94 protein-coding genes, 4 tRNA genes and 1 pseudogene (1 of these 99 running past the window's edge) are annotated in these 92,763 nt (G+C 69.9%); 56 read left to right on the forward strand and 43 right to left on the reverse strand.

Annotation, left to right across the window (positions count from 1 at the left end; all coding sequences use genetic code 11):
• The 3 genes from pntB to ACNI14_RS10690 all read left to right on the forward strand — a co-directional run.
• Positions 1-227: the end of a Re/Si-specific NAD(P)(+) transhydrogenase subunit beta gene (gene pntB / locus ACNI14_RS10680; RefSeq protein ID WP_420520013.1), read on the forward strand. Its footprint begins 1,189 nt before the window's first position; the window shows 227 of its 1,416 coding nt (coding positions 1,190-1,416); the start codon falls outside the window, past its left edge; it ends in the stop codon at positions 225-227.
• Positions 228-496: 269 nt separating this feature from the next.
• On the forward strand, positions 497-721 hold the full coding sequence (locus ACNI14_RS10685; RefSeq protein WP_420520014.1) for a heavy-metal-associated domain-containing protein: 225 nt from the start codon (positions 497-499) through the stop codon (positions 719-721).
• Positions 718-3,183, forward strand: a complete 2,466-nt coding sequence (locus tag ACNI14_RS10690; RefSeq protein WP_420520015.1) for a heavy metal translocating P-type ATPase — start codon at positions 718-720, stop codon at positions 3,181-3,183. The genes ACNI14_RS10685 and ACNI14_RS10690 overlap by 4 nt, the downstream gene beginning before the upstream one ends.
• 83 nt (positions 3,184-3,266) lie before the next feature.
• On the opposite strand, the gene ACNI14_RS10695 is transcribed toward ACNI14_RS10690, so the two are convergent.
• From ACNI14_RS10695 to metZ, 3 genes are read right to left on the reverse strand one after another with little or no spacing between them, the layout of a single operon-like run.
• On the reverse strand, positions 3,267-4,439 hold the full coding sequence (locus tag ACNI14_RS10695; RefSeq protein ID WP_420520016.1) for a PrsW family intramembrane metalloprotease: 1,173 nt from the start codon (positions 4,437-4,439) through the stop codon (positions 3,267-3,269).
• Complete coding sequence (locus ACNI14_RS10700) at positions 4,436-5,194, reverse strand: hypothetical protein (RefSeq protein ID WP_420520017.1); 759 nt, start codon at positions 5,192-5,194, stop codon at positions 4,436-4,438. Before ACNI14_RS10700 ends, ACNI14_RS10695 begins: the two co-directional genes overlap by 4 nt.
• A gap of 15 nt (positions 5,195-5,209) precedes the next feature.
• Positions 5,210-6,433, reverse strand: a complete 1,224-nt coding sequence (metZ, locus tag ACNI14_RS10705) for an O-succinylhomoserine sulfhydrylase (RefSeq protein ID WP_420520018.1) — start codon at positions 6,431-6,433, stop codon at positions 5,210-5,212.
• Positions 6,434-6,548: 115 nt separating this feature from the next.
• Between metZ and ACNI14_RS10710 the strand changes: the two genes are divergently transcribed.
• The 6 genes from ACNI14_RS10710 to ACNI14_RS10735 all read left to right on the forward strand — a co-directional run bounded on the left by ACNI14_RS10710 (position 6,549) and on the right by ACNI14_RS10735 (position 12,343).
• Positions 6,549-6,821, forward strand: a complete 273-nt coding sequence (locus ACNI14_RS10710; RefSeq protein WP_420520020.1) for a hypothetical protein — start codon at positions 6,549-6,551, stop codon at positions 6,819-6,821.
• Positions 6,822-7,263: 442 nt separating this feature from the next.
• Positions 7,264-8,385 carry an ABC transporter substrate-binding protein gene (locus ACNI14_RS10715; protein ID WP_420520021.1) on the forward strand — a complete coding sequence of 374 codons (1,122 nt, stop codon included), beginning with the start codon at positions 7,264-7,266 and terminating at the stop codon, positions 8,383-8,385.
• Positions 8,370-9,206, forward strand: coding sequence for an ABC transporter ATP-binding protein (locus ACNI14_RS10720; protein WP_420520022.1), 837 nt, complete (start codon positions 8,370-8,372; stop codon positions 9,204-9,206). Before ACNI14_RS10715 ends, ACNI14_RS10720 begins: the two co-directional genes overlap by 16 nt.
• Positions 9,199-10,038: an ABC transporter permease gene (locus tag ACNI14_RS10725; RefSeq protein WP_420520023.1), complete on the forward strand. Its 840-nt coding sequence runs from the start codon at positions 9,199-9,201 to the stop codon at positions 10,036-10,038. The genes ACNI14_RS10720 and ACNI14_RS10725 overlap by 8 nt, the downstream gene beginning before the upstream one ends.
• A gap of 42 nt (positions 10,039-10,080) precedes the next feature.
• The gene (locus ACNI14_RS10730) at positions 10,081-11,430 is read left to right on the forward strand and encodes an NtaA/DmoA family FMN-dependent monooxygenase (protein ID WP_420520024.1); all 1,350 of its coding nucleotides are present in this window, start codon (positions 10,081-10,083) and stop codon (positions 11,428-11,430) included.
• Between the two features lie 40 nt (positions 11,431-11,470).
• Positions 11,471-12,343, forward strand: coding sequence for a ribokinase (locus ACNI14_RS10735; protein WP_420520119.1), 873 nt, complete (start codon positions 11,471-11,473; stop codon positions 12,341-12,343).
• 17 nt (positions 12,344-12,360) lie between these two features.
• On the opposite strand, the gene ACNI14_RS10740 is transcribed toward ACNI14_RS10735, so the two are convergent.
• The gene (locus tag ACNI14_RS10740) at positions 12,361-12,957 is read right to left on the reverse strand and encodes a PadR family transcriptional regulator (protein ID WP_420520026.1); all 597 of its coding nucleotides are present in this window, start codon (positions 12,955-12,957) and stop codon (positions 12,361-12,363) included.
• Between the two features lie 100 nt (positions 12,958-13,057).
• Here ACNI14_RS10740 and ACNI14_RS10745 point away from each other — a divergent pair, with 100 nt between their 5' ends.
• Positions 13,058-13,573 (forward strand): flavin reductase family protein, encoded by a 516-nt coding sequence (locus ACNI14_RS10745; protein ID WP_420520027.1) that lies wholly within the window; start codon positions 13,058-13,060, stop codon positions 13,571-13,573.
• Between the two features lie 50 nt (positions 13,574-13,623).
• The gene (locus ACNI14_RS10750) at positions 13,624-13,995 is read left to right on the forward strand and encodes a riboflavin kinase (protein WP_420520120.1); all 372 of its coding nucleotides are present in this window, start codon (positions 13,624-13,626) and stop codon (positions 13,993-13,995) included.
• A 215-nt stretch (positions 13,996-14,210) separates the two neighbouring features.
• On the opposite strand, the pseudogene ACNI14_RS10755 reads toward ACNI14_RS10750, so the two are convergent.
• Positions 14,211-14,868 (reverse strand): annotated as a pseudogene (locus ACNI14_RS10755) (TIM-barrel domain-containing protein); the annotation flags it as partial.
• A 241-nt stretch (positions 14,869-15,109) separates the two neighbouring features.
• Between ACNI14_RS10755 and ACNI14_RS10760 the strand changes: the two are divergent.
• Positions 15,110-15,844 (forward strand): hypothetical protein, encoded by a 735-nt coding sequence (locus ACNI14_RS10760; RefSeq protein WP_420520028.1) that lies wholly within the window; start codon positions 15,110-15,112, stop codon positions 15,842-15,844.
• 132 nt (positions 15,845-15,976) lie between these two features.
• Here the strand turns inward: ACNI14_RS10760 and ACNI14_RS10765 are convergent, their stop codons facing one another.
• Positions 15,977-16,399: a rhodanese-like domain-containing protein gene (locus ACNI14_RS10765; protein WP_420520029.1), complete on the reverse strand. Its 423-nt coding sequence runs from the start codon at positions 16,397-16,399 to the stop codon at positions 15,977-15,979.
• Between the two features lie 252 nt (positions 16,400-16,651).
• On the opposite strand from ACNI14_RS10765, the gene ACNI14_RS10770 reads away from it, so the two are divergent.
• From ACNI14_RS10770 to purM, 10 genes are all read left to right on the forward strand, one after another.
• Entirely contained in the window at positions 16,652-17,077 is a 426-nt protein-coding gene (locus tag ACNI14_RS10770; protein WP_420520030.1) for a hypothetical protein, read from the forward strand.
• 261 nt (positions 17,078-17,338) lie between these two features.
• Positions 17,339-19,663, forward strand: coding sequence for a phosphoribosylformylglycinamidine synthase subunit PurL (gene purL, locus ACNI14_RS10775; protein ID WP_420520031.1), 2,325 nt, complete (start codon positions 17,339-17,341; stop codon positions 19,661-19,663).
• Positions 19,664-19,766: 103 nt separating this feature from the next.
• Positions 19,767-20,408 carry a hypothetical protein gene (locus ACNI14_RS10780; RefSeq protein ID WP_420520032.1) on the forward strand — a complete coding sequence of 214 codons (642 nt, stop codon included), beginning with the start codon at positions 19,767-19,769 and terminating at the stop codon, positions 20,406-20,408.
• A gap of 42 nt (positions 20,409-20,450) precedes the next feature.
• Positions 20,451-20,882, forward strand: coding sequence for a sterol carrier family protein (locus tag ACNI14_RS10785; RefSeq protein ID WP_420520033.1), 432 nt, complete (start codon positions 20,451-20,453; stop codon positions 20,880-20,882).
• A 202-nt stretch (positions 20,883-21,084) separates the two neighbouring features.
• Complete coding sequence (locus ACNI14_RS10790; protein WP_420520034.1) at positions 21,085-22,479, forward strand: ABC transporter substrate-binding protein; 1,395 nt, start codon at positions 21,085-21,087, stop codon at positions 22,477-22,479.
• Positions 22,480-22,567: 88 nt separating this feature from the next.
• The gene (locus ACNI14_RS10795; protein WP_420520035.1) at positions 22,568-23,641 is read left to right on the forward strand and encodes a carbohydrate ABC transporter permease; all 1,074 of its coding nucleotides are present in this window, start codon (positions 22,568-22,570) and stop codon (positions 23,639-23,641) included.
• A complete protein-coding gene (locus ACNI14_RS10800) occupies positions 23,641-24,588 on the forward strand; it encodes a carbohydrate ABC transporter permease (protein WP_420520036.1) in 948 nt (315 codons plus the stop codon). The genes ACNI14_RS10795 and ACNI14_RS10800 overlap by 1 nt, the downstream gene beginning before the upstream one ends.
• 83 nt (positions 24,589-24,671) lie before the next feature.
• Entirely contained in the window at positions 24,672-25,088 is a 417-nt protein-coding gene (locus ACNI14_RS10805) for a hypothetical protein (protein WP_420520037.1), read from the forward strand.
• Entirely contained in the window at positions 25,088-26,563 is a 1,476-nt protein-coding gene (gene purF / locus ACNI14_RS10810) for an amidophosphoribosyltransferase (protein ID WP_420520038.1), read from the forward strand. The genes ACNI14_RS10805 and purF overlap by 1 nt, the downstream gene beginning before the upstream one ends.
• Positions 26,560-27,675 (forward strand): phosphoribosylformylglycinamidine cyclo-ligase, encoded by a 1,116-nt coding sequence (gene purM / locus ACNI14_RS10815; RefSeq protein WP_420520039.1) that lies wholly within the window; start codon positions 26,560-26,562, stop codon positions 27,673-27,675. The genes purF and purM overlap by 4 nt, the downstream gene beginning before the upstream one ends.
• Positions 27,676-27,797: 122 nt before the next feature.
• On the opposite strand, the gene ACNI14_RS10820 is transcribed toward purM, so the two are convergent.
• The gene (locus ACNI14_RS10820; RefSeq protein WP_420520040.1) at positions 27,798-28,718 is read right to left on the reverse strand and encodes a type IV toxin-antitoxin system AbiEi family antitoxin domain-containing protein; all 921 of its coding nucleotides are present in this window, start codon (positions 28,716-28,718) and stop codon (positions 27,798-27,800) included.
• 278 nt (positions 28,719-28,996) lie between these two features.
• A complete protein-coding gene (locus ACNI14_RS10825; protein ID WP_420520041.1) occupies positions 28,997-29,191 on the reverse strand; it encodes a DUF3073 family protein in 195 nt (64 codons plus the stop codon).
• Positions 29,192-29,415: 224 nt separating this feature from the next.
• Between ACNI14_RS10825 and ACNI14_RS10830 the strand changes: the two genes are divergently transcribed.
• The 3 genes from ACNI14_RS10830 to ACNI14_RS10840 all read left to right on the forward strand — a co-directional run bounded on the left by ACNI14_RS10830 (position 29,416) and on the right by ACNI14_RS10840 (position 31,263).
• On the forward strand, positions 29,416-29,619 hold the full coding sequence (locus tag ACNI14_RS10830; protein ID WP_420520042.1) for a BldC family transcriptional regulator: 204 nt from the start codon (positions 29,416-29,418) through the stop codon (positions 29,617-29,619).
• Between the two features lie 154 nt (positions 29,620-29,773).
• Entirely contained in the window at positions 29,774-30,325 is a 552-nt protein-coding gene (locus tag ACNI14_RS10835) for a methylated-DNA--[protein]-cysteine S-methyltransferase (protein WP_420520043.1), read from the forward strand.
• Complete coding sequence (locus ACNI14_RS10840; RefSeq protein WP_420520044.1) at positions 30,322-31,263, forward strand: DMT family transporter; 942 nt, start codon at positions 30,322-30,324, stop codon at positions 31,261-31,263. The genes ACNI14_RS10835 and ACNI14_RS10840 overlap by 4 nt, the downstream gene beginning before the upstream one ends.
• A gap of 36 nt (positions 31,264-31,299) precedes the next feature.
• Here the strand turns inward: ACNI14_RS10840 and ACNI14_RS10845 are convergent, their stop codons facing one another.
• From ACNI14_RS10845 to ACNI14_RS10860, 4 genes are all read right to left on the reverse strand, one after another.
• A complete protein-coding gene (locus tag ACNI14_RS10845; RefSeq protein WP_420520046.1) occupies positions 31,300-31,674 on the reverse strand; it encodes a phage holin family protein in 375 nt (124 codons plus the stop codon).
• A 141-nt stretch (positions 31,675-31,815) separates the two neighbouring features.
• A tRNA-Phe gene (locus ACNI14_RS10850) sits at positions 31,816-31,888 on the reverse strand.
• A 59-nt stretch (positions 31,889-31,947) separates the two neighbouring features.
• Positions 31,948-32,021: transfer RNA gene (locus ACNI14_RS10855), tRNA-Asp, on the reverse strand.
• Between the two features lie 61 nt (positions 32,022-32,082).
• Positions 32,083-32,155 (reverse strand) — tRNA-Glu (locus ACNI14_RS10860).
• Between the two features lie 286 nt (positions 32,156-32,441).
• Between ACNI14_RS10860 and ACNI14_RS10865 the strand changes: the two genes are divergently transcribed.
• Positions 32,442-32,795, forward strand: a complete 354-nt coding sequence (locus ACNI14_RS10865) for a metallopeptidase family protein (RefSeq protein WP_420520047.1) — start codon at positions 32,442-32,444, stop codon at positions 32,793-32,795.
• A gap of 12 nt (positions 32,796-32,807) precedes the next feature.
• Here ACNI14_RS10865 and ACNI14_RS10870 read toward each other — a convergent pair whose 3' ends face one another.
• Positions 32,808-33,041: a hypothetical protein gene (locus tag ACNI14_RS10870; RefSeq protein ID WP_420520048.1), complete on the reverse strand. Its 234-nt coding sequence runs from the start codon at positions 33,039-33,041 to the stop codon at positions 32,808-32,810.
• Between the two features lie 46 nt (positions 33,042-33,087).
• Here ACNI14_RS10870 and ACNI14_RS10875 point away from each other — a divergent pair, with 46 nt between their 5' ends.
• Positions 33,088-33,480, forward strand: a complete 393-nt coding sequence (locus ACNI14_RS10875) for a RidA family protein (RefSeq protein WP_420520049.1) — start codon at positions 33,088-33,090, stop codon at positions 33,478-33,480.
• An 11-nt stretch (positions 33,481-33,491) separates the two neighbouring features.
• Here the strand turns inward: ACNI14_RS10875 and ACNI14_RS10880 are convergent, their stop codons facing one another.
• Genes ACNI14_RS10880 through galK form a run of 4 tightly spaced genes read right to left on the reverse strand, consistent with a single transcriptional unit; the run spans position 33,492 to position 37,924 of the window.
• On the reverse strand, positions 33,492-34,694 hold the full coding sequence (locus ACNI14_RS10880; RefSeq protein ID WP_420520050.1) for a kynureninase: 1,203 nt from the start codon (positions 34,692-34,694) through the stop codon (positions 33,492-33,494).
• Positions 34,695-34,720: 26 nt separating this feature from the next.
• On the reverse strand, positions 34,721-35,707 hold the full coding sequence (gene galE, locus ACNI14_RS10885; RefSeq protein WP_420520051.1) for a UDP-glucose 4-epimerase GalE: 987 nt from the start codon (positions 35,705-35,707) through the stop codon (positions 34,721-34,723).
• A 51-nt stretch (positions 35,708-35,758) separates the two neighbouring features.
• Positions 35,759-36,733, reverse strand: coding sequence for a UDP-glucose 4-epimerase GalE (gene galE, locus ACNI14_RS10890; RefSeq protein WP_420520052.1), 975 nt, complete (start codon positions 36,731-36,733; stop codon positions 35,759-35,761).
• A gap of 30 nt (positions 36,734-36,763) precedes the next feature.
• On the reverse strand, positions 36,764-37,924 hold the full coding sequence (galK, locus tag ACNI14_RS10895) for a galactokinase (protein ID WP_420520053.1): 1,161 nt from the start codon (positions 37,922-37,924) through the stop codon (positions 36,764-36,766).
• Positions 37,925-38,155: 231 nt separating this feature from the next.
• Between galK and ACNI14_RS10900 the strand changes: the two genes are divergently transcribed.
• The 4 genes from ACNI14_RS10900 (at position 38,156) to mmsB (ending at position 43,323) form a co-directional block, all read left to right on the forward strand.
• Positions 38,156-39,130, forward strand: coding sequence for a LacI family DNA-binding transcriptional regulator (locus ACNI14_RS10900; protein ID WP_420520054.1), 975 nt, complete (start codon positions 38,156-38,158; stop codon positions 39,128-39,130).
• A gap of 174 nt (positions 39,131-39,304) precedes the next feature.
• A complete protein-coding gene (chvE, locus tag ACNI14_RS10905; RefSeq protein WP_420520055.1) occupies positions 39,305-40,480 on the forward strand; it encodes a multiple monosaccharide ABC transporter substrate-binding protein in 1,176 nt (391 codons plus the stop codon).
• A 90-nt stretch (positions 40,481-40,570) separates the two neighbouring features.
• Positions 40,571-42,145, forward strand: a complete 1,575-nt coding sequence (mmsA, locus tag ACNI14_RS10910; RefSeq protein ID WP_420520056.1) for a multiple monosaccharide ABC transporter ATP-binding protein — start codon at positions 40,571-40,573, stop codon at positions 42,143-42,145.
• Complete coding sequence (gene mmsB / locus ACNI14_RS10915; protein ID WP_420520057.1) at positions 42,145-43,323, forward strand: multiple monosaccharide ABC transporter permease; 1,179 nt, start codon at positions 42,145-42,147, stop codon at positions 43,321-43,323. Before mmsA ends, mmsB begins: the two co-directional genes overlap by 1 nt.
• An 87-nt stretch (positions 43,324-43,410) precedes the next feature.
• Here mmsB and ACNI14_RS10920 read toward each other — a convergent pair whose 3' ends face one another.
• The gene (locus ACNI14_RS10920) at positions 43,411-44,181 is read right to left on the reverse strand and encodes an SDR family NAD(P)-dependent oxidoreductase (RefSeq protein ID WP_420520058.1); all 771 of its coding nucleotides are present in this window, start codon (positions 44,179-44,181) and stop codon (positions 43,411-43,413) included.
• A 97-nt stretch (positions 44,182-44,278) separates the two neighbouring features.
• Between ACNI14_RS10920 and ACNI14_RS10925 the strand changes: the two genes are divergently transcribed.
• The 7 genes from ACNI14_RS10925 to ACNI14_RS10955 all read left to right on the forward strand — a co-directional run bounded on the left by ACNI14_RS10925 (position 44,279) and on the right by ACNI14_RS10955 (position 49,109).
• Complete coding sequence (locus tag ACNI14_RS10925; protein WP_420520059.1) at positions 44,279-44,767, forward strand: beta-class carbonic anhydrase; 489 nt, start codon at positions 44,279-44,281, stop codon at positions 44,765-44,767.
• A gap of 206 nt (positions 44,768-44,973) precedes the next feature.
• Entirely contained in the window at positions 44,974-45,222 is a 249-nt protein-coding gene (locus ACNI14_RS10930) for a YkvA family protein (RefSeq protein ID WP_420520061.1), read from the forward strand.
• Between the two features lie 52 nt (positions 45,223-45,274).
• A complete protein-coding gene (locus ACNI14_RS10935; protein WP_420520062.1) occupies positions 45,275-46,009 on the forward strand; it encodes a flavodoxin family protein in 735 nt (244 codons plus the stop codon).
• Between the two features lie 52 nt (positions 46,010-46,061).
• Complete coding sequence (locus tag ACNI14_RS10940) at positions 46,062-46,562, forward strand: GyrI-like domain-containing protein (RefSeq protein ID WP_420520063.1); 501 nt, start codon at positions 46,062-46,064, stop codon at positions 46,560-46,562.
• A gap of 85 nt (positions 46,563-46,647) precedes the next feature.
• Entirely contained in the window at positions 46,648-47,436 is a 789-nt protein-coding gene (locus ACNI14_RS10945) for a LamB/YcsF family protein (protein WP_420520064.1), read from the forward strand.
• Positions 47,437-47,451: 15 nt separating this feature from the next.
• Positions 47,452-48,171, forward strand: coding sequence for a 5-oxoprolinase subunit B family protein (locus tag ACNI14_RS10950; protein ID WP_420520066.1), 720 nt, complete (start codon positions 47,452-47,454; stop codon positions 48,169-48,171).
• A complete protein-coding gene (locus ACNI14_RS10955; protein ID WP_420520067.1) occupies positions 48,168-49,109 on the forward strand; it encodes a 5-oxoprolinase subunit C family protein in 942 nt (313 codons plus the stop codon). The genes ACNI14_RS10950 and ACNI14_RS10955 overlap by 4 nt, the downstream gene beginning before the upstream one ends.
• A gap of 9 nt (positions 49,110-49,118) precedes the next feature.
• Here ACNI14_RS10955 and ACNI14_RS10960 read toward each other — a convergent pair whose 3' ends face one another.
• From ACNI14_RS10960 to ACNI14_RS10980, 5 genes are all read right to left on the reverse strand, one after another.
• Entirely contained in the window at positions 49,119-50,963 is a 1,845-nt protein-coding gene (locus ACNI14_RS10960; protein ID WP_420520068.1) for a BCCT family transporter, read from the reverse strand.
• 97 nt (positions 50,964-51,060) lie between these two features.
• Positions 51,061-51,678, reverse strand: coding sequence for a Pr6Pr family membrane protein (locus ACNI14_RS10965; RefSeq protein ID WP_420520069.1), 618 nt, complete (start codon positions 51,676-51,678; stop codon positions 51,061-51,063).
• Positions 51,679-51,687: 9 nt separating this feature from the next.
• Positions 51,688-53,061: an APC family permease gene (locus tag ACNI14_RS10970; RefSeq protein WP_420520070.1), complete on the reverse strand. Its 1,374-nt coding sequence runs from the start codon at positions 53,059-53,061 to the stop codon at positions 51,688-51,690.
• Positions 53,062-53,151: 90 nt separating this feature from the next.
• A complete protein-coding gene (locus tag ACNI14_RS10975) occupies positions 53,152-54,345 on the reverse strand; it encodes a low temperature requirement protein A (RefSeq protein ID WP_420520071.1) in 1,194 nt (397 codons plus the stop codon).
• A 22-nt stretch (positions 54,346-54,367) separates the two neighbouring features.
• Positions 54,368-56,785 carry a glycoside hydrolase family 3 C-terminal domain-containing protein gene (locus tag ACNI14_RS10980; protein ID WP_420520072.1) on the reverse strand — a complete coding sequence of 806 codons (2,418 nt, stop codon included), beginning with the start codon at positions 56,783-56,785 and terminating at the stop codon, positions 54,368-54,370.
• Positions 56,786-56,904: 119 nt separating this feature from the next.
• Here ACNI14_RS10980 and ACNI14_RS10985 point away from each other — a divergent pair, with 119 nt between their 5' ends.
• Positions 56,905-57,462 carry a TetR/AcrR family transcriptional regulator gene (locus ACNI14_RS10985; protein WP_420520073.1) on the forward strand — a complete coding sequence of 186 codons (558 nt, stop codon included), beginning with the start codon at positions 56,905-56,907 and terminating at the stop codon, positions 57,460-57,462.
• A 151-nt stretch (positions 57,463-57,613) separates the two neighbouring features.
• Entirely contained in the window at positions 57,614-58,399 is a 786-nt protein-coding gene (locus ACNI14_RS10990; RefSeq protein WP_420520074.1) for a siderophore-interacting protein, read from the forward strand.
• Between the two features lie 113 nt (positions 58,400-58,512).
• Here the strand turns inward: ACNI14_RS10990 and ACNI14_RS10995 are convergent, their stop codons facing one another.
• Entirely contained in the window at positions 58,513-59,880 is a 1,368-nt protein-coding gene (locus ACNI14_RS10995) for a permease prefix domain 1-containing protein (protein ID WP_420520075.1), read from the reverse strand.
• On the reverse strand, positions 59,877-60,239 hold the full coding sequence (locus ACNI14_RS11000; RefSeq protein ID WP_420520076.1) for a PadR family transcriptional regulator: 363 nt from the start codon (positions 60,237-60,239) through the stop codon (positions 59,877-59,879). Before ACNI14_RS11000 ends, ACNI14_RS10995 begins: the two co-directional genes overlap by 4 nt.
• Positions 60,240-60,517: 278 nt before the next feature.
• On the opposite strand from ACNI14_RS11000, the gene ACNI14_RS11005 reads away from it, so the two are divergent.
• Together ACNI14_RS11005 and ACNI14_RS11010 are read left to right on the forward strand one after the other, a co-directional pair.
• Positions 60,518-60,766 (forward strand): hypothetical protein, encoded by a 249-nt coding sequence (locus ACNI14_RS11005; RefSeq protein WP_420520077.1) that lies wholly within the window; start codon positions 60,518-60,520, stop codon positions 60,764-60,766.
• A 10-nt stretch (positions 60,767-60,776) separates the two neighbouring features.
• The gene (locus ACNI14_RS11010; protein WP_420520078.1) at positions 60,777-61,364 is read left to right on the forward strand and encodes a TetR/AcrR family transcriptional regulator; all 588 of its coding nucleotides are present in this window, start codon (positions 60,777-60,779) and stop codon (positions 61,362-61,364) included.
• A gap of 60 nt (positions 61,365-61,424) precedes the next feature.
• Here the strand turns inward: ACNI14_RS11010 and ACNI14_RS11015 are convergent, their stop codons facing one another.
• The 5 genes from ACNI14_RS11015 to ACNI14_RS11035 all read right to left on the reverse strand — a co-directional run bounded on the left by ACNI14_RS11015 (position 61,425) and on the right by ACNI14_RS11035 (position 66,604).
• Positions 61,425-62,165 carry a hypothetical protein gene (locus ACNI14_RS11015; RefSeq protein WP_420520079.1) on the reverse strand — a complete coding sequence of 247 codons (741 nt, stop codon included), beginning with the start codon at positions 62,163-62,165 and terminating at the stop codon, positions 61,425-61,427.
• A 49-nt stretch (positions 62,166-62,214) separates the two neighbouring features.
• The gene (locus tag ACNI14_RS11020; RefSeq protein WP_420520080.1) at positions 62,215-63,066 is read right to left on the reverse strand and encodes an aldo/keto reductase; all 852 of its coding nucleotides are present in this window, start codon (positions 63,064-63,066) and stop codon (positions 62,215-62,217) included.
• A 243-nt stretch (positions 63,067-63,309) separates the two neighbouring features.
• Positions 63,310-64,719, reverse strand: coding sequence for an MFS transporter (locus ACNI14_RS11025; protein ID WP_420520081.1), 1,410 nt, complete (start codon positions 64,717-64,719; stop codon positions 63,310-63,312).
• A gap of 107 nt (positions 64,720-64,826) precedes the next feature.
• Entirely contained in the window at positions 64,827-65,525 is a 699-nt protein-coding gene (locus ACNI14_RS11030; RefSeq protein WP_420520082.1) for an ABC transporter ATP-binding protein, read from the reverse strand.
• The gene (locus ACNI14_RS11035; protein ID WP_420520083.1) at positions 65,522-66,604 is read right to left on the reverse strand and encodes an FtsX-like permease family protein; all 1,083 of its coding nucleotides are present in this window, start codon (positions 66,602-66,604) and stop codon (positions 65,522-65,524) included. The genes ACNI14_RS11030 and ACNI14_RS11035 overlap by 4 nt, the downstream gene beginning before the upstream one ends.
• A gap of 163 nt (positions 66,605-66,767) precedes the next feature.
• Between ACNI14_RS11035 and ACNI14_RS11040 the strand changes: the two genes are divergently transcribed.
• Positions 66,768-68,006 carry a sensor histidine kinase gene (locus ACNI14_RS11040; protein ID WP_420520084.1) on the forward strand — a complete coding sequence of 413 codons (1,239 nt, stop codon included), beginning with the start codon at positions 66,768-66,770 and terminating at the stop codon, positions 68,004-68,006.
• Positions 68,003-68,629: a response regulator gene (locus ACNI14_RS11045; protein ID WP_420520085.1), complete on the forward strand. Its 627-nt coding sequence runs from the start codon at positions 68,003-68,005 to the stop codon at positions 68,627-68,629. The genes ACNI14_RS11040 and ACNI14_RS11045 overlap by 4 nt, the downstream gene beginning before the upstream one ends.
• A 37-nt stretch (positions 68,630-68,666) precedes the next feature.
• Here ACNI14_RS11045 and ACNI14_RS11050 read toward each other — a convergent pair whose 3' ends face one another.
• On the reverse strand, positions 68,667-68,912 hold the full coding sequence (locus tag ACNI14_RS11050; RefSeq protein ID WP_420520086.1) for a VOC family protein: 246 nt from the start codon (positions 68,910-68,912) through the stop codon (positions 68,667-68,669).
• A 188-nt stretch (positions 68,913-69,100) separates the two neighbouring features.
• Here ACNI14_RS11050 and ACNI14_RS11055 point away from each other — a divergent pair, with 188 nt between their 5' ends.
• Together ACNI14_RS11055 and ACNI14_RS11060 are read left to right on the forward strand one after the other, a co-directional pair.
• Positions 69,101-69,271: a hypothetical protein gene (locus ACNI14_RS11055; RefSeq protein ID WP_420520087.1), complete on the forward strand. Its 171-nt coding sequence runs from the start codon at positions 69,101-69,103 to the stop codon at positions 69,269-69,271.
• A gap of 194 nt (positions 69,272-69,465) precedes the next feature.
• Complete coding sequence (locus ACNI14_RS11060; protein ID WP_420520088.1) at positions 69,466-71,628, forward strand: putative bifunctional diguanylate cyclase/phosphodiesterase; 2,163 nt, start codon at positions 69,466-69,468, stop codon at positions 71,626-71,628.
• A gap of 30 nt (positions 71,629-71,658) precedes the next feature.
• On the opposite strand, the gene ACNI14_RS11065 is transcribed toward ACNI14_RS11060, so the two are convergent.
• The 4 genes from ACNI14_RS11065 to ACNI14_RS11080 form a co-directional block, all read right to left on the reverse strand.
• Positions 71,659-73,590 (reverse strand): S-layer homology domain-containing protein, encoded by a 1,932-nt coding sequence (locus tag ACNI14_RS11065; protein ID WP_420520089.1) that lies wholly within the window; start codon positions 73,588-73,590, stop codon positions 71,659-71,661.
• 396 nt (positions 73,591-73,986) lie between these two features.
• Positions 73,987-74,532: a VanZ family protein gene (locus ACNI14_RS11070; protein ID WP_420520090.1), complete on the reverse strand. Its 546-nt coding sequence runs from the start codon at positions 74,530-74,532 to the stop codon at positions 73,987-73,989.
• 213 nt (positions 74,533-74,745) lie between these two features.
• Positions 74,746-74,818: transfer RNA gene (locus tag ACNI14_RS11075), tRNA-Lys, on the reverse strand.
• Between the two features lie 12 nt (positions 74,819-74,830).
• Complete coding sequence (locus tag ACNI14_RS11080) at positions 74,831-75,847, reverse strand: phosphotransferase (protein ID WP_420520091.1); 1,017 nt, start codon at positions 75,845-75,847, stop codon at positions 74,831-74,833.
• Between the two features lie 132 nt (positions 75,848-75,979).
• On the opposite strand from ACNI14_RS11080, the gene ACNI14_RS11085 reads away from it, so the two are divergent.
• Positions 75,980-76,243: a hypothetical protein gene (locus ACNI14_RS11085; RefSeq protein ID WP_420520092.1), complete on the forward strand. Its 264-nt coding sequence runs from the start codon at positions 75,980-75,982 to the stop codon at positions 76,241-76,243.
• Positions 76,244-76,276: 33 nt separating this feature from the next.
• Here the strand turns inward: ACNI14_RS11085 and ACNI14_RS11090 are convergent, their stop codons facing one another.
• The 3 genes from ACNI14_RS11090 to ACNI14_RS11100 are packed head-to-tail and all read right to left on the reverse strand — an operon-like array spanning position 76,277 to position 78,202.
• Complete coding sequence (locus ACNI14_RS11090; RefSeq protein ID WP_420520093.1) at positions 76,277-77,509, reverse strand: RNA polymerase sigma factor; 1,233 nt, start codon at positions 77,507-77,509, stop codon at positions 76,277-76,279.
• A gap of 2 nt (positions 77,510-77,511) precedes the next feature.
• Positions 77,512-77,850: a YciI family protein gene (locus ACNI14_RS11095; protein ID WP_420520095.1), complete on the reverse strand. Its 339-nt coding sequence runs from the start codon at positions 77,848-77,850 to the stop codon at positions 77,512-77,514.
• Between the two features lies 1 nt (position 77,851).
• Complete coding sequence (locus ACNI14_RS11100; protein ID WP_420520096.1) at positions 77,852-78,202, reverse strand: YciI family protein; 351 nt, start codon at positions 78,200-78,202, stop codon at positions 77,852-77,854.
• A gap of 112 nt (positions 78,203-78,314) precedes the next feature.
• Here ACNI14_RS11100 and ACNI14_RS11105 point away from each other — a divergent pair, with 112 nt between their 5' ends.
• The gene (locus ACNI14_RS11105) at positions 78,315-78,899 is read left to right on the forward strand and encodes a DUF1349 domain-containing protein (protein ID WP_420520098.1); all 585 of its coding nucleotides are present in this window, start codon (positions 78,315-78,317) and stop codon (positions 78,897-78,899) included.
• Positions 78,900-79,028: 129 nt separating this feature from the next.
• On the opposite strand, the gene ACNI14_RS11110 is transcribed toward ACNI14_RS11105, so the two are convergent.
• Positions 79,029-79,346 carry an AzlD domain-containing protein gene (locus tag ACNI14_RS11110; protein ID WP_420520099.1) on the reverse strand — a complete coding sequence of 106 codons (318 nt, stop codon included), beginning with the start codon at positions 79,344-79,346 and terminating at the stop codon, positions 79,029-79,031.
• A complete protein-coding gene (locus tag ACNI14_RS11115) occupies positions 79,343-80,104 on the reverse strand; it encodes an AzlC family ABC transporter permease (RefSeq protein ID WP_420520100.1) in 762 nt (253 codons plus the stop codon). Before ACNI14_RS11115 ends, ACNI14_RS11110 begins: the two co-directional genes overlap by 4 nt.
• Positions 80,105-80,386: 282 nt before the next feature.
• Here ACNI14_RS11115 and msrB point away from each other — a divergent pair, with 282 nt between their 5' ends.
• On the forward strand, positions 80,387-80,842 hold the full coding sequence (msrB, locus tag ACNI14_RS11120; RefSeq protein ID WP_420520101.1) for a peptide-methionine (R)-S-oxide reductase MsrB: 456 nt from the start codon (positions 80,387-80,389) through the stop codon (positions 80,840-80,842).
• A 2-nt stretch (positions 80,843-80,844) separates the two neighbouring features.
• The gene (locus tag ACNI14_RS11125) at positions 80,845-81,474 is read left to right on the forward strand and encodes a hypothetical protein (protein WP_420520103.1); all 630 of its coding nucleotides are present in this window, start codon (positions 80,845-80,847) and stop codon (positions 81,472-81,474) included.
• 497 nt (positions 81,475-81,971) lie between these two features.
• On the opposite strand, the gene ACNI14_RS11130 is transcribed toward ACNI14_RS11125, so the two are convergent.
• Positions 81,972-82,943, reverse strand: coding sequence for an NUDIX hydrolase (locus tag ACNI14_RS11130; RefSeq protein ID WP_420520104.1), 972 nt, complete (start codon positions 82,941-82,943; stop codon positions 81,972-81,974).
• Positions 82,940-85,216 (reverse strand): RNA degradosome polyphosphate kinase, encoded by a 2,277-nt coding sequence (locus tag ACNI14_RS11135; RefSeq protein ID WP_420520106.1) that lies wholly within the window; start codon positions 85,214-85,216, stop codon positions 82,940-82,942. The genes ACNI14_RS11130 and ACNI14_RS11135 overlap by 4 nt, the downstream gene beginning before the upstream one ends.
• A 115-nt stretch (positions 85,217-85,331) precedes the next feature.
• Between ACNI14_RS11135 and ACNI14_RS11140 the strand changes: the two genes are divergently transcribed.
• From ACNI14_RS11140 to ACNI14_RS11155, 4 genes are all read left to right on the forward strand, one after another.
• Positions 85,332-85,817, forward strand: coding sequence for a GbsR/MarR family transcriptional regulator (locus tag ACNI14_RS11140; RefSeq protein ID WP_420520108.1), 486 nt, complete (start codon positions 85,332-85,334; stop codon positions 85,815-85,817).
• The gene (locus tag ACNI14_RS11145; RefSeq protein WP_420520109.1) at positions 85,814-86,776 is read left to right on the forward strand and encodes an ABC transporter ATP-binding protein; all 963 of its coding nucleotides are present in this window, start codon (positions 85,814-85,816) and stop codon (positions 86,774-86,776) included. Before ACNI14_RS11140 ends, ACNI14_RS11145 begins: the two co-directional genes overlap by 4 nt.
• Complete coding sequence (locus ACNI14_RS11150; protein WP_420520110.1) at positions 86,776-88,431, forward strand: efflux permease Rv1217c-related protein; 1,656 nt, start codon at positions 86,776-86,778, stop codon at positions 88,429-88,431. The genes ACNI14_RS11145 and ACNI14_RS11150 overlap by 1 nt, the downstream gene beginning before the upstream one ends.
• 300 nt (positions 88,432-88,731) lie before the next feature.
• Positions 88,732-89,454 (forward strand): phosphatase PAP2 family protein, encoded by a 723-nt coding sequence (locus ACNI14_RS11155; protein ID WP_420520111.1) that lies wholly within the window; start codon positions 88,732-88,734, stop codon positions 89,452-89,454.
• Here ACNI14_RS11155 and ACNI14_RS11160 read toward each other — a convergent pair.
• Complete coding sequence (locus ACNI14_RS11160; RefSeq protein ID WP_420520112.1) at positions 89,441-89,884, reverse strand: cupredoxin domain-containing protein; 444 nt, start codon at positions 89,882-89,884, stop codon at positions 89,441-89,443. The genes ACNI14_RS11155 and ACNI14_RS11160 overlap by 14 nt on opposite strands.
• Before the next feature lie 72 nt (positions 89,885-89,956).
• Here ACNI14_RS11160 and ACNI14_RS11165 point away from each other — a divergent pair, with 72 nt between their 5' ends.
• Positions 89,957-90,244: a hypothetical protein gene (locus ACNI14_RS11165; RefSeq protein ID WP_420520113.1), complete on the forward strand. Its 288-nt coding sequence runs from the start codon at positions 89,957-89,959 to the stop codon at positions 90,242-90,244.
• A 234-nt stretch (positions 90,245-90,478) separates the two neighbouring features.
• Positions 90,479-92,641, forward strand: a complete 2,163-nt coding sequence (locus ACNI14_RS11170) for a S9 family peptidase (protein WP_420520114.1) — start codon at positions 90,479-90,481, stop codon at positions 92,639-92,641.
• The last annotated feature ends 122 nt before the right edge of the window (positions 92,642-92,763 follow it).

Genomic DNA, 92,763 nt, shown 5'->3' on the forward strand with positions numbered 1-92,763 from the left:
CCGCCGCGCAGGAGGACCCGTCCTCGCCGATCGCCGGCATGCCGGTGCTCGAGGTGTGGAACGCGAACAAGGTCGTGGTCTTCAAGCGATCGATGGCCACCGGATACGCGGGGGTGCAGAACCCGCTGTTCTTCCGCGACAACGCGTCCATGCTCTTCGGCGACGCCAAGACCCAGGTCGAGGCGATTCTGGCCGCGCTGCCGGTGGCAGACCCCGTCGACGCCTGAACTGAGCCCGCGGACTGGCGCCAGCGAGGGTGCCCACCGGCCCGGCGCATCGGCCGCTGTGCCGCGTCACGGACCGGCGGGCCGGATGAACTGAGCCCCGCCGCGATCTCTCGCGCTGCGGGTGCCGCGTGCGTCTGAGTTGATCCGGTTCGTCGGTCGCGGGGGCGACGGGTGAGTCGCGACGATGCGGGCTTGACCTTCCACCGTACTGGAAGGTTTACCGTGTTCTCAGGAGGGGTCGCGGACGCGGCCCGCGAGAGGAGACTGCCATGAGCGAGACCATCGAGATCACCGTCGAGGGCATGACGTGCAACGGCTGCGCCGGCAAGGTGCGCGGGGCGCTCGAGAGCACTGACGGCGTCGCTGGCGCCGAGGTCGACCACGCCACCGGGCTGGTTCAGGTGCGCCCCGACGGCACCGTGCCCGCGGAAGACCTCGAGTTCGCGATCGACGAGGCCGTCGAGAGCACCGGCTACCGAGTGGCGAACTCGTGACCACGTCCCCGGGCACTGCGTCTTCGAACACCGGGCCTTCGAATACCGCAGAGCGCGTTCCGCAGGTCGATGCGATCAACCTCTCCGTCGACGGCATGACGTGCTCGAGCTGCGCCGCCTCGATCCAGGGCGGACTGTCCAAGCTTCCCGGCGTGGACGATGCGGTGGTGAACTACGCGACCCGCCGCGCCACGGTGCGCCTCGACGGCAGCGTGGACGCCTCCGAACTCGAGCAGCAGATGCGCGGATCGATCGAGGGGCTGGGCTACAAGGTGCTCACGCGCCCGCGCTCCGCCGCCGCGCCCGCCGACACGCTCGATACCCAGCCTGGTGGCGCATCGGCCGGCGGGGGCGAGCAGGATACCCATGCCGGTCACGAGGACGACGAGCACGCCGCGCACATGCGGGCGGACGCCGCCCGCATCGCCGACTACCGGCGCCGCTTCACCCTCGCGGCCATCCTGACCGTCCCGCTCACCGCCATCTCCATGGTGATGCCCTGGCAGTTCACGGGCTGGGAGTGGGTCGCCGCCGTGCTCGCGACCCCGGTGATCGGGTGGGCCGCGTGGCCGTTCCACCGCAGCACGATCATGTCCGCGCGCCACGGCGCCACCAACATGGACACTCTCGTGACGATGGGCACGGTCGCCGCGTGGACATGGTCGACCGTGGTGCTGATCGGGCACGCGTTCGGCGCGCTCGGCGAGGGGCACATCTACTACGAGACCGGCGCGGTCATCGTCACGCTCATCCTGCTGGGCAAGTGGCTCGAGACCCGCTCGACCGCGCGCGCCGGCGACGCGATCCGCGCCCTCAGCTCGCGACAGAGCTCCACGGCGCGGCTGGAGGACGGCACCGTCATCGAGCGCGACCAGCTCGAGGTGGGCATGCGGTTCGTGGTGCGCCCCGGCGAGACCATCGCGACCGACGGCACCGTGGTCGAGGGGTCGGCCTCGGTCGACGCCAGCCTCGTGACCGGCGAGTCCGTGCCGGTGCGCGTCGAGGCGGGCTCCGGCAAGGAATCCCAGGTCATCGGCGGCACCATTGCGACCGACGGCGCGCTCACCGTCGAGGCCACCAAGGTGGGCTCCGAGACGATGCTCGCGCAGATCGCCCAGATGGTGGACGACGCCCAGTCGGGCCGCGCGCGGGTGCAGCGCCTCGCGGACCGCATCTCGCGTGTCTTCGTGCCCGTCGTGATCAGCATCGCCCTCGTGACGCTGGCGCTGTGGTGGGGGCTCACCGGCGACGTCAACGCGGCGTTCACTGCCGCCGTCGCGGTGCTGATCATCAGCTGCCCGTGCGCCCTGGGACTCGCGACCCCGCTGGGCATCATGGTGGGCACCGGCCGTGGAGCGCAGCTGGGCGTGCTGGTGCGCGGCCCCGAGGCGCTCGAGGACACCCGCGACATCGAGACCATCGTGCTCGACAAGACCGGCACCGTCACCGAGGGCAAGATGTCGCTGGTCTCGGCCAGCGCGCCCGGTGTGCGCGCCAAGCACGGCGCCGATGCGGAGGCGGCCTTCCTGGATGCCGTCGCCTCGGTCGAGGCTCGCTCCGAGCACCCGGTGGCCCAGGCGATCGCTGATGCGCGGGCCGAGCGGTCCCGCATCAAGGGCTTCCGCAACGTGCCCGGCCAGGGCGTGATCGCCACCGTGCAGCACGTGGGGCTGGTGGGTGAAGCCCCCGGTGACGACGCCGCGAACGCCGATGTGCTGGTGGGCTCCCGCCGCATGTTCGACGAGGTCCCCGGCGAGCTCGAGAAGCTGGCGAGCGAGGCGGAGGCCGAGGGTCGGACCGCCATCTTCGCCGGGCGCGTGCCCACCTCGGACACGGCGGGACTGGGCACGGACGCCTTGGCGACCCGAGCATCGGCCGTCGCGGAGGCCGTGATCGCGGTGAGCGACACCGTCAAGCCGACGAGCGCACAGGCCATCGCGGCCTTCCGCGAGCTCGGGCTGAACGTGGTGCTGCTCACCGGCGACAACGAGCGCGCGGCCCGGGCGGTGGCCGAGCCGCTCGGCATCGACCGGGTGATCGCCGAGGTGCTGCCCGGCGACAAGGCGGACGTGGTCCGCGAGCTGCAGGCCGGTGACGGCACCAAGCGGGTGCGCGTGGCGATGGTGGGGGACGGCATCAACGATGCGCCCGCGCTCGCCCAGGCGGACCTGGGGCTGGCGGTGGGCACCGGCACCGACGTGGCACGCGAGGCCTCCGACCTCACCATCGTCACCGGCGACCTTCGTGCGGCGGCCGATGCGATCGCCCTGTCCCGGCGCACGCTCGGCACGATTCGGGGCAACCTGTTCTGGGCCTTCGCCTACAACACCGCGGCGATCCCGCTGGCGGCGCTCGGCATCCTCAACCCCATGATCGCGGCGGGAGCGATGGGGGCCTCGAGCCTGTTCGTGGTGGGCAACTCGCTGCGCCTGCGGACGTTCGCGGGGTATCGGGCGCGCTGACCCGTTCCCGCCCGGATACCCAGCACGTCCTCTCTGGCGCGTCTCAGGTCGCCTGGATTGGACGTGCTGGGTATCGAGGGGAGTCAGCGGCGGAGATCGGAATCCCGCTGGCGGCGATCGAGAGTCACGGCGAGGATGCGGACGTCGCGCGACAGCTCGATGGTGCGCGGCGACCCCCAGCCGTCTTCGTGCGCCGCGGTGAGCAGGCTGAGCTGGGCCGCCTGGAGTCGTTTGAGCGCCCGGGCGGTCGCATAGCCGCCGCGGTGGCGCGCCCACTGGCGGGCGCGGCGTCGCGCGCGACGCGTCGCCAGCGTGCTGAAGTCTCCCGGGCTCACCAGATCGTCGGGCACCACATGAGCCGCGAGGCCGGCGAACGTGCGGCGCTCGCGCACGTGCGCCCAGCGCAGCACGATGAAGAACAGCAGGAGGACCGGCAGTCCCTTCACGACCGAGCTCACGTAGGGATTCGCGCCCAGCACCGGCGCGTTGAAGAACCCGTGCACCGCGATGGACAGGGCGAGAGTGCCGCACAGCACGGCGAGGCGCTGGCGTCTCCGGGCCGTCGCGTTGAAGTAGTACCCGAGCCCCGCGCCCGCGATGGCCGCGAAGGTCGCGTGACTCCATAGCCCGCCGATGATGCCCCGAAGCAGGAACATCGCCGTCACGGTGCCGGTCTCGCCGTCCGCAGCGAAGGTGGCTGTGTAGAGGAAGCCCTCCGACATCTGGAAGCCCAGGCCGACGACTGCGCCGTAGAACAGCCCGTCTGCGGCCGAGCGCACCCTGGCGCCGGGGATGAGGGCGAGCGCCAGGATCCCGAGCAGCTTGAGGGGCTCCTCCACGAGCGGGGCCGCGAACGACGAGACCCACGGGTTGTCGGTGCCGATGACGCCGGCCACGAGGTCGTGCATCGCCGGTGCGGCGATGGCCCCCATGCCGGGGCCCGCCAGCGCTCCCCACAGCAACGCCCCGATGACCGTGGTCGGGGACCGGCGCTCGAAGAGCTCGAGCCGGTAGAGGAGCACCAGGAAGGCGAAGCCGTACAGCAGCCACAGGATCCCCGACAGCACGCCGGTGGTGGGGTTGCCGCTCAGGCCGGCGAAGACCAGCGGCGCCCACCGCACGAGCCCGAAGACCGTGAGCCCGACGAACACCCAGAACACCCACGACCGCGCGTCCACGAAGGAGGGGGTGCGCGGGGTCAGACGCGGCAGCGCCGAGAGCGACACGGTGAGCGGCTGAGGCTCGCGCGCGGTCATGGTCCGGCTCCGGTTCGGGCGGCATTGTCCGCGAAGACGATCGAATCGATCATGGCCTGGACCTGGGGCTCCGCCGTGGTCCAGCTCTCGATGGTGGTGGAGAGCGCCGCGACCGTGGTGAGTCCCTCATGGCTCACCGCCCACACCTGGCGAGCGTTGGTCTCGCTGCTGGCGGAGATCGTGACGCCCACGTCCCCCTGCTCGGTGGTGAACGCCTCCGGTTCGCCGGTCACCCACGAGCCGGTCTGGTCCCCCTCGACCACGGAGATCTCTGCAGTCGCGACCGCGTTCGCGGAGCGCGACTCCTCGTAGGCCGGAACGATCACGACCTGAGAGCTGCCGCTCGACAGCACCGTTGCGCGCCCGTCCTGTGAGTCGACGCTCCAGTCGTCCGCCACCGTGAGTTCCACCGCGTTGCCGACGGGGATCACCTCGCCAGAGGATTGCGCCGCGTTGAGCTGGAGCTTGGCGGCGAAGGGCACGATGCCAATGAAGACCACGGCAATCGAGAGCACCAGCAGGGCGCCCGGCACCGAGCTGCGGCCGATCAGCCGGATCGACAGCGGCAGCCGGTTGCGCAGCAGCTCCAGGGTCTGGCTCGTGGGCGCGGTGGGCTGCCAGGGAGCGGGCGCGGCGCCGCCGCCGCGCCCGCGGCGCGCCCTGCGATCGTCGTCACTGAGGTGCCCCCCACCGCCGGCTCGTTCGCTTGCGCCCCCCGCCCCCGCATCGGCCGGCGGGGGCAGCTCGTTGGTCATGACTCGCGGCGTGCGCTAGACGTGCGCGAGCGCCTGCTCCAGGTCGGCCCGCAGATCCTCGACGTCCTCGAGGCCGATCGACAGGCGGACGGTGGTCTCGGAGATGCCCACGGACGCGCGGGCCTCGGGCGTCATCTTGTTGTGCGTCGTGGTCGCGGGGTGTGTCGAGATCGACTTCGCGTCGCCCAGGTTGTTGGAGATGGTGAACAGGCGCAGCGCGTTCATGAAGCGGAACGCCGCGGCCTGCGACTCCGGCCCCGCGACGTCGACGCCGTCGCCCACCGCGAGATCGAGCGTCACGAGCGTGCCGCCGATGGTCATCTGGCGGGCGGCGCGCTCGTGCTGCGGGTGGGAGGGCAGCAGCGGATAGCGCGCGACGGACACCTTGGGATGCGCCTCGAGCCAGCGCGCCAGCTCGATCGCGCTCGCGGCCTGCTTCTCCACCCGTACCGACAGCGTCTCGAGCGCCTTCACGAGCACCCACGCGTTGAACGGCGAGATCGTGGCGCCCATCTGGCGCACCATGGTCTTGACCGGTCCGTCGACGTATTCGGCCGAGCCCAGGATGGCGCCGCCGAGCACCCGGCCCTGACCGTCGATGTGCTTGGTCGCGGAGTAGACCACGGCATCGGCCCCGAGCTCGAGGGGCTTCTGGCCGATCGCCGTGGCGAAGACGTTGTCGACGATGAACAGCGCGCCCGCCTGCTTGGTGAGCGCCGCCACGAACGGGATGTCGACCACGTCCTGCATGGGGTTGGTGGGCGACTCGATGTAGACGGCCTTGGCGGGGGTGGCGAGCACGCGCTCCCAGTCCTCGTTGTCATGAGCATCGACGTAGTCGATCTCGATGCCCCACTTGTCGAAGAAGTTGGCGAACACCTGCAGCGTCGAGCCGAACAGCGCGCGCGAGGCCACCAGGCGGTCGCCCTGGCCGAGGATCGACGCGAGCGACACGAACACCGCGCTCATCCCGGTCGAGGTCGCGAAGCAGGACTCGGCCCCCTCGATCGCGGCGAGCCGCTCCTGGAACGCCGTCACCGTGGGGTTGCCGTAGCGCGAGTACATGTAGATGTCGATGTCGCCAGCGAACGCGTCACGCGCCTGCTCGGCGTTGTCGTACGCGTAGCCCTGCGTGAGGTACAGGCCCTCCGACATCTCATTGGCCTCGGACCGGTGGATGCCCGTGTGAAGCGCGAGAGTGTCCGGGCGAAGGCCGCGAGGGAGGTCCTGTGCTGTCATGGAATCAGGGTAGCGGCGCGCGCGGACCCCGAGCGGAGGCCGGGCGCGCCGGGCGCCGGCGGTAGGTGTTGTTCGCAATTTTGAGTCCACTGCGGCGGTGCGGCAGAGTGTCCGGATGTCCCCCGATCTGGTCGCCAGCCGCACGCGTTGGCTGGTGCGCGTGGCGGTGGCGCTGCTCATCGTGACCCTCGTGGCCACCGCCGCCCTGTTCTATGGCGCGCTCGGGTGGCGACAGATGACGACCGCCTGCACCGCCGAGGATGCGGCACCGTCGCGAGCGACAGGGTCGTCGGTCGCGTTCTCCTGGTCGTGGACGCCGCCCGGCTTCGCGTGCACGTGGCCAGGGTCCGGCGGGGAGGGCGTCACCGTCACCAAGCTGTGGTGGTAGCGCCGCCCCAGAGGGGGTGAACCCCGCTCGGTCGATGGGTCGAGGGGGACGCTGGTCGACTTGCACCGGTCCGCGCCATCGTGATGCACGCCGGCATGCAGACCATCACCGCTGCTGGCGGATGAGCCAGCATCCTCGACGCGCCACACCCCACGCGGGCGTGGCCGGCCCCAGCGCTGGTCGCCTCGGCCTCGAAATCGTCGAGCAGACCCTGGCCGTATTCATCGCCGGGGTCGGTCGAGGCGAACCGTGGACTGCGGATCGGCCGGGAATCGGTGAAGTCCCGCCGTGTCCGTCGCTGTCGCCAAGGGTTCGGATGCGTCCCCAGCCATGTGCCTCATGCGCCCACAAGACACAGATACGTGAGGACTTGCACAATCAATCTTGACTAAGTTACTGTGCACGAGTCGTTCAACGATGAGCTGACTTGAGAGGACCCGACATGGCAATCGTATCCACGAGGCGCGCGCGGCATATCGGTGCCGGAGCCCTGGCACTCGCCGCCCTCACCGCTTCCCTGACCGCATGCTCCGCTTCGGATTCCAATGGATCTGACGCGGCCGAGGGAGACGTGCCCGACGGCGTATTGGTCGACGCATCGACCTGTGAGCGCAATCGCGACGCTGGCACCATCGTCTACGTATCCGGATACGGATACTCGGCGAGTGCGGGGCAGATGGACGTCTTCCTGGCCGACGACCTCGGCTACTTCGAGGCCCTATGTCTCGACGTTGAGATAAACGCCTCGGGCGCAAACGGCCAGCAGCTTGTCGGATCTGGGCAGGCCCAGTTCACAGCGCTGGGATCCGCATCCGACGTCGTTCTCGCCGCCGCGAACAACGACAACCTCGTCGCGGTCGCGACCTACGGCACGGAGCCGCCGTTCTCGATCTTCGCCAACGAGAAGATCGAATCCTTGAAGGACCTGGAGGGTGGAAGTCTCGGGTACTTCATCAACCTGACCCCGATCGCCTCGGCGATGCTGGACGCCGCCGATGTCGACAGCAGCGAGGTCGACATGATCAAGATGACCAACTACGACCCCACCGTCGTCACACGCGGCCAGGTCGACGCCATCGTCGGCTATGCCTCGAACCAGCCCCAGACGCTGCGCGCGATGGACGAGTCGTTCACCGAGTTCCTCCCGGCCGATGTCGGCGTCTCCGGGACGTACAACGTGATGGAGGCCAACGGTGAGTTCCTGCGGGAACACCCCGAGGCTGCAGCCGATTTCATGCGGGCATCGCTGCATGCTCTGCAGTACTGCCTCGACGAGGAGGATGACTGCTTGGACACGCTCGCCGAGATGGCGAAAGACGCGAACCAGGGTGACGCCTTTCCCCGTGAGCAGCTCGCGCGCACGTGGGCGGTCGAGTCGGAGTGGGTGCGCAACAGCGCTGGTGGCAACCCCGGAGTGCACACCCACGCGATGTGGGAGCCGGAGCTCGAGATCGTCGCGAAGTACGGTGACATCAGCGAGATCCCAGCCCTCGAAGACATGATGGATGTGGACCTGGTCGCTGACCTGTACGACGGAGACGAGCTGGCATGGCCGGCGTCGTGACGGTGGACACGCCAGGAGTGGACGCAGGCCTCACGATGGGTGCGGGCGTCCGCGTGAGCGGAGTATCGAAGTCCTTCGGTCAGGGCGAGCGTCGTGTCGATGTCCTGGACGGCATCGATCTCGAGATCGGCTTGGGCGAGTTCGTGTCCGTCATCGGTCCCAGCGGCTGCGGCAAATCGACACTGCTCAAGATCGTCGCCGGTCTGGAGCAGGCAGACGCGGGAACCGTCACGGTCGGCAATGAGCCCGTGGTCGAGGCGACACGGGACAAGCTGATCGGCCTCGTTCCGCAGTCGCCTGCGCTCCTGCCTTGGCGGTCGGTGATCGACAACGTGCGACTTCCCGTGTCGGTCAACTCGCGTGCGAACCGTGGTCGAGACCTGCGTGATCCTGAGGAGATCCTGACGTCCTTCGGGCTCGCCGGTGCGCTGCACAAATTCCCCGGGCAACTATCCGGCGGCATGCAGCAGCGTGTCGCCATCGCACGCGCGTTCGTCTTCGACCCGGCCATCATGCTGATGGACGAGCCGTTCTCGGCTCTCGACGAGATGAACCGCGACCAGCAGAGGCTGGGGCTGCTCGACTTCTGGCAGTCGAACCGGAAGGCGGTCATGTTCGTCACACACTCGGTGCCGGAGGCGATCGTCTTGTCCGACCGGATCGTGGTCATGTCTGCCCACCCCGGCCGAATCGCGGAGATCATCGACGTGGATCTTCCGCGACCCCGACATGAGGCGTCGTATGCGACCGATGCGTTCCGTGACCTCGAAGGCCACGTGCGACAGACCCTGCATTCGGTGATGGAGGAGACACATGGCTGATACGGCCCTCACATCGGCGGCCACTCCTGGTGACGTCGCCGCCGCACGGGTGAAGCGGGTGGCACGCAGCACGCTGCGACCCACGCGAATGCTCCCACCCGTGATCGCCTTCGCCGCCGCGGCTGCACTGTGGCAGCTGGTGGCGATCGCGAATCCGTACGTGCTGCCAAGGATCGATGCCGTCATCAGCACGCTGGTCGGCAACCCCGGGATGTACTTCACGAACTTCCTCGTGACGTTCCAGGAGGTGCTCGTCGGAGCCGCGAGCGGCGTCGTGGCAGGATTCCTCGTCGCTGTCATCATGGCCGAGTTCGAGGTCGTCGAGCGGGCACTGATGCCGTTGGTCGTGATCGTGATGGTGACGCCCATCGTCGCCATCGCGCCAGCGCTGGTCGTGGCCTTCGGATTCGGGATGGTCCCCAAATACATCGTCACCGCGCTCGTGGTGTTCTTCCCCATGCTCGTGAACTCTCTCGCGGGACTCAGAAGCGTGGACACGGGAGCTCTCGCAGTCATGCGCACCCTGCACGCGAATCGCTGGGAGGTCTTCCGCGTGCTGCGCTTCCCGGGTTCGATGCCGTACGTCTTCGCGGGCCTGCGGATCGCACTGCCACTGGCGGTGGTGGGAGCCGCGGTTGCCGAGTTCGTCGCCGCCGGGACTCAGGCGGGGCTGGGATCGCTGGTGACCACGGCCGCTGCCCAGGCCAATCTCGAGGTCACATGGGCGGCGATCGTACTGCTCGCACAACTGGGCGTGCTGCTCATCATGGCTCTCGCCGTGGTGCGTCGCCGAGTGTTGTGGTGGGTAGACGGAGAGGTCACCGCCCGCTAGTCATCGCACTCACCAACACAAGATTTGAAAGGTTGTAGAACTGTGAAGAAGCTGCATTTTGGTCTGTTTGAGAACGCGCAGGCCAACGACTCGGGTACCGCGACGTGGCGGCATCCTGACAACCGACGGGACCACTTCGACGATCCGGCCTACTGGCGTGACGTGGCGCGCATCGCCGAGGATGCCTGCTTTGACTTCCTGTTCTTGGCGGACGCCTGGGGCTGGGCGGACGTGAACGGCACACGCCCCGACATCTGTTCGGTCGAGGGTCTGGACCTGCCTCGCCTCGATCCCGCGATCGTGGCAGCGACGCTGATTCCCGAAACTCAGAACCTGGGGCTGGTGGTGACCGGCTCGATTCTGCTCGAGCAGCCCTATGCGTTCGCCCGGCAGATGGCGACCCTGGATCAGCTCTCCGGGGGGCGGCTGGGGTGGAACGTCGTGACCACGGGCACGGCCGAGACGGCGGTGGAGGCGTTCGGGCGTCCGATGGTTGCTCACGATGAGCGCTACGCGATGGCCGAGGACTTCGTCGAGCTCACGTATCGCCTGTGGGAGGGTGCCTGGGAGCCGGATGCGCTCGAGCGCAACAAGCAGGGACGGTTCGCCGATCCTTCGAAGGTGCACCGCATCGCGCACGACGGCCCGTACTTCAAGTCTCACGGCTACGGCAACACCGCACGGTCGCCTCAGGGGACTCCAGTGCTGTTCCAGGCAGGCGCGTCCCAGGCGGGCCGCAAGTTCGGCGGCCGGCACGGAGAGGCGATCTTCGTCGGCTCAGGCAGTGCGGAACAGCTCGGTAGTCACACCAAGGCGATTCGGGAGCAGGCCGTGGAGTCCGGGCGTGCCGCAGACGCGGTCAAGATCATGTCGGCCTTCTCGTGCGTGATCGGCACCGACAAGGATGATGCCCAGCGCCGCTACCAGCAGGTGGTGGAGTCGCAGGATCCTGAGGTGACGGTCGCGTCGTATGCCTGGTTCACTGGTCTGGACCTATCCTCCTACGACCCCTCCACTCCGATGAAGGAACTGCACACGGAACTGTCGCAGACGCAGGTCGCGCGCTTCGCGGACCAGACGGTCGGCGATGTGCTCCGCGGCTGGCATGCGCACGGCGTGGGCGCGCGCCCGGTGCTCGGCTCAGCAGAGGACATCGCGGATGAGATCTGTGCTCTCGCGGATGCGGCCGACCTCGACGGCTTCCTGCTGTCTCCAGTGGTGCCGCCGGCCTCGACCGTCGACTTCGTAGAGCAGGTGCTTCCGATCCTGCGCGAGCGCGGCGTCGCGCCGCGTGAATACGAGGGCTCGACGCTGCGTGAACGGCTCACGGGTTCCGGCAGCGCTGACCTTCCCTCCGACCATCCCGCGGCGGCCTTCCGCCACCACGAGTAATGCAGGTCGTACACAAGTGACCTCGCAGAGCACTGTGTGCGTGGTCGGGAGCGCCAACGCGGACACTTTGGTGTCGCTCGCGGCGCTCCCGGCTCCTGGTGAAACGGTTCTTGGGACGAGCCTGGGTCGCAACCCTGGCGGGAAGGGGCTCAATCAGGCCGTTGCCGCAGCGCGGATGGGCGTCAGGGTTGTCATGTGCGGTGCGGTCGGTGACGATGCGGACGGGCGGACTCTTCGTTCGGTCATGGCGGACGAGGACGTCGATGACTCGGCGGTCGTCACCAGCACCGGAACTCCGACGGGCAGCGCACATGTCTATGCGTTGCCCGGCGCCGAGAACTCGATCGTGGTCGCCCCTGGCGCGAATCTCACCATCACGCCCAGTCACGCCGCCGCATCGGTCGCTCGCGCGGGTGTGGTGCTGGTGCAATGCGAGGTGCCGGTCGAGGCCGTGGAGGCAGCCCTGCGCGCAGGTCGATCTCGTGGCGCGGTGACCATCCTCAACGCGGCTCCCGTGACTGACCGCGTCGCAGCACTGCTTCCACATGCCGACGTGGTGATCGTCAATGAGTCGGAGGCTGCTGCGCTCGGCGGTGCAGCGAAGATCGCGTCCGCGGGCCCATCCACGGTCGTCGTGACCCGCGGCGGAGCGGGGACGGAGCTTCACCGTGGAGGGGACGTCGTCGCGGTGCCCGCTGTACGAGTCGACCCGGTCGACACCACCGGAGCGGGCGACGCCTTCTGCGGCGCCTATGCGGCGGCGCGGGCTGCGGGACTGGATGACGTCGCGGCGGTGCGCCGAGGGAACGCGGCAGGGGCCTTGGCGACGACTGCCTGGGGGGCACAAGGTGCGCAGTTGTCCGTCGGGGCCGTCGACAAGGTCATGGGGCAGGGCTTCGTCGCCGGGAGCTGACGGTCATGAGCATGCCGCTAGCGAGGCTTGCGAACGCGTGGGCCCTGTTCCTCATCCGCGAAGAAGTACTCGCCTTCCTTGACGCGCGACGCAAGGGTACGCGCCCACTCCTGTTCGGCGCGGAGGCGGTGCGTCGAGAGTTCGAAGATCTCACGCACGTAGGACGGCGTGGTCTCGGAGCGCTTGGTGTCCTCGACGTTGTAACCGTTCTCTTGGATGATCGCGTCGATCTTGGAGACACGGTTCTCCAGCCCGGCGAGGACCTCTTGGCGACTCAGGATGAACATGAAGGAGGCGATGGCGGTGGCGGCCTGAGTCTCGAACGGCGCGACGTTCCACAGCGTCTCGCGAAGCATGCGCAGCATCTCGGTGGTGCCGGAAGGCGAGATCCGGTAGGTGGTCCGCGCAGGTCGATTGCCGTCGACTTCGGTGCCAGCGATCTCGACATAGCCGTCGCGCTCGAGGCTGCGCAGCGCGTTGTAGATCGAGCCGGGCTGGATGTTGGCCCACTCGTCCACATGCCACGTCATGAGCTCGCGCCGCAGAAAGTACCCATGCACAGGTTGGAACTGATACACGGCGCCGAGGACGACAAGACGAGTCATAGAGGACATGGGGCAGAGCCTATCGGTGCAGTTGTGATTGTTCTTGTTTTACATATAGCACTCTTCGGACTAGACTTGACTATACAAAGTTGACTAACGGGAGGTCGACGTGACGATCGAGCACGGCCAGCGCAACGAGGCGCAGGCAGCATTGGAAGGCAAGGCACTGCGCTCCGCACTCGCGGCGTACCCCTCCGGAGTGGTGGCGATGTGTGCGCTCGTCGACGGCGCGCCGGTAGGGATGGCGGTCAACTCCTTCACGTCAGTGTCCTTGGACCCTCCGCTCGTGTCGATCTCCGTGGCACGCACCTCCATGACATGGCAGCACTTGCGCAGCGCGGAGCACGTCGGCCTGTCGGTGCTCAGCGCCGATCAGGAGGTCATCAGCCGCTCTCTCTCGGGCCCTCGTGACCAGCGTTTCGCCCATGCGTCATGGGAGTCCCGTGACTGTGGCGCCGTCCATATCTGTGGGGCGGCGCTCCACCTGCGGTGCCGCCGTCACGACTCCTTCGACGGGGGTGACCACATCATCGTTCTCTACGAAGTGGTCGAGGTGGATCACTTTCCCGAGCGCTTTCCACTGGTCTTCCACGGCAGCCGCTATCGCTCCATCGACGGAGCGTAGGCCGCGTGGTGGTCACTGTCCCGCGAGCGCCGTCACGGCCGCCGGTGTGGATGAGTGGCGTGGTCGTGCCCGGCGATGCTCGGGGCAGGTTGCTGGGTTACCCCACCGCGAACCTGGCCGACGCCGTGGGCGCCGCGCCAGCAGCCGACGGCATCTACGCGGCGTGGGTGCGCGTCGGGGAGTGGCCACGCCTGCAGGCCACGGCGTCCGTGGGCGACAACCCCACGTTCGCAGACGTGAACGAACGGCGAATCGAGATCTATCTGCATGATTTCGCGGGCTCGCTCTATGGCACGCGAATGGAGGTGGAGTTCGTCTCGCGACTGCGGGCCAATCAGGTCTTCGCGACGACCACTGAGCTCATCGCCCAGGCGGCCGAGGATGTCGAACGATCACGGGCGATCCTCGCGAGCAGAGACTGATCGACGGACGCCCCACCACTCACACCGCGCGGGTGCAGGAAGGTGTGGCGCGACTCCCGAAGCGGGAGGGGCGCTTCAGCGGTGGACGCGCACCGTCGCGCCCTCGGCCGGTCGTGGCGCGCCGCCGACACTCCACTGGCCGCCGCATCGGCACCCGCGGTGTAGGGGCAGGGCATCAGTGTGTTCTTGAGCTCGGCGAAAGTCTTGGTCACCGCGACGGCCTCGTTGTACAGCTGCGTGCAGAGGTTGTGCATGGTCTCGGGGGACGAGCCGTCATGCCACACGACGTCGGTCGGGATGCGCTCGCCGAAGTCGGTCTTGAGCGCGTCCACGCCCTGACGGATGATCTCGCGCGGGCGGTCCTTGAACCACGCGCGAGCATCGGGGTTGGTGAAGTCCACCAGTCCCATGCCCGCCTGCCACATGTCCCACTGCCATACGGTGCCGTCGGCGCGCTTGACCAGGTAGCCCGCGTTCATCGCCTCGGCGAACAGGCGGGCGAGCATGCCCTCCGGGTCGGGGAACGTGCGGGCGGTCGGTGAGTCGCGTGTAGCGGTCGATGACGTCACGCGGCGTGGGGCCGTCGAAGACGAGGTACTCGAGAGCCTCACCGGCGGCGGAGAACTGCACGCGCTCCACGGCCTCGGAGCCCACCTCGAACGACACGTGCTCGGGCTGGTTCACCAGCACCCCATAGCCGCGCGAGGACAGGTAGAACGGGACGTTCTTGGATGACAGCTCGGAGCTGGTGCCGCCGTCCGCGTTCCAGATGTCCACCGCCTGGCCGTAATTCACGAATGCGCCGAACCCCTCGCCGAGGCCGTAGATCAGCTCACCGACGCCCAGGTCGAGCTGCTCGTGCACGGAGGTGCGCGACGGCGCGAGGCCGGTCTCCGAATGGCGGGCGATGCCTGCGGGCTCCGCGGCGACGGGCGCATCGGCCGCAAGGGCCATGTGCCCCACCGACTTGTGCCCGAATCCGGTGAGCCGGCGACGCTCCAGCCCGGACCACTGCATGGCCAAGTATTGGCTATCGCGGGACTGTGGCGGCTTGCCTACTCTGACGTCCGGGCGGCGTGCGCCGCCGCACCCACACGATCGGAAAGGCGTCCCCATGACTGGTTCTCTGACCATCCCGCGTGCTGCACTTGGCGTGTTGGCGTTGTCCCTGGTGGCGGGGTGCGCCGTCGACGACGACCCAGCCGCAGCGGACCCGACGAATGCACCAGTCGAGGTCGCGGCCGAGGAGGGTGACGAGGGCTCGGAGGCTCCCGCCGCCTCTGACGACGCCTCGGGCGCAGACGACGATGGAGCAGGCGCTCCGGCCGGCGGCGCCACGACAGCCGAGGATGGATGGGTTGCTCTGCACGGCCTTGAGGTGCCAGCGTCGGGCACGGCCGTGCTCGAGGCCGCGGGCGAGACCCACGAGATGGACATCGCCTGCTACGGCCCGGGAGTCTTCGGCGAGGGCGAGCACGACGAGTACCAGTTCCGCGTCTCCGCTCGCGGAGAGTTCACGTGGGACGACGGCAGCGAAGGCTTTTTCACGGTCACGCGTGCCGTGACCTTCAGCCCCATGCAGGCCTACGACTACCAGGGGCTCGACAACGCCGATGTCACGGTCACGGTGGTGAGCGGGGGCGAGTTCCATGCGGCCACTCTCGCCGCGCCGAGCGACGCTGACGGCGCCGGGGCCTCGCTGCCGCTGGTCCACGCGCAGCCCGACGGAACGTTCACCGTCGACCGCGATCTCGAAGCCGCGTCGTCCATGCACGAGAACGCGCCCGCCGGTGAAGTGCGCATCGCGGGCGCGTGCGATGGGCCGTGGGCCGATCACCCGTTCGGGTGACCGACGGGCCGGACGAACTGAGTCCCCCCGTCAACGGCCCCGCACAGGGGCTCGCACCCGCCTGAGTTGATCCGGCTGCTCGGTCGCGAAAGGGCGAAAGGGCGAAAGGGCGAGCGGGCGCCGGGTGGGCTCCTACCCCTGACGCCAGGGCAGCCCGGCCGCGCGCCAGCCCTGCCAGCCGCGGTGCCCGTCCCCGTCCACCGCGCCCTCGAAGCCCTCGAGCACGTTGTAGGACGGCCCGATGTCCGCATCGGTCGCCGCCACCGCCGCGCCGATCGACCGCTGGCCCGAGCGGCACAGGAAGATCACCGGGGCCTCGGAACCGGGCTCGAGCCCGCCGTCCTTCAGCTGCTCCACGAACCGGAAGTTGCGCTGGCCGTCGGGGTAGCTCACCCACTCGATGAACAGCGTCTCGTGATCCGTCGACGACGTGTCGGGCACGCCCACGAACCGCCACTCCGCCTCGGTGCGCACGTCGACGAGCCGCGCATCGGGATTCGAGGTCAGCATCTCCCAGGCCTCCTGGGGGGTGATGTCGCCGGCGTAGTTGCTCACGTGCGGTCCTTCCACGTCTGGCCTCGGCAGTGCGGCCGATGCGGGTGCGGGGGGCGGCGCCGAACGTACCGGCGCCGATTCGCGCCCAGTCTAGGGGAGCGGCGTGGCCCGCCCGCCGACCGTCCCGCGATCGCTCGGCCCCGCGAGCGAGCCGCCCAGGTTGTGCTGTTTGTCTGATTCCTCACGCCGATTTCACATCGGCGGGGCAGGTGAGGTCTTATGGAAAGGTCCCCCACTGCCGAAGGAGCAGACATGGCACGGTCACGCCCCGACGCTCAGCGCAGAGGTGCTCTCGAGCACCTCGCGGACGAGCTTGCGCACGATGCCGACTCCTTCACGCCCGAGGTCGCCTCCGCTCACGAGGAGCTGCCCGGCCGGCGACGCGGGGCGGCGTCCTCTCGTGACGCGCGCCCGAGCACCGGCGCCGCCGCCGTGCTGCTCGACATCGGCACCTCCCGGCACGAGGGCTACACGCACGTGCTGTGGGTGTCGCCCTCCGCGGAGTCCCAGCTCGGCTCCGAGGCCTTCGAGGGCCTGGGGGATCGCTTGGGCAGGGTGCCGGGCGTGCGCGGCTACGCGTGGGAGGGCCTCGACCACCTCCACCTGCGCGCCCCCGGCCGCGACCACACGAGCCTGTTGGGCGACGCGCGCGAGGTCGTGGCGGACCTGCTCGACTGAGCGATCGGGTGACGGCGAGGGCGAGCCCAGCCCCCGCATCGGCCGCCTGCAAGTGCTGGCCAACACTCCGAACCGCTTTTCCACCGACACGCGGACGCCAACCCCCTCACAGTCCCTTTCCGCTGGCGCGTCGCGCACAGAGTGGTTCGCAGTCAAGGGGCTGGGTGCGGAGCGAGGCCGATGCGCGGGCTCGGTGGGCGTGCGCGCCCGCCGGTAGTCTGTGGGAATACGCCCCGGCCGCCTCGACACCCAAGGGATCTCATGACCGACGCCCCCGCCCGCCCGTCCGATCACGCCCTGGACACCGTGGAGCAGGCCTCCTCGACTCCGTATCAGGAGATGCCGTTCGCGGCGCTCGGGCTCAAGACGGATGAATACGCGCAGATCGTCGAGCTGCTGGGCCGCCGCCCCACCGCCGCGGAGCTCGCGATGTACTCCGTCATGTGGTCGGAGCACTGCAGCTATAAGTCCTCCAAGATCCACCTCAAGCAGTTCGGCGAGAAGACCACCGAGGCGATGAGGGAACGTCTCATGGTCGGCATGGGCGAGAACGCGGGCGTGGTGGACATCGGCGACGGCTGGGCCGTGACGTTCAAGGTCGAGTCCCACAATCACCCCTCGTACGTGGAGCCCCACCAGGGCGCGGCGACCGGCGTGGGCGGCATCGTGCGCGACATCCTCGCGATGGGCGCGCGACCCGTGGCCGTGATGGACGAGCTGCGCTTTGGCGAGATCGACCACCCCGACACCGGCCGCGTGGTGCACGGCGTCGTGAGCGGCGTCGGCTCCTACGGCAACTCGCTGGGCCTGCCGAACATCGGCGGCGGGTCGCTGTTCGACAGCTGCTTCCAGGGCAACCCCTTGGTCAACGCGCTGTGCGTGGGCGTGATGAAGCACGAGGACATCCACCTGGCCTCCGCCGAGGGCGTGGGCAACAAGGTGGTGCTGTTCGGCGCGCGCACGGGCGGCGACGGCATCGGCGGCGCGAGCATCCTGGCCTCCGAGACCTTCGAGGACGGCGTGCCCGCCAAGCGTCCGTCCGTCCAGGTGGGCGACCCGTTCATGGAGAAGGTGCTCATCGAGTGCTGCCTCGAGCTGTTCCGCGCGGACGTGGTGCAGGGCATCCAGGACCTGGGCGCCGCGGGCATCTCGTGCGCGACCTCGGAGCTGGCGAGCAACGGCTCCGGCGGCATGCACGTGTGGCTGGACGACGTGCTGCTGCGCGACCCGTCGCTGAACGCGGGCGAGATCCTCATGTCCGAGTCGCAGGAGCGGATGATGGCGGTCGTCACGCCGGACAAGCTAGAGAAGTTCCTCGAGATCGCCGCCAAGTGGGACATCGAGTCCTCGGTGGTGGGCGAGGTCAACGACTCCGGGCGCCTCACCATCGACCACCACGGGCAGCGGATCGTCGACGTCGATCCCCGCACCGTCGCCCACGAGGGCCCCACCTACGACCGGCCGTATGCGCGTCCCGAGTGGATGGACGCGCTGCAGGCGGACACGGCGGGCGCCGCGCTGGAGCTGCCCTCCACGGGCGAGGACCTGCGGTCCACCGTGATCGCGCTGATGTCCTCGACCAATCTCGCCGACCGCAGCTGGATCACCGACCAGTACGACCGCTACGTGCAGGGCAACACCGCGCTCGCGCGCCCCGACTCCGTGGGAGTGGTGCGCGTCGATGAGTCCACCGGCCGCGGCGTCGCCATCGCGACCCGGTCCAACGACCGCTTCACCAAGCTCGACCCGTACGCCGGCGCTCGCCAGTCCGTGGTCGCGGCGTACCGCGCGGTCGCGATCGCCGGCGCCACGCCCACGGCCATCACGGACGGCCTCAACTTCGGCTCTCCCGAGGACCCGGACTCCATGTGGCAGTTCGTCGAGGCGATTCGCGGCCTGGCGGATGTGTGCGCCGAGCTGGGCGTGCCGGTCACCGGCGGCAACGTGAGCCTCTACAACGGCACCGGCGAGCCGGGCCGCATCGACAGCTCGATCAATCCCACCGCGATCGTGGGGATGCTCGGCATCCTCGACACGGTCGAACGGGCCACGCCGAGCGCGTGGCGCAAGGATGGCCAGCTGCTGTACCTGCTGGGCACCACGGCCGCCGAGCTCGACGGCTCACGGTTCGCGGAGCTGCACGGGCACCTGGGCGGCCTCCCGCCCAGGGTCGACATCGAGGCCGAGAAGGTCCTCGCCGAGGTGATGGTGTCCGCATCCCGCGACGGGCTGATCGACGCCGCGCGAGAGGTGGGGGACGGCGGATTGGCCGCCGCCATCGCGCAGGGCGCGCTGCGCTACGGCGTGGGCGCGCGGATCGTCCTCGACGAGATCGTGGAGCGCGACGGCGTCGCCCCGGCCCAGGCGCTGTTCTCCGAGAGCCAGGGCCGCGTGCTCGTGGCCCTGCCGCGCGACGAGGAGACCCGGTTCGTGGCGATGCTCGAGGCGCGCGGCGTGCCTGCGATCCGGCTGGGCGTCACCGAGGACCGCGACGATCCCGCGATCGACGTCCAGGACGAGTTCTCGCTGCCGCTCGCGGAGCTTCGCGCCGCTTGGGAGAAGCCTCTGCGCGCGCGCTTCGCCTGACCGGTGTGGGCTCGGTCACTGGTCGGTTGACGCGCCCCGCGACGCGCGGCTAGCGTCGCGCCAGCGCGCCGGCACCACGGCCGATGCGCGGGACGGGGAGACCATGCGCGCTCGGGCAGTTCTGGCTTTCGCGGCGCTGGTGCTCCTCACCGGGTGCGCGGCGACCGGGGATGAGGACACGACGTCCACGAGCCCGACCGCCGAGTCCAGCCCCACCGCGAGTGCCGAGCCCTCGCACGCCGGCCCGACCGCCGGTCCTACGAGCGGCGACGTGGACGATTCCGACGGACCCGGCTCCGACGACGACGCCGCCGGTTCCCCGGGGTCGGCAGCCGACGACGACGCCCCCACCATCGACGGTGCGGTGGTGGTGCACGACGGCGGTGACGCCGAGGTGACGGTCACGGCGGAAGGTGCTGATGACGCGCTCGCGCAGCTGGACGTGACCCTGTCCGAGGGCGGGCAGTGGGCTCAGCACCCCGCGCGGCTGGGTCCCGTGGTCAGCTCCAGCGGCGGAACCGAGAGCGTGACGCTCCGGCTCCGCTATCCGGAGTCGGTGGCGGACGGACTGTCGGCGGACGAACTGATCCTCGCCGTGGACGACGACGTGTCCGGAACCGTCGAGTTCCTCGTGCTGGAGCACGATGCAGAGGCGGGGCTGTTCACTGCGGATCACACGGTCAAGCCGGGCGCCGCACCCGAGTTCGTGCTGCTGGACGTCGAGGTCTACCAGCTCCTGTCCTAGCGGGCCGGCCCGGGCGCATCGGCCCTGTGCCACCCTGGATCCATGGCTACCCCGAAGACCCCGCGCCGCCGGATCGATTCCCAGGCGGGCCGTGCCGCGGTCCGGAACTGGCGCGCGTCGACGCGAGAGCCTGACCTGCACCAGCCCAGCGCGGCCATCGCCCAGGACGCCGCGCCCACCGTCGACCGCACCACGCTGGCGACCGCCGTGAGATTCACTCTCGAGGAGCTCGCGTCGCGGGCGCCCGGCCAGGCGCTCGAGGTGCGGGTGCCGCCTTTCGGCGCGACGCAGTGCATCGAGGGGCCCTCGCATCGGCGCGGCACCCCTCCGGCGGTGGTGGAGATGAGCCCGGTCGTGTGGTTGGGACTCGTGACCGGTCGGGTGACGTGGGCCGATGCGGTCGCGGCGGGCGAGGTCGACGCGTCCGGGGAGCGCTCGGACCTGTCCGCGCACCTGCCGATCGAGGATTTGTGAGCACATATCGAAACGGTGGTGAATGTCACGATTCGGTGACGTTGCCCAGTCCTGTTGCCGGGAGCGACATCCCTGCATAGTGTGGGACCGCAAGCGCTTACGTCGATGTTCGCGCCTCACGCGGACACGAAGCGGCGCTTGGCTCGGGCAGACCCTGCACCCGGTCTGTTGGAGCAGTACTCAACGAGGAGGAGTGTTGCGCATGAGAAGAAGCATCATCGGACCCATCGCGGCCATCGCCGCCGCGGGTCTTGTGCTGGCGGGCTGTTCGTCAGACGGTGACGACGAGCCCGCCGACGACGTCACCACGAGCGCCACGGGCGGCTCCGACGACGGCGGCGGCGGCGATGTCGCCGCCGGCTGCGAGGACTACGCCGACTACGGAACCCACGAAGGCGCGGCGGTCGAGCTCTACGGCACCATCTCCGGCGTCGAGGCAGACCAGCTTGCGGAGTCGATCGTCCCGTTCGAGGACTGCACGGGGATCGACGTCACCTACAACGGCTCGGACGAGTTCGAGACCGAGATCAACATTCGCGTGGAGGGCGGCAACGCCCCCGACCTCGCGATCGTCCCCCAGCCCGGGCTGCTGCAGCGCGTGGTCGGCACCGGAGCGGTGGTCGCGGCCCCCGAGGCCGTCGCCGCGAACGTCGACGAGTTCTGGTCCGAGGACTGGAAGAACTACGGCACCGTCGGCACCACGTTCTATGCGGCGCCGCTGATGGCGTCCGTCAAGGGCTGGGTCTGGTACTCCCCGAGCGAGTTCGAGGAGAAGGGCTACGAGGTTCCCACGACGTGGGACGAGATGATGTCCCTCACCGAGACCATGGCGGAGACCGGCGGCGAGGGCGCCAACTACAAGCCCTGGTGCATCGGCTTCGAGTCGGGCACCGCGACCGGCTGGCCGGGCACGGACTGGATCGAGGACCTCGTCCTGCGTCAGCACGGTCCCGAGGCGTATGACGCCTGGGTGGCCGGCGACCTCGAGTTCACGTCCGACGAGATCAGGCAGTCGTTCGAGTCCTTCGGCGAGATCGCTCTCGACTCGGACTACGTCAACGGCGGGCTCGGTGACTCGGGTTCGATCGTGGACACCGCGTTCCAGGAGGCGGGACTCGAGATCCTCAACGACTCGTGCTCGCTGCACCACCAGGCCTCGTTCTACGAGGCACAGTGGCCCGAGGGCACCAATGTGGCCGAGGACGGCGACATCTGGGCCTTCCTGACGCCCAACATCAATGCGGACGACCCGGCGGCGGTGACCGGCGGCGGCGAGTTCGTGGCGGCGTTCAACGAGGAAGAGCCCACGCAGGCACTGCAGGCCTTCCTCTCGTCCGATACCTGGGCGAACGAGCGCGTCTCCATCGGTGGCGTGATCTCGGCCAACAATGGCCTGGACCCCGCCAACGCATCGAGCCCGATCGGGCAGGAGTCGATCCAGATCCTTCAGGGTGAGGACACGATCTTCCGCTTCGACGCATCGGACCTGATGCCGGCACAGGTGGGTTCCTCGGCCTTCTGGACGAGCATCAACGACTACGTATCGGGCACTCCGCTCGACACGGTGCTGTCGGATATCGACAACGCATGGCCGTGACCCGGCATAGTTGAGCTGGTCGGCTGGGCCCCACGCGACATGCGTGGGGGCCAGCCCGCCCCGCCCTACGACGTGAAAGGAGTCGACGATGACGTCGACTGAGGTGCTCCTGTCCGGGCCTCGCATCCTCCCCGCCTCCGGGCTGGACGGGGACTTCTGGGCCACCCAGAGCTCGAATCTGCTGTTCGGCGCTGTCGCGATCGTGGTCTTCCTGATCATCGTCGTGCTCGTCATGTATGGCGCGGACCTCATCAAGGGCAGGTTCCGCGAGAAGATCACGCTTTTCGTACTGGTATCGCCGGTGCTGATCCTGCTGGGCGTCGGGCTGATCTGGCCCGCGATCGACACCACCTGGCTGTCGTTCAACACCATCAGTGACGCACCGGACCCTGACACCGGCATCTACACCACGACGATGCAGTTCGTGGGGCTCGACAACTACCGCTTCGCGTTCAGCGATCCCGGCACGCTGCGCACCATCCTCAACACGTTCGTGTGGATGATCCTGGTGCCGTTGCTGTCGACCGGATTCGGCCTCGCCTACGCGGTCTTCATCGACCGCGCGAAGGGCGAGAAGGTCCTGAAGTCGCTGGTGTTCATGCCCATGGCCATCTCGCTGGTGGGAGCCTCGGTCATCTGGGGCAACATCATGTACGACTACGACCAGGTGGGGGAGCAGACGGGAATCCTCAACGCCCTCCGCTCGCTCGTGGGACTCGACCCCTACAACTTCCTGGCCGACGATCCGCTCAACACGTTCTGGCTCATCATCATCCTGGTGTGGATCCAGACCGGTTTCGCAATGGTGATCCTGTCTGCCGCCATCAAGGGCGTCCCGGCAGAGATCAACGAAGCGGCCTCGCTCGACGGCGCCAACGCATGGCAGCGGTTCTGGTCGATCACCATGCCGTCGATCCGCAGCACGCTCGTGGTGGTGCTCACCACCATCACGATCATGGCGCTGAAGGTCTACGACATCGTCCGGACCGTCACCCAGGGACGCAACTCCACGGATATCGTCGCGAACCGCATGTACGTGCTGAGCTTCGTCGAGAACCGGGAGTCCCTCGGTGCGGCGCTCGCGGTGATCCTGTTCGTGTTCGTGGTGCCGATCGTGATCTACAACGTCCGCTCGCTCAACAAGGTGAAGGAGAACCGCTGATGAGCACCTCCATGCAGCCTCCTATCCAGCAACCGGTGACGGAGGACAAGGACCGGGCGGGCAAGGCGACGAGCCGCTCCAAGAAGGCCAAGGAGAACCTCACTTCACCGTGGGCCACCGCCGCCGCGATCGTCATCGCCATGGTGTGGACCATCCCCACCATCGCGTTGTTCATGAACGCCCTGGTGCCGGGCGACCGCTACCGCACTGACCCGTGGTGGACGGTCCTCGGAGACGGGGAGCTCACGTTCGAGAACTTCGACTACGTGCTGTTCAACTCGTTCGGGGACAGCTCGACGGCGCCGCCGCTGCTCGCGAACGTGATCAACTCGATCGTCGTCACGGTGCCCTCCGTGGTCTTCCCGGTCGTCCTCGCCATGATGGCCGCGTACGCGTTCGCGTGGATCCCCTTCAAGGGGTCGAACTTCCTGTTCGTGATGATCTTCGCGCTCCAGGTGGTGCCGCTGCAGCTTGCGCTCATCCCGCTGTTGCGCATCCTCGGACCGGAGAACCTGGGGCTCGCCGGAGAGTTCGGGGGAGTGTGGATCGCTCACACGATCTTCGCGCTGCCACTGTGTGTGTTCCTCTTGCACAACTTCGTGTCCCATATCCCGCGCGAGGTCCTCGAGGCCGCGCGCGTGGATGGAGCGAGCCACACGCAGATGTTCTTCCGCATCATCATCCCGCTGTCGCTGCCGGCGATCGCCTCGATCGCGATCTTCCAGTTCCTGTGGGTGTGGAACGACCTGCTGGTGTCCGCGGTGTTCGGAAGCAACAGGACGTACCCGCTGACGTACCCGATCTCGAACCTGGCCGGAGACTACGGCCAGTACGCGTACCTGGTGCCGCCGGCGGCGTTCATCTCGATGATCATTCCGCTCATCGTGTTCTTCTCGCTCCAGCGGTACTTCGTGCGCGGCCTGCTCGCGGGCTCCACCAAGGGCTGATCCGTCACGTGGGGGGCAGGGGGCCGTTGCTCGCGCATCGGCCCCCGTGCCCCACCCCGCAGAGCACGGCCTAGACTGATGCCGTGAGTGACGCCCCACGCCCTCAGACGCCCGAGAATTCGCCCTCGGAAGACGAGTTGCGGCGCACCGCGATGCCCGCTCACCTGCGCCGCGCGCCCCGGTTCGGACGCGTGGTCGGCACCGGTGTGGTGGCGGGTTTCGTGATCGGCGCGCTGTGCGGACTCCTCCTTCCCAACTCCACCGGAGTGGGCCGCGGCGCCGTGGCCGTGCTCGTCGGACTGGGGTTCGCCCTGATCGGCGGCTTCGTCACGGGCCTCATCGCCGTCGGACTCGACCGCGGCACGCCCCGCTATCTCAAGTCCTCGCCCGCCGCAGGCTGGCCGCCCCCCGCCCCGGGGGACTCGGGCACTGAGCCGGCCCGCGCATCGGCCGCAGACTCGCCCTCCGCTCCCACCGCTCAAGACGAGGAGCGCCGCTGATGGCGCGCGGCGACGGGCGCCTCAGCCACGACCTGCTGCCCGGCGAGAAGGGGCCGCAGGACGCGTGCGGCGTGTTCGGCATCTACGCGCCCGACGAAGAGGTCGCGAAGCTCACCTACTTCGGCCTCTACGCGCTGCAGCACCGCGGCCAGGAGTCCGCGGGCATCGCCACGTCCATGGGCGACAAGATCCTGGTCTACAAGGACATGGGGCTCGTGTCGCAGGTGTTCGACGAGCGGGCCCTCGAGGCTCTCCAGGGGCACCTCGCGATCGGCCACGCGCGCTACTCGACGACGGGTGCGTCCGTGTGGGCGAACGCGCAGCCGACGCTGGGCCCCACCCGCTCCGGGACGGTCGCGCTCGGCCACAACGGCAACCTCACGAACACTCCCCAGCTGCTCGAGCTGGTGGGCGAGCGGCTCGGCGCCGATCGTCTCGACGCCATCCGGGCAGCCGGCTTCACCGACACCTCGATCGTGACGGCGCTGCTGGGCTGGGACCGCTACGACACGCTCGCAGAGACCGCACTCGAGCTCATGCCGCACCTCGCGGGCGCGTTCTCCTTGGTCTTCATGGATGAGACCACGCTGTACGCCGCCCGCGATCCACAAGGCGTGCGTCCGCTCGTGCTCGGCAAGCTCCCGTCCGGCGGATACGTCGTCGCCTCCGAGACGGCGGGCCTCGACATCGTGGGCGCCACGTGGGAGCGAGAGGTCGAGCCCGGCGAGTTCCTGACCATCGACGGCGACGGCGTGCGCTCTCAGCGCTTCGCCGAGTCGCGACCCAAGGGCTGCGTCTTCGAGTACGTCTACCTTGCGCGTCCGGACACCGCGATCGCGGGCCGGTCGGTGCACGCCGCTCGCGTGGAGATGGGTCGCCGCCTCGCGCTCGAGCACCCCGTCGAGGCGGACATGGTGATGCCGACGCCCGAATCCGGCACGCCCGCCGCCGTGGGCTATGCGCAGCAGTCCGGCATCCCGTTCGGTCAAGGCCTCACCAAGAACGCGTACGTGGGCCGCACCTTCATCCAACCCTCCCAGACGCTGCGCAAGCTCGGGATCAGGCTCAAGCTCAACCCGCTGCGCGATCAGATCGCCGGCAAGCGGCTGATCGTGGTCGACGATTCGATCGTGCGCGGCAACACCCAGAGCGCGATCGTCGCCATGCTGCGCGAGGCCGGCGCCGCCGAGGTGCACGTGCGCATCTCGTCGCCCCCCGTGCAGTGGCCGTGCTTCTACGGCATCGACTTCGCGACCCGCGAGGAGCTCGCCGCGGTCGGGCACAGCATCGAGGAGATCCGCGAGCAGCTGGGAGCCGACTCGTTGGGCTACATCTCGACCGAGGCGATGATCGAGGCCACCGAGCAGCCCCGCGAGCGCCTGTGCGCCGCGTGCTTCACCGGCGAGTACCCGATCGAGCCGCCTGTCGATGCCCGCCACCAGCTCGCCATTCAGCCCGTGGAGGTCGCCCCGTGACCCAGTCAGCACCCGCCCCGATCACGTACGCCGATTCGGGCGTGGACACCCAGGCCGGCGACAAGGCGGTCGAGCTCATGAAGGAGGCCGTGGCGCGCACGCACGGCCCCGAGGTGCTGGGCGGCGTGGGGGCGTTCGCGGGGCTGTTCGACGCCTCGGCGCTCAAGGACTACCGGCGCCCGCTGCTCGCCTCCTCGACCGACGGCGTGGGCACCAAGATCGTCATCGCGCGCCAATTGGACGTGCACGACACGATCGGCCAGGACCTGGTCGCGATGGTGGTGGACGACATCGTGGTGTGCGGGGCGAAGCCACTGGTCATGACGGATTACATCGCGTGCGGCAGGGTCGAGCCCCAGCGGATCGCGGACATCGTGCGCGGGATCGCGCTCGGGTGCGAGATGGCGGGCACCGCGCTCGTGGGCGGCGAGACCGCCGAGCACCCCGGCGTGATGGAGCCCGAGGACTACGACGTCGCCGGCGCGGCGATCGGCGTGGTCGAGGCCGATGCGCTGCTGGGCTCCGAGCGCGTGCGCTCGGGAGACGTGGTGGTGGCGATGGCGTCATCGGGTCTGCACTCGAACGGCTACTCCCTGGTGCGGCGCGTCGTGGCCCACGCGGGCTGGTCGCTCGACGACCACCTTGACGATCTGGGGCGGACCGTGGGCGAGGAGCTGCTCGAGCCGACCCGCATCTACGCCCAGCTGTGCGTGGGCCTTGCGGAGTCGACCCCGGGGCTGCGCGCGTTCTCGCACGTCACCGGCGGCGGCCTCGCGGCCAATGTGGCTCGGGTCATCCCGCAGGGCCTCGCGGCCACGGTTGCGCGCGATGCGTGGGACCTGCCCGCTGTCTTCGGCCTGGTCCAGGCGGCAGGGTCGGTGCCGTGGAACGATCTCGAGTCCACGCTCAACATGGGCGTGGGCATGGTCGCCATCGTCGCCCCCGACGAGGCCGACGCCCTCATGCGGGCATCGGCCACCGCGGGCGTGGAGGCGTGGGCGCTCGGCGAGATCGTCGAGGACGACGCGCGGCCCGTGGGGCCCGACACCGTTCGCGGTGCCAAGGGCGTCGACGGCGGTGCGGTGCTGCTGAGCGGCTCCTACCGGGCCTGAGCCGGCCCACGGGTCGGCCCGCGCCCGTTCTGCCCGCCCCGCGCCCGCCCCGTGCCCGTGCCGACGGGCCGGACCGACTGAGCCCCCGCATCGACCGTCCTGCTTGCGTGCAGCCCTCGAACTCAGGTGATCCGGCCACTCGGTGCCCCGCGCCGCGCGACCCATGGGTGCCAGCGCCGTCCCTCGGACGTCGGCAGCGGGCCGAGTCCCCGGCGGCGCCGCTCGAGTTGGACTCCTTGGACGACCGTGCTCACGAGCCCCGCGAGGTCGCGCTCGACGTCCTGGCGAGTGAACCGGAGCGCGAGCCGGCCCCCGACCTGCGTGACGCGATCACGCCGGCGGTCATCCCAGAAGGATTTCTCGTTCATGTGGTAGGTCGCACCGTCGACCTCGACCACCACCGCATCGTCCACGACGAAGTCCACGCGCCCCACCCCGGGGAGCTGCGCCTGCGACTGGACGGGCAGCCCCGCGTCGCGCAGCGCCACGCGCACGAAGGTCTCAGGTGGTGACTGGCACGCGGGGTCACAGGCCTCGCGCAGCCACTGCGCGCGACTCGGGGGCGTGATGACGAGCCGGTCCAGGTCGGCGCGCGTCAGGAGGCCCGCGTTCAGGGCGCCGTCGGCAGCGGCGAGCTGGTGGAGGTCCGACAGGCACATCGCCGAGGCGTCGAGCGCGCCCAGCACGGTGCCCGCGTGAGCGACCGGCCCGCGCACCCAGTGCAGACGCACCTCTGAGGAGCGTCGCTGCGCCGGCGTGAGCGATCGTGAGCAGGGGATGGCGAGATGCTTGCGCGAGTCGACCGTCGGGGCGGGCAGGCCCCACGCGCGCAGGGCCGTGACACATGTGCGCCGGCCGCGCCAGGCCGCCTCGAGGTGAACGAGGCGCGGGGTGGCTGGCAGCGCGTACACGCCGCGCGCGACGCGGATCACGTGGGCTGCGTCGAGAGCATGGGCCAGCGCGGCGCGAGACACGCCGAGGGTGCGCAGCTGGGCCCACGTGGCGGCGCCCCCGGCCGCGCTGCATGCCTGCATGGGTGTCATGTCCCCGACTCTGGCGCGGAGCGGGGCCTGGTGGGGGTTTTCCACAGGCCGAATGGGGGCCGACCGCGCCGACGGGCCGGACGAACTCAGATGGCGGGCGGGTCGGCCCGCGTGGGCCAGGGTGCGGGACTCAGTTGATCCGGCCACTCGGTCGCGGCTGGGAGCCGCGCAGGGTGTGCGGTCCCTGCGGTGGGTGCGCGAAGGCCATCGGGCCCGATGCGCGGGCGCGGCAGGAACGCTACTGGAGGAACACTTGACGTCGGTGGTGCGGGCGCGCGTCAGCGCTCGTCGTCGTCAGCCCACTTGTCGTAGGGGTCCTCGGGCTCCTCTGCCTCGGGCGGCGTCACGGGCGCAGGGGCAGGAGAGCCCGAGATCAACTCGCGCTCGAGGTCTCGCAGATCGGCTCCGTGGTTGGAGTACTTGAGCTGACGCGCGATCTTCGCGTCCTTTGCCTTCTGACGGCCGCGCCCCATGTCGCCGTCCCTTCTAAGTCTCGCGGGCGCACTGTGTCGCGGGCCCTGCGGCGTAAGTTCTGAACGTACTTTACAACGCCCACGCACATGGGTGCGAGTCGCCTCAGACGGGAGAGAAGGTGAAAAATCCCGCAAACATCGCCATAATCGATAATGACCAGTATGTTCAGGGTCACCAAGGGGGGGAGCGAGGTCCACATTCGAACTGAGGGAACTACGAGACGATGGCAGATACAGTCCAGGAACCGGAGAAGTTGCTCACGCCCAGTGAGGTCGCCGCGATCTTTCGGGTAGACCCGAAGACCGTCACCCGATGGGCGAAGGTGGGCAAGTTGTCTTCCATCCGGACCCTCGGTGGTCACCGCCGTTTCCGTGAGACAGAGGTTCACGCCCTGCTCGCGGACGCACAGGAGCAGCGCCACCCGTAGGAATCGAAGTTGCACAGACCCTCGCCCCCCTTCATTGGTGGGGCGGGGGTCTTTTCGCTTCGCCGCCACCGTGAGGCGGGTGCCACAGCGCCACGGTCGGCACGGTGCCACCCGCCCCCGTACTGGCCCTGCCCGGCGGGCGTAACCTGTCGCCATGAATGTCGAGCCCCTGGTGAGCTGCGCCCACGAGACTCAGTTCGGCGAGCTTCACGTGCTGGTGACACCCGAGGACGGCGTCGTGCGTGCGGCGGGCTTTCGCCCGCTGCGTGATGTGGCCTCCGGCCTGCGTGCGGATCTCGCCCGGCGCGGATGGCGCGCGGGCGATGCGCCTGACGTCGCGCACGCGGTGGAGCAGTGGCTCGAGGGCGACGCCGATGCGATCACGGCCATCCCCGTGGAGCAGCCGGGTGGTCCGTTCTTCCAGGAGGTGTGGGAGGCGCTGCGGACCGTTCCGGGCGGTGAGGTGGTGTCCTACGGGGAGCTGGCCGAGATGGCGGGGCGGCCGCGGGCGATGCGGGCCGTCGGCACGGCGTGCGCGCGCAACGGGATCGCGCCGTTCGTGCCGTGTCACCGCGTCATCCAATCCGGAGGGCGGCTCGGCAGCTACGGGTTCGGGGGGATGGCGGTGAAGGCCGCCATGCTCGAGCACGAGGGCTTCGCCGTGGCCTCCGCCAGCCCCGACGCGCCCGTGACGGCCGCGAGGTGACCGGCCCGTCCGACGTCCCCTTGCGGGCGTGGCTCCCGTACTTTCTGGGCGTCTCCGCCGCGTGGGGGTCGAGCTTCCTGTTCATCGAGGTGGCGCTCGGTCAGTTCACGCCTATCCAGGTCGCTCTCGGAAGGCTGGCCTGCGGCGCCGCCGTGCTGATCGCGCTGGCCGTGTCCATGCGCGCCGTGCCGCGACTCACCTGGCGGCTGCTGGGCGCGTTGGCGGCGGTCGGCGTGTTCATGTCGGGCCTGCCGTTCATCCTCATCCCGCTCGCGCAGCAGCACGTCACGTCCATCCTGGCGAGCCTTCTCAACGCCGCCACGCCGCTGTGGACCGCCTTGTTCGTGGCGCTGCTGATCCCGTCCGAACGCGTGAACCGCGCGCAGCTGGTCGGCCTCGTGATCGGCGCGCTCGGCATCGCGGTGCTGCTGGGTGCGTGGCGGGTCGACGACTTCCCGGCCCTGGGTGCGGCCTTCATGCTGGGGGCGACCGCCTGCTACGGCATCGGCTCGACGCTGTCCCGCGTGCTGCTGAACCGCATCAAGGCGTCACCGGTGGGCCTGTCGGCGGTGCAGATCACGCTGTCGACGCTCATCATCGCGCCGGCCGCCCTGGCGACCCCCGCACCGGCGGCGAGTGCGTTCGAACTGGGTTCCGTGGCGATGTGGGCGCTGATCGCACTTGGTGTCACGGGGACGTCGTTCGCGTACGTGTGGTTCTGGAAGATCGTGAAGGCGGCGGGAGCGACGACCGCGGCCTCCGTCACCTACGCCGTGCCCGTGATCGCGACGGCGCTGGGCATCCTGGTGCTCGGCGAGCGGCTGCACTGGTACGAGCCGGTGGGGGCGCTGGTGGTGATGGCCGGCGTGTGGCTCGCTCAGCGGCGCCCGCGACCGCGCCCGGAGGTGCTCCCGGAACTCCAGGGCTCCTCGGTCTGACGCGGCCGCGCAGGCGGCCGGGTGACGCGCGCGGCGCTACAGCTGCTTCTTGATCCGCTCGATGGACGCGGTGGGCACCAGGTCCTTGTTCTTCTTGATCTTGCTCGCGCCGACGGCGGCGAAGATCACGATGAACAACAGCAGGATGCCCGCGACGACGAGCGCCGCCGCCCACGGCTCGAGGATGAGAGCGAAGGCGAGAACGGCCGCGGCGATGAGCACCAGGAGCATGAAGAACCCGAGTGCACCGGCGATCGCGAGGAGGGCCGCGCCCTTGCCGAGTTCGCGGCTCTTGACCTTGAGCTCGACCTTGGCGACCTCGACCTCGGTCCGGATCGTCGCGACCCACTTGCCGGCAATGGCGCCGAGGATCGCGTTGACGACCATCTTTCCGAGTTTCGAGTCAGCCATGAGAGCTCCCTTGTTTGCTTGACGTCTAGTACACCGCTTATCGGCTCACCAGTGCAAACGCAGGAGGGGGTGCAGGACTTCCGTGGCGTCCAGGCGTGACATGCAGAAAGCCCCCGCCATCAGGCGAGGGCTTCTCTGAAGTGGCTCCGACCGGCGTCGATCCGGTGACCTTTCGATTTTCAGTCGAACGCTCTACCAACTGAGCTACAGAGCCCCGGGGGCGAACCCCCAGTGAGCACAATGCCCCTTGCGAACAAGGGGCATCGCCACTCGCGACCCTGACGGGACTTGAACCCGCGACCTCCGCCGTGACAGGGCGGCGCGCTAACCAACTGCGCTACAGGGCCTCGTGATCCTCCCGCGAGCAGGAGGACTTATGAAGTGTAGACCATCCCTAGGGATAAGTCGTACCCCCAACGGGATTCGAACCCGTGCTACCGCCGTGAAAGGGCGGCGTCCTAGGCCGCTAGACGATGAGGGCGCCGTCTGACGCGATTCTCATGCGTCATGAACGGTGCCAATGCTACGGCCCGGGGGCAAGATTCGCCAAGTCGCCGCAGGACGAGGCCAGTCGCGCGCGGTCCGTGCCGACCGACGAGGCGGATGAACTGCGAGCCAGGCGCGTGTGGCCCGCCTGACGGCGGCAAGACGCCAGAGTTGGTCCGGCTCGTCGGTCCAGCGCGGCCGATGCGGGGGCCAGGACGGGTGGGCGGGCCTGCTTGGCAGAGGGGCCGATGCGGGGGCGGGCGTGCGCGACAATGGTCGCCATGGTGGAGATGTCCAGCGAGGAGTTCGAGTCCGCGGTCGACGACGCCCTGGACATGATTCCCGAGCGGCTGCTCGACATGGTCGACAACGTGGTGATCCTGGTCGAGGACGAGCCCGAGGGCGACGATCCCGATCTGCTGGGCCTGTACGACGGCGTGGCCCTGACCGAGCGCGGGTCCGAGTGGGGGCTCGGCGAGCTCCCGGACCGCATCTTCATCTTCCGCAATCCCACGCTGCGCGTGTGCGAGGACGCGGATCACGTGCGCGAGGAGGTCGCCGTCACCGTGGTGCACGAGATCGCCCATCACTTCGGCATCGACGACGACCGCCTGCACGAGCTCGGCTGGGGCTGACTCCGCCTCGACCTACTGCTCGTCCTGCTCGACGTCGACGAGGGTCCAGCCCTGGCGCTGGAGGTCGAACACGAACTTCTGGACGACCGCCCGCGACTCCTCGTCGTTCTCGCATTGCTCGTAGCCCACGTGCGGCGGCCGCTCGGGCGCTGCGGTGTCGGTCGTGGTGATCACCAGCGTCGCGTCGTTGTCCTCGAGGTGGAACACCTTGACCTGGGTGCCCTTCGTCATGCTGAACGGTTCCATGCGGCCAGCGTACGGGCCGCGCGGCGCCACCCCTATCGTGGTGCGCATGAGGATCCACCACGGCTCGGGCGGGCCATTCGAGGACATGTACGGATACTCGCGTGCAGTGCGGGTCGGTCCCCACGTGATGGTGGCGGGCACGTGCGCGAGGGATCAGGCGCTCGACGGCGACGCCTACGCCCAGGCGGCCGATGCGCTCGGCACCATCGAGCGCGCGCTCGCCGAGGTGGGGGCGGAGCTGGCGCACGTGGTCCGGACCGTCGCCTACGTCACCGACATCCGCGACATGGAGAAGGTGGCGGCGGCGCATCGGGCCGTGTTCGCCGACGTCCGGCCGGCGGCGACGCTGGTCGAGGTGAGCAGGCTGGCCGACCCGCGGTACCTGGTGGAGATCCAGGCGGACGCGATCGTCACCGACGCGGCGGAGTCGGACGAGTGAGCACGTAGTTCTCAGGCGAGCGCCTGCGCGAGCGCCCGCACCCCTCGATCGACCTCGGCGAACGAGGTGCTGAGCGGTGACAGGCCGATGCGCACGCCGCTCGGGTGCCGGAAGTCGGGGATCACACCCTCGCCCCAGAGTTGCTCGACCGCGCGGCGCGCGTGCGGATGGTCGACGGTGATGTGGCCGCCGCGGCGCTCGGGATCGCGCGGCGACGCGAGGTGCGCGTCGGGGATCAGGTCGTCGATGAGTGCGATCGCGTAGGAGGTCAGCGCGACCGACTTCTCCCTGATCGCCGCGATGCCTGCACGCTCGATGAGCGACAGCATGTCGGCCAGCGGCAGCATGCCGACGATGGGCGGGGTCCCGCTCACGAGCCGGCGTATGCCGGGAGCGGGCGAGTAGGCGGTGGTCATCGCGAACGGTTCGCGGGCTCCCAGCCAGCCGGGAATGGGGTTGCGGAACCGGTGGTGGTGCCGCTCGGCGACGTAGGCCCAGGCCGGGGCTCCCGGGCCCCCGTTCAGGTACTTGTACGAGCACCCGACCGCCATGTCGACTCCCCACGCATCGAGCGCGAGGGGGACCGAGCCGACCGCGTGCGAGCAGTCCCAGATCATGAGCGCCCCGTGCGCCTGCACCGTCTCGGTCACGGCGGCCATGTCCGCCCACCAGCCGCTGCGGTAAGACACCCCGCTGATCAGGGCCGCGATGGTCCGCTCGCTCGTGTGCTGAGCGATGAGCCCTGGCGTCACCCCCGCATCGGCCGGAGCGTCGATCCAGCGAATCGTGAGTCCGTGGTCGTCGGCGAGCCGCTCGACGATGAACCGGTCGGTGGGGAACTCGTCGCGCATGATGAGCAGCTCGTCGCGGCCGGGCCGGGCGTCGATGGACGCCCGCAGCAGCTTGAAGATGAGCACCGTCGTCGAATCGGCCACGATGGTCTGGCCTGCGGCTGCACCGAGACAGGCGGCGCCGATGCGGTCGCCGAGCTCCTCGGCACGCGTCAGCCACCCTTCGTCCCAGCCTCGGATCAGCCGGCCGCCCCAGTTGTCACGCACGAAGTGGGGCACCGACTCCACCGTCGCGAGCAGGGGGCGGCCCAGGGAGTTGCCATCGAGGTACGCGACGAGGTCGTCGCCCGGCACGAACTCGTCGAGAAAGTGCTCGAGCGGGTCGGGAGGCGCCGGCACGGCGTGGGCAGGATGCGCGTTCACGCCGCCAGCCTATTGCGGGGCCGCCGTCAGGTGAGGGCGCCGGCCGAGGGGTGGGCGGCCCACGCGGAGGCCACCATGTCGCGGACGGTGTGCCGCATCTTCCACTCGAGGTCGTACGAGGCGCGCTTTCCGGAGGCGACGATGCGCGCGGGATCGCCCGCCCGCCGTCCCGTGAGCACGGGTTCGACGTCCGTGCCCGCCACGTCGATGCAGGCGTCCACGATCTCGCGCACCGAGGTGCCGGTGCCGGAGCCTAGGTTGTAGACGGTGCGCAGGTCCTCTCCGCGGTCCAGTGCCTGAGCGGCGACGACGTGCGCCGCCGCCACGTCCGCCACATGCACGTAGTCCCGCACGCAGGTGCCGTCAGGGGTGGGGTAGTCGGTGCCGAAGATGCGAGGCGCGTCGCCCCGCGAGATGGCGTCCATCACGAGCGGGAACAGGTTGTGCGGCGACGAGTCGTAGACGCCCGGCGCGCTCGAGCCCACCACGTTGAAGTAGCGCAGAGCCGTGTGACGCAGGTGCCTGCCGACGGATCGCTGCGCCGCGGCCTGCTCGATGATGGCGCGCTCGGCGGCCAGCTTGGACGAGCCATAGGGAGACTCCGGGTGAGTGGGGGTGTCCTCGGTGACCACCTCCGCCTGGGGAGTGCCGTACACGGCCGCGCTCGACGAGAACACGAGCCGGTCGATGCCGAGCTCCTGCATGGCGCCCAGCACCGACACGGTGCCGCCCAGGTTCTGGCGCCAGGTATGCAGCGGCCGCTTGACGGACTCTCCCGCGTACTTGAACGCCGCGAGGTGCACCACTCCCGTGATGTCGTTCTCCTCCATCACGTCGCGCACGTCGTCCTGGTCCGTGATCGACACCCAGCCGAGCGGCACGCTGTCGGGAAGGAACGCGCGACGGCCGGTCGAGAGGTTGTCGAGCGCCACGACGTCGAGACCGGCGTCGACCATCGCGTGCGCCACATGCGCCCCGATGTACCCGGCCCCGCCCGTCACCAACCACGTCATGCGGTCACTGTATGCCGGGCTTCACGCGCTGTCATGCGGATCGCGCATCACTCACGTCTTTGGCGCCGCGGCCCACGCGCTCGCGGCCATCTCGTGGATCGTGTGCGACATCTTCCACTCGATGTCGTCGCCCGCGAGCTCGCCGGTGGCGACGATCCGTGCGGGATCACCCGGCCGGCGGGGCTTCACGACCGGCTCGAGGTCGGAGCCCGCAGCCTCGAGCAGCGAGCCGACGATCTGGCGCACCGAGGTGCCGTCACCCGAGCCCAGGTTGTAGACGGGAGCGAGCGGGCGGCCGGCGTCGAGCATGCGGGCCGCTGCGACGTGCGAGTGCGCGAGGTCCTCGACGTGCACGTAGTCGCGCACGCAGGTGCCGTCCTCCGTGTCGTAGTCCTCGCCGAAGATCATCGGCGGCTGACCCGCCTTGAGGGCGCGGATCACCTTGGGGAACAGGTTGTGCGGGGAGGCGTCGTAGACCTCGTCGGTGCCGGAGCCCACTACGTTGAAGTAGCGCAGGCTCGTGGCGCGCAGCGGCGCGTCGGACTCTGCCGTGGCGCGCACCTGCGCCCGGATCAGCCACTCGGCGACCAGCTTGGACTCGCCGTAGGGAGACTCGGGGGTGGTGGCGGTGTCCTCCGTGACGACCGGGGCGGTCGGCGTGCCGTAGACCCCTGCGGAGGAGGAGAACACCAGCTGCGCGACGCCCGCATCGGCCATCGCGTCGAGCAGCGTGCCGGTGCCCTCGACGTTCTGGCGGTACGTGTGCACCGGGTGCTTGACCGACTCGCCGGCGTACTTGTAGCCGGCGCAGTGGATGACGCCGCGGACGCCGTGCTCGCGCAGCGCCGCCGTGACGGCCGCGGTGTCGAGCACCGTGGCGCGCGCGAATGGCACGCCGTCGGGCACGAACTCCTCGAATCCGCTCGACAGGTCGTCGAGCACCACGGGGTCCATGCCTGCGGCGGCGAGGGCTCGCACCACGTGCGCGCCGATGTATCCGGCTCCGCCGGTGACCATCCAGGCCATGGTGACTCCTTGAGGCTCGTTCAGTGCGGGTCAGGCGTCGCGGCGCGCGCCCTCGGACGGGGTGACGGTGAACAGTTGGGGCTCGCGCATCCCTGCGCTCGCCAATGCCGAGGTGACGGCCGCCTCGATCTCCGCCCGGGCATCGGCCGGAACCAAGGCGATGGCAGAGCCGCCGAACCCCCCACCGGTCATGCGCGCGCCGATGGCGCCGTGCTCGACGGCGGTGGCGCACGCGAGGTCGATCTCGGGGACGGTGATCTCGAAGTCGTCGCGCATGGACGCGTGCGAGGCGTTCAGCAGGTCGCCGATGGCGCGCGGGCCGGATTCGCCGAGCGTGCGGACCGTCTCGAGCACGCGGGCGTTCTCGGTGACGATGTGGCGCACGCGGCGGTAGGTCTCATCGTCCAGGACGGCCGATGCGCGGGTCAGGTCGTCCTCGGACAACTCGCGGAGCGTCGCGACGGCGAGCGCGGCGGCGCCCCTCTCGCACGACTCGCGGCGGTCCCGGTAGCCCCCGGTGGCGTGCTCGTGCTCGACCCGCGAGTCCATCACAAGGATCTCGAGCCCTTCCTCGCGCAGGTGCAGCGCGACGGCCTCCGCCTGCTCGGTGTCGCAGTCGAGGAACACGCCGTGGTCCTCGCGCCCGAGCATCGAGGCGGCCTGGTCGAGCAGCCCGGTGGGCGCGCCCACGGCGCGGTTCTCCGCGATGCGGCCGATGCGGGCGAGGTCCAGGGGGGAGAGGTTCAGCTCCCACAGGTCGTTGAGGGCGACGGCCACAGCGCACTCGATGGCCGCCGAGGATGACAGCCCCGCGCCCACCGGCACGCGCGAGTCGATGAGGAGGTCGAGGCCGGGCGCCTGGGACAGGTCGTGGCCTTGGGTCCCCAGCGCCCACGCGACCCCGAGGACGTATGCGCTCCAGCCCTCCATCGCGGTGGGCGAGAGATCGTCGATCGCGAGGGAGACCTCCTCCTCGGTGAAGGTGGACCTCACGCGCACCACGCGGTCGTCCCGGACTCCCACGGCAGCGACGGTGCGCCGGTCGATCGCGAACGGGAGGACGAAGCCGTGATTGTAGTCAGTGTGCTCACCGATGAGATTGACGCGGCCCGGTGCCGACCACACGCCGTCGGGACGCCGGCCGTAGCGCGCCGCGAAGCCGTCCTGCGCGCCTGTCGCTTGGTCGCTCATGAGCCGCTCCACTCCGTCTGGTGTCGCCGGTGGCCGCCGCCGGACCGGCGGTTCCATGCTAGCCCGGCCCAGGCGGGCGGCACGCGAGTCGCCCGGGAAGGCCGGCGCCGCATCGGTCCTTGTCCGTGGGGGCGCGCGCTGGCGAGCAGCGGCGCTGGGCTCGGTGGCTCTTCCCGCTACAGTGACCCCCAGGAGGATCAAACAGTGGTGAGCAGCGGACGTGGACCGAGCATGCACGACGTTGCCGCGCGCGCGGGCGTGTCCCACCAGACCGTGTCGCGCGTCATCAACGAGTTCCAGGGCATTCGGCCCGCCACGCGGGAGCGTGTGCTCGCCGCGATCGAGGAGCTCGGCTACCACCGCAACCTCTCCGCACGCGCACTGGTGACCGGACGCACCCACACGATCGGCATGATCGGGCCGCTGATTCCGGACATCGGGCCCCTGTCGACCCTGCACGCGATCGAGCGATCGGCGCGCGGCGTCGGCCTGCACACCCTGATGACCAGTGCCGACGCGAACGCCGAGAGCGCGACGGAGGCGGTCGGGTTCCTGTTGGGACGCGGCGTGGATGGCATCGCGCTGGTCGCCCAGCAGCAGGCGATCGCCGATGCAGTGGGCGACATGCGCCTGTCCGTCCCGGTCATCCATCTGCTCACCGGCGGCGAGCCGCGGGGCGAGGCGGCCTCGATCGACCAGCGGGCGGGGGTGCGCCTCGCTCTCGAGCACCTGATCGACCTCGGCCACACTCGGATCCAGCACGTCAGCGGCCCGCCCACGTACACCGAGTCGCAACTGCGCAAGGACGAGTACCTGTCCGTGGTCGCCGAGCGGGAGCTCGCGCCGCTGGAGGTGCTCGACGGCGACTGGACCGCCGACGCCGGCTACGCGGCGGGCGGGCGGCTCGACCCCACCGCGACTGCCGTCTTCTGTGCGAACGATCAGATGGCGTTCGGGCTCATCCACGCGCTCGCCGACGCCGGGAGGACCGTGCCGGGCGACATCTCCGTGGTGGGCTTCGACGACACCTCGGAGGCGCGCCACAGCCTTCCGCCGCTCACCACGGTGCGGCAGGACTTCGTGGCCGTGGGTCACCTTGCGGTCGACCTGATCGTCCAGGCGTTCGACGGCGCCGACACGTCGGGGACCCAGCAGCTCGTGCCGGAACTCGTCGTCAGGCAGACCACCTCACACCCCCAGAGTTAGGTCGAAGGTCCCGGCGCGAGGGCTGCGTCGGGCCTGCTGAACGAGAAACCCGACAAGTGGATGTGAACGACACACAATCGTGACCCGCGGAAATTGACGCTGTCTTGCAAACGCGCTCACAATGAGCAGCACGACGGACGCGCAAGGCTGCGCGCCGGATCTCGAGGAGGAGATATGAAGGGCAAGAAGTTCTTTGCCGCAGCAGCGGGCGCCGCCATGGCGTTCACGCTGGCTGCATGCAGTGGTGAAGGTGCGGGCAGCACCGACGAAGAGCCCACCGATGGTTCGACCGCCGGTGGCGGCGACGCAGTAGCCGAGGGCGGTCTGGTCGGCGTCGCGATGCCCACTCAGACCTCGGAGCGCTGGATCGCCGATGGCGACGCCGTCGAGGCGGGGCTGATGGACCTCGGCTACGAGGTGGACCTTCAGTTCGCCAACGACGACATCCCCACGCAGTCGCAGCAGATCGACCAGATGATCACCAACGGGGTCGAGGCGCTCATCATCGCGGCCATCGACGGCACCGCCCTCAACTCGCAGCTCGAAGCAGCTGCAGCAGCGGGCATCCCGGTCGTCTCGTACGACCGCCTGATCCTGGACTCGGAGAACGTCGACTTCTACGTCACGTTCGACAACTACAACGTGGGCGTCCAGCAGGCGACCTCGCTGCTCGTGGGCCTGGGCCTGCTCAACCAGGATGGCTCTGAAGGCGACGCTGAGGGCCCCTTCAACATCGAGGTGTTCGCGGGCTCGCCCGATGACAACAACGCCACGTTCTTCTGGAACGGCGCGATGGACACCCTCGAGCCCTACATGGCGGACGGCACCCTCACGGTCCCGTCGGAGCAGACCGACTTCGAGCAGGCCGCGATTCTGCGGTGGCAGCAGGAGACCGCTCAGCGCCGCATGGAGGACCTGCTCACCTCGACGTACGTGGGCACCGACCTTGAGATCGACGGCGTGCTGTCGCCCTACGACGGCCTGTCGCGCGGCATCATCACGGCGCTCGAGAGCAACGGCTACGAGGGCACCGTCGCCGACGGCTTCCCCGTCGTGACCGGTCAGGACGCGGAGATCGCGTCGGTCAAGCTGATCTCGGATGGCGTGCAGTTCTCGACCATCTTCAAGGACACCCGCAAGCTGGCGGACCAGGCCGTGACGGCCACGGACGCGTTCCTTGCGGGCGGCGAGCCCGAGGCGAACGACACCGAGACGTACGACAACGGCGTCAAGGTCGTGCCGTCGTACCTGCTCGAGTCCGACATCATCTACCAGGACAACATCCAGGAGCTGCTCGTGGACTCCGGGTACTGGACCGCGGAAGAGGTGGAGTCGGGCACGGCGGAGTAACACCCGCCACCCGCTCGATTCGCGGTGCCGGCTCCTCGGATTCGAGGGGTCGGCACCGCGGCCACCCGCGTCACCCTTGGAGAGGACCCGATGGCTCGCAACATTCTGGAGATGCACAGCATCACCAAGACCTTCCCCGGCGTGAAAGCGCTCTCGGACGTGGAGCTCCACGTCCGCGAGGGCGAGATTCACGCCATCTGCGGCGAGAACGGCGCCGGCAAGTCCACGCTGATGAAGGTGCTGTCGGGTGTGTACCCGTACGGCACGTACGAGGGCGAGATCCACTACGAGGGCAAAGAGGCTCGCTTCCACAGCATCAACGAGTCCGAGGACGCGGGCGTGGTGATCATCCACCAGGAGCTCGCGCTCGTCCCGCACCTCACGGTCGCGGAGAACATCTTTCTCGGCAACGAACGCCGCGGCAAGACCGGCCTCATCGACTGGAACCAGGCGAACCACGAGGCGCTGAGCCTCATGGAGGAGGTGGGGCTCCACGAAAACCCGGTGACCCCCGTGTCGCAGCTGGGAGTCGGCAAGCAGCAGCTCATCGAGATCGCCAAGGCGCTGTCCAAGGACGTGCGTCTGCTGATCCTCGACGAGCCCACTGCGGCGCTCAATGACTCGGACTCGGCGCACCTGCTGGACCTGCTGCGCAAGCTCCAGGGCCGCGGCATCACCTCGATCATGATCTCCCACAAGCTGGGCGAGATCGAGTCGATCGCGGACCGCACCACCATCATCCGTGACGGCGAGACCATCGAGACGCTGGACATGTCCGAGGAGGACTCGACCCAGGACCGCATCATCCGCGGCATGGTCGGCCGCGACCTCGAGCACCGGTATCCGGAGCGGATCGACCACACCATCGGCGACGAGTTGCTCCGTGTCGAGGACTGGACCGTGGAACACCCGACCCAGCCGGGTCGAGTGGTCGTCGACGGCGCGAGCTTCAACGTCCGGGCAGGCGAAGTGGTGGGCATCGCGGGCCTGATGGGCGCCGGCCGCACCGAGCTCGCCATGAGCATCTTCGGCCGCACCTACGGCCGCAATGCCACGGGCACGGTGTACAAGCATGGCGAAGTCATCCACACGCGTACCGTGTCGGAGGCGATCCGCAACGGCATCGCCTACGCGACCGAGGACCGCAAGAAGTATGGCCTCAACCTCATCGAGGACATCCGCCGCAACATCTCGGGCGCCGGGCTGTTCAAGCTGACCAAGCGTGGCTTCGTCAATGGCAACGAGGAGCTGCGGATCGCGGAGCACTATCGCGAGTCCATGAACATCAAAACCCCGTCGGTGATGCAGCGGACGGGCAACCTGTCGGGCGGCAACCAGCAGAAGGTGGTCCTCAGCAAGTGGATGTACACCGATGCTGACGTGATCATCCTCGACGAGCCCACGCGCGGCATCGACGTCGGCGCGAAGTACGAGATCTACACGATCGTCAACAAGCTGGCAGCCGAGGGCAAGGGCGTGATCGTGATCTCGTCCGAGCTTCCCGAACTGCTCGGCACGTGCGATCGCATCTTCACCCTGGCCTTCGGCCGCATCACGGGCGTCACAGACGTCAAGGATGCGACCCCCGAGGGCCTGATGACGCTCATGACCCAGGAACGAGACGCCGAGGCCCCCGCGGGTGCCAGCGCTGAGGAGAAGCACTGATGACCGGGATTGCCAACGTGCGTGAGCTGCTCACGCGCAACCTCCGCCAGAGTGGAATCTACGTCGCCTTCGTGGCGATCATCGCGCTGTTCGCGGTGCTCACCGATGGCACCCTGATCAGCCCGAACAACCTGACGAACATCGTTCTGCAGTACTCGTACATCCTGATCCTGGCGATCGGCATGGTGATCGTCATCATCGGCGGGCACATCGACCTGTCGGTGGGCTCCCTGGTGGCGCTCACGGGCGCGGTGGCCGCCGTCGTCATGATCCGGGGAGGACAACCCTGGTGGGTCGGCGTGCTCGTCGCCCTCGGCGTGGGACTGTTGGCAGGCGCGTGGCAGGGATTCTGGGTGGCCTTCGTGGGCATCCCGGCGTTCATCACGACGCTGGCCGGCATGCTGCTCTTCCGCGGACTGACGTTCCGGGTGCTCGAGAACACGTCGCTGTCCCCGGTGCCGTCGGAGTACTCGACAATCGCGACCGGCTTCCAGAACGGGCTGTTCGGCGGCGCGGGCTACGACCTCTTCACGCTCGTGATCTTCGGTGTGGCCGTCGTGGGCTACGTGGTCGCTGAGATCCGCAAGCGCCGCGCGGCGATCGCCTACAAGCAGACTGTGTCCGCGTCCCCGCTGTTCATTCTCAAGCTCGTCGCGGTCGCGGCCGTCGTGATGTGGTTCGCGTGGCAGCTGGCCAACTACCGCGGACTGCCGAACGTGCTGATCCTGCTCGCGGTGCTGGTGATCATCTACACGATCGTGACCACCCGCACCGTGTTCGGTCGCCACGTGTACGCGATCGGCGGCAACCTCACCGCCGCGACCCTGTCGGGGGTCAAGGTCAAGTGGGTCAACTTCGGCATCATGGTCAACATGGGCGCGCTCGCCGCGGTGGCCGGCGTGGTCTACTCGGCCCGCAGCAACGGCGCCCAGCCGGGCGCCGGCGAGATGTTCGAGCTCGACGCCATCGCCGCCTCGTTCATCGGTGGCGCCGCCGTCACCGGTGGTGTGGGGCGCGTGACGGGCGCGATCGTCGGTGGTCTGATCATGGCGATCATGACCAACGGCATGCAGCTGCTCGGCTACGAGCAGTCGATCCAGAACGTCGTCAAGGGCCTCGTGCTGCTGCTCGCGGTCGCCTTCGACGTGTGGAACAAGCGCCGCGCAGGCGCCCGCTAGTCCGGCGACGCCCCGAACGACCGCATCGGCCCCCCACCTGCTGACAGGTGGGGGGCCGATGCGCGTCCCGGGCGAGTGCGGGGGCCGTTAAGCCAGCGGCACGCCCGTCAGCTTGATGAGCTCGTAGACCAGGGCGGCCCGCGCATCGGTGTCTCGCACCGTGGGGTTCGGCTCGAGCTCCTCGCGCCGCTTGAGGTACCGGCCTGACGCGGTGGCCGCCGGCTCGTCGGAGGTGGCGAGCCAGACCTGGGTCTCGGCGCCGAGCTCCACCGGGTCCCATGCCTCGGGGCCGCCCATGTTGGTGCGGATCCATCCCGGGTCGACCACGTTCACCGCGGATTCCGGGTGCCGGGCCGCGATCTCCATGGCGAGCATCGACAGGTGCATCTTGGAGTCGGAGTAGGCCTGCATGCCGTTCCAGTCTCGCGTGGAGCCCTGGACGTCGTACGGATTCCAGCGGCCGTCCGCCTCGAGCCCGGACGTGAGGTAGATCGCGCGCCGCGGGACGGGCATGAGGGCCGTGAGCAGATAGGGCGCGACCACGTTGACCTGGAAGATGCGCTCGATGCCGTCCGCGGTCACCTCACGCTCGGGCGCGTCGCCGCCGAGCCCGGCGTTGTGGATCACCACGTCGTAGGGCCCCTGCTCATTCGCCGCGGCGGCGAGCGCGGTCGTCTGGTCGACGCTCGCGAGGTCGCCGGTGACGGCGGCGGCAGCTCCGGGGTTGGCGGCGAGCGCGGCTGCGGTCCTGGACTCGTCGCGGCCGTGCAGCACGACCTCGTGGCCCAGGGCGATGAGCTGGCGGGCGCACTCGGCGCCGATGCCTTGGGAGGATCCGGTGATGAAGATGCGTGACATGCGCCCATCGTGGCACGCACGTGGGACGCCGCCGCACCGGTGCACGGTCGCGGATCGGGCAGAATATGCGGTGACCGTCCACCTCGGAGGAGACATCATGAGCATCGCCGACGAACTGATCGCGAACAACGAGAGCTACGCGGAGTCGTACCTGCCCGACCGCCCGCTGCCCCCGCGGCGCAAGCTCGCCGTCGTGGCATGCATGGACTCGCGCCTCGACACGTTCGCGATGCTGGGCCTGGAAGTGGGTGACGCGCACGTGATGAGGAACGCTGGCGGCGTGATCACCGACGACATGATCCGCTCGCTGGTCATCTCTCAGCGCAAGCTCGGCACCCGCGAGATCATCCTCATCCACCACACCGACTGCGGCGCGCTGACGTTCACCGACGACGAGCTGCGCAACGAGCTCCTCGACGAGACCGGCCTCAAGCCCACGTGGTCGCCTGAGTCCTTCAAGGACCTCGACGCGGACCTGCGCCAGTCGATCGCGCGGCTGCGCAACAACCCGTTCCTCGTGGACACGTCCCAGGTGCGTGGCTTCGTGTTCGACGTCCACTCGGGTCTGCTGCGCGAGGTCGTCTGACCGCTCATTCGAACCCGGCCGATGCCGGGGCGGGCGAGCGCTCGCCCGCTCGCCCCGCGCATCGGCCGGCTTGAGGCATGCCGACGGACCGGCCCGACTGAGCGCCGTCGCGGTGCCGCCCGTGCACGGTCCCGCGCCGGGCTCAGTTGTTCCGGCCGCCGTGCACGGCGACTCAGAGTTACCGTAGGAGCACAGGAGGTGCGCCCATGTGGTGGAGGTTCTTCAAGGCCGTGCGTCGCGGCGAGCACAGGCTCTCCCCGATGACGTGGCTGACGGCCATCGGCGTGGTGCTGTACACGATCAGCCCCGTCGACGTCATCCCCGAGCTGTTCTTCGGCCCCGTGGGGTTCATCGACGACCTGGGTCTGTGGGGCGTGTTCGTCATGCTCGCCACCCGCGAGAAGAACGCGTGGGAGGTCGCGCGGCGCGACCGCGCCACCGTGGTCGACGCCTGAGGCGGAATAGAAGGGCGTCAGCCGGTGTGTCACCTTGCAGGAGGTGTCACCCATGTCAGACACGACCACGGATTTCAGCGGCCTCAAGGCCGTCTTCGTCAACTGCACCCTCAAGCCCAGCCCGGCACTGAGCCACACTCAGGGCCTGATGGAGGATGCGATCGCCATCATGGAGGGCCACGGAGTGGAGGTCGATCAGATCCGCCTGGTCGACTTCGATGTCGCCCCCGGGGTCAATCCCGACATGCGCGAGGACGTCCCGGGCGGCAACCAGGCCGCCGATGAGTGGCCTGAGCTCTCCGAGCGGATCCTCGCGGCCGACATCCTGGTGATCGGCACCCCCATCTGGCTGGGCGAGAAGTCGTCGGTGGCGACGCGCCTGATCGAGCGCCTGTACGGGCTCTCGGGCGAGACCAACGACCGCGGCCAGTCCCTGTTCTACGGGCGCACCGGCGGGGTGATCGTCACGGGGAACGAGGACGGCGCCAAGCACATCTCGATGAACCTCATCTACTCGCTGCAGCACCTCGGCTACGCGATCCCGCCCAATGCCGATGCGGCATGGATGGGCGCTGTCGGTCCGGGGCCGTCCTATCTGGACGAGGGCAGCGGCGGGCCCGAGACCGAGTTCACGCAGAAGAACATCACCTTCATGGCGTGGAACCTCATGCACACGGCCGCGTGGCTGAAGGCCTCGGGCGGCTTCCCCGAGGGCGGCAACTCGGTGGAGGCGTGGAGCGCCGGCGAGCACTTTGGGCACCCGAACCCGGAGTACCGCTCGAGCTAGACAACGAGCAAAACCCCTGGTCCTTAGGCTGATGCGGGGATAGCATGGCGTGATGGCCGAGTTCCGGGTCGAGCGCCGCGAGGCCGTCGACTACATCGCACTGCCGGTGCGCACCACGATGGAGGATCTCGCGGCGCGGGTGGGCGAGGCCTTCGGCGAGCTGGACGTCTACCTGGAGCAGCGCGGCGCCGAGACCATCGGCGCGGGGGCGATCCGCTATCGGTCCGTGACGGTCGAGGCGCCGTTCACGGTGGAGGTCGCGCACGCGGTCGCCAATGTCCCGCGGGTGCGCGATCCCTATCTCGTGGGGCGGCTGGACGCCGGGATGTACGCCGTCGCCGAGCAGCGCGGACCGTACTCCTGGATCGGCGGCCTCACCCAGGAGCTGATGTCGTGGGGCGACGCGCAGGGGCTCGACTACGCGGTCGCCCTCGGTGACGGCACGCGGCCCGACGTGTGGGACTGCTGGTTCGAGTACTACCCCGACTCTCCGTCCGAGGGCCCGCAGGGCCTCGAAGGCGGCGTGCAGGTGTGCGTGCTGCTGCGCACCTGAGCCCGGCCGATGCGGGGGTCGCCTGGCGCGCTGACAGCGCCTGGGGTGCGTGGTGCGACGCGGCTGTGCGCGCTACGTTGAGGGCGTGAGCGACGCAACAGTCATCGACCTGAACGCGGACCTGGGCGAGGGGTTCGGGCGTTGGGCGCTGACCGACGACGACGCCCTGCTCGAGTCCGTCACCAGCGCCAACGTCGCCTGCGGCTTCCACGGTGGAGACCCGGCGACCATGCGGCGCGTGTGCCTGCGCGCGGCGCAGCGGGGGGTCGCGATCGGCGCCCAGGTCTCGTACCGGGACCTCGCGGGCTTTGGCCGCAGGGCGATGGACGTGCCCGCGGATGAGCTGGCGGCGGAGGTGGCGTACCAGGTGGGTGCGCTCGAGGTGTTCGCCGCGGCGGCCGGCCCTGGGGTGTCCTATGTCAAGCCGCACGGCGCCCTCTACAACCGCGTGGTGCACGATGCCGCGCAGGCGGCGGCGGTGATCGACGGCGTGCTCATCGCGTGCGAGGCGATGGGTCGGGACCTCACCGTGCTCGGGCTGCCGGGCTCGCGACTGCTCGACGTGGCCGGCGCGGCGGGGCTCCCCACGGTGACGGAGGCCTTCGCCGACCGCTCCTATACGCCCGCGGGCACGCTGGTGCCGCGGGCGGAGCATCGCGCCGTCATCAAGGACCCGGGCGACGTGGTGGCCCGCGCGATCGCCATCGCCGCACGCGTACCCATCGATGCTCACGACGGCTCCTCGCTCACGGTGACGGCGCGTTCGCTGTGTGTGCACGGTGACACCCCCGGTGCGGCGGCGCTCGCGGCGAGGGTGCGGGCAGCCCTCACGGAGGCCGGCGTCCAGGTGCGGTCCTTCGCTGGCGGCCGGTAGCGCGGGTGGATCGCAGTGGCGACGAGTGAGCCGGTCACGGCAGGGGAGGTCATCTCCCGGATCCGGCGCGCGGGGGCGGACGGCCTTGTCATCGAGTTCAGCGACCCGGCCTGGGTGACCGCTCTCGACGCGGCGGCGCGCGAGCGGTGGAGCGGCCCGGCCGCACGCGACCGGCGCGTGCGCGACATCGTCCCCGCGGCGCACAGCCTGCTGCTCGACGGCATCGCGCTCGGCGACGGGCGGGGGCGGGCTGCGGCTGCGCTCGGATCCGACGACGTTGAGGGCCTCGCGCGGGAGTTGTCCTCGTGGACGCTGTCAGCGCCGCAGTCCCGGAACGCGCCGCGCGTGGACGTGCCCGTGGTGTTCGACGGGCCCGACCTCGAATCGGTGGCGGGCATGTGGGACATGACCGTGGCCGATGCCATCGCGACCGTCGTCGGCTGCGAGTTCCAGGTGGCGTTCTGCGGGTTCGCGCCCGGGTTCGGCTACATGACGGGACTTCCCGACGGCCGTGAGGTGCCGCGACGCTCGTCGCCTCGCACACGCGTGCCGGCGGGGTCGTTCGGTCTCGCGGGCCAGTACGCGGGCCTGTACCCGCGCAGCTCTCCCGGCGGCTGGCAGCTGCTGGGAACCGCGGTGGGCGTCGCGCTGTGGGACGAGAGCCGCGAACCGCCCGCGCTGTTGACCCCCGGCACCCGGGTCCGGATCCTGGAGCACGAAGGCGAGACGACATGACCGCGGGGCTCGAGGTGGTGGACGCGGGTGCGCTCACCACCGTCCAAGACCAGGGTCGGCCGGGGTTCGCTCACCTCGGGGTGCCGCGCTCGGGCGCCCTCGACGGCCCGGCCGCGGCGCTCGCGAACCGGCTGGTCGGCAACGGCCCGGCCGCGGCGGTTCTCGAGACCACGGCGACGGGCTGCGTGCTGCGGGCGACCGGCCCCCTGGTGGTGGCGGTCACGGGCGCGGCGTGCCCGGTGGCCGTGGGCCCGGTGCTCGGGGGATCGGTCACGGCGCCGTTCGGTTCCCCGGTGCGGCTGGGCAGGGGCCAGACCCTCGAGGTGGGCGCGCCCACGCAGGGCATGCGGAGCTATGTGGCGGTCCGCGGCGGGATCGCGGTCGATCCCGTGCTCGGCAGCCGGTCGACGGACACGCTCTCAGGTCTGGGCCCGGCCCCGCTCGCCACGGGAGACCTGGTGCCCGTCGGGGCCGGCGCGCCTGCCGCCGAGCCGGAGTTCACGAAGTGGCGGGACCGTGGCCGGCGGGGCGAGGCCGAGCAGGACGATGGCCGGGCCGCCCCCGCCACTGATGCCGCCCCCGCCACTGATGTCACGGTGCTGCGACTGCGGCTGGGGCCCCGGGACGAGTGGTTCACTCCGCGGGCGCTCACGGTGCTGACGACCGCGACGTACACCGCCACGGGCGACTCGAACCGGGTGGGGCTGCGCCTCACGGGCCCGCCCCTCGAGCGCGCGATCGAAGGGGAGATCGGCAGCGAGGGCATGGTGCTGGGCGCGGTCCAGGTGCCGCCGTCGGGAGAGCCCCTGGTGTTCCTGGCCGACCACCCGACCACCGGCGGCTACCCGGTGATCGGGGTGGTCGACGCGTCGGGACTGGCCGCGGCCGCGCAGGCCCGTCCCGGCGATGCCGTGCGGTTCGAGGTCCTCCCCGAGTAGTCGCCGGCCCTAGCGCTCCTCGTCGTCCTTGGGCAGGGGCTGCACGATGTGGTCCGCCTGGTGGCGCTCGTAGTCCGGGCCCTGCTGCTCGGGTGCGTCCGTCTCCTCGTCGGGAGCGGAGCCGACCACGTAGCCGCGGCCGGTGTCCGCCCCGGTGGTCGACTCGCGCTTCCCGTCGGCCTCGGTGGCGGCTTCCCGCCGGGACCGCTTGCGACCGGGCCAGTGAGGAAGGTGCGGTGCATGCGTGCGCGCGCCCTCGGGATCGATGGAACCGGCGCTCTGCTCGAGCCCGTAGGACTCGCCGATCCGCTCCGTGATGTGCTCCACGAACTCCGCGCGGTTGGCGCTCAGATACGTCCGATGCTCGCGACGGAAGGCCTTGAGCGTCGCCGCGCACATGGCCACCATGACGAACGAGAACGGCAGGGCCGTGATGATTGCCGCGGTCTGGAGCGCGTTGAGCCCTCCCGCGACCAGCAGCGCGATCGCGACGATCGCCGTGGTGGTGGCCCAGAACACCCGCAGCCATCGCTTGGGGCTGTCGTTGCCGCCCGAGGTGAGCATCGACAGCACCAAGGATCCGGAGTCGGAACTGGTGATGAAGAACACCGCGATCAGGATGATCGCGCCGAACGCGGCGATGCCGCCGCCGGGCAGCCCGTCGAGGAGCTGGAACAGCGAGCCCGTGGAGTCGATCGAGCCGTCCTCGGCGATGAACCGCCCTTCGCCGTACAGCTGTTCGTACAGCGCCGAGCCACCCAGCACGGAGAACCAGAGGAAGGTCACGAACGCGGGCACCAGCAGCACGCCCCACACGAACTCGCGCACCGTGCGCCCCTTCGACACGCGCGCGATGAACACGCCGACGAACGGTGCCCACGAGATCCACCAGCCCCAGTAGAAGGTGGTCCAGTCCGCCTGCCAGGTGGCGCCGGCGTCGCCTTGGAAGGCGGACACGTTGAAGCTCAGCCCGATGAACGTCTGGATGTACGAGCCGATGGACTGGACGAACTCGCGCAGCAGGAACACGGTGGGGCCCGACGTGAGGACGTAGACCAGCAGCACGCCCGCGAGGGCGAGGTTGATGTTCGACAGCCACTTCATGCCGCGCTCAAGCCCCGTCACCAGCGAGAAGATGGTGATGATGGTGATGATGACGATCAGCACGATCTGCGTGGTGGTGCTCGGCTCCGCGATTCCCGTCGACCCAAGTCCCGCGGAGATCTGCTGGACGCCGAGGCCGAGCGACGTGGCGACGCCGAACAGCGTGCCCACGACGGCGGTGACGTCGATGACGTTGCCCCACGCGCCGTGAATCCGCTTGCCGAGCAGGGGCTCGAGTGCGTACCGGATCGACACCGGGCGTCCCTTGCGGTGGACGGCGTAGGCGATCGCGATGCCGACCACGATGTAGATCGACCACGCGTGGACGCCCCAGTGCAGGAACGTCTGGGACATCGCGGACTGGGCGATGGTCTCGGGTGCACCGGTCACGCCGGGCCGCGGCGACGCGAAGTGTCCCAGCGGCTCGGCCACGCCGAAGAACACCAGTCCGATTCCCATGCCGGCCGCGAACAGCAGCGCGAACCACGAGAACATCGAGAACTGGGGTTTGTCGCCGTCCTTGCCGAGGACGATGCCCCCGTATCGGCTGAAGCCGATGAACAGCGCGAACGCGACGAAGAACGCCGCGATCAGCACGTAGTACCAGCCGAAGGAGCCGATGATCTCGCCTTGAATGGTGGCGAAGGCGCTCTCTGCGGCCCCGGGCGCGACGATCGCGAAGAGGGCGAAGCCAAGGATGATGACGGCGGACGGCCAGAAGACCCACGTGGCGAGGGTCTTTCTGGTCATGGGCTCATGCTGAACTGCGGCGGGTGTGCTCATCGTGTTCGCGCCGGGGGACTCGACAAGGCGCTCTCCCTTCGCGACTACCGTAGCGGCCTTCCTGTCATGCCGCGGTTGCAGGTGGCGCGGTCGGCCTCCAGCGCGTCGCCTGGAACAGCACCGCCGCCGCAGCCACCCCAGCGGCGATCATTCCCACGAGCACCACGACCACCGGCCCGTAGCCGTCTCCCGGGTCGAGAAACGGGTACGGCACCCACCCGTCGGTCGCTCCTCGCACCATGACGACCGCGAGCCACGCCAGCGGATACAGCGCGGGGGCCCACGCCCACCGCCACGAGAGGGGCCGCCTGGGTCCCTCGAGCAGCCAGTCGACGAGCACCACCGCGCCGCTCACCCCGTGAATGATCGCGTTGGCCCACGGGTTTGCGACGTCGTCGATGGTGGGCCACAGCAGGAACCAGTAGACGCTGACCACGATCGCCAGGTACACGACGGCCGATGCGCGGGCCAGCTCGAGCCACACCGGCCGGTCGCGCGCGGTGTAGCGCAGGGCGACGATCAGCACGGCCGCCGCGATGAGGTTGGTCTGGTTGGTGAAGTAGCCGAAGTAGTCGACGAACACGAAGTCGCCACCGCGGATGTCGGTGATGAGGTTGGCGGTGATCGCCGCCATGATCGCCATCGGCGTGAGCGCCCGCCACGCGCGCACGGCCCTTGTCATGCGCAGATGCTAGCCCGGCCCGGGCTGGCCGGGGGACGAGGCGTCCCCCTGTGCCCCCGCATCGGCGCCGTCTCCGCCCGAATCGTCGTCCTCGTCGGGGTGCGTCCTCAGGTACCAGGCCTCGAGGGCGTAGATCACTCCCACGCCCGCGAAGGCGCCTGCGATCACCCACGGCGCCTCCTGCCCCCGCACCACGGCGAAGGCGGTGAGCACGATGGCGTCCGCGATGAGTGCGCTCACGAGCACCGCCGCCTTCGCGCCCACGTCGCGGCGCAGCCGGCGCAGCACCCCCCAGTGGATGACCATGTCCATCACGAGGTAGAAGATGATGCCCACGGCGGCGATCTGGCCCATGTCCAGCGCGACCGCGAGCACAGCCGCGACGACCCCCAGGTAGACCAGCATGTGGTGGCGGACGTCGCCGGGCATCCCGAAGTGACGGTGGGGGATCATCCGCATGTCGGTGACCATGGTCAGCATCCGCGACACCGCGAACATCGAGGAGATGATCCCGGTGACGCATGCGACCACGGCGACCACGACGGTGGCCCACACGCCCCACTGGCCGAGCGCGGGGCGCGCGGCCTCGGCGAGAGAGTAGTCCTGGGCCTCGACGATCTGGTCCACGCTCAGCGAGGACCCCGCGCCGATGGCCACGATCACGTACACCACGGCGCACAGCACCAGCGAGATGATGATCGCGCGGCCCACGTTGCGCGACGGGTCCTTCAGTTCGGACCCCGAGTTGGTGATGGTCGTGAAGCCCTTGTAGGCGAGCACGCCCAGCCCGGTGGCGGCGATGAAGCCGGCGACCGAGGTGCCCGCGGTCAGCCCCTCCGAGCCGGCCTCGTAGGACCAGCCCGACGCGGCCAGGGCTGCGATGGCGAGCAGCCCGATCCCGCCGATCTTCACGACGGCGCCGATGGTCTGCATCCAACCGATCGCCTCGTTGCGCGCCAGGTTCACCGCCACGGCGCCGGCGATCACGGCGACTGCCAGCACGGGAACCACCCAGCCCGCGGTGTCGCCGAAGGGAACGGTCAGGTACGAGCCGAAGGTGCGCGCGACCAGCGCCTGGTTGAGCATCATGGACAGCGCCATCAGCATCGCGGATCCCGCCGCCACGGCGGAGCGGCCGTAGGCCTGCGTGAGGATCATCGCGATGCCGCCGGCGGACGGGTTCGCGCGCGTCATCTTGACGTACGTGTAGGCGCCCAGGCCGGCGACGCCCGCCGCGGTCAGGAACGCGAGCGGGAACAGAGGACCGGCGAGGGCCGCGACCTGCCCGGTGAGCGCGAAGATGCCCGCGCCGACCATGACGCCGGTGCCCATCGCCACCGCGCCGCGCAGGGAGAGCGAACCCTCCCGATAGTTGTCGGCCATATGCCAAGTTCTACGCGCATCGGCCGCCTGCCATTCCCGTCACGCGCCGGCCGGAGGGCCGATGCGCGGGCCGGCGGAGTGCGCGACCGGCTAGTTCTCGGCGTTCGCGGCGATCGCGACCGAGTCGCGGTTGCGTGTGGCGGGGGTCAGCCAGCCCACGGCGGAGAGCACCACGATCGTGACCAGGGTCGCGATCGTGGGGTCGATCATGGGCATCCACAGCATGGCGGTCGCGAAGAATACGGCCGAGGCCACGAGCCATCGCGCCGTGCCGCCCGCGAGGCGCATCAGCAGCGCGCACGCGACCGCCACGACCGCCGCGCCCCCGGCCATCAGCAGCGCCGAGTCGCCCGAGTTCTGCTCCTGGTCGATCGCGATCACGGAGCCCTTGTTGCCGGCGGAGACGAGCAGGATTCCCATGATGAGCGGCAGGTGCAGGTAGGTGTACGCGTCGCGGGCCAGGTCGTTGCGATGCTCGTCGTCGGCCTCCTTGAGGGCGTTCTCGAGGGTCGGCCCCACGTCCTTGAAGTACGGCCACCACAGGGCGATCGCGATGAGCACCCCCAGCAAGGCGATGCCCATGAGCTCGGGGTTGAGCTCGATTCCCGCGGCGGTGATGCCCACCGCCAGCACTGACTCGCCGATCGCCAGGATCACCACCAGGTCGAACCGCTCCGCGAAATGCTCACCCGAGTGCACCTTCCACCCGGGCCCGCGCACGGACAGCACCCACGTGGCGACGATGTCGAGAGCGACCGTGCCGACCCACCAGTACAGACGCTCCTGGGGTTCGGCCATGGCGCCCACGACCAGCAGCCCTGCGGCGGGGATCCATGCCGCGGTGGACAGCAGCACCTGGCGTCTGACCCTGTCGTCGTCGCGGGACCCGAAGTAGTACACGGCGGAGTGGATGACGCGGATCAGCACGTAGAGCGCGGTGAAGGCCATGGGGGCGAGGCCGCCGCCCTCCGCCTCCCACAGGTCCGGGATGGTGACGGTGAGGCCGAACACCGCGACCATTGACACGATGAATCCCGCGAGCGGCAGGCCCTTGTCCGCCCGCATGGCGTTGCCGAGCCAGGCCCACGAGATCCACACCCACCACAGGATCGCGAGTACCGTCAGGCCCTCGGCGGTGGCGCGCCACGTGAACTCCTCCGCGATCCAGTCGGTGACCTGGATGAACGCGAAGACGTAGACGACGTCGAACAGCAGCTCCTTGGGCGTGACCCGGTGGTCCTCGCCATTGATGTGGGCGCGAAGTGACCAGCGGGCGGGGCTCATCTGCCGAGCATAGGCGCGCTCTCTACTTGCGGGCGGCGCGCCGGGCAGACAGCCCGGTGGCGTTGAGGATGCGGATCAGTCGGTCGAGCGACGCGAACGACAGCCGGCCCTCCGACATCATCGCGAGCGCGCGCAGCGGCATGTTGACGATGAACGAGGTCATGGTCTCGCGCACCTCGTCCGGCATGTCCTGGTCCGTGGGCATCGCCTTCGCCATGACCCCGCCGAGCGCTCCGGCGAACCGGCGACCCATCCACGTGGTCTTGAGGTCGCCGATGGTGGAGTCGTAGTGGAAAGGGAACAGCCGGCGCGGCGCGGGGATGGGTCGGCCCAGCATCGCGGCGAACTCCGCGTCCGTCGCGACGGCCGATGCGGGCGCGGGGGACGGTGCGACCACGTCGCCCGACGTCAGGCGCACGGACTTGGTGGCGACGATGCGCGTGGACGACAGCCCGATCCGCACCTCGAACTCTCCAGCCTCGACCTTCCATGCCGCGCTGTCGACGTCGTACACCGCGAACGATCGCGCGTCCAGCGCGACCACGGCATCGGCGCTCTCGCCGGGGCGGAGGTGCACCTTGGCGAACCCCTTCAGCTCCTGCTCGGGCCGGAGGACGCTCGACACCGGATCGTGCACGTAGACCTGGACGACGGTCGAGCCCGCGCGGTCGCCGGTGTTGGTGACGGGCACGGTCACGGTGCGCGAGGTGCCGCGACCGGTGACCTTGGCCTCGCCGATCTCGTAGGTCGTGTAGCTGAGGCCGTGGCCGAACGGGAAAAGGGCGGGCACTCCGAAGGTGTCGTGGAACCGGTAGCCCACATACAGCCCCTCGCGGTACTGGACCTGCGTGGGCGCGTGCGCGAAGTTGCGGTCGGACGGCACGTCCCGCACGTGCACGGGGTAGGACTCGGCGAGCCTGCCGCCGGGTTCTGCGTCGCCGAACAGCACGTCGACGAGCGCGCCACCCGCGGCCTGGCCGCCCAGGTGCCCGGTGACGATGGCCTGTGGGGCGTCGGCCCACGGCATGTGCACCGGGGCGCCGTGGGACAGCGCGACAGCCACCCGGTCGTGCTGCGCGGTGATGGCCTGGATGAGCCGCTCGTGGGAGGCGGGCAGGTCCAGGTGGGTGCGGTCGTAACCCTCGGACTCGAAGGATGTGGGCAGGCCCACCATGAGCACCACGGCATCGGCACCCTCCGCAGCCTCGAGCGCCTTCGCGATCTGCTCGTCGGTGGCCTCGCCGGTCGCGGCGTCGTAGCCGGGTGCGTAGACCACCTCGCCGTCGGTGCCCAGCCGCGCGCGCATCGTCGCCAGCGCGGTATCCATGCGGGTGGCGTTCACGAGGGAACTGCCGCCCCCTTGGTGACGCGGGCTCTCGGCGAAGGCGCCGATGAGCGCGATGCGCCCGCGCGGCGCGAGCGGCAGCGTGCCGTCGTTGGAGAGCAGGGTGGCGGCGGCCGCGGCGACGCGGCGGGCCAGCGCGTGGTGGTCGTCGTGCATCGCCACCCGGTCGGCCGGCACGCGCGAGGCGCGCTCGGCGGCGACCTTGAGGGCGAGGGTGACCACTCGCCCGCACGCGACGTCGAGCTCGGCCTCGGTGAGGTCGCCCGCCCGGAGCGCGGCCACCGTGCGCGCGTCCCAGGCCCCGGTGCTGGACGGCATCTCGAGGTCGAGGCCGGCGCGGATTCCCGCGGGCCGGTCGTGGGTCGCGATCCAGTCGGTCATGACCAGTCCGTCGAAGCCCCACTCGTCTCGCAGCACCTCGGTGAGGAGCCGGCGGGACTCGCCCGCGTGCTCGCCGTTGATGAGGTTGTACGCGCACATCACGGTCCACGGCTCGGCCTCGCGCACCGCGATCTCGAAGCCGGTGAGGTAGATCTCGCGCAGCGTGCGCTCGTCGACGATGGTGTCGATCCGCATGCGGTCCGACTCCTGGTTGTTGGCGGCGAAGTGCTTGAGACACGCGCCCACGCCCTCGGACTGGATGCCGCGCACCAGCGCCGCGGCCATGCGCCCGGAGAGCAGCGGGTCCTCGGAGAGGTACTCGAAGTTGCGGCCTCCCGCGGGGTGGCGCTTGATGTTCAGGCCCGGGCCGAGCAGCACCCCCACCTCCTCGGTGCGCGACTCGCGACCGAGCGCGGCGCCCACCTCTTCCAGGAGCGGCACGTCCCACGTGGAACCGAGCGCCGATGCGGTGGGGAAGCAGGTCGCGGGCACAGAGTCGTGGAGGCCCGCGTGGTCGCCGGCGCCGTTCTGCTTGCGCAGGCCGTGCGGACCGTCGGTCAGCATGAAGGGCGAGACGCCGTGTCCCTCCGCCGCCTCGGTGTTCCAGAAGTCCGCGCCCGAGACGAGCCTGAGCTTGTCCGCGCGGGGGAGCGCCGCGACGATCCGCGCTGCCTGCTCGCTCACGCCGGGAGTGTGGTCGGTCGAGACGGTCATCATGCTCCTCCTGCGGCGACGCCGCCGCGCGGGTATATCTAAGGTGATTAGATAGGCTCCATCGTAGGCGCCCGGCGGGCGTCGGGACAAGCACTGGACACGCGGGGGACGGGGGCGTCATGGCCGAACGGCTCGCTCCCGAGGTGCGCCGCGAGCGAATCCTCGACGCCGCGCTCGCGATCATCGACGCCGAGGGGCACCGCGGTCTCACGATCGCCGCGCTGGCCCGCAGGTGCGGCATGACGGCGCCCGGTCTGATGCACTACTTCCCGGACGTGCCGACGCTGCTGGTCGCGTTGGTGCGGCGCCGCGACGAGCGCGACACCGCGGCGCTCGCCGCCGCGCTCGCCCCTACGGCCGATGCGCGTGCCCACCTGGACGCGATCGTCGCCAACATCGTGGCGCGGCCCCGCGCGGCACAGCTCTTCGCGATGGTCGCGTCCGACGCGCTCGACCCCGCGCACCCGGGTCACGAGTACTTTCGCGAGCGGGCGGACGCGCTGGCCCGGTGGCTCTCCCAGAGACTCGGCGACGAGGCCCCCGACCGCGCGCGCCGCGTCTTCGCCGCGATGGACGGGCTGCAGGCGCACTACCTGCGCGACCCCGAGGGGTTCGACCTGCTGGACCACTGGCGCGTCACGGCCGATGCCCTGCTCGGCCCGCACGCTCCTCGCTGAACGTGCCCGAGTGCCCGGATCGCGCATCGGCCGCTAGGAAGCCGAACGGGCGGACCAACTGAGCGCCCGCGCGGGCCGCGCCGCGTGACGCGGGCGCGACGGCTCAGTTGGCCCGGTCCGTTGGCGCCAGATGCGTGCTTACGATGACGGGATGGGAGACAAGAAGCCGCTGCGCACCGTCCATGTGGTCCGCACCGAGCGACTGTCGCCGTCGATGCTGCGCGTGATCGTCGGCGGGCCGGAGCTGGCCGAAATTCCGCCGCTGACGTTCACGGACCACTACGTGAAGCTCAGGTTCGGCGACGTCAAGCGCACGTACACGATCCGGTGGTTCGACCGGCAGGCGCTCGAGATGGCGATCGACTTCGTCATCCACGGCGACGAGGGGCTCGCGGGTCCGTGGGCCGCCCGCGCCCAGCCCGGCGACGAGCTGCGATTCGTGGGGCCCGGGGGCAAGTGGGCGCCGCGCCGGGAGGCGGATGCGCACGTGCTCGTGGGCGACGAGGCCGCGATGCCCGCGATCGCCGCCGCTCTCGAGGCGCTGCCCGCCGAGGCCGCCGTGCACGTCTTCCTCGAGGTCGCATCGGCCGCTGATCGCCAGACCCTGCCGGTGACCGACCGCACCGAGGTGACGTGGGTCCACCGCCGGGACATGGGGATGGCCTACGGAGAGGCGCTGACCTACGCCGTGCAGTCCTTCGACTGGCCCGAGGGTGACGTCGAGGCGTTCGTGCACGGCAACGCGGACATGATCAAGCCGCTGCGCCGCCACCTCTTCCGAGAGCTGGGCGTGCCGAAGGACCGCGTGTCGATCTCCGGCTACTGGCGCACCGGCATGAACGAGGACAGCTGGCAGTCGAGCAAGGCCGAGTTCGTGGCCCAGATGGAGGCCGAGCAGGACGGCGTGCCCGGCTCGCCCGACCGGCCGACCGGATGAACTGAGTCCTGTCGCGGGGCGTCCCGTGTGCGGGGCCCGTGTGGGCTCAGTTCATCCGGTCCGTGCGCGTGGGCGCCACGGCCAACCGGCCGATGCGGGGGCAGGGTCCTCGCTCACACCACCCCGAGCAAGGGCGGCAGGGCGAGGATCGCCACCACGGCCCACGCCCCGTAGACCGGGATGAGGGCGGTCTGCCAGCGTTCGATGGCGTGCGCGGCGCCCGGGTGGGAGGCCATGAGCCGGCCGAGCAGCCATGCCGTCACGGCGAGATTGACCAGCAGGATGACGTTGAGACCCAGGACCACGACCCGATTGATGGTCCACCCGCCGTCGTCGATGCGGCCCACGATGTTGACCAGCGCCACGATGTCGAGTGCGAGGGCGCCGGCCACCACCGCCAGCTGAGCGCGGTCGAACCAGCCGGCTCGTCGCTCGTGCGTCGCGTCGATGGCGCGCGCGGACAGGTTGTAGAGCACCAGCCCCACTGCGATCACCAGGATGACGTCGGAGATCAGCAGCACGTCGCGATCAAGGCCGGTCAGGTCGCCAGTGGCCACCACCACCGCCAGCAGCAGTGCGAAGGTCAGCGCGAACAGCGGCGTGAACACCTTGGCCAGCACCGGCGCCATGTTCTCGACCACCGACTGCTTGGCCTCCACCAGCCATGCGGCGATGACCACGGCGCCCGCGGCGCCGCACGGGATCAGCCACGTGGTCACGAACGCGTCCGAGTCGACGCCCGCCGCCTCCGAGACGGCGACCACGACTCCGGTCAGCACGCCGCCGCCGAGAGCGAGCAGGGTGAGATAGATGATCCATTCGCCGGTGAACCGGACGGCGTCCATGCGCCCGTCGACGGTGCGCCAGCGGTCGCCGGAGTAGGCGACCAGCACGAGCAGCCATGTCAGGATCGGCACGTGCAGGGCGGTGACGATCAGGGCGTCGCTGGTCTCGCCCAGCGGGTAGATGTTGGCGATCGCGGCCACCGCGACCAGAGCCGCTGCGGACGTGACGACGATGCCGCGGGACGCGCGGCGACGCCACAGCAGGTACGCCGCGAGCGGCACGAACGCCAGCAGCGTCACGTTTCGCGCGTAGAAGGCCGCCTCGAGGCCGAAGACCTGCGGAAGGCGCACCGCTGCTGCGGCGAGCAGCGCGAAGGCCACTGCCGCGAACCCGCTGGCCCGCGCATCGGCCGCACGAGACGGGCTGTCGCTGCCGAGCACCAGCTGCTTCCACAGCCGCTTGGAGTTCTCCTGCGCGAACTCGTGCGCGATGGCATCTTGGCGACCGAGCCGCTTCACGGAGACCAGGAAGGCCTCGTCGGCGGAGAGCCCCGACGCAGTGAGGGCGTCGATGTGGCCGCGCAGGTGATCCTCGAGCTCGTCGACGTCGGCGCCATCGACCGCGGTGCGTCTCTCCATGTGGGAGCGCCACAGTGCGATCTGGTCCTCGAGCGTGGTCGGGTCCGCGGGGGTCATGCGGGCGCCCCGGCCGGCCCGAGGTCAAGGCGCGTGCGCTGCCACGCCTGCTCGAGGGCCGCCGCGACGGCTCGCCACTGCGTGCGATGCTGGGCGAGCGCGGCGACTCCGTCCTCGGTGATCCGGTAGTACTTGCGGCGCCGGCCCGTCTCGGAGGCGCCCCACCGGCCCTCGACGAGCCCCTGCCTCTCGAGCCGGTGCAGGAGCGGGTAGAGGAGTCCGTCCGTCCACTCCAGCTCGCCGTCGGACAGCTCGCTGACGCGCTTGATGATCGCGTAGCCGTAGCTGTCGCCGTCCGTGAGGATGCTCAAGACCAGCGGCGCCGCGCTCGCGGCGACCAGGTCCTTGGGGATGTCCATGTCGTTGCCTCCTGCCGGGATCTACCCTCACGGCAGTATGCATAGCAGTACGAGGTATGTCAACGACCGACTGCTGTGGAGCCGGAGCGGCCGAACGGACGGATCGACTGAGTGGGGTCGAGTGGTCCACACGGGCGAGGAGGTGGCGGCGCTCAGTTGATCCGTTTCGTGGGTGCGGCGCCATGGGCGTCGCGCGCCACCCCCCTCGTGGGCTCCCCGGTACACAAACGAACGATCGTGCTATTATTGATGAGCCAAGCATTGCGAGGAGGCGCATCATGACCACGACCAGCACGGGGCACCGGCGGCACACGCACGTGAGGCTGCCCGCTCGGCTCCACCGCCACGCTCCGACAGAGAAGACCGCCCACATTCGGACGCACCACGCGGGGTCTGGCGCCCACGCGGGTCCCGGCTCGCGGCTCGTCGAGCGCATGACGCGGCGGTGGACCCTCGACCTGTACGACATGGACCTGCAGTTCGAATCGGGCGACCTGAAGAGCGATCTGCAGTACGGCCGCCGGTAGGCTCCCCCGCATGGGCAAGGGCGACGATACGCGGGCACGCGTGCTCGCGCAGGGCCTCGACATCGCGAGCGAGTGGGGCCTCGAATCGCTGACCATCGGCGCTCTCGCGGACCGCGCGGGACTCAGCAAGTCCGGCCTGTACGCGCACTTCACGTCCAAGGAGGACATGCAGTGCCAGGTGCTGGATGCTGCGGCGGACGCGTTCGCCGCCGAGGTGATGCTGCCCGCGATCGCTCTGCCGCGAGGGTTGCCGCGCGTCGAGGAGATCCAGGAGCGGTGGATGCACTGGGTGACTGACCTGCTGCCCGGCGGGTGTCCGCTCATCGCTGCATCGCTGGCGTACGACGACCGCGAAGGACCGGTGCGCGATCGCGCCGTCCATCACATCGAGCGCATGGTGGGCGCCGTGGAGCGGGCCGCGACGATCGCCGTCGACGAGCGCCACTTCGCGCGCGACCTCGACACCGCTGCCTACGCCTTCGAGGTGTGGGCCATCGTCATGGCGTACCACCAGTACTCGCGGCTGCTGCGCCGCCCTGATGCCGCGGACCTGGCACGGCGGTCCTTCGCGTCGCTCAACGCCCGCGCGGCAGGCTGACCCCCGCCGCAGGCCGGCCACCCATCACCCGACTGTCACCAACCTGCTGACCAAGTACACCTAGAGGCATCCGCCGGCGACGTTGTCGCTGTTGGCAGCACCGAAGTCCGGGTCGGATCCGTCGTCCAGCACGCGCATCAGGATGACGGTGGGAGGGGTGCCCTCCGGCTGGAGGCCCGACTCCTCGCCCTGGGTCTCGAACACGAGGTAGCCCTCGTCCCCCTCGATCCACCACACCTCCGAGACCGCGCCGGCGTCGCCGGACACGAGGTCGGGGTGCGCATCCTCGAGCTCCTCGAGCGTGGACCCGATCGAGATCCCCTCGTCGGTGGCGATGTCGACGGCGAAGATGTCGATGCGCCACACCTGATCGTCATCGGCCGCGAGCGTGAAGGGCGCGGTGGGGGTGTCGTAGAAGCCGGTCGCATCAGGGTAGTCCGCGACCCATCGACCGGGCTCGTCCCCCTCCGTCGCCTCCTGGCCCTCATACACCTCGGCGCAGTAGCCCTCGTCGAAGCGGATCATCTCCTCGCCAGGGTTGCCCTCAGCAGGCTCACCGATGGCGAGCGGTCCCAGGCCGTCGGGCGTCGCGACGAGCTCCTCGACCGGAGGGTGCGAGTCCGGCGTGGGGCTCGGCGAAGGCGAGGCCTCTGCGGTCGCCGTGGGTGTCGCGGTCGCGGTGGTCGTCTCGACAGGGGTGACGACGGGAGTCGAGGTGGGTGACTCCTCTCCCGAAGAACTGCACCCGACCACCAGCACGGCCGTCGCTGCCATCCCTATCGCGGATAGTGATCGCATCATGTCTCCTCCTTGATCGGGGGTCGCATCGCGCCACTGTCGTCTGAGTGCGCTACATCTCCTCGTGAGTGTTCGGGTCGCCGCCGAACAGGCGCCCGTCCTCGCGGTGCAGGCCCGCGATGGCGGCCATCTCCGCCTCCGTGAGCTCGAAGTCGAACACGTCGAGGTTGGCTGCCTGGCGCTCGGGCGTCGCGGACTTGGGCAGCGGGACGCTTCCCAGCTGCACCTGCCAGCGCAGGATCACCTGGGCGGGCGTGACGTCGTGGGCCTCCGCCGCCTGCGCGACAGCCGGCTCCTCGAACGGGGCCTGGGACTTGCCGAGCGGGCTCCACGACTGGGTCAGGATGCCGCGCTGCTGGTGCTCGCCGCGCATCTGCTCCTGGATGAAGTACGGGTGCAGCTCGATCTGGTTGATCGCCGGCGTCTCCCCGCTCGCCTCGACGATGTCCGCGAGGTGCTGGGCCGTGAAGTTGGACACGCCGATGGTGCGCACCACGCCGCTCGCGCGCAGGTCGACGAGCGCGCGCCATGCGTCGCGGTACTTGTTCGTGATCGGATTGGGCCAGTGGATCAGCAGCACGTCGATGCGCTGCAGTCCGAGCCGCTCGAGCGACTCCTCGACCGAGGCGATGGCCAGGTGGTAGTCGTGGTGGCGCCCGGGCAGCTTGGTCTGAATGGTGAGCTCGTCGCGGTCCATGCCGTTGTCGTCGAGCCAGTCGCGCGCGGCGCGTCCCACCTCGACCTCGTTCTTGTAGTTGACCGCGCTGTCGAGCAGCCGGTAGCCGTTGTCGAGAGCGGACCGGACGGCCTGGTAGCCCTCGTCCCCCGTGAGCGGGTAGGTGCCGAAGCCGATCGCGGGGATCTCGTTTCCGTCGTTGAGCGTGCGGGTGGGAATGGTTGTCATGACTCCACGCTACGCCCGATGCCGGGGCTGGCGCATCGGCGCACGTCGCCCGTGCGCACCCATAGAGCGGGCACGCGTGCGTGGGGGGGGGGGGGGGAGGGGGGGGGGNGCCCGATGCCGGGGCTGGCGCATCGGCGCACGTCGCCCGTGCGCACCCATAGAGCGGGCACGCGTGCGTGGCGACGGCCGCGGACGGCCGTCGCCACGCACGATGTCGGCAACGTGAGTGCCGAGCGTCGCAACCTAGAGCCGGCGGCCCTCGCGCAGGGCGGTGCGCAGGGGCGGGACGGTGACCCCCGCATCGGCCATCTGTGCGCGGGTGCGGCGGCGACTGTGCACCACGCCGACCACTCCGATGGCCCACGGCACCGCCATGGTCGCGAGCGCGACCCGGTAGTCGTCGAGCGAGTACTCGGAGGTGCCGGGCGAGACGATCTGCAGCGCGGCGCCGATCAGCGCGACGGAGACCACGGTCGCCGCGAAGCCCCCGATGTTCACGAAGCCGGTCGCGGTGCCCAGCCGGCCACGGATCCCGAACGTGCGCGCGTAGTCCATGCCGACGAGCGAGACCGGCCCGCCGAAGCCCAGCACGACGATCAGCGCGGCCAGCTGCCACAGCGGACGCGGGCTCGACGGCACCAGGATCGCGGCCCACGCGACTGCGATGAGGGACGCACCGCCGAGGGCCAGCCACGACCGGCGCAGCGGATGGCGGGACGTGAGGGTGCCGATGATGGGCGCCGCGCCGATGTTCGTCACCACCAGCAACGTCAGCAGACCGCTCGCCTGCGCCGTCGTGAGCCCCTGACCCTGGACGAAGAACGGCACTCCCCACAGCAGCGCGACCGTGTTGGCGGAGAACAGGCCGGTCCAGTGCGTCCAGAACCCCAGCTTGACGCCCGGGGGGCGGATCGCGTCGCGCATGCGGATGGGCGCGCTGGTCTCGGCGGCGCGTGCGCCTGCAGCCGGCCGATGCGGGGGAGCGGCGGGGGACACCTCGCCCGAGGCGCCGGTGGCCGCGGGTCGTGGTGCGGAGGACGCGGATCGGTAGACGTGGTCGTCCGGCGGCATGCGCACTTTCCAGAGCGACATCGCGGCCGCGAACAGCCCCAGCGCGGCGAGCGTCGCGAAGGTGGCGGTCCAGCCCTGCTGGTGAAGCAGCCACGCCACGGGGATCGCGCTCGCGAGCTGGCCCACCTGGCCGAGAGTCCCCGTGACCTGCACCATCAGGGGCGCGCGCCTGGGCGGGAACCACTCGGACACCAGGCGGGTCGCGGCGATGAACACGGGCGCGTCGCCCGCTCCGATCAGCACCCGCGCCACGAGGGCCCATCCCAGTTGGTCGGTGAAGGCCAGCAGCAGCTGTCCGACCCCCATGATGAGAGAGCCGGCCAGCAGCATGCGCTTGGGCCCCAGCCGGTCCAGCAGCGCTCCGGCGGGCAGCTGCAACGACGCGTAGACGGTGATCTGCACCACCGAGAGGGCGGACAGCCCCAGGGCCTCGACCTCGAACCGGTCGAGCGCCTCGACCCCCGCGACGCCCAAGGCGGTGCGCTGCACCACGGCCACGAAGTAGATGAAGGCCGCGGCCGCGAAGACGACCCAGGCCGTGCGGGGGGTGAGCGAGCCGCGAGCAGTGGCGGGCTGGCTCATGCGGGCTCCTCGGGTGACGGCTGGCTTCACGCTAGTGTCCCAGCCCACCGGGTGGACCGGGACCCTCGGCCCGCTTCAGCGTGCGCGTGGTCCCGCGCGACCGGTGGTCAGCGTCGAGGGGCCGCGGCAGGCTCGACCACGCGCCCATCCACCAGGTTGACCACGCCGTGGGTTCGGGGAAGGTGCACCAGATCGTGGGTGACCAGCAGCGTAGAGGTGCGCTGTTCGCTCGTCAGCCGCACGATGAGATCGATGATGCTGGCGCCGCGCTCCTGGTCCAGCGCGCTCGTGGGTTCATCGACGAGCAGCACGCTGGGCTCGTTCATGAGAGCTCTCGCAATGTTGATGCGCTGGCGCTGACCGCCCGAGAGTTGATGAGGGCGCTTGTGACGGTGGTCGGCCATCCCCACTGCGTCGAGCAACGCATGGGCTCGATCGCGGGAAGAGCGCCGTCCACGGCGCCCCCGTGGTTCGCCGAGCTCGTTCATGACGGTCAGCTGCTCGTGTGCGGTGAGGGACGGAATCAGGTTCGAGTGCTGGAACACGATGCCGATGCTGCGCCGGCGCAGGTCCGTCGCGGCGCGGGGATCCAGCCCAGAGGCATCGATGCCATCGATCATCACCCGCCCCGAATCCGGGCGGACCAACGTGGCCGAGACCGCCAGGAGGGAGGACTTGCCCGACCCGCTGGGACCCGTGATGCTCGTGACCGTCCCCGGCCGGGCGGTGAGTGAGACGTCGTCGACTGCCGTGATGCGTGAGTTCCCGTCCGGGAAGGTCAGGGTGATGGATTCCACGGTGATCATCGGTTGCTCCCGAGTGCGGTGAGTGGGTCGGCAGAGACAACGGAGCGCAGCGCGACGGCGGCTCCTGCGAGTCCGAGCGCAATCATGATCACGCCCGGCGCAACGGTGGTGACGGGGCTCAGGAGGAAGGGCAGCGCTGTGCCGGCCGCAGCACCGAGTGTCGCTACCAACGCGATACCGGAACCGATTCCTGCGAGCAGTACGACGAGGGCTTGTCCGAGCGCGTCGCGCACCAGCGAGCTGGTGCTCGCGCCCAACGCCTTCAGGACCGCGATGTCTCCCTTGCGCTGCATGGTCCACACCGTGAAGAACGCGCCGATCACCAGGCCAGAGATCCCGAACAGCATGGTCACCATGAGCAGCAGCGACCCGATCTCAGAGCGGAACGCACTGACCGCCATGAGCGAATCGAGTGTGGTCTGGGCCGCAGTCTCGTGAGCACGGTCGATGCCCTCCCACTCGACCTCGGCACCTTCGGTCGCGGTCACGGCCAGCACTGTGGCGTACGGGTCAGGACTTCCAGTGGCGGCACTGTGCCGCTGCCAATCGGCCAGCGTGATCAGGGCCACGGGAGTGTGGCTGTACCACGCTTCGCCCTCAATGGCCTCGACGACGTAGGTGGCACCGGCGACCGTCGTCTCGTCACCGACGTTGGCGCCGAGCGACTCTGCGGCTGGCGCGGTCAGCGTCACCAACCCATCGCGTGAAGGTGGCGTGATGCCGAGTTCCGCCTCGCCGCCGAACAACGCGACGGACGCTCGAACGTCACCCACTTCCGCGCGCGCCTGACTGATGCCGAGCGGCCGAACCGCCGCCACCGCATCGGCGCCTTCCCACGCACGCGCCTGCCGCTCGGTGATGGCAGAGTCCGCGAATGACACCTCTGATGCGCCCGAACCGGGCTCGGAGAAGACGATGCGGTCGGCGGGGATCGCGAGGATTGCGGAGACATTCTGCGCGGCGAGCCCGCCGGTGAGGCCGCTGAGAAAGCCGACGAGCACGGTGATCATGCCCACGACGGCGCCAATCAAGACGAACCTCCCACGAGCGAAGCGGAGATCGCGGAGTGCAACGAACATGTGTGCCCCTTTCGGCCACCCCGGGTGGCGGCACTCCCACTCTCCCCGCGCACCCTGGGCGTGTCATCGCCCACCCGCACAGCCTTGGCAGGACGGAGGGACGGTTGCACCGTCGTACTTTCGGCCGATGGCGGCGCGAATGCGAGCCCGTAGAGTGCGACGCATGAGCCCCACCGTGCCCCCACGCAGGGCCTTGTCGCCCGTGTTCGCCGGGCTCCGGTGGGGACAACATGTGCTGTTCCTGGCGCTGGTGGGAGTGGTGATGGTGCGGGCCGCCGTCATCTCCTCTCACGACGTTGACGTCATCATCACCTTGTCGCTCGTCCTCGCCGCGACCTATGCCGGCGGCATCTCGGCCGCCCGCACGCGACGGTTCGATGACCACTCCGCGCATCGCGTGGCGGCGCGCGTGTGGCTGGCAGCGCTGACCGTCCAGTGGGCGGTCCTGCTGTGGCTCCTTCCCGATGCCGCGTACGTCGCGTTCCCGCTCTTCTTCGTTCAATTGCAGGTGCTCGGCGGGTGGTGGGGCCCCAGTGCAGTGACGGTGACGACAGCGATCGCGATCGGTGGCCTGGGGTCCCACGGTGGCTGGACCGTCGGCGGCATCGTGGGTCCCCTCGTGGGCGCGGGCGTCGCTGTGGTGATTGGGTTGGGCTATCGCGCCCTTGCTCGCGAGTCGCAGCAGCGCGAGGCACTCGTGAAGGAGTTGATCGAGACGCAGAGCCAGCTCGCAGCACGGGAACACGAGGCCGGTGTGCTCGCGGAGCGCTCGCGGCTGGCACGGGAGATCCACGACACGGTAGGGCAGGGTCTGTCGAGCATCCAGATGCTCCTCCACGCAGCGGAGCGCCTCGACGGAGGCAGGCCAGGGCTCGAGCACATCGCGCTGGCGCGCGACACGGCTGCCGCCAATCTGGCTGAGACACGCCGCTTCATCCGTGAACTCACGCCACCGGACTTGGATCACCAGGGTCTTGGAGGCGCGCTTCGCAGGCTGGCGCGCACACGGTGGTCGGCGCACGGCCTCGACGTCTCCGTGGAGGTCTCAGACGCACTGGTACTGCCGATGCATGTGCAGACAGCGTTGCTGCGTATCGCGCAGGGCGCCATGGCGAATGTCGCTCAGCATGCCCATGCTCAGCACGCCGTCATCAGCCTCGTTGCGGACCGTGGCAGCGTTCGCTTCAGTGTGGCCGACGACGGCGTCGGGTTTGATCCGTCGGTTGGTGCGCGGGTGGCCATGGAGCCCAGCGCGCTGCTGCGTGGGGCGCGCGCCGCGGACTCGTTCGGCCTGCACGCGACGCGTGAGCGTGTGGAGCAGCTGGGCGGGGTGCTGTCGGTCGAGAGCGCTCCGGGACGAGGGTCGACCCTCGTCGTGGAACTGGCGTGGGAGGCAGAGTGATTCGGCTGCTGATCGCGGATGACCATCCCATCGTCCGTGCCGGGCTCAATGCCCTGTTCGACCTCGAGGACGACATCGAGGTGGTGGCGGAAGCGACCACTCCCGCTGAGGCAGTAGACGCCGCGCAGCGCGACGTGCCGGACGTGGTGCTGATGGACCTGCAGTTCGGCGCCCGGAGCGAGGTCACTGGTGCCGACGCGACGCGACGTATTCGGAGTCTTGCGCCTGCCCCGTACGTGCTGATTCTGACCAACTACGACGCGGATGCTGACATCCTTGGCGCGGTCGAGGCCGGGGCGAGCGGATATCTGTTGAAGGACGCGCCTCCGCACGAGCTGACCGCAGCTGTGAGGGCGGCTGCTACGGGAGAGAGCGCCCTTGCTCCCGTGATCGCGGCCCGTCTTCTCGACAGGATGCGTGCGCCGCATGTGAGCCTCAGCGCACGGGAGCTCGAGGTGCTTGAACTCGTCGCTGCCGGGTTTTCGAACGCGCAAGCAGCGGCGACGCTGTTCGTGTCGGAGACCACGGTGAAGTCCCATCTGGCGCATGTGTACGGCAAGTTGGGGGTGTCCTCACGCACTGCGGCCGTGTCTGTGGCGCGGAGACGAGGCATTCTGCGCTGACCCGTGTGCCGGCCGGGACCCTCGGCCCGGCCCGAGCTCAGCCCTCGGTCATCTCGGTCACGCCCTCGTACAGCCCGATGGCGTTGCCGACGGGGTCTGCGAAGTCCTCGGACCGCGGGGAGAGCCCGCCGCTGCCCACTCCGTAGGGCGTGCTCCACATGGGGTGGCCCTCGAAGCCGGGCGGCTCGGAGATCTGCCAGCCGAACAGCGTCCCGTAGAAGCCGGTCGCCGCGGCCATGTTGGAGACCGGGATGTCGATGTGGGTGATGTCGCCGTGGGCCACGGCGCCTCCTCGTGTCGGGCAAGGCATGCCGACTCGCCTTCCTGTGGCGGGCGCCGGTCGTCACGTGCTCGACGTCACGCTCTCCGACGGCGTCGAGGCCTACGCGTTCACCTTCGGATGAGGAGCAGCGGCGCGTCCGGTTGCTTCCGATGTGAGCGGTACGGGTGTTTTTCACGTATCGTCAGGATATGAAAACACTGATCATCGTCCTGCTCATCGCGTTTGCCGTCCTGGCCGTCGTGGGCTTTGTCGTCGAGGCGCTTCTGTGGCTCGCCGTCATCGCCCTCATCCTGTTCGCGGCAACGGTCGTGTACGGGTTCATCAAGAACAAGGCGTCGCGCAGCAAGGGCAGCCACTAGTTCATCAGTGCCGGAAACCCGGGGTTCGGGCCGCATCGAGCGGCTCGTCGCCCCGGGTTTTTCGCGTGCTGGGAGGAGCGTGCCGCAGTCGCGGATCGGTGCGCTCGAGGAGGCTGAATGCCACACGGCAGTGTGACCAAGCTGGCACGCCAGCGGAGCGTGCCGTGGCCCTGCCTTGACTACAGTGGCTTTCGATGAGGCAACCGGACAACCTACGCGCAGTCGCCGTCGGCGACATGCCCACGAGTGACGCACGCGGGCTCGACGCCGCCTCGTCTCCGGCTGCCTTGGCCCAGCTCATGGCGCCGTTCGGGGGCTCTCTCCACGGCGTTCTGCTCAGTCATCCCGACGGCCGCGTGGTCGCTGCCAATCCGGCGGCGTGCCGGTTCCTGCGCCGCGACAGTTTGGAGATCTGCGCACTCGGGCGTGCCGGCCTGGCCGACCCCACGGACGAACGTTGGGGTGCGGCGGTGGCGATCCGCGCCGAGCATGGAGCCTTTCGCGGCAGGCTGCGGTTCTTGCGCGGGGATGGGTCCACCTTCACTGCGGATGTCTCCTCCGCGCTCTTCCTGCGGGGCGGCCAGCCATGGACCTACGTGCTGTTCGACGACGCCTCGGAGGTGGACGCGGCGCTCGAGGCGGCCGCGCGCCAGCAGGCCTACGCCGACGTCGTGGTGGAGATGCTGGACTCGATCAGCGATGCGTACTTTTCGATCGACGAGAACTGGCGCATCACGTTCTTCAATCGCGAGGCGGAGTCGCTGCTGAGCGTGCGCCGCGAGGACGTGCTCGGCAAGGACCTGTGGGACACCTTTCCGACCGCGCGCGACACCATCTTCCAGCACCAGTACGAGCACGCGATCCGCACCCAGGAGTCGGTGACGTTCGAGGGCTACTACCCGGGCACCGACCTGCGATGCGAGGTGCGCGCCTATCCAGTGAAGGGTGGCGGGCTGGCGGTGTACTTCCTGGACGTCGGGGATCGCTACTCGGTGCTGTCTGAGCGCGAACGGATACTCGAGGCCGAGAGGTCGGCCCGCGCAGTGGCCGAGTCCGCCCTCGCCACGGCCGAGCGGGCGCGGGCAGAGCTCGCGGCCCGGGCGGCGACCGACGATCTCACCGGCCTATTGAACCGGGCGGGGCTCGCGAAGGCGATGAAGCAGGCGCTCCAGGCGCCCGACGTCGCGGTGTGCCTGCTGCTCGCTGACCTGGACAACCTCAAGCTGGTCAATGACACGCTCGGGCACGAGGTCGGGGACCGAGTGCTCCAGCGCTTCGCGGACGACCTTCGCGAGATCGCGGGCCCGACCGCGATGCTGGCGCGCCTGGGCAGCGATGAGTTCGCCATCGCTGTGCTGGGCGATGCGACTCAGGAGGTGGACGCCCTCGCCGAGCGGACCCTCCAGATGGCGCGACGCCCGGTGGAGGTGGACGGCCATTCGCTGCTGCTCACCGCAAGCATCGGCCTCGCCAGGATGCCGAAGGGCGACCCCGACCTCGGACGCTTGCTGAGACATGCTGACGCTGCCCGGTATCGGGCCAAGCGTGACGGACGTGATCAGGCGGCGTGGTTCGACGACGCGCTGCACACTCAGGCGGTCGAGCGGGTCGTGCTGGAGCGCGAGCTGCGGACCGCGATCGAGTCGCGCGCCCTGACGGTTCACTTTCAGCCCGAGTTCGACCTGCGCACGGGACGGGCCGTCGACGTCGAGGCGTTGGCGCGCTGGACCAGTCCTACCCGCGGCCCCATCTCTCCGGCGGTCTTCGTTCCCATCGCCGAGGAGTCCGGGCTCATCCGCGCCCTCGGCGACCAGATCCTCGACGTCTCGGCGACCCAGGCGGCCTGCTGGGGGGCAAAGGAGAACGTCCGAACCTGGGTGAACGTGTCGCCGCGGCAGCTCGCGACGATGGGCCTGGCCGATCGCATCGAGGCGCTCCTGCATCGCATCGACCTCGCGCCGCAGCGACTGGGGATCGAGGTCACCGAGTCGAGTCTGATCGAGGAACGGCGTTTCGCGGACGAGCTGCGCGCCATCCGCAGGCTAGGTGTGGGGCTCGCGATCGACGACTTCGGGACGGGCTACTCCTCCTTCTCACGGCTCGCGGGCATGCCGGTGGACCTGGTGAAGATCGACCGCAGCTTCATCTCGAGCGCCGACTCGGCGCGCGGGAGGTCTCTCCTCCAGGGCATGGTCACCCTCGGGCACTCCCTTGGTGCCCGGGTGACCGCGGAAGGCGTCGAGACCCGGGAACAGCTGCAGCGCGTGATCGATGCCGGCTTCGACAGTGCGGCCGGGTATCTGCTCCAGCGCCCCGTCGAGCCGCAGGATGTGGTGTGGTCGACGGACCTGTCCTGACGGCTGGTGCTCGACGTTCGCGTGCGAGACTCAGGCGGCCAGCCGGAACAGGAACGCCGCCATCGCCTCGCGCGTGACGTGGTCCAGCGGGCGGAACGTGCCGTCCTTCCAACCGGTGGAGATGCCAGCGCTCGCCATCCAGGCGATCTCGTCGTAGAACTCGCTCGACCGGCGGCTCACATCCTTGAACGAATCCGCGCCGGTCGCGGTCTCGGTTGCACCGGCGTATCGGTACAGGAATGCCGCCATGGCGTCACGCGTGATGCGCGACTCAGGTCGGAACTCGAAGCCGCCGCCGCGGGCCCAGCCGCTGGAGATGCCTTGCTGATGCGCCCACACGATCTCTTTGTAGAACTCGGTGTTGTCGGGGGTGACGTCGGAGAACGGTGATCGTCGCGGCAGCGTCACGGCGGGCTCGCCGGACAGGCGATAGAGGAACGTCACCATCGCATCGCGCGTGACATGCCCCCGAGGTCGGAAGGTGCCATCGGCCCAGTTGCTGGTGATTCCGTTGTCGCGCAGCCATGCGATCTCGGCGCCGAACGGCGACGGGTTCGGGCCACCCGTCGTGATGGTCACCTCGACCGCTTCCGACGTGGCCGCGCCCCCGGTGATGGAGAAGCGGTCGAACTCGTCGACGAGCGTCGTGCCCTCGCGCTGAACGGCGTCCCATCGGCCAGTGCCCGACAGCGAGGTCAGCACCGACACCGCCCCGTCGTCCGAGTGCTGGGAGACCACGACGCCGGGACCATAGCGGACCAGACCGCCGTCGAACCGGATTCCAGAGATCGTTGAGGCGAACTGGTAGAAGGTGTCCGCATCCTTGCCCGCGCCCGCGCGGTACTCGACGAAGAACGTCTCGCCCGTCGCGGCGTCGAGGAGGCGCACGGCGGTGGTGCCCGAGTCCGCGTAGACGGGGCTGAGCGTGACCGTGCGAGTGTCGCCCATGCCCATCTCGATCAACATGTGCTCGGTGCCCTCGCGCGCTCCCGGCAGCCCCAGGAAGTACCGCTGCGAGGCGCCGACGGCCCCGGGGGCGAAGTCCGGGCTGACGGAGCCGGACATCGGCCCGAATAGGCCGAAGTACTCGTGCGCCTTCCACGCCCCGTCCTCCAGGTACCGCAGGTTCGAGTGCATCAACGACAGGTTGTGGCCGAGCTCGTGCACGATCGTGTGGTGCTCGTTCGACGCGACGTGGACGACGCCGCCGTCCAGGCGCCCGCCGACGGAGGCGATGCCGGCGTACTCGTAGTCGCAGTCACCGGGGGTGTACACGATCAGGTGATCCGTGCCGCCAAAGAAGTCGACATGGGGGTAGAGGCCCAGAGCCTGGTTCCACAGCGACAGATAGGACGGGCATTGCGAACCGGGCGTGAGCGTCCTCGAGTCGGCGACGGTGAAGTCACCGATGGCGCCGTCGGTCTCGTCCACCCAGTAGTCGAGCGCCATTTCGGTGGCGTCGACCGCCTCCGCGACAGGGACGTCCGTGCCGGTCGTGTCGTCGTCCACCGTGACCACGAAGGCGCGGTGCGAGGCGCCGTCCCTGGCGACCGGCGCCTGCGCGACGACCTGCACCGACTCGAGCTGGACTTCTTCATGCGCCTCGACACTGGGTTCACCCGCGGGGTCGGCGGCGTCCTGGGTGAGCGACGCGATCAACTCGGCCGATCCCGCCGCGGCAACCGTCTCCACGTGCGAGCCGGCCTCCACCTCAACGCCCACGGGCAGCTCGACGGGAATCAGCGCACCGTCGTCGGTGACGATCAGGTCCTGGTCGCTGGCGTGCCCCTCTTCGGCGAAGGCATCGTCTCCCAGCGCATGGGCGACGCTGATGAGCACGCCCTCGATCCTTTCGGAGGGGTCAGCCGCCTCGGCGGGAGCGGCCAGGACGGTCGCGACGGCGACGACCGCGATCGCGACTGCGGCCGCAAGCGTCTGCGGGACGGGGTGGCGGCCGGTCATCGATGTTGACTGGGCTCGCAGGCTGGGCAGGTGCACGTGCCTCTGTACCTCTCTATGCCGAGCGTTCCTGGGGCATCAGGAAGCTGCGTGTCGCAAACGGTACCTCCACTGCGCGGGCGTTCGAGGGCTCACGGGAGCGTGCATGCCGAGCGGAGGCCGGCGCCGACCGGCGGCCACCGAGCCGAGGAGCGGACAGCCCAAGGGCCGAAGCCGCCCGGTACCGGTCTACCAGGGGAATTGTGGCGACCTGCCACACCGGTGCGGGCTCGCCTTGCGGCTCGTTCATGGTCTCGATTCGACGACTCTTGTCCTGTGAGATGTATCACTGGTCCTCAGCAGAGCGCCCGATCGAGGGAGCTGAACGCGAGGTCAGCACACGGCGAGACCCAGGCGGGATCAGCGCAGGGTGCGGGCGCGAGCGCCGACCACGATGGCGGCCACGATCGCACCGACGATGCCTCCCGCGAGCGCGCCGGCGCCATTCAGGATCACGTCATCGATGTCGGCGACTCGGCCCAGCACGTACTGCGCGACCTCGATCGACGCCGACAGCAGCACGCCGAGGAGGAGCGCAGTGGCGACGCGTCCCACGAACCGGGCCTTCACCAAAGCGGCCACGAGCAGCCCGAACGGCACGAACAGTGCCACGTTGCCCACGAGGTTGATCCACGGGTTGGACCCGCGCGCGTTCGTGAGGCCGCGTTCGATCTCCTGGAAGGGCACCAGGCTCAGTCCACGCGGCCCCGCGTAGTGCGACGACACCGTGGAGCCGAGGGTGGCGACGGCGATCACCAGCAGCCACAGCAGGAGCGCGGTCCACAGCACCGCTCGGGTGCCTCGGCCGTGCCGCGCGCCGATGAGTCCGGCGAACAGGAGGGCGAGGACTGCCACGGCCGCTGCGGCGATCACGAGCGCGACGTTGTCGAGGATGTCGTTCGGCACGTGCACCCCCTCGCCATCCCTTGCGCGCCGAGTGCACGCGCCCGCAACGGGCTCGTGCTGCCGTGCGGAGTGTTCCGAAGATTAACGCTTCGCGGGCTGTGTCCGTTTCCGGAAGAGACGGTGGGGGCGTTCGCGAAACTGCGGTTCATCACCGAGGAGGGTGGCGGATCGGCGTCGAGGCGATGCGGCCGGACAGCGCGGGCGAGGGATCGGTGGGCCCCGTGGGGCTCGAACCCACGACCTACGGATTAAAAGTCCGCTGCTCTACCAACTGAGCTAGAGGCCCCGCCCCAGAATCCTACGCGGATGACGTGACGCCGAGTTCGTGAAGCCCGCCCCAGGCCATCGCGATGTTGAGCGGCCGGTCGAGCGTCGCCCACAGCAGGCACTTGTGCAGCGCGATGCCGCGCACGCGCGCGTCCAGGCCGTCATCGTGGATGTCGGTGTCGGAACGGTACTGAGCCATGGCGCGCTCGACCCCGGTGCACGGCATCGCGGTGTAGAGGAAGGCGAGGTCGACGGCGCGGTCGCAGCGAGCGATCTTTCCCCAGTCGATGATCCCCGCGAAGTCGCCGTGGTCGCTCAGCAGGTTGGAGCCGTGCAGGTCGGCGTGCGACCACACCTGCTCGTCGGGCTCGGGCGCGTCAAGCGCGGCCTCCCACATCGCCCGCGCTGCCGAGGCGTCCACGCGCACCCCATTGGCACCGCCGTCGCCCGCCTCGACGCGGCCCAGCGCCCACATCACCTCGGCCGTGCGCTCCGACATGCTGATCGACTGCTCCGGGTTGAACCAGGCCTGCTCGACCGGAGGCCGGGCCGCTCGCCCAGCAAGGCCTGCCCCCGCATCGGCCGTGCGTATGGAACTGACGCCGTGAATCTCCGCGATCGCGCGCCCCACCGGGGCGCCGGCCGCCTCCCCAAGCGGGGCCGCATCGGCCGTATCGCCCGGCACCCACGTGACGACCGCCCAGTCCCACGGAAACCCCTCGCCGGGTACGCCGCTGGCGACCACGTGCGGGTACGCGAACGACCACTCGGGCGAGAGCGCGGCGGTCCACCGAGTCTCGCGCGCGAGCGACTCGACGGCCCTGCCCACGCGCGGCAGCCGCACCGCGAGAGTCTCGCCGAGCCGGTACATCGCCATGTCCCAGCCGTCGAAGCGCTCGCCCACGGGGTGGTCCTCGAGGTGCGGCATCTGGGAGGCGAGCAGCGCGCGCACGGTCTCGCGGGATATCGACGGGTGCGCGGCGGGCGGGCCGGTGTCGAGCGGGCCGTCCGCGACTGAGGAGGCGCCCCTCGCATCGGCCTTGCTCATGCTCGCGACGCTAGCACCGTTGCCCGGCCTGTCACGGGTGGCCGCACCCCGGTGGCCGCACCCCGATGGATGGATCGCGCGCCCGGATGCGTTGACGAAGTCACTGGAGACCCGAGGAAGGGAGCCACGATCATGACCGATCACGCGAACCACGACGAGGACAAGCCGCGAGACGACGCGGCCGAGACGGACCAGGACAAGCCCATCGCGGTGGACAACGCCGCGAGCCACCGTCCGCCTCAGGCCGGCGGCCCGGACCTGCAGTCGCCGTCGAAGGAGCCCGTCTCCGCCGAGGGCGAGGTCGCCAAGGGCGGCAACCAGAACCCCGACGCCAAGCAGCCGCCGGCGTCGCAGCTGCACAAGCAGCAGCGCAGCCAGGGGATGAACCGCTCGTAGCGGTGTGACCCTCAGCGCGGCCGCGACACGCGGCTAGGAGCGGGCCTTCCCCAGCAGGAAGGCCCGCTCCGCTGGGTTCTGCGTGAGTGCGGCCGCGGCGGCGTAGGCTCCGTGCGCCTGATCGGCGTGACCCAGGCGGTCCAGCAGGTTCGCCCTCGTGGCGTGCCATAGGTGGTAGCGCTCGAGCGGCAGCCCGTCCACCACGGCCAGCGCCGCGGCCGGACCGTGCACCTCCGCCAGTGCGACGGCTCGGTTGAGCTCCACCACCGCCGTCGGCATGATCGCGAACAGCTGGTCGTAGAGCGCGAGGATCTGCCGCCAATCGGTGTCCTCGAACCGTGCGGCGTCCGAATGCACCGCGGCGATCGCGGCCTGCACCTGATACGGCCCCGGACGACCGCGCCGCAGGCACGCGCGCACCACGCCCTGCCCCTCCCGGATGAGGCCCATGTCCCAGCGCGCGCGGTCCTGGTCCGCAAGCAGCACCACGTTCCCTGCCTCATCGAATCGCGCGGGGCGGCGGGACTCGGTCAGCAGCATGAGCGCGAGCAGCCCCGCCGCCTCCGGCTCCTCGGGCAGCAGGCGGTGGAGTTCGCGCGTGAGACGCGTCGCCTCGCGCGCGAGGTCGGGGCGGGTCGCGTCCGTGGTGCCCGAGTAGCCCTCGTTGAACACCAGATACAGGACCGCGAGCACGGCGCTCAGCCGCTCCGGCAGTTCGTCACTCGGCGGGACCCGGTACGGGATGCGGGCGGTCGCGATCTTGCGCTTTGCGCGCGTGATCCGCTGCGCCATTGTGGCCTCGGACACCAGGAAGGCGCGTGCGATGTCCCGGGTCTCGAGCCCCGCGATCAGCCGAAGCGTGAGCCCCACGCGCGCCTCCATCCCGAGCGCCGGGTGGCAGCACGTGAAGACCAGTCGTAGTTGGTCATCGCCTACGGGCTGGTCCAGCCGCTCCGCGACGGCCGATGCGGGGTCTGCCTGCGAGCCGTCCTCACCTTCGAGGGCGGCACGGCGGCGGTAGCGCTCCTCCCGCGTGGACTCGCGCCGCACGACGTCGATCGCGCGGTTCTTGGCGGTCGCCACGATCCATGCCGCCGGGGAGGGCGGGATGCCCTCGAGCGGCCAGCGCTCGAGCGCACGCACAAAGGCCTCCTGCACTGCCTCTTCCGCCAGGTCGATGTCACCGAGCATCCGCACCAGCGTCGCGACGGCCTTCCCGGACTCGCTCCGAAACACCGCCGCGAGCTCGTCCTGCTCCTTCGTCATGGCTACGCGCCGTGAAGCGGGCGCACCTCGATGGGAGCGCCGCACGCCTCAGCCGTGCGCGCAGCCCAGGCGTGTGCCGTGGCGAGATCCGGGACCTCGACCACCCAGATTCCCGCCACATGCTCGCGCGACTCCGCGAATGGGCCGTCGGTGACCAGCGCATCGGCCGTCACGACGGAGGCCTGAGGCGCGGGGGACAGGCCCATGCCGAACACCCACACTCCATCGCGGGACATGTCCGCCTCGAGGGTGCTCACGCGCTCGGCGAATTCGGCCATGCGTTCCGCCGGGGGTGGATCGCTGTCGTCGCGGTCATGCACCAGCAGGGCGTAGCGGGTCATGTCACTCGCCCTGGAAGGGGCGCACCTCGACCGGGCCCCGGCACGCCGCGGAGGCCTTGGCCGCCCACGCGAGCGCCGCGTCGAGGTCGGGCAGCTGCAGCACCCAGAATCCGCCAATGCGCTCCCTCGCCTCCGCGAACGGGCCATCCGTCGTGAGCGTCTCGCCCTCGCGCACGTGCACGGTGGTCGCGCTGTCCGGCGCCTCGAGGCCGCCTGCGAAGACGTAGATGCCAGCCGCCTCGGCCTCGTCGTTGAAGGCGGCAGTGTCGCGGAACATCGCCTTGACATCCATATCGGAGTCGAACAGCGGCTTCGAGTAATCGTGATGAACGCTCAGCAGGTATTCGGTCATGGTGCTCCCTTCTGTGACGCGTCCGTCGCGCCCTCGCTCACTCCACGAACGGGACGGCGCGGATTCGACACTATTGCCGCGCGGCCTGCGCCGCGAGCCGTAGCCTGGCCGTATGAATCTCCAGGAGTTGGTGCGGGACGGCGAGTGGACCACGGAGCCCGTCCGCGCGGAGTGGACGGCGGGCGGCGAGCTGCTGGTCGAGGCCCGCGAGGAGTCGGATGCGTGGCGCACCACCTCGTACGGGTTCGTCCACGACGACGCGCACGCGCTGCTCGCCCCGCTGGGTGCGCGCGAGGCGATCGAGGTGACGTTCGTGCTCGACTACGACCAGCAGTTCGACCAGGCGGGGGTCATGATCCGGGTCGACGAGTCGACGTGGATCAAGGCGGGCGTGGAGGTGTCCGACGGCTCACCGCAGGTGGGCGCCGTCGTCACGCGCGGGGTCTCGGACTGGTCGGTCGCTCCCGTGCCCGAGTGGGTGGGACGCGAGATCACGATCCGCGCCTCGCGCGACGGGGACGCGATCACCGTCCGCGCGCGGGCCGGCGACGAGCCGTGGCGCCTGGTGCGCGTCGCGCCCCTGTCTCCCACGGCCGATGCGCGGGCGGGGTTGTTCTGCTGCGCACCTACCCGGGCGGGCTTGGTGGTGAGGTTCGTGGGGCATCGGCGCTCCGAGCCGGACGCCGCGCTCCACTGAACTGCCGCGCCGTGTTGCGTCGCCGCGCCGCGCCCCGCCCCACCCCCCGCGCCGCGCCCCACGAGGTGCTCACTGCCCAAAAACGGCCGTTTTGGGCACTGAGACCCTGCTGGCGCGCAGGAAGAGTGGCTAGAGACCGGCGAGCAGCAGCGCCGCGAACGCCGCGGAGCCGGCCAGCAGCGTCCAGCCCATGGACCTCTTCCACAGCGCGACGCCCACCGCGACCACGGCCGCGAGGTGCCACGCGCCGAAGCCGCGCCACTCGGTCTGGTCCAGGAACAGCGCGTTCGCGACGATCGCGGCCATCGCCGCCGGGGCGACCAGCGACAGGGCCTTGCGCACGCGTGGCGGGAGCTCGCGGTCGCCGCCCAGCAGCACGATCCCGGAGATGCGGATCGCGTACGTGCCGACGGCGGCGATGGTGAAGACGAGGAACGCGGTCATCATGGCGCGGCCTCCTGCGATGGGCCGCGCCGGTCGGGCACCAGGGCGCCCAGGCCGATTCCCACGAGGGCGCCGATCAGCACGTTGAGCCCATACGGCACGTCCTTGAGAGCGAGCACCACCGCGATCGAGATCCCCGCCGCCGCGACCGCGGGCCACGTGGTCAGCGCCGGCACCAGCACCGCGATGAACATCAGCGGCACGATGAAGCCGATCTGCCACGACTCGGGGATGACGGGGCCGAGGACGACGCCGGCCGCGGTGCCGAGAATCCACACGACCACGAACGGGCCCGAGACGCCCAGGATGAACCACCGCCTGCGCACGGCGTCGGGCCACTCCCCGGCCTTCAGCACCGACACCGCGGCGGACTGGTCGGTCATGAGGTACGCGAGGCCAAGCCGCCAGCGCATGGGGAACGCGGAGAACACCGGTGCGAGTGCTGCGGAGTACAGCGCGAGGCGAGCATTGATGACCAGCGCCGTGATGATCGCGATGACGGCGGGGGCGCCTTGGCGCAGGGCCTCGACGATCGCGATCTGGCTCGCGCCTGCCGTGACCGTGGAGCTCGCGTACGGGGCCAGCCAGCCGGGCAGCCCCACCACTTGGATGAGCGCGCCGAAGGCCATTCCGAACACGGCCGCTCCCGGCATCAGCGGGGCTATCGCGCGGATCCCGGTCCAGACGTCGCGCCACTGCGCGACGCCGATGCGCAGGAACGCCCGCGCCGGATCGCGGGCGGGCTGGGAGGCGTCGGTCACCGCGCCAGTCTGGCATGCAGGCGTCCGGGAACGCGGTCCGGCCGATGCGGTCGCCGGCACTCCGGATCCCGCAAGCACGTGCGTGTGCAGGGAACAAAATCGCCCTCGTCAGCGTCTGTCATCACGTGACCTGTCACGGCGAGAAGCCGCGCAGGAGCTTTGTGGTCAGAGCACGCGGCGCCCGGTCCGATCCCCCCTCGACGGCCGGGCGCCACGTGTGCCAAGACCGGGGCGGCAGCGGCGTACGCTGACAGGCACGGAGCCAATCCGAAGGGACACCTCATGACACCTCGCATCGAGAAGACCGACGCCGAGTGGCGCGCGGAGCTCAACCCCGACGAGTTCCACGTGCTCCGCGAAGCCGGCACCGAGCGCCCCTGGACCGGGGAGCTGCTCGACAATGCCCGTGACGGCGTCTACCGGTGCCGTGCCTGCGGTGCCGAGCTGTTCCGCTCCGACACCAAGTTCGACTCTCACTGCGGCTGGCCCTCCTTCTTCACGGCCGAGAACGATGCGGTCACCCTCAGTGAGGACGCGTCGCTGGGCATGATCCGCACCGAGGTGCGCTGCGCCACGTGCGACTCGCACCTGGGCCACGTCTTCAAGGACGCTCCGCAGACCCCCACCGGCGACCGGTTCTGCATCAACTCCGTGTCCCTCACCTTCGAGGACGGCGGCCAGCAGGCCGATGCGCGCGAGGCTCAGGGCGCGGACGCCGAGACCACGCAGGACTCCTGACCTTGGTCGAGCCGCGCTTTCGCCGCCCCGCCATGCTGGACATGGAGGAGGCCGAGCAGATCGAGGGGGACATCGATCCCGCTGATCGCGGCCTGATCGCCCACGAGACCGCGCTCGCGCTGGTGTCGCAGGCGCGCGCGGCGCAGGATCCCGAGCTCACGCAGCGCCTGGTGCGGCTCGTGGACGAGGAGGGCATCGACACCGTCGCCATGATGTGGTCGAAGGCCGGCGCCCACACCCTGCCCGGCGCGCTATGGCGCATCTACATGCTGCGCGAGTGGGTCAAGCACGAGCCCCGCGCCGTCGCCCGCTCGTATCACCACGGCGTGCACGCGGCGCACGTGCGCCACGCCATCGCCGGTGTCGAGGACCCTCCCGGTCCCCACGAGGTGCAGGCGCTCGCGGACTCGGTGCTGTCGGGAGTGTTCTCCGGCGATCTGGCCGTGGCGCTCGAGCGCGCCGGGGCGTTCTGCCGCGTGGTCGCGACCGGCGCCGCCTACGAGGCCGAGTCGGACGATGGCCACAACGATCGCCGCGCCCACGAGACCTCGGTGCGAGCCGCTCAGCTGCTGCGCACGGGCGAGGACCTCGAGCGCTGCGCCGCGATGTGGCGCGAAGATCGGTTGGACTGACCGGTCCGGCTGGACCGACTGGTCCGGCTCGGCTCACCAGACCGGCTGGACTGACGCGTCCGACCCGGCCCGCGCATCGGCCGCATGACCGCTCGAACCATCGGCACGGGTATCCAGGACGCGGCGTCCGCGGGAGGGCCTCCAGGACGGGTGTCGACGGGAGTTGAGGTCCGGCGCGAGAGGCGTAGAGTGGGCGTAGACATCGGACTGCGGTAGCCCCGGGCTCCAAATCAAGCCGCCACGAGCGGCCTTCGCGCCGACTGGCGCTCCCAGTCCGATGTCGCCCCCCTTCTTCTGCGGCTCCGGCCGCCTGCCTGGTCGCGCCCGCCGCCTGCCTCGCCCTTGCGCCCGCCGTCGCCGCGCCGACGAGCCGGATCAACTGAGTCGCTCCGCTCGCGCTGAGCACGCCTGCGCGCAGCGCGACTGAGTTGGTCCGGTCGGCCGGTCGCGCGTGGAAGCGAGACGGGAGCGGCCCGCGCACGCGTCCGGTTCGACCGCTAGGGATGCACCTGCAGCAGGTGGGTCTCGATCGCCGTGACCCGCGGCCCGGAGTCCGTGTCGAGCACGTGCGCCACGAGCACGCCGCCCGCGGGCAGGTACGGATTCTTGCGCGGCAGCGCGCCGCGCGTGTACGGCCGCGTCGCCGCGCGGACCATCTCGACGATGGTGGGCAGCGTGGGCCGGTGCACGCTCACGACCCGGCTGGTGGTCTTGCCCAGCAGGTTCACGAACACCGATGCGGTCGACAGCGGCTTGGCGGCATGGCCGGGTTCGGTGAGGGCCCTGAAGCTCTTGACCTTCAGGCCGGCGGCCTCGGCGTAGGGCTCGACTGTCTGGACGCAGCGCGCCGCGGGTGACGAGTCGATGTGCTTGATCCCGAAGGCCGCGAACAGCGGCACCAGCTGCTGCGCTCGAGCGCGGCCGGCCTTGGTGATGGGTCGGTCGAGGTCGTTGCCCTCCCACGCCTTGCGCCGCTTGGCGCGGGCGTGCCGGGCGAGCACGAAGGCGCGCGTCTCGAGCCGGTCGTTGCGGTAGGCCTCGACGAGCACCTCGAGCGGCCGCAGGTCGTCCTTGAACGTGATCTTGGCGCGGGCCTCGTCGACCGTGAGCCAGCGCTTCTTGTCGATCTCGTGCTTGGGCGCGTCCTTGTACTTGGGCCGTGCCTTCACGGCCGCGGAGCCCTCCGACGCGATGTGCGCGGCCCAGTACTTGACCACCTTGGTCTTGCCGCCGGTGGGGTAGCGGAGCGTGGGCAGGGGCTGGCCGAGGATCACCTGCTTGCCGGTCTCCTCCGCGACCTCGCGGATCGCGCAGGCGGGCAGCGTCTCGCCCGCATCGAGCTTTCCCTTGGGCCACGACCAGTCGTCGTAGCGGGGGCGATGCACTGCCAGCACCTGCAGCTCGCCGTCGCGGACGCGCCAGATCAGCGCCCCGGCCGCGATCACGGTCCCTGGGGGGTAGCGCTTCACTTCCGCTTGGCCCTCCGCCTGGGCTGGCGCTTGATGTAGGTGGCCTGGACGTCCTTGAGGCGACGGCCGTCGGCATCCTCGGTGGTGCGCGTGAACACCCCGTCCTCGCCGAGCTCCCACGCGGAGAACTCGGGCGACATCGCCATCTGGATGTTCTCGACCAGGAACTCCTTCTGATGGGGCGCGACGATCGAGATCAGCGCCTCGATGCGGCGGTCGAGGTTGCGGTGCATCAGGTCCGCGGACCCCAGGAAGATCTCGGGGTCGCCGTCGTTGGCGAAGGCGAACACCCGGGAATGCTCGAGGAACCGGCCCAGCACGGACCGCACCCGGATGTTCTCGCTGAGCCCCGGCACTCCCGGCCGGAGCGCGGAGATCCCGCGCACCACCAGGTCCACCTTCACGCCGGCCTGCGAGGCGCGGTACAGGGCGTCGATGGTCTTCTCGTCGACGATCGAGTTGAGCTTGAACTTGACCCACGCCTCTTTGCCCGCGCGGGCGTTCTCGGCCTCGCGTTCGATCCGCTCGATCAGGCCGATGCGCACGCCGGTGGGCGCCACGATGAGGCGCTTGAACTTCGCCTTGGGCGCGTAGCCGGACAGCTGGTTGAACAGTTTGGTGAGGTCCGCCCCGACCTCGGAGTCGTTGGTGAGCAGGCCGTAGTCCTCGTACAGGCGCGCGGTCTTGGGGTGGTAGTTGCCGGTGCCGACGTGGCAGTAGCGCACCAGCCCCTCGTCCTCCTGACGCACCACGAGCGACAGCTTGCAGTGCGTCTTGAGGCCCACCAGCCCGTACACCACGTGCACGCCGGCCTTCTCGAGCTTGCGGGCCCAGCCGATGTTCTGCTGCTCATCGAACCGCGCTTTGATCTCGACCAGCGCGAGCACCTGCTTGCCGTTGCGCGCGGCCTCGATGAGCGCGTCCACGATGGGGCTGTCGCCGGACGTGCGGTACAGCGTCTGCTTGATCGCCAGCACCTTGGGGTCGAGCGCGGCCTGCGACAGGAAGGCCTGCACCGACGTCGAGAACGAGTCGTACGGGTGGTGCAGCAGGATGTCGCCGCGGCGGATCGCGTCGAACACGTTCTGCTCATCCGCGGTCTCGACCGGCGCGAGCTGGTGGTGAGTCGTGGGCCGGAACGCGGGGAACTGCAGCTTGGGACGGTCCAGGTCCGCGATCACGTTGAGGCCGGTCAGATCCAGCGGCGCGGGCAGGTGGAACACGTCGTGCTCCGTGATGCCGAGCTCGCGCACCAGCAGATCGCGCAGGTGGATCGGCAGGTCCTGTGCCACCTCGAGCCGGACGGCGGGGCCGAACCGGCGGCGCAGCAGCTCGCGCTCCATGGCCTTGAGGAGGTTCTCGGCGTCGTCCTCCTCGACCTCGACGTCCTCGTTGCGGGTCACGCGGAAGGTGTAGCTGCTGATCACCTCCATGCCCGGGAACAGGTAGTCGAGGTGCTCCGCGATGACGTCCTCGAGCGGCACGAAGCTGCGCGGCTCGTCCGACAGCGCCGATGCGTCCGTCACCTGGGCGGCCTTGCCCGCCGAGTCGACGCTCAGGAAACGGGGCAGTGTCTCCGGCACCTTCACGCGCGCAAAGAACTGTTTGAGCGATTCGGGATCGCGCAGCTCCACCGCGAGGTTCAGCGACAGCCCGGAGATGTATGGGAACGGGTGCGCAGGGTCGACGGCGAGCGGCGTCAGCACGGGGAAGATGTCGGAGCGGAACAGCTTGCGCAGCCGCTCGCGCTCGTTCTCCTCGAGGTTCTCGATGTGCACCAGGTGGATGCCCTGCTCCTGCAGCTGCGGCAGCACCTGGTCCTCGAAGACGTCGGCGTGACGGTCCATGAGGTGGTGGGCGCGGTCCGTCAGCGCCTCGACGAGCCGGGTGGGGCTCATGCCGGTGGCGCTCGGCACGGCGAAGCCGGCCGCGATGCGGCGCTTGAGGCCCGCCACGCGCACCATGAAGAACTCGTCGAGGTTGGACGCGAAGATCGCGAGGAACCGGGCGCGCTCGAGCAGCGGGGTCGCCTGGTCCTCGGCGAGCTCGAGCACCCGCTCGTTGAAGGCGAGCCACGACAGCTCGCGGTCCAGGTAGCGATCCCCCGGCAGCTGGTCTGCCGGGTCGACGCCGTCCACGTCGTCGTCGTGCAGTTCCCCGACCCCAGCGTCCGCGGTCGCGATCGCCCCGCTCGTGGGGGGCGTCGTGTCCCGGACGGGCACCGGCCCCGCCGCGGTCTTGTCGAGGCTGTCAGCCTGGGTGCCGTCATGCATGTGCCCATCGTGGCATGGCCCCGGGCGCGCGACCACCCCCTCGGCTCCCAGGCTGCTTGCGGATCATCCGCACGGATGATGGACAGTTTCACCGATTTCAGATACAACTGAAATCATGACTGACGCGCCCATGCCCGACGGCCTCACGCCCGAACGGCTCGCCTACGTCGAGCAGGTCGCCAACTTCTGGCAGGCCGGCGGTCTCGGCCACGCCGCCGGCGCCATCCTCGGCTACCTGACCGTGTGCGAACCCGCCGCGCAGACCCAAGCCGAGATCGCATCGGCGCTTGGCCTGTCCGCCGGGACCGTGTCCACCCAGCTGCGCACGCTCGCGGGCGTGGAGATGGTGGAGAAGGTGCGGCGCATGGGGGTGCGGACGCACTTCTACCAGCTGCCGCAGGACATGTGGGTGCGGCTCATCGGCTCCGAGGATCGTCGCATCGCGGGGCTGCGCGAGCTCGCGGACGCGGGAATCGCGGTGATGCCCGCCACCCGCCACGACCGCATCGCGTCGCTCGAGCAGATGGTGCGGTTCTTCGAGCACGAGTGGCCGCTGCTCTCGAAGCGGCTTGAGGAGTTCCTCAGGAAGGAAGCATCATGACTCAGACCCCTGCCATCGAGGTCGATGGCCTCACCAAGAAGTTCGGTCACTTCACCGCGGTGGACGATGTGAGCTTCGACATCCACCCGGGCGAGATCTTCGGCTTCCTCGGCCCCAACGGCGCGGGCAAGTCGACCACGATCCGCGCGATCCTCGACCTCATCCGCCCCACCTCGGGTCACTGCCGGGTGCAGGGCCTCGACAGCAGGCGCGATGCCGTGGAGATCCACCGCCGCATCGGCTTCCTGCCGTCGGACCTCGCGTTGTGGCCCGGCCTCACGGGCCGCCAGACCGTCGAGTACCTGGGTCGCCTGCGTGGCGGCGTGGACCGGGCTCGCGTGGACGAGCTGTCGGAACGCCTGGATGCTGACCTGTCCCGGAAGGTCGGCGAGTACTCGTCGGGCAACCGCCAGAAGCTGGGCATCGTGCTCGCCTTCATGCACTCACCCGAGGTCGTCATCCTCGACGAGCCCATCACCGGGCTCGACCCGCTGGTGCAGCTCGAGTTCCACACCCTGCTGCGCGAGATGGCCGATGCGGGGGGCACCGTCTTCCTGTCGTCCCACACCATCAGCGAGGTCGAGCGGGTGGCGGACCGGGTGGCCTTCATCCGGCGCGGCCACCTGATCGCGGTCGAGAGGATGGCCGAGCTGCAGGACAAGGCGCTGCGGCGCATCACGCTCGAGTTCGGCGACGCCGTGCCCGCGCGCGCATTCGAGGGGATCGAAGGCGTCCGCGATGTCACCGTCGACGGCCCCACCGTCAGCGCGCAGTACGAGGGGTCGATGGCGCCGCTGCTCGCGGTCGCGACCGAGCACGACGTGCTGTCCGTGTCCTCCGCGAGCGTCGACCTCGACCAGATCTTCCTCGAGTTCTACCGCGACGAGGTCGAGGCGGCGGGCGACGACCCCGACCAGCCCGACGACCGCCGCGAGCCGGACGACGGCAGGGCGGCGTGATGCTGCGCACCGTCTACCTCAAGAGTCTGCGCGACCGCTGGCTGGGCGCCGCGATCGGCGTCGCGTCGCTGTTCGCGATCGCCTGGATGGGCATCTGGGCGTACGCCGGCATGGGGGACGACGTGGTCGACTTCATCTCCCAGATGCCGCCCGCCTACCTCTCGCTGCTGGGCATCACGGCCGATGCGGGCGCGGCCGGGCTCATGCTCGGCAACCTCTTCAACTTCCTGGGTCCGTTCGTGATCGCGGGGATCGGCATCTCGATGGGCGCCGCCGCGATCGCGGGCGAGGAGTCGGCCGGCACCATGAACGTGCTGGGCACCATGCCCCGCAGCCGCACCCGGCTGCTGCGCTCGAAGGCGCTCGCCGCCGCGACGATCGTGGTGATCGCAGGCGTCGCGGCATCCGCCTCGTACGTGGGCGCGGCCGCGCTCGCGGACACGGACATCGGCTCCATGAACCTCGCCGCCGCGACCGTGCACCTGCTCGTCGTGTGCCTGTTCTTCGCCTCCCTTGCCCTCGCCCTGGGGGCGTGGACGGGCAACCGGGCCCTCGCATCGGGCGTAGGCGTGGGGCTGATCGTGCTGTCCTTCCTGGTGTCAGGTCTGTTGCCGCTGTTCGACGGCCTCGAGAACTGGGCGAAGGCGTCGCCCTGGTACTGGATCAGCGGGTCGCAGCCCATGACGAACGGCGTGGACTGGCCGCCGCTGCTGGTGCTGCTGGCGCTGACCGCGGCCCTGGTCGCCGCCGCGTGGTGGGGGGTCAACCGCCGCGACCTCGGTGCGGGTGCCGCGCGCACTCCCATACTGGAGCGGCTGCGCGAGGACCCGCGCGTGGGGCGCATCGTGTCGATACTCGCCGGCCGCGGCTCCACCCGGGGGATCGCCTCCAAGGCGCTGACCGACCTGCGCCCCTACCTGCTCGTGGCCTGCGGGGCGCTGGCCTTCCAGGCGCTGGTGCTCGGGCCGATGTTCAGCGCGGTCAGCGGGGAGATCGGCGACGTCGTCGACGCGATGCCCGATTCGATCCTCGCGATGGTGGGCTTCGCCGACTTCTCGACCCCCGAGGGCTGGTACTTCGGCGAGGCCATGAGCATCGTCGCGCCTGTCGCGGTGGCCGTGATCGCGATCAACGCCGGTGCGGCGCTCGCGGGCGAGGAGAAGCGGCGCACCATCGGCGTCCTGGCCGCGATGCCGGTGCCGCGCACGTCGATCGCGCTGCGCAAGGCCGCCGCGATCGCGGTCGGGTCGATCATCGCGGGCGTGGCGCTGTTCGCGGGCGTGGCGGGCGGCAACGCCATCGCCGGCCTGGGGATGAACGTCGCCCACATCGCCGCGGCGGGAGCGCTGCTCGCGGGACTGGGCATGCTGCTCGGCTCCGTCGCCTTCGCCGCAGGGGCGATCACGGGGCGGGCGACCGCGGCCATCGGCGCCGGGACCGGGGTCGCCGTGGTGGGCTGGGGCATCAACAGCTTTGTGCCCGTGAACCCCGACGTGGCGGACTGGGCACGCGTCTCGCCCTTCTACTACTACGCGCACGGCAACCCGCTCGAGGTCGGCATGACGTGGTGGCATCTGGCGCTGCTGATTGGTGTCGCCGCGGCGCTGGTCGCGGTGGGGATGGCGGCCTACCGCGCGCGCGACCTCCGGGGGTAGCGCGGCAGGGCGCCCCGACCCCCGCCCCCTCGGTGCCCGCGCCCCCGCGCCCCTTCGCCTCCTGCGCCCCCGCGCCCCTTCGCCTCCTGCGCCCCTCCCTTCGCCTCCTGCGGCCCTCCCTTCGCCCGCAAGTGTCGAGATGCGTGCAGTTTCGGGCCCGATACTGCACGCACTTCGACACTTGCGGCGGCTGGCGGTGTGCCGGCAGCTCCCGGGGTACCGGGGTGTGAACAGCCCCGACGGCCGATGCTCGGGCCGGCTTGGGAGTTCGGGCGAAAGCGGTCCGCTTAGGCTGAGTGGATGATCCGAGACGCCTGGATGAAGCTGCCCGTGCCGGTACGCGTCGTCGTGCCCGGCCTGCTGCTCGTCGCCTTGGGGGTGTGGGGATTCTTCGCGGTGCTCGACGAGGTGCTCGACAACGACATCATCGAGGCGGCAGACGAGCCGCTCATCGAGTGGCTCGTCGACAACCGGCTCGAGTGGCTGACGACGGTGATGACGGTGATCACCCAGACGTTCGGCCCCGTGGTGCTGCCGATCCTGATCGTGATCGGCTGCGCGTTCTGGGTGTGGCGCACGAGGACGTGGCGCGACCCGCTCCTGCTCGCGGGGGCGATGGTGCTGGCGACGGGCATCTCGATGCTGGCCAAGATGATGGTCGCGCGTGCGCGCCCGGAGGAGGGCTTCCAGACGGTCCCGGGGTACGAGACCTCATACTCGTTTCCGTCGGGCCACACGACCGGCGCCGCGACGCTGGTGCTCGTGACGGCGTACCTGCTGTGGCATCGGCGGGGAGGGATGCGCGCTGCACTGTGGTGGGCGCTGGGCTCGCTGCTGCTCATCGCCCTCGTGGGCGGTACCCGGCTCTACCTGGGCTATCACTTCTTGTCGGACGTGCTGGCAGGCGCGTGCGTGGGAATCGTGGTGCTCGGTCTGGTGGTCGCAGTCGACCGCTGGCTGGACCTGCGCTACGACGAGCGCGAATCGGTGGCGCCAGCGAAGTCGGGACCTACGCGACCGTGAAGGTGAACTCCATGCCCTGCGAGCGGTGCGTGCCGACCGAGCAGTAGAGCGTGTAGGTGCCAGGCTCGAGATCCACGGTGAACGAGTCCGTGGCGCCGGAGCCGATGATGGCGGTGCCGCCGCTGACGCCCTGTCCCTCGATCACGAGGTCGTGCTGCATGTCGCCGTCGTTGGTCAGCTCGAACGTGTAGGTGCCCGCGTCGACGGGTGCCACGAGCTCGTAGCCGTAGTCGAAGGCGGAGACGGGAATGCTCAGGGCCTGCTGCTGCGAGTCCCCGGTGGAGTCGGGCGGTGCAGCCGGCGCGTTGTTGCCCGTGCCGAGGTCCACCACGTCATCGTTTCCGGTGGAGGCGCACGCGCTCAGGGCCAAGCCCGTGCATGTCGCGACCACCGCAGCGGCGATCTTGCGAGTCAGTGTCGAGTCAGCCATGTTCCGATGCTAACCCGCCGCGTTTGGGCGTGTGCGTGCGGGGCCCCTGCGTGAGCCGCTAGCGTGAGCCGCATGAGGGCGACGGCGTGGGCCATTGGCGGCGTGGGCACAGCGGTGGGGCTGATCATCATCGCATCGGTGCTGATGATGGGCGCCACCCTGCCCGGATTCAACGGCGAGGACGGCATCACCGCCGATGTGCGCGCCTCGTTGATCGGCGTGGCAGTCATCGCGGTCTCCCTCGCCATCGCCGCGAGCGTGCGGCGCTCCGACCTGTGGGCGAACCACGTGTTCGTGCTGATTGGGGTCCTGGCCGCGGCAGCCGCGGCCTGGTGGGCGGTCGCCGAACTGCTGGGTTGACTCCCCGCTCGCCGTCGCTTCCCCCTCCTGCCTGCCCCGCGCTCGCCGTCGCCCCACCCTCCCTGCCCTCCCCGCTCGCCCCGCTAGCCCCGCTCGCCCCGCCCTCCCCGCTCGGGCAAGTGTCGATTTCTGTGCGCTTCTGACCCGAGAACCGAGCAAAAATCGACACTTGCGGGAGATGAGTGGGTGGCAGGTGCGGGCGGTAGGTGCGCGGCGGGGACAGGCAGGCGGCCGATGCGCTCGCTGGCGCACGCACGGCCGTCGCCCGATTACGGTGGAGCGGTGACCGAACCTTACGAATCCCTCACCGACTTCATCGCCATTCCCCGCATCGACGGCCTCGCGCTGTCGCCCGACGGCTCCCGAGCCGTGCTCACCGTGGCGACCCTCAACAAGGACGCCACCGCCTACGAGCGCGCGCTCTGGGAGGTGCCCGCCACACCCGGCGCAACCGGCGACCCGGTGCGGCTCACTCGCTCCGCAAAGGGGGAGGCAGGAGCAGTGTTCACGGCCGCCGGCGACGTGCTGTTCACCTCCACGCGGCCCGATGCGGGCGCTGAGGGGGAGGACGAGAAGCCGCAGCTGTGGCTTCTCCCGGCGCGCGGCGGGGAGGCCCGCTGCATCTCGCGACTGGCAGGCGGGGTGTCCGGCATTGCCGCCGTGGCGGCCGACGCGAACGCCGCAGTTCTGGGCGCGGACCTCATGCCCTCTGCGGATTCGCTCGAGGACGACGCCCGCATTCGCGCGGCCCGCACCAAGGGCAAGGTGAATGCGATCCTGCACTCGTCGTACCCGATCCGCGACTGGGATCACGACCTCGGCCCGGCCGAACCCCACCTGCTCGCCCTGGACCTGGCGAGTGCGCCGACGGAAGTGGCGCGCGCATCGGCCGCCTCGCCGAAGGCGGACTCAGTGGAGGGTGACGGCGCGAATGGCGACGCGGACGCCACCACGCCGTACCCGGAGACGCTGCCCCGCCCGCGGGACCTGACGCCCAAGCCTGGCCGCAGCACCGGCGACAGGGGGGTGGCGGTCAGCCCCGACGGCGCCACTGTGATCGCCGCGCTGCAGGTGCCCGTGGGACGCTCGTCGCGCTCGCGGCTGGTGTCGATCGACGTCGCGAGCGGCGCGCACACGGTGCTGGCCGACGAGGAGGGCATCGACTTCGTGAGCCCCGTCATCAGCCCCGACGGGACCACGCTGGCGTACGGGCGCGGCGCGAAGTCGACCCCCGTGGGTCCCGCCGACCAGGAACTGTGGATCGCGAACCTGGACGGCTCGGGTGCCCGCCAGATCGCGGCAGAGTGGGACCGCTGGGCCGCGTCCACCGCGTTCTCGGCGGACGGCTCGGCGCTGATCGTCACGGCGGACCACGACGGCCGCTGCCCGGTGTTCAGCATCGACGTCACCACGGGCGAGGTCACTCAGATCACCACCGACGATGCCGCGTACTCGGCGGTCGCCGTCGACCGGACGGGCGCCGGACTGGTGGCCCTGCGCGCCACGATGCTCGAGCCGGCGCACCCCGTGCGCATCAGTTCTGACGGAGCGGTGACGCGCCTCGCGAACCCCGCCCCGGCCCCGGCGGTGAACGCGGAGCTCACCGATGTGGACGCGACCGCCGAGGACGGAACGCGGGTGCGAGCGTGGCTGCTCACCCCGCCTGGCGCATCGGCCGCATCCCCGGCCCCGCTGCTGCTGTGGATCCACGGCGGACCGCTGAACTCCTGGAACCAGTGGTCGTGGCGATGGAGCCCCGCGCTCGCGGTCGCCCGGGGGTACGCGGTGCTGCTGCCCGACCCGGCGCTGTCGACCGGCTATGGGCTCGACTTCATCGCGCGCGGGTGGAACAGCTGGGGTCACAAGCCCTACACGGACCTGCTGACCATCACCGATGCGGTGGAGGCACGCCCCGAGATCGACGGCGCGCGCACGGCCGCGATGGGCGGGTCGTTCGGCGGCTACATGGCGAACTGGATCGCGGGCCACACCCACCGCTTCGACGCGATCGTGACGCACGCGGCGCTGTGGTCGCTCGACCAGTTCAGCCCCACCACGGATCACGCGGACTACTGGCAGTCCATCTTCACGCCAGAGGCGATGGTCGAGCATTCGCCCCACCACTTCGTGGATGCGATCACGTCGCCCATGCTGGTGATCCACGGCGACAAGGACTATCGCGTGCCCATCGGCGAGGGGCTGCGGCTTTGGGCCGAACTCGCCGAGCGCTTCGCGGCGCCCGACGGCACCATGGACCACCGGTTCCTGTACTTCCCGGACGAGAACCACTGGATCCTGAAGCCTCAGCACGCGGTGGTCTGGTACGAGACGGTGTTCGCGTTCCTCTCGCAGCACGTGCTCGGTGAGCGGGCGGAGCTGCCGGAGGTGCTCGGCTAGCTGTAGTGCCCAGGGACGTTGTTTGAGTTCCGGGCGATGAGGAGAACCTCCGGGCAGAGTGGAGCTGTCTAGTTCTTCGCTCTTAACCCGGAGGTTCTCGTGTCTCACGCTAATGCTGCTTT

It is taken from the genome of Demequina pilifera, assembly GCF_048814985.1.
Classification (GTDB): domain Bacteria; phylum Actinomycetota; class Actinomycetes; order Actinomycetales; family Demequinaceae; genus Demequina.

What these genes read in the sequence shown, in the direction of transcription:
- ACNI14_RS10685 (WP_420520014.1), top strand. Translation starts at nt 497, where the DNA reads ATGAGCGAGACCATCGAGATCACCGTCGAGGGCATGACGTGCAACGGC.
- ACNI14_RS10695 (WP_420520016.1), bottom strand. Translation starts at nt 4,439, where the DNA reads ATGACCGCGCGCGAGCCTCAGCCGCTCACCGTGTCGCTCTCGGCGCTG.
- ACNI14_RS10700 (WP_420520017.1), bottom strand. Translation starts at nt 5,194, where the DNA reads ATGACCAACGAGCTGCCCCCGCCGGCCGATGCGGGGGCGGGGGGCGCA.
- metZ (WP_420520018.1), bottom strand. Translation starts at nt 6,433, where the DNA reads ATGACAGCACAGGACCTCCCTCGCGGCCTTCGCCCGGACACTCTCGCG.
- ACNI14_RS10710 (WP_420520020.1), top strand. Translation starts at nt 6,549, where the DNA reads ATGTCCCCCGATCTGGTCGCCAGCCGCACGCGTTGGCTGGTGCGCGTG.
- ACNI14_RS10715 (WP_420520021.1), top strand. Translation starts at nt 7,264, where the DNA reads ATGGCAATCGTATCCACGAGGCGCGCGCGGCATATCGGTGCCGGAGCC.
- ACNI14_RS10720 (WP_420520022.1), top strand. Translation starts at nt 8,370, where the DNA reads ATGGCCGGCGTCGTGACGGTGGACACGCCAGGAGTGGACGCAGGCCTC.
- ACNI14_RS10725 (WP_420520023.1), top strand. Translation starts at nt 9,199, where the DNA reads ATGGCTGATACGGCCCTCACATCGGCGGCCACTCCTGGTGACGTCGCC.
- ACNI14_RS10740 (WP_420520026.1), bottom strand. Translation starts at nt 12,957, where the DNA reads ATGTCCTCTATGACTCGTCTTGTCGTCCTCGGCGCCGTGTATCAGTTC.
- ACNI14_RS10750 (WP_420520120.1), top strand. Translation starts at nt 13,624, where the DNA reads ATGAGTGGCGTGGTCGTGCCCGGCGATGCTCGGGGCAGGTTGCTGGGT.
- ACNI14_RS10760 (WP_420520028.1), top strand. Translation starts at nt 15,110, where the DNA reads ATGACTGGTTCTCTGACCATCCCGCGTGCTGCACTTGGCGTGTTGGCG.
- ACNI14_RS10770 (WP_420520030.1), top strand. Translation starts at nt 16,652, where the DNA reads ATGGCACGGTCACGCCCCGACGCTCAGCGCAGAGGTGCTCTCGAGCAC.
- purL (WP_420520031.1), top strand. Translation starts at nt 17,339, where the DNA reads ATGACCGACGCCCCCGCCCGCCCGTCCGATCACGCCCTGGACACCGTG.
- ACNI14_RS10780 (WP_420520032.1), top strand. Translation starts at nt 19,767, where the DNA reads ATGCGCGCTCGGGCAGTTCTGGCTTTCGCGGCGCTGGTGCTCCTCACC.
- ACNI14_RS10785 (WP_420520033.1), top strand. Translation starts at nt 20,451, where the DNA reads ATGGCTACCCCGAAGACCCCGCGCCGCCGGATCGATTCCCAGGCGGGC.
- ACNI14_RS10790 (WP_420520034.1), top strand. Translation starts at nt 21,085, where the DNA reads ATGAGAAGAAGCATCATCGGACCCATCGCGGCCATCGCCGCCGCGGGT.
- ACNI14_RS10795 (WP_420520035.1), top strand. Translation starts at nt 22,568, where the DNA reads ATGACGTCGACTGAGGTGCTCCTGTCCGGGCCTCGCATCCTCCCCGCC.
- ACNI14_RS10800 (WP_420520036.1), top strand. Translation starts at nt 23,641, where the DNA reads ATGAGCACCTCCATGCAGCCTCCTATCCAGCAACCGGTGACGGAGGAC.
- purF (WP_420520038.1), top strand. Translation starts at nt 25,088, where the DNA reads ATGGCGCGCGGCGACGGGCGCCTCAGCCACGACCTGCTGCCCGGCGAG.
- ACNI14_RS10820 (WP_420520040.1), bottom strand. Translation starts at nt 28,718, where the DNA reads ATGACACCCATGCAGGCATGCAGCGCGGCCGGGGGCGCCGCCACGTGG.
- ACNI14_RS10825 (WP_420520041.1), bottom strand. Translation starts at nt 29,191, where the DNA reads ATGGGGCGCGGCCGTCAGAAGGCAAAGGACGCGAAGATCGCGCGTCAG.
- ACNI14_RS10830 (WP_420520042.1), top strand. Translation starts at nt 29,416, where the DNA reads ATGGCAGATACAGTCCAGGAACCGGAGAAGTTGCTCACGCCCAGTGAG.
- ACNI14_RS10835 (WP_420520043.1), top strand. Translation starts at nt 29,774, where the DNA reads ATGAATGTCGAGCCCCTGGTGAGCTGCGCCCACGAGACTCAGTTCGGC.
- ACNI14_RS10845 (WP_420520046.1), bottom strand. Translation starts at nt 31,674, where the DNA reads ATGGCTGACTCGAAACTCGGAAAGATGGTCGTCAACGCGATCCTCGGC.
- ACNI14_RS10865 (WP_420520047.1), top strand. Translation starts at nt 32,442, where the DNA reads ATGGTGGAGATGTCCAGCGAGGAGTTCGAGTCCGCGGTCGACGACGCC.
- ACNI14_RS10870 (WP_420520048.1), bottom strand. Translation starts at nt 33,041, where the DNA reads ATGGAACCGTTCAGCATGACGAAGGGCACCCAGGTCAAGGTGTTCCAC.
- ACNI14_RS10875 (WP_420520049.1), top strand. Translation starts at nt 33,088, where the DNA reads ATGAGGATCCACCACGGCTCGGGCGGGCCATTCGAGGACATGTACGGA.
- galE (WP_420520051.1), bottom strand. Translation starts at nt 35,707, where the DNA reads ATGACGTGGTTGGTGACGGGCGGGGCCGGGTACATCGGGGCGCATGTG.
- galE (WP_420520052.1), bottom strand. Translation starts at nt 36,733, where the DNA reads ATGGCCTGGATGGTCACCGGCGGAGCCGGATACATCGGCGCGCACGTG.
- galK (WP_420520053.1), bottom strand. Translation starts at nt 37,924, where the DNA reads ATGAGCGACCAAGCGACAGGCGCGCAGGACGGCTTCGCGGCGCGCTAC.
- ACNI14_RS10900 (WP_420520054.1), top strand. Translation starts at nt 38,156, where the DNA reads ATGCACGACGTTGCCGCGCGCGCGGGCGTGTCCCACCAGACCGTGTCG.
- chvE (WP_420520055.1), top strand. Translation starts at nt 39,305, where the DNA reads ATGAAGGGCAAGAAGTTCTTTGCCGCAGCAGCGGGCGCCGCCATGGCG.
- mmsA (WP_420520056.1), top strand. Translation starts at nt 40,571, where the DNA reads ATGGCTCGCAACATTCTGGAGATGCACAGCATCACCAAGACCTTCCCC.
- mmsB (WP_420520057.1), top strand. Translation starts at nt 42,145, where the DNA reads ATGACCGGGATTGCCAACGTGCGTGAGCTGCTCACGCGCAACCTCCGC.
- ACNI14_RS10920 (WP_420520058.1), bottom strand. Translation starts at nt 44,181, where the DNA reads ATGTCACGCATCTTCATCACCGGATCCTCCCAAGGCATCGGCGCCGAG.
- ACNI14_RS10925 (WP_420520059.1), top strand. Translation starts at nt 44,279, where the DNA reads ATGAGCATCGCCGACGAACTGATCGCGAACAACGAGAGCTACGCGGAG.
- ACNI14_RS10930 (WP_420520061.1), top strand. Translation starts at nt 44,974, where the DNA reads ATGTGGTGGAGGTTCTTCAAGGCCGTGCGTCGCGGCGAGCACAGGCTC.
- ACNI14_RS10935 (WP_420520062.1), top strand. Translation starts at nt 45,275, where the DNA reads ATGTCAGACACGACCACGGATTTCAGCGGCCTCAAGGCCGTCTTCGTC.
- ACNI14_RS10940 (WP_420520063.1), top strand. Translation starts at nt 46,062, where the DNA reads ATGGCCGAGTTCCGGGTCGAGCGCCGCGAGGCCGTCGACTACATCGCA.
- ACNI14_RS10955 (WP_420520067.1), top strand. Translation starts at nt 48,168, where the DNA reads ATGACCGCGGGGCTCGAGGTGGTGGACGCGGGTGCGCTCACCACCGTC.
- ACNI14_RS10960 (WP_420520068.1), bottom strand. Translation starts at nt 50,963, where the DNA reads ATGACCAGAAAGACCCTCGCCACGTGGGTCTTCTGGCCGTCCGCCGTC.
- ACNI14_RS10965 (WP_420520069.1), bottom strand. Translation starts at nt 51,678, where the DNA reads ATGACAAGGGCCGTGCGCGCGTGGCGGGCGCTCACGCCGATGGCGATC.
- ACNI14_RS10970 (WP_420520070.1), bottom strand. Translation starts at nt 53,061, where the DNA reads ATGGCCGACAACTATCGGGAGGGTTCGCTCTCCCTGCGCGGCGCGGTG.
- ACNI14_RS10975 (WP_420520071.1), bottom strand. Translation starts at nt 54,345, where the DNA reads ATGAGCCCCGCCCGCTGGTCACTTCGCGCCCACATCAATGGCGAGGAC.
- ACNI14_RS10980 (WP_420520072.1), bottom strand. Translation starts at nt 56,785, where the DNA reads ATGACCGTCTCGACCGACCACACTCCCGGCGTGAGCGAGCAGGCAGCG.
- ACNI14_RS10985 (WP_420520073.1), top strand. Translation starts at nt 56,905, where the DNA reads ATGGCCGAACGGCTCGCTCCCGAGGTGCGCCGCGAGCGAATCCTCGAC.
- ACNI14_RS10990 (WP_420520074.1), top strand. Translation starts at nt 57,614, where the DNA reads ATGGGAGACAAGAAGCCGCTGCGCACCGTCCATGTGGTCCGCACCGAG.
- ACNI14_RS10995 (WP_420520075.1), bottom strand. Translation starts at nt 59,880, where the DNA reads ATGACCCCCGCGGACCCGACCACGCTCGAGGACCAGATCGCACTGTGG.
- ACNI14_RS11000 (WP_420520076.1), bottom strand. Translation starts at nt 60,239, where the DNA reads ATGGACATCCCCAAGGACCTGGTCGCCGCGAGCGCGGCGCCGCTGGTC.
- ACNI14_RS11005 (WP_420520077.1), top strand. Translation starts at nt 60,518, where the DNA reads ATGACCACGACCAGCACGGGGCACCGGCGGCACACGCACGTGAGGCTG.
- ACNI14_RS11010 (WP_420520078.1), top strand. Translation starts at nt 60,777, where the DNA reads ATGGGCAAGGGCGACGATACGCGGGCACGCGTGCTCGCGCAGGGCCTC.
- ACNI14_RS11015 (WP_420520079.1), bottom strand. Translation starts at nt 62,165, where the DNA reads ATGATGCGATCACTATCCGCGATAGGGATGGCAGCGACGGCCGTGCTG.
- ACNI14_RS11020 (WP_420520080.1), bottom strand. Translation starts at nt 63,066, where the DNA reads ATGACAACCATTCCCACCCGCACGCTCAACGACGGAAACGAGATCCCC.
- ACNI14_RS11025 (WP_420520081.1), bottom strand. Translation starts at nt 64,719, where the DNA reads ATGAGCCAGCCCGCCACTGCTCGCGGCTCGCTCACCCCCCGCACGGCC.
- ACNI14_RS11030 (WP_420520082.1), bottom strand. Translation starts at nt 65,525, where the DNA reads ATGATCACCGTGGAATCCATCACCCTGACCTTCCCGGACGGGAACTCA.
- ACNI14_RS11035 (WP_420520083.1), bottom strand. Translation starts at nt 66,604, where the DNA reads ATGTTCGTTGCACTCCGCGATCTCCGCTTCGCTCGTGGGAGGTTCGTC.
- ACNI14_RS11040 (WP_420520084.1), top strand. Translation starts at nt 66,768, where the DNA reads ATGAGCCCCACCGTGCCCCCACGCAGGGCCTTGTCGCCCGTGTTCGCC.
- ACNI14_RS11055 (WP_420520087.1), top strand. Translation starts at nt 69,101, where the DNA reads ATGAAAACACTGATCATCGTCCTGCTCATCGCGTTTGCCGTCCTGGCC.
- ACNI14_RS11060 (WP_420520088.1), top strand. Translation starts at nt 69,466, where the DNA reads ATGAGGCAACCGGACAACCTACGCGCAGTCGCCGTCGGCGACATGCCC.
- ACNI14_RS11065 (WP_420520089.1), bottom strand. Translation starts at nt 73,590, where the DNA reads ATGACCGGCCGCCACCCCGTCCCGCAGACGCTTGCGGCCGCAGTCGCG.
- ACNI14_RS11080 (WP_420520091.1), bottom strand. Translation starts at nt 75,847, where the DNA reads ATGAGCAAGGCCGATGCGAGGGGCGCCTCCTCAGTCGCGGACGGCCCG.
- ACNI14_RS11085 (WP_420520092.1), top strand. Translation starts at nt 75,980, where the DNA reads ATGACCGATCACGCGAACCACGACGAGGACAAGCCGCGAGACGACGCG.
- ACNI14_RS11090 (WP_420520093.1), bottom strand. Translation starts at nt 77,509, where the DNA reads ATGACGAAGGAGCAGGACGAGCTCGCGGCGGTGTTTCGGAGCGAGTCC.
- ACNI14_RS11095 (WP_420520095.1), bottom strand. Translation starts at nt 77,850, where the DNA reads ATGACCCGCTACGCCCTGCTGGTGCATGACCGCGACGACAGCGATCCA.
- ACNI14_RS11100 (WP_420520096.1), bottom strand. Translation starts at nt 78,202, where the DNA reads ATGACCGAATACCTGCTGAGCGTTCATCACGATTACTCGAAGCCGCTG.
- ACNI14_RS11105 (WP_420520098.1), top strand. Translation starts at nt 78,315, where the DNA reads ATGAATCTCCAGGAGTTGGTGCGGGACGGCGAGTGGACCACGGAGCCC.
- ACNI14_RS11110 (WP_420520099.1), bottom strand. Translation starts at nt 79,346, where the DNA reads ATGATGACCGCGTTCCTCGTCTTCACCATCGCCGCCGTCGGCACGTAC.
- msrB (WP_420520101.1), top strand. Translation starts at nt 80,387, where the DNA reads ATGACACCTCGCATCGAGAAGACCGACGCCGAGTGGCGCGCGGAGCTC.
- ACNI14_RS11135 (WP_420520106.1), bottom strand. Translation starts at nt 85,216, where the DNA reads ATGCATGACGGCACCCAGGCTGACAGCCTCGACAAGACCGCGGCGGGG.
- ACNI14_RS11140 (WP_420520108.1), top strand. Translation starts at nt 85,332, where the DNA reads ATGACTGACGCGCCCATGCCCGACGGCCTCACGCCCGAACGGCTCGCC.
- ACNI14_RS11145 (WP_420520109.1), top strand. Translation starts at nt 85,814, where the DNA reads ATGACTCAGACCCCTGCCATCGAGGTCGATGGCCTCACCAAGAAGTTC.
- ACNI14_RS11150 (WP_420520110.1), top strand. Translation starts at nt 86,776, where the DNA reads ATGCTGCGCACCGTCTACCTCAAGAGTCTGCGCGACCGCTGGCTGGGC.
- ACNI14_RS11155 (WP_420520111.1), top strand. Translation starts at nt 88,732, where the DNA reads ATGATCCGAGACGCCTGGATGAAGCTGCCCGTGCCGGTACGCGTCGTC.
- ACNI14_RS11160 (WP_420520112.1), bottom strand. Translation starts at nt 89,884, where the DNA reads ATGGCTGACTCGACACTGACTCGCAAGATCGCCGCTGCGGTGGTCGCG.
- ACNI14_RS11165 (WP_420520113.1), top strand. Translation starts at nt 89,957, where the DNA reads ATGAGGGCGACGGCGTGGGCCATTGGCGGCGTGGGCACAGCGGTGGGG.
- ACNI14_RS11170 (WP_420520114.1), top strand. Translation starts at nt 90,479, where the DNA reads ATGCGCTCGCTGGCGCACGCACGGCCGTCGCCCGATTACGGTGGAGCG.